We start from the raw sequence: 115343 nt of genomic DNA on the forward strand, positions 1-115343 counted from the left end.
TACCTGACGAACCGCGGGATCAAGGACGCCGGCGACCAGCAGGTCTGGGCGTTCCTCGGCGACGGCGAGATGGACGAGGTCGAGTCGCGCGGGCAGCTGCAGGTCGCGGCGAACGACGGGCTCGACAACCTGAACTTCGTCATCAACTGCAACCTCCAGCGCCTCGACGGCCCGGTCCGCGGCAACGGCAAGATCATCCAGGAGCTCGAGGCGTTCTTCCGCGGCGCGGGCTGGAACGTCATCAAGGTCGTCTGGGGCCGCGAGTGGGACGACCTGCTCGCCCGCGACACCGACGGCGCGCTCCTCAACCTGATGAACGCCACGCCGGACGGCGACTACCAGACGTACAAGGCCGAGAACGGCGCCTACGTCCGCGAGAACTTCTTCGGGCGCGATCCGAAGGCGCTCCAGCTCGTCGAGGGCTACTCGGACGACCAGATCTGGAACCTCAAGCGCGGTGGCCACGACTACCGCAAGGTCTACGCGGCGTTCAAGGCCGCGACCGAGCACAAGGGCCAGCCGACCGTCATCCTCGCGAAGACGGTCAAGGGCTACGGCCTCGGTCCGAGCTTCGAGGGCCGCAACGCGACCCACCAGATGAAGAAGCTCACGCTCGACAACCTCAAGCAGTTCCGCGACGAGATGCGCATCCCGGTCTCCGACGCCCAGCTCGACGAGAACCCCTACACGCCGCCGTACTACCACCCGGGCAACGACGACGAGGCGATCCAGTACATGCACGAGCGCCGCCGCGCGCTCGGCGGGTACGTGCCGGAACGCCGGACGAAGTACACGCAGTTCACGCTGCCGGACGAGTCCAAGTACCAGGTCGTCAAGAAGGGCTCCGGCAAGCAGGAGGTCGCCACGACGATGGCGTTCGCCCGCCTGCTGAAGGACCTGCTCCGCTCGCCGGACTTCGGCGACCGCGTGGTGCCGATCATCCCGGACGAGGCGCGCACGTTCGGCATGGACGCGTACTTCCCGACCGCGAAGATCTACAACCCGAACGGCCAGCACTACACGTCGGTCGACCGCGAGCTCCTCCTGGCGTACAAGGAGAGCCCGCAGGGCCAGATCGTCCACGTCGGCATCAACGAGGCGGGCGCCCTCGCGGCGTTCACCGCCATCGGCACCTCGTACTCGACGCAGGGCGAGCCGCTCATCCCGGTCTACGTCTTCTACTCGATGTTCGGCTTCCAGCGCACCGGCGACGCCATCTGGGCGGCGGGCGACCAGATGGCTCGTGGCTTCATGATCGGCGCCACGGCCGGCCGCACCACGCTGACCGGCGAGGGCCTGCAGCACGCCGACGGCCACTCGCCGCTCCTCGCGGCGACGAACCCGGCGGTCGTGGCGTACGACCCGGCCTACGGCTACGAGATCGGGCACATCGTCAAGTCCGGCCTCGACCGCATGTACGGCACGAACGAGGACGGCTCGCCGGCGCACAGCGACCCGAACGTCATGTACTACCTCACGGTCTACAACGAGCCGCTCGTGCAGCCGGCCGAGCCCGAGGGCGTCGACGTCGAGGGCATCGTCAAGGGCATGTACCTGCTCCAGCCGAGCGAACACGACGGCCCGAAGGCCCAGCTGCTCGCGTCCGGTGTCGCGGTGCCGTGGATCCTCGAGGCGCAGCAGCTCCTCGCCGAGGACTGGGGCGTGTCCGCCGACGTCTGGAGCGTCACGAGCTGGGGTGAGCTGTACCGCGACGGTCTCGACGCGGAGCAGCAGGCGTTCCTCGAGCCCAACGAGCAGCCGCGCACCCCGTACGTCACCGAGCGCCTGCTCGGGACCGAGGGCCCGGTCGTGGCGGTGAGCGACTTCATGCACGCCGTGCAGGAGCAGATCCGCCCGTTCGTGCCGACCGACTACGCAACGCTCGGCGCCGACGGCTTCGGCTTCTCGGACACCCGCCCGGCGGCCCGCCGCTTCTTCCACATCGACGGCCCCTCGGTCGTCGTGCGGACGCTGCAGCAGCTCGCGAAGCAGGGCAAGGTCGACCACGCCGTCGTCCAGCAGGCGATCGACAAGTACCGCCTGCACGACGTCAACGCCGGCACCACCGGCAGCGCGGGCGGCGAGAGCTGATCTGCGCGTGACCACACCCCGCACCGACCCTGCCGTGGGCCGGGAGAACGACCGCGAACGCGCGCTCTCCTGGCTCCGGCAGGTGTCGGGCGAACTCTCGACCGCCACCATCAAGCGGCTCGAGGACACCCTGCCCTGGTACAGCGAGATGCCGCCGGGGCGTCGCTCCGCCGTCGGGCTCGTCGCCCAGGCGGGCATCACCTCGTTCATCTCGTGGCTCGAGGGCAGCGCCTCCACCCCGTGGATCGCGGCCGCCGACGTCTTCGGCTCGGCACCCCGCGAGCTCCTGCGCTCGGTGAGCCTGCAGCAGACGCTGCAGCTCATCCGGGTCGTCGTGACCGTGGTGGAGGAACGCGCCAAGGACGACGAGATGCTGCAGGAGGCGATCCTCAAGTACTCGCGGGACATCGCCTTCGCCGCGGCCGACGTCTACGCCCGCGCCGCCGAGGCACGCGGGCTGTGGGACGCGCGGCTCGAGGCGCTCGTGGTCGACTCGATCCTGTCGGGCGAGTACGACGACGAGTTGCCCTCCCGCATCGCCGCGCTCGGCTGGCACGGCCACGGCGAGGTCGCGGTGCTCGTGGGGAACGCCCCGCGGCAGCTCGAGGTCGACCAGATCCGACGGACCGCACGGCACATGGACGCCGACGTGCTCGTCGGCGTGCAGGGCTCCCGCCTCGTGGTCGTCATCGGGCGCGCGACGCCGCGTGACGACGTGCCCGAGGGCGAGGAACCCGTCTCGTTCACCGCGATCGCGCAGGCCCTCGAACCGTCCTTCGGCGAGGGCCACCTGGTGCTCGGCAACGAGGTCCCCGGGGTCGTCGACGCCTCCACCAGCGCGAAGGGCGCCCTCGCCGGGTTCGCCGTGGCGCGGGCCTGGCGCGGTGCCCCCCGTCCGGCGCTGGCCGACGACCTGCTGCCGGAACGCGCACTGGCCGGTGACCCGCTCGCCCGGTCGGCCCTCGTGCAGCGCATCTACGTGCCGCTCAAGGACCAGTCGACGGAGCTCCTCCAGACGCTCTGGTGCTACCTCGACACCGGGCGGTCCCTCGAGGCGACCGCGCGGGAGCTCTTCGTGCACCCGAACACGGTCCGCTACCGCCTGCGCCGGGTCGCCGACGTGATCGGGTGGGACGCCACGCACGCACGGGACGCCCTGATCGTGCAGTCGGCGCTCATCCTCGGCGCGATGTCGGAGTCGAGCGCCGGACGCCGGCGCCTGCCCAACCGCCGCTGATCGCGCCGTCCGCGCCGCCCCCGCCGATCCGCGCCGGTGGGGATCGCACAACGACTCCGCCGCATCTGTGTGGGATGTCCACACGGGTGCGGAGCGTGTCGACGGGAAGGATTGACCGGTGATCGTCGTCGTCGCGCCCGGACAGGGCTCCCAGACCCCCGGCTTCCTCGCCCCCTGGCTCGAGGACTCCGCCGTCCGTGACCGCGTCGGAGCGTGGTCCGAGGCGATCGGCGTCGACCTCGCGCACCACGGCACCGAGTCGGACGCCGACACCATCAAGGACACGGCGCTCGCGCAGCCGCTCATCGTCGCCGCCGGCCTCGTGACCGCGGACGCCCTGCTCGCCGACGGTCGCCGCGCCCTCGTCGGCGGTGTCGCCGGCCACTCGGTCGGCGAGTTCACGGCCGCTGGCGTCGCCGGCGTCCTCGAGCCCACCGACGCCGTGTCGCTCGTCGCCGCCCGCGGCCGCGCGATGGCCGACGCCGCGGCGCTCGAGCCGACCTCGATGGCCGCCGTCCTCGGTGGGGACCCCGACGCGGTCGCCGAGGCCCTCGCGCAGCACGGCCTCGTGCCGGCGAACCACAACGGCGGCGGGCAGACCGTCGTCGCCGGCCCCGCCGACGGCATCGCCGCCCTCGCCGCCGAGCCGCCCGCGAAGGCGCGGGTGATCCCGCTCGCGGTCGCCGGCGCCTTCCACACGCGCTTCATGGCGCCCGCGGTCGACCGGGTCGCCCCCGTCGCCGCCGCCGCCACTGTGCAGGACCCCACGCTGCCGATCTGGACCAACGCCGACGGCTCCCGCGTGGAGGACGGCCGCCGCTTCGTCGACCTCATGGTCCGTCAGATCGCCAACCCCGTGCACTGGGACGCCGTGATGGAGTCGTTCGCGGCCGCCGGCGTCACCGGCATCATCGAGCTCGCGCCGGCCGGCGCCCTCGTCGGCCTCGCCAAGCGCGGCCTGCGCGGGACGCCCTCCGTCGCCATCAAGACCCCCGACGACCTGCCCGCAGCGATCGAGCTGCTGCAGCGCGACGGCGAGACCGCAGGCCAGGAAGCAGACGCACCCGCATGACCGACAGCACCACCCCGACCACCGCAGCCGACGGGGCGGCGACGAGCCGCGCCTCCCGGCCGATGCTCCAGCAGCGTCGCGGCCACGAGTTCACCCGCATCCTGGCGTTCGGCGCCGCCCGCGGCGAGAACGTCGTGCCGAACGACGACCTCGTCGGGCCGATCGACTCGTCCGACGAGTGGATCCGGCAGCGGACCGGCATCGTCACGCGCAAGCGCGCCGGCGCCGACGTCGAGGCCGTCGACCTCGCCGAGGCCGCCGCGCGCGAGGCGATCGAGAAGGCCGGCATCACGCCCGACCAGATCGGCGTCGTCCTCGTCAGCACCGTGACCCACACCGTCGCGACCCCGTCGATGGCCTCGCTCCTGGCCGAGCGGATCGGCGCGACGCCTGCCGCCGCGTACGACGTCAGCGCCGCGTGCGCCGGCTACGCCTACGGCATCGCCCAGGCCGACTCGTTCATCAAGTCCGGGCTCGCCGACCACGTGCTGGTCGTCGGCGCCGAGAAGCTGAGCGACGTCGTCGACCCGACCGACCGGTCGATCTCGTTCCTGCTCGGCGACGGTGCGGGTGCCGCGGTGGTCGGCCCGAGCGACTTCCCGGGCATCGCCCCGACGATCTGGGGCTCGGACGGCTCGAAGTGGGACGCGATCGGCATGACCGCGACCTACAACGAGTGGGCGGCCGGCGCCCCGCGCCCCACCATGCGTCAGGCCGGGCAGACGGTCTTCCGCTGGGCGGTGTGGGAGATGGTGAAGGTCGCCCGGGAGGCGCTGGAGACCGCGGGCATCCGTCCGGAGGACCTCGCCGCCTTCGTGCCGCACCAGGCGAACATCCGCATCATCGACGAGTTCGCCAAGCAGCTCGGTCTCCCCGACACGGTGACGATCGCCCGCGACATCACCACGACGGGCAACACGTCCGCCGCGAGCATCCCGCTCGCCACGCACCGGCTGCTCGAGGAGCACCCGGAGCTGTCCGGCGGCCTCGCGCTGCAGATCGGCTTCGGCGCCGGTCTCGTGTTCGGCGCGCAGGTCGTCGTCCTCCCCTAGTCCCCCGCGCCTTCCGGGCGCGGGCGGTGCCCGTGCCCTAGGCTGGTCCACGGTCAAACGACACCCCCCTCAAGGAGAACACCCATGGCCCTGTCCAACGAAGAAGTCCTCGCCGGCCTGGCCGAGCTGATCAACGACGAGACCGGCATCGCGACCGACACCGTCGCCGCCGACAAGTCGTTCACCGACGACCTCGACATCGACTCCATCTCGATGATGACCATCGTCGTGAACGCCGAGGAGAAGTTCGACGTGAAGATCCCGGACGAAGAGGTCAAGAACCTCAAGACCGTGGGCGACGCCGTCGACTACATCACCAAGGCCCAGGCCTGACGCGAGCTTCCTGAGCGCCGCGGCCGCGGACACCCCGCGGTCCGCGGCGCTCGTCTCGTTCACCCCAGCGGTCGCGCGCTGACCCGCGCTCGACCGAACGGACGGGCGTCCACCGGCGCCCGGCCAGTCCACACGAAAGAACACGTCGTTCCATGACCAACAAGACCGTCGTCGTCACCGGGATCGGTGCGATCACACCCCTCGCCGCGACCGCCCCGGAGACGTGGGAGGCGCTGCTCGCCGGGAAGTCCGGCATCACCCGCATCGAGGACGAGCGCTACGCCGACCTCGAGATCCCCGTCGAGTTCGCCGGCCAGGCGCGCCGCTTCCTCACCGACCAGCTGACGCGCCCCGAGTCGAAGCGTCTCGACCCCTCGTCGCAGCTCTCGCTCGTCGCCGCGCGTGAGGCGTGGGCCGACGCGGGCATCGACCCCGAGACCGTCGTCCCCGAGCGCCTCATCGTCGACTGGGCGACCGGCATCGGCGGCGTCAACACGCTGCTCGACGCCTGGGACACCCTCCGCGAGAAGGGCCCGCGCCGCGTCCTGCCGATGACGGTCCCGATGCTCATGGCGAACGGCCCCGCCGCCGCCATCGAGATGGAGTTCGGCGCCCGTGGCGGTGCCCGCACGTACCTCTCCGCCTGCGCCTCGTCCACCGAGTCGCTGGCCGAGGCCTACCGCCACGTCGCGAACGGCGAGGCGGACATCGTCATCGCCGGTGGCGCGGAGGCCGCGCTGCACCCGCTGCCCCTCGCCGCGTTCGCGTCCATGCAGGCGCTCTCGCGTCGCAACGACTCCCCCGAGACCGCCTCGCGTCCGTACGACGTGACGCGTGACGGCTTCGTCCTCGGCGACGGCGCCGCGGCGCTCATCCTCGAGTCGAAGGAGCACGCCGAGGCGCGCGGCGCGAAGATCTACGCCGAGGTCGCCGGGTCCGGCATCACCTCGGACGCGTTCCACATCACCGCGCCGGACCCGGAGGGCAGCGCCGCCGCCCGTGCGGTCATCACGGCCCTCGAGCACGCCGGTGCCGCCCGCGAGGACGTCATCCACGTCAACGCGCACGCCACGTCGACCCCGGTCGGTGACGTCGCGGAGTACCACGCGATGCGCCGGGTCTTCGGCGACCACCTCGACGACATCGTCGTGTCCGCCACGAAGGCGTCGACCGGGCACCTGCTCGGTGGCGCCGGCGCGATCGAGGCCGTGTTCACCGTCCTCGCCCTGCACGAGCGCGTCGCCCCGCCGACGATCAACCTCACCCAGCAGGACCCGGAGATCGTCATGGACGTCGCGACCGCGCCGCGCGAACTGCCCGCGGGCGACCTGCTCGCCGTGAGCAACTCGTTCGGCTTCGGCGGCCACAACGCCGTGGTGGCGTTCCGCACGGCCTGAGCACGTCAGCGGTCCGTCCGCGACGGCCGGGAGGCCCGTCCTGCGTCCGCAGGGCGGGCCTCGGTCGTCGCGTGGCCGGCTCGGGCGCTGGAGGGGACGCCCGAGTCTCGCCGTGTGCGACACCGCTCGTGCTGCTGCGCCCGAGGAGTGTCGCGCAGACCGAGTCTCGCGGCCGGCCCGTGGTCGGCAGACGGCGCGTCAGCCGACGCGGTGGAGCCAGACGACGGGGTTGCCCTCGGCCGCGTGGCGGAACGGCTCGAGCTCGTCGTCCCACGCCTGGCCGAGCGCGAGCCGGAGCTCACGGTGCAGCTCGAGGGCGTTGCTGCCCGCGACCTCCATCGCGTAGCGGACCCGGTCCTCGGGCACGACCATGTTGCCGGACACGTCCGTCTGCGCGAAGAACACGCCGAGGTCCGGCGTGTGCATCCAGCGACCACCGTCGGATCCCTCGGTGGGTTCCTCGGTCACCTCGTACCGGAGGTGCTCCCACCCGCGCAGGGCAGAGGCGATCGCCGCACCGGTGCCGACCTGCCCCGTCCAGGTGAACTCGGTCCGACGGGAACCGTCGAGCGCTGGCTGGTCGAGCCACGAGAAGTTCACGGCACGGCTCATCGCGCGACCGGCCGCCCATTCGACGTGCGGGCAGAGCGCGCGTGGTGAGGAGTGCACGTAGAGCACTCCTGTCGTCGTTCCGTTCACGATTCCTCCGCTTCGTCAGGTGCGACTTCCCCATCGACCTGTGGTGCGGAGTCCCGGTACGGAACTTCGGTATCTGATTGTGATGTCCTCGCGGACACGCCCATTATGCAGCGTCCGGGCTGGGAGCGCCACACCCGGGCAACGAGCGGATCCGGCTCAGTGCGGGACCGGTCAGTGCAGGACGGCGCCGGACGCGTCGACGGGGTGCCGCTCCCCCGCGGTGAGTGCCACCGGCAGGCGGTTCTCCTCGGGCGGGACGGGGCAGGCGTACTGGTACGAGAAGGCGCAGGGCGGCAGGACCAGGCGCTCCCAGTCGAGCGTCACGTCGAACGGACCGGAACCGCCGGGCCGATCGGGCTGCTCAGACCGATCGGGCTGCGCGGACCGGTCGTACTGCGCAGACCGATCGGGCTGCTCGGGGTCGTCGAGGTACAGGAAGCGTCCCATCGAGTACGAGCTCCCGGCGTCGTCCTCGGGCAGCGTGCTCGTCGTGTCCTGCACGATGAGCTGCAGCCGGCGTCGGCCGTGGAACGGCGCAGACCGGACCGCCGTCATGCGCACCGTCGTCCCGTCGATGGTGGTCTCGATCGTACCCGCGACCGGCAGCGGGTCGCCGGCGGCGTCGGTGAGGTGACCGGGTGCCTCCCGGCCGGACCAGGGTTCGTACCGCCCGCGCGTGACCCAGCCGCCCGGCCGGGCCGCGAAGCGGTCGATGCGGGCGAAGCGGGCGACTGCGTCGGAGGCGGGATCCCAGACCCGGAGGGTGGTGCCGTGCACCGTCCCGGCGAGGCCGTCGCGGAACACGACCGTCGACGGCACCACCGCGGTGTCACCGGCGACGAGGACCGTCCCGTCCACCGGGTCCCCGTCGACGACGACGCCGTCGCCGATCGCGGCCGTCACGGCGAGGCCACCGACCGCCGGGGCCCACGTCCCGGCGACCGGCCACACCGGCTGCGGTCGGTCGACCGCCTGCGCGTTGACGAGCGCGAGGGGTCCGCGAGCGCTGCGGGCCCAGGCGTCCCGGGCGGCGACGTGCTCGCCGAGGGTCTCGGTCACGCCTGCTCCTGTCGGGGGTAGATGACCTTCTGCACGATGATGATCGCCGAGGCGGCTGCCGGCACCGCGACGAGGGCGCCGAGCACGCCGCCGATCGTCCCGCCCGCGACGGCCGCGATCACCACGAGGGCTCCGGGCACCTGCACGGCGCGCGACATGATGCGCGGGGAGATGACGTACGCCTCGACCTGCATGTACACGAGGTAGTAGATCGCTGCGGCCAGGGCCGTCGCCGGCGAGGCGAACAGGCAGAGCAGCGAGATCACGGCCGCTGCGGCCACCGTGCCGACGAGCGGGATGAGCGAGCCGAGGAACGCGAAGGTCGCCAGCAGCACCGGCAACGGCGCGCCGATGACGAGCAGGAAGACCAGGCTGAGGATGCCGTTGATGAGCGCCTGGCTGATCTGCCCGACGACGTAGCGGCCCACGGCCTGGGTGATCTGCTCGCTGACGTCGACGAAGTTCTGCCGGCGCGACGCCGGGACGAAGCGGTAGGTCATCGACTTCAGGCCGCGCATCGACGCCAGGAAGTACAGCATCAGGATGATGACGATGACGGCGCCGGTCAGGCCGGACAGGATGCCGCTGCCCACCGCCAGGATGCCGCCGCCGAGGCTGAGCAGGTTGCCCGGGTCCTCGACGAAGGACTGCAGCGACTCCAGGGAGTGGTTGATGTCGAACGACCCGGCGAACTGTCGCGACAGGTCCTGCACCCAGTCCTGCCGCGAGATGTCCTGCACGATCTCGGGGAAGTTCTGGATCAGGTTCGTCGCCTGCTGGATGAGGATCGGCACCACCGCGAACACCACGCCCGCGAACGCCGCCAGGACGCCGACGACGACGATCGTGATCGCCGACCACCGCGGGATGAAGCGCTCGAGGAACGAGACGAGCGGGTCGATGCCGAGCGACAGGAAGAGTGCGACGCCGATGTAGACCAGCACCGTGCTGAGCTGGTGCACGATCGAGCCCGCGACCAGGGCGATGAGCACGCCGAGGGCGCCCATGAAGCCGATCCGGAAGGCGTTGACGCGCACGCCGGTGCCCGCGGACGTCGTCTCGAACACCACGTTCGGTGTCGGGCTGTGGTCGTCCGGGGCCGGGCCTTGCGCGGCCGGGGCGTTCCGTTTCCTGGGCAGGTGCACGTAGGGCGGGCGGGACTTGAACCCGCGATCGTTCGGTTATGAGCCGAGTGCCTTGACCAGCTTGGCTACCGCCCCTCGCCGGCGACCCTCAGGCCACCGGCTCCCCACGATACAGCGCCTCGAACGTCGCGAGCGTGCGGTTGATGTCGTGCGCCTCGATCATCGTCAGGCTGCGCGCGCGCATCGCCTCGTACTCCTCGTCCGGAGCGGTCAGCACCTGCGTCAGCTTCGCGGCGAGGTCGTGCACGTCGCCCGGACGGAACAGGTACCCGTTGCCGTCGATCAGGTGCGGCAGTGCCATCGAGTCCGCGGCGACGACGGGGAGCCCGGACGCCATCGCCTCGAGCGACGAGATGCTCTGCAGCTCGGCCGTCGACGGCATCGCGAATACGGTGCCGTTCGTCAGGGCCCGACGCTTCTCCTCGTCGGAGACGAACCCGGCGAACCGCACGCGGTCCTCCAGCCCGAGCTCGCGCACCAGGGCGGTCAGCTTCGGGATCATCTCGCCGCCGCCGACGATCGTCACCGTCGCGTGCAGCTCGGCCGGCAGCAGCGGCAGCGCCCGGATCAGGACGTCGAGGTTCTTCTCCGGGGCGACCCGGCCGACGAAGACGATGTCGTTGCCCGCCGGACGCCCGTTCCGCGCGGTGTACCGGGTGGCGTCGATGCCGCACGAGATCGCGAGGACCTGCTGCCCGGCGATCGCGTCGCGGAGGTAGTCGGCCGCGAGCACCGTCGGCGCGGTGACCGCGTCGGCGAGCCGGTAGGTCTTCGCGGCGTCCCGCCAGGCGATCTTCAGGGCGACGGGCAGCGTGCGCGGCCCGAAGGGCATGTAGTCGAGCAGGTTCTCCGGCATGAAGTGGTTCGTGCCGATGATCCGGATGCCCCGGGCGTGCGCCTCCTGCACGATGCCGCGACCGACGAGGAGGTGCGACTGGATGTGGACGACGTCAGGCTGCACCGCGTCGAGGATCGGTGCGGTCCGGGGGCGGATCGTCCACGGCCACACGAAGCGGAACCAGGCGTGCCACGGCCACTTGTGCGACTTCAGCCGGTGCACGGTGAGCGTGACGCCGCGGTGCTCCTCGTCGAAGCTGCCGTGGTTCGGGGTCGGCGACGGGGCGACGACGTGCACCTCGTGCCCGCGTTCGGCGAGACCGACGGCCAGCTGCTCGGCGAAGGTCGCGGCGCCGTTCACGTCCGGCGGGAAGGTGTCCGCCGCGATGAGGACGCGGAGCGGTCGGGTTCCGCCGGTCGCACCCGTCGCGTGGGCGGTGGCGGTGGTGGCGTCCTCTGACACGGCTGGCATCGTCCTCTCGTGGGCGGTTGCTGGTCGGTCCTCGACGGTACCGCACCGTGCCGGCAGGCCGCGTCCGCCCCGCGGCGGATCCCGCCGCCGCTCAGCTCCGGGTCTGCGGGTGGTGCTTGGCGAGCAGGAAGACGCCCGTGATGGCGATCACCGCGGCGACGAGGAACCCGAGGACGGCGATCCACGGCGCGCCCGCAGCCTCGCCGAGCACGATCACGCCGATGCCGACCGCGACGATCGGGTCGATCACCGTCAGCCCGGCGATGACCAGGTCCGCGGAGCCGCTCGAGTACGCGTTCTGCACGAAGTACCCGCCGAGGGCCGCGGCACCGATCACCCCGACGACCGCGATCGCGGTCAGCCAGTCGAAGGTCCCGCTGAGGAAACGGTTGAGCACGACCTTGGCGAGCGTGGCGACGAAGCCGTAGAGCACACCGGCGCCGACGATGTAGTACAGCGCGCTGGCACGCTTCGCCGCGAAGCGGAAGGAGACCAGGACGACGACGAGGACCACCGCCAGGACCACCAGGATCGTGACGAGCTGCTGGCGGCTGATCGCGCTCTCGCGGCCGACGACCGCGGCGATGGCGACGAAGATGCCGACACCGACGATGCAGGTCCACACCGCGCGGCGAGCCTGCTGCCCGAGGGGGACGCCCGTCGACCGCGACGAGAACCACGTGGTGATGACGAGGGCCACCGCACCGAGGGGCTGCACGACGATGAGCGGCGCGTTGGTGATGCTGATGAGCTGCAGGACGACCGCGAGACCGAGCATGAGGGTGCCGAGCACCCACCAGCCGCTCGTCAGCAGCCCGACGACGTGCCGGACCGAGAGCCCCTTCGACTGGCGACCGAGCCGCGCCTCCACCCGCTGCACCCCGCGGCTCTGGTACTGCGCACCGAGGGAGAGGAAGACGGCGCCGACGAGCGCGACCGGGATCATCAGGGCCTGGAACGGGGTCAGGTTGACCGCTTCCGGGATCGGCAGGTCCGTCGTCACGCGACGAGGCTACCGGTGCTGCCCGGATAACCTGGGTGAATGCCCGTCCTCCCCATCCGCATCACCGGTGAACCCGTCCTCCACGAGCGTGCCGCCGAGGTCACCGAGTTCGACGACGACCTGCGCGCGCTGGTCGACGACATGTTCGCGACCATGGACCTCGCGCCCGGCGTGGGGCTGGCCGGGCCGCAGGTCGGCGTGGGCAAGCGGCTCTTCGTGTACTCGTGGACCGACGACGACGAGGTCCTGCACCGCGGCGTCGCGGTGAACCCGGTCCTCTGGACGAGCCCCCTCGTGCCCGAGTCGGTCGAGGAGCTCGACGAGGACGACGAGTCCGAGGGCTGCCTCTCGATCCCCGGGGAGCGCTTCCCGCTCCGCCGCGCCGAGGGCGTCCTCCTCCGCGCGGTCGACGCCGACGGCACCCCGTTCGAGGTCGAGGCGCACGGGTGGCTCGCGCGCATCTTCCAGCACGAGTACGACCACCTCGACGGTGTCCTCTACGCCGACCGCCTCGTGCACCCGTACGCCAAGCAGGCGGTCAAGGCGGTCCGGAAGAGCAGCTGGGGCACGCCCGGCAAGTCCTGGCTCCCCGGGCGCGACCACCCCGAGGGCTGACGGCGCGCAGCCGCCGGACGGGAGGCGCGGCTCAGCCCCGGTAGGTCGCCAGCGCCCGGCGCAGGTGGTCGTGTTCCGGGTGTCCGGGGCAGTACTCGAGGAGCCCGGCCGCCAGGTGTGCCTGCTCGTCCGTGGTGACCGCCGTGTCCCACGGCGCGACACCGCGCTCCGCGCAGGTCGCCGCGAGCTCCCGCAGGTCGACGTGGTCGTCGGTGGCCCGGACGGCAGCCTGCTGCTGCGCCGACATCGAGGACCCCGTGATGGGCTTGGCGGTGCAGTCGGCCCGCTCCGCCTCCCACGCCGCGGCGTACGTCGTGAAGGTCTCCGTCACCTCACCGGCATCGGTCGAGCAGACGAACGCGAAGACGATCGGTGCGCTGCCGGAGGCCGAGACCTCGGCCTGGGTCGTGCCGTCGAGCGACTCCTCGGGCTCGGTCTGCCCCGTCGTGCACGCGCTCAGGCCCAGGGCGCCGAGGACGACGAGTCCCGCTGCGAGGGCTCGACGGGCGGTGATCACCTGTGAACGCTAACAGCTTCCGGCCGCGTCCCACCTGCGAAGGCCGGAAGCCGAGCCTCGGCTCCGCGGACGCCGCCGCAACGACCGAGGCCCCCACCGTGATCGGTGGGGGCCTCGTCTCCTGCTCCCCGAGTTGGACTCGAACCAACAACCTGCCGGTTAACAGCCGGCTGCTCTGCCAATTGAGCTATCGAGGATCACTGTCCGCTGGCGAATGTCGTGCGAACAACGGGTAACAGCATAGCAGCACCCCGAGCCCGGTCCGTGCATCCACCACGCATCCCGGGCGCGCCGTGTCCTCCGCGGCCCGCACGGGGTCCGTCAGTAGCCGGCGGCCGGGTCCACCACCCCGACGAAGCCGTCGCCCGTCCCGGACAGGAACGCCCCGGTGTTCGTCCGCACCCGCTCGGCGAGGAGCGGCGCCACCATGTCCGGCGTGTCCGCCTGGTGCGGCGTGATGATCGCCCCGGGCTCGCTCCAGAGCGGGTGCCCGTCCGGCAGCGGCTCGGGGTCGGTCACGTCGAGTCCCGCTGCGGCGATCTGCCCCTCGCGGAGCGCGGTCACGAGCGCGTCGGTGTCGACCAGGCCGCCGCGCGCGATGTTCACGAGCCGTGCGGAGGACTTCATGATGCGGAACTGCTCCGCCCCGAACAGCTTCGACGTCCCCGCGGTCATCGCCGCGGCGACCACGACGACGTCGGCGTCCGGCAGAACGTCGTCGAGCGCATCGGTCGTCACCGTGCGGTCGGCGCCCGGCACCGGGTCCGACGACCGACGCACCACCGTGACGGACACCTCGAACGGCGCCACCAGTCGGATGTACTCGAGCGCGATGCCGCCCGCGCCGACCACGACGACGTTCCGCCCGTAGAGCGAGACCCCCTCGGGCTCGGTGGCCCACGACGTCGCCCGGGCCCGCTGCTGCAGCACCCGGAGGGTCCCGAGCGTCAGCGCGAGCGCGTGCTCGGCGACGGGTTCCGCGTAGGCGCCCTTCGCCGAGGTGAACAGCACCCGGTCACCGTGCTCCGCGATGAGGTGCGCGAAGGCGTCGACGCCGGCGAAGGGCAGCTGTACCCAGCCGACCCCGGGAGCGCGGGACAGTGCTGCCGCGAGCCCGTCGGGGTCGCGCGCGTCGAGCCACACGATGCCGCGTGTGTCGTCTCCGAGCTCCCCCACCGTGCCGCCCGCCGACCGGACCGCCTCGACGTGCAGGTCGGCCGACCGCGGCAGGATCGCCACCGGCCCGGCCGTCGGCGGGTCGACCGGCAGCGGTGCCCCGGCGTCGGTGACGACCGCACGGTGGCCGCGGGTGCCGGACGGGGCGGTGGGGCTCATGCGTTCTCCTGACGGTCGGAGCGGGGACCGGTGCCCGCGGCGACCGGTCGACGCGGAGCGGACGAGCGGCGCGGTGCAGCCGGCGCGGCGGGCCGACGCTTCACCGGTCGCGCGGCGGTCGCGGCGAGGGTCTTGACGTAGGGGTCGACGGGGTTGTCGAGGACCTCGTCGAAGGTGCCGAGACCGACCAGGCGACTCTCGGCCATGATGCCGACGCGGTCGGCGAGGGCACGGGCCTCGCGGAGGTCGCTCGACACCACCACCGCCGAGAACTGTCGCCCGACCTGCAGGTTCGCGAGCGCCTCGAGCACGGACTGGCGGACGAGGACGTCGACGCCGCGCGCCGGTTCGTCGGCGACGAGGAGCTGGGGCTCGAGGACGAGCGCACGGGCCAGGGCGACCCGCTGCCGCTGTCCGCTCGAGAGCTCCCACGTATTGAGGCGCATGACGCCGAGCGGCAGGTGCACGGCGTCGACCAGGCGCGCCACCATGAGGCCGGCCTGCTTGCGGTCGAAGCGGCGGTCCCGCACGTAGATGGGCTCCGCGATGGCCTCGCCGACGGTCAGGTCGGGGCTGAGCCGGTCGGCGGCGTCCTGCGGCAGGTACCCGATGCGGCCGGTCAGGCGCTGCGCCTTGCGTGACGCCGGCCGGAGCCCGCGGACCTTCTGCCCGAGCACGGTGAGCTCACCGCCGACGACCTGGCGACGGTGCGCACCCTCGCCCTCGCCGGTGGCTCCGAGCTGCCCCGCGACGGCGGCCGCGAACGTGGACTTCCCGGACCCGGACTCGCCGAGGAGCGCCAGGATCTCGCCCTGCCGGACGGTGAGGCTGACGCCGTCCACCGCCCGGATCGGTGCCGAGCCGCGCACGCCCCGGTACTCGATCGACACGTCGTCTGCGACGACCGCCGGGCCGTTCACCGCGATCATGGGTCCCCTTCCGCGCCGCCCCTGGCGACGGTGTGCGACGGACCGGGATCAGCGGACACGTCCTGTGTGGTGCGGTGGAGGCGACGGACGGGAGGCGCGACGCGCGTCGACGACGCGGGTCGCGCCTCCCGTCCGGTCACGTCGGGTCAGGACCCGGCGTTCTCCAGTTCGACCAGCGTACGCCGTCGCTCCGCCTGTTCCGCCGGGTCCGGCACGGGCAGCGACGCCAGGAGCCGCTGCGTGTAGGGGTGCTGCGGGGCGCCGAGGACCTCGGCCGTCGTGCCGGTCTCGACCAGGTCGCCGCGGTAGAGCACCGCGATCCGGTCGGACAGGGCGCCGACGACGGCGAGGTCGTGGCTGATGAACAGCGACGCGAACCCGAGGTCCTGCTGGAGTTCCAGGAAGAGCTCGAGCACCCGCGCCTGCACCGACACGTCGAGCGCGCTCGTCGGCTCGTCCGCCACGAGCAGCTTCGGCCGGAGTGCGATCGACCGCGCGAGCGAGGCGCGCTGCCGCTGCCCGCCGGACAGCTCGTGCGGGTACCGGTCGCCGTAGGACGCCGGCAGCTGCACCATCTCGAGCAGTTCCCCGACCCGCTTGCGGGCGGCACGCGGGTTCCGCACCTCGCCGTGCACGACGAGCGGTTCGGCGACGCACTCGGCGATGGTGAGGAGCGGGTTGAACGAGGTCGCCGGGTCCTGGAACACGAAGCCGATGTCCTTACGGTGCCGCTTGAAGTCCCGCTCGCGGTACCCGAGCATCTCGGTTCCGAGGACGTCGAGCGACCCGCCGGTGATCCGGGTCAGGCCCGCGATGGCCCGGCCGATCGTGGTCTTGCCGGAACCGGACTCCCCCACCAGGCCGAGCACCTCGCCGGGACGGATGTCGAGGTCGACGCCCTTCACGGCCCGGAAGGCCGGCGCGCCCAGGCGGCCCGGGTACTCGATCTCGAGGCCCTTCGCGCTGACGAGCGGCGCGACCTCGGACGCGATCGCGGCGCGGCGGGCGGTGCCCGTCGACGCCTCGAGCCGGGGCACGGCGGCGAGCAGGCGCTTCGTGTAGTCCGCCTGCGGCGACGCGAACAGCTGCGCGACGGGCGCCTCCTCGACGACCTCGCCCTGGTACATGACCGCGACACGGTCGGCGAGGTCGGCGACGACGCCCATGTTGTGCGTGATGATCACGATCGCCGCGCCGAACTCGTCGCGGCAGCGCCGGAGCAGGTCGAGGATCTCGGCCTGCACGGTGACGTCGAGTGCCGTGGTCGGCTCGTCGGCGATGATGACGCTCGGCTCGAGGGCGAGCGCACTCGCGATGACGACGCGCTGCTTCTGCCCGCCCGAGAACTGGTGCGGGTAGTGGTCGACCCGCTTCTCCGGGTCCGGGATGCCGACGCGGCGCAGGTAGTCGATCGCCTTCGCGCGCGCCTCCTTCTTGCCGACGCCGCCGTGGGCGCGGAGCCCCTCGGCGATCTGCCACCCGACCGTGAAGACCGGGTTGAGGGCGGTCGACGGCTCCTGGAAGACCATCGCGCCGGCGGTCCCGCGGAGCTCGCGGAGCTTCGCGGCGCCGACCGACACGACGTCGGTGCCGTCGAGGTACACCGCACCGCCGAGCGTCGCGGTCTCGGGCATGAGCCGCAGCATGCTGCGGGCCGTGACCGACTTGCCGGACCCCGATTCGCCGACGAGGGCGAGGACCTCGCCCGGGCGGACGTCGAGGCTGACGCCCTTCACCGCGTCGACGGCACCGTTGTCGGTCGCGAAGGTGACGGTCAGGTCGTCGACGACGGCGACGGGACCGCCCTGCTGGTCGTGGGTCGCGTCGGTCATGCCGCCGCTCCTTCCGTGCCGGTGCTCCGCTGCTTCGTCGACACCAGCTGCTTCAGGCGACGACGAGCGCGGAGGCGCGGGTCCGAGATGTCGTTGAGGCTCTCGCCGATGAAGGTCACGCCGAGCACGAGCACGACGATCGCGACGCCCGGGAAGACACCCGTCCACCAGACGCCCGACGCCACGTCGGACAGGGCGCGGCTGAGGTCGTAGCCCCACTCCGCGCCGGCGGTCGGTCCGATGCCGAAGCCCAGGAAGCCGAGGCCCGCCAGGGTCAGGATCGCGTCGCTCGCGTTGAGCGTGAGGATGAGCGGCAGCGACCGCGTGGAGTTCCGGAGCACGTGCCGGGTCATGATGCGCCACGGGTTCGTGCCGATCACCCGCGCCGACTCGACGAACGCCTCGTTCTTCAGGCGCACCGCCTCGGCCCGGACGACCCGGAAGTACTGCGGCACGTAGACGACGGTGATCGAGATCGCCGCTGCGACGATGCCGCCGGTGTAGCTCGAGTTGCCGCCGGAGATGACGATCGAGACGACGATCGCGAGCAGCAGCGACGGGAACGCGTAGATCGCGTCCGCCACGACCACGAGGACGCGGTCGAGCCAGCCGCCGATGTAGCCGGACACCATGCCGAGGACCACGCCGACGCTGATCGAGACGACCACCGCGACGATCACGACGAGGACCGCGGTCCGCGCGCCGAACACGACACGGCTGAACACGTCGAACCCGCCGACCGTGGTGCCCCAGAGGTGCTCGGCGCTCGGGGCGCCGGTGCGGGGGAAGCTCTGGCCGTCGGCGCCCTGCAGCTGGCCGAAGCCGTACGGGGCGATGAGCGGCGCGGCGATCGCGATGACGAGGTACAGGGCGCAGATCACCACACCGGTGACGAGCATGCCGCGCTGCCAGCCGGTGCTCCTGCGGAGCTGGACCACCACGGGGAGACGCTTCCAGAGCGGCTCGTGGCGGTCGACGAGCGAGGTGTCGGCCATCGCTAGAACCTCACTCTCGGGTCGATGAGCGCCGCGACGACGTCGACGACGAAGTTCGTCACCGCGACGATCACCGCGAGCATCGCGACGATGCCCTGCACGGCGACGAAGTCGCGGGCCGACAGGTACTGGTTCAGCTCGAAGCCGAGCCCCCGCCAGCCGAAGGTCGTCTCGGTGAGGACCGAGCCGCCGAGCAGCATGGCGATCTGCAGCCCCATCACGGTGATGATCGGGACCAGCGCCGGACGGAAGGCGTGCGTGCGGACGAGCCGCGCCTCCCGGACGCCGCGCGAACGAGCCGCGTCGACGTACTCGGACCCGAGCGAGCCGATCATGTTGGCGCGCACGAGCCGGAGGAAGATCCCGGCGGTGAGCAGACCGAGGGTCAGTGCCGGCAGGACGGCGTGCGACAGCACGTCGCCGATCACCTGCGCGTTGCCGGTTCGGAGCGCGTCGATGATGTAGATGCCGGTCGCGCCCGGGATGTTGTCGAGGATCAGCGACACCCGCGTCGAGGCGCGGTCGCCCAGCGGCAGCCAGCCGAGCCACACCGAGAAGACGAGCTTGAGCAGCAGGCCACCGAAGAACACCGGGGTCGCGTAGGTGAGGATCGCGAGGGCGCGGAAGAGCACGTCCGGCCACTTGTCGCGGACGTACGCCGCGAGCATCCCGAGCGGGATGCCGAGCACGAGGGCCACGATGAGTGCCCAGAACACGAGCTCGGCGGTCGCCCCGCCGTACGTGACGATGATCTCGGTGATCGGCCGGTTGTCGGTGGACGTCGTGCCGAAGTCACCGCGGACGATGTTGCCGAGGTACTCGAGGTACTGCACGAACACCGGGCGGTCGTACCCGGCGGCGTGCAGGCGTTCCTGCAGCTGCGACGGGGTGAGCCGACCACCGACCGAGGCCGTGATCGGGTTGCCGATGACGCGCATCAGGAAGAAGACGAGTGTCACCAGGATGAACACCGTCGGGAAGATGAGGAGGAAGCGGACCAGGATGTACCGGCCGAGTCCGCCGCCCTGCCCACGGGCACGTCGCTGTGCCTGGGGCTTGGTGGGGTCGGTGGCCAGCTCCGGTGTCGCCTCGGGGGTGCTGAGGGTCACGGGGACGGATGCCTTTCGGTGCCGTTCGGGACGCGGCCACGGGGGCGTTCCTCGTGGGAACGCCCCCGTGGGCCGACGCCGGTGTTACTTGGAGAGGGTTGCGTAGCGGAACTTGTAGGACGAGTCGAGCGTCAGGCCCTTGACGTCCTTCGCGGCCACCGCGACGGACTTGCCCTGCAGGAGCGGCAGCGTCGAGATCTGCGTGGCCTCACGCTGCTGTGCCTGCTCGATGAGGTCGGCGCGCTTCGACGCGTCCGACTCCTGCTGCTCCTCGGAGATGAGCTTCTGGATCTCCGCGTCGTCGTAGTGGTTCTGGACGAAGTTGTCCTTCGAGAAGAACGGCGACAGGTAGTTGTCGGCGTCGGAGAAGTCCGGGAACCACCCGAGCTGGTACACCGGGTAGGCGTCCTTCACGCGCTCCTGGGAGTACGTCGTCCAGACGGTGGACTGCAGGTTGACGGTGAAGAGGCCGGAGTTCTCGAGCTGCGTCTTGATCGCCGCGTACTCGTCGTCCGAGGTCGAACCGTAGTGGTCCGGCGAGTACTGCAGGTCGATCTGGACCTTGCCGGTGACGCCCGCCTTCGACAGGGTCTCCTTCGCCTTGTCGACGTCCGCGCCGCCGTTGCCGTCGCCGTAGAGCTCCTCGAACGGCTTGGCCGCACCCGTCAGGCCGTCCGGCACCATCGAGTAGAGGGGCGAGTAGGTGTCGTTGTAGACCTCCTTGGCGATCGACGCACGGTCGACCACGTCGGCGACGGCCTGGCGCACCGCGAGGGCCTTGGCCTCGTCGGCGTCGGACTGCTTCGCGCCGAACGGCTGCGTGTCGAGGTTGAAGACCATGTAGCGGATCTCGCCGCCGGGGCCGTCGGTGACCGTCAGCTTGTCGTCCTTGCGGAGGTCGGCGATGTCGGTCGGCGTCAGGGAGCGGTACGCCACGTCGACGTCGCCCTTCTGCACGGCGAGCTTGAGGTCGGTCTCCTTGGTGTAGTAGCTGGCGGTGACCTGGTCGGACTTCGCCTTGCCGAGGAGCCCGTCGTAGTTCGGGTTCGCCTTGTACTGGATGGTGTCGTTCTCCTTGTACGAGGTGATCTCGTACTGCCCGGCGAACGCCTTGCCCTTGACGATGTCCGCCGCCGGCGTCAGCTCGTCAGCGGAGAAGACCTGCTCGTCCACGATCGGACCGGCGGGGCTGGAGAGCACCTGCGGCCAGGTCTGGTCGGCATGGTCGAGGTTGAACACAACGGTCGTGTCGTCCGGGGTGTCGATGCTCTTGAGGTTGGCGAGCAGGGACTGCGGGCCGTTCTCGTTGTTGATCTTGAGCTCGCGGTCGAACGAGAACTTGACGTCGCTCGACGTGAGCTCGTTGCCGTTGGCGAACTTCAGCCCGCTCTTGAGCTTCACCGTGTAGGTCGTGGGGTTCGTGAACTCGGCGCTCTGGGCGATGTCCGGCTCGACGTCGGGGCTGCCGACGGGGGTGTTCATCAGGAACGGGAACACCTGGTTCTGCACGGCGAAGGAGCCGTTGTCGTACGAGCCGGCCGGGTCGAGGGACGTGATCTTGTCCGTCGTGCCGATGCTCATGCCGTTCAGTTCGGTGTCGGAGACGCTGCTGCTCGCGCAGCCGGTCAGCACCAGCGCCGTCGCTGCTGCACCGGCGCCGAGCGCGATGCCGCGCTTGCCCCACTTGGTCACGGATGCCATGTCCGCTCTCTCTCTCGGTGATGGTTCGCAAGGGGTCCTCGGCGGGCGGTGGTTCGACTGTGAGGCCCGACGAGAACGCTCATTGCTACCACCCTGACACGGAATGCCACGATTCGAGGGACATTTGTTTACACCCTTGTAATGCGCGGAGCCGCTCCTTGACGCATGATGCGCGCGCCGTACTCCGGCGTGTCGCGCAGCATTGTTGCGTGCTGCAACGGCGGGGTTCGGTGGGGGTCGGCTCGGCGAGCGAGCCAGATCCGTCACGCTCGACGCCGTAAACCGACGACTCCTGCCCGACCGGCGCCTCGCACGCGGCATGTCCTGCCCGCTCGGTGGCGCAGTCCGCCCCGCGCGACCGGCCCGCCGAGCACCACGGCCGGGAGGCGCGCCCCACCTCCGCCCCGCACCCCCGGCCCGCCCAACCCGCCCAGCCCGCCGGACCGGCACACCCGACCGGCACACTCAGCGGGCACCATCCGTCACCCTCGGTGTCGTCGGCCGACGACTTCCGCCCGCCCAGCGTCACGCACGCGGCGAGTCCTGCCCGCTCGGCGAGCGGGACGCCGGCTCCGCCGTCGCCGTCCGCTCCGTACGCGACCCGGCGAGGACGGGTCAGCCCTGCGCTGCCGCCTCCGCGTCGGCGCGGAGCCGCATGCGCTGCGCGTCGATGTCGACGAGCTGGCGCTGGATCTCGGCGCGTCGGTCGGCCTGCTCGTGCGGGTCCGCACGCTGCAACTGCCCGAGCAGCGAGGCCTTGCGGGCGAGCAGGTCCCGCTCCACGAGTGCGACGACGATGCTCCGGGCGTAGAGCGCGAGGTCCTCGTCGGTCCGGGCGGGGATCGGTGCGAGCGCGAGCTCCTGCACGAGCCCGCGGAACGGCGACGGCACGTCCTGCAGCAGCCGGTCGAGCCAGTCCCCCGCGCCGATCGACTGGACGTTCGCCACGACGGCGTCGCGCACGACGGCGAGCATCGGTGCCGAGAAGGTCGCGCCGGCGGCGAGCCAGATGAGCGGCTCGCTGACGTAGGTCGGCTGCTGCACCATCGCCATCACGGCGTCGCGTTCCATGCGGGTGATCGGGTCGTTCGGCAGCAGGCGCAGCCCGGCCACGGGCTCCTCGGGCGGGGCGACCAGCTCGCCGCCGGGACCGGCCTGACCGACCGGCACCGGGCCTCCCGTCCGGTCCTGGCGCGCAGCGCCCGCTCGCTGCCGTGCCGCGTCGACGGCACGACGGACGTCGGGCATGTCCATGCCGAGCCACCCGGCGAGCTCCCGCACGTACCCCTGTGTGAGGGAGCGGTCGCGGATGCCGGCGAGCACCGGTGCGGCGGCGCGCAGGGCGTTCACCCGGCCCTCCACGGTCTCGAGGTCGTGCCCGTCGAGGTTCCGGCGGATCATGAACTCGAACATCGGGCGCTTGGCGGTCACGAGGCGGCGGATGGCGTCGTCGCCCCGGGCCAGCCGGAGGTCGCACGGGTCGAGTCCGCCGGGCGCGACCGCGACGTACGTCTGCGCCGCGAAGCGCTGCTCCTCCGCGAAGGCCCGCGAGGCCGCACGCTGCCCGGCCTCGTCCGGGTCGAAGGTGAACACGACCTCGCCGTTGGCGTTCGGGTCCGCCCCGCTGACGTCGCCGAGCATCGGTCGCAGCACCTTGATGTGGTCGACCCCGAACGAGGTGCCGCACGTCGCGACCGCGGTGGTCACGCCGGCGAGGTGGCACGCCATCACGTCGGTGTAGCCCTCGACGATGACGACCTGCTTCTGCTTCGAGATGTCCCGCCGTGCCAGGTCGAGCCCGTACAGCACCTGGCTCTTGTGGTAGATCGGCGTCTCAGGGGTGTTGAGGTACTTCGGCCCCTTGTCGTCCTCGAGCAGCCGACGCGCGCCGAACCCGATCGTCGCGCCGGTGACGTCGCGGATCGGCCACGTCAGTCGTCCCCGGAAGCGGTCGTACGGCGAGCGGTCGCCCTGACCGGCCAGCCCCGCGGCCAGGATCTCGTCCACCGAGAAGCCCCGGCTGCGCAGGTGCTCCCGCGTCGCGTCGTACGACTGCGGCGCGAAGCCGACGCCGAAGTGCTGCGCGGCCGCCGGGTCGAACCCGCGCTCCCCGAGGAACCGACGGGCGGGCTCGGCAGCGGCGGTGGTGAGCTGCGACTGGTAGAACTCCAGCGCCGCCTCGTTCGCCGCGATCAGCCGGGCGCGCTGGTTGTAGTCGGTGCGGGGGCCGTCGCCCTCCTCGTAGTGGAGGGTGAACCCGATCTTCGCCGCCATCCGCTCGACGGCTTCCTGGAAGGTCGTGTGGTCCATCTTGATGATGAACTCGAAGACGTCGCCGTCCTCGCCGCAGCCGAAGCAGTGGTAGCGCCCGACCTGGGGCCGGACGTGGAAGGACGGGGAGCGCTCGTCGTGGAACGGGCAGAGTCCCTTGAGGGAGCCGACGCCCGCCGACTTCAGCGTGACGTGGTCGCCGACGACGTCGGCGATGTTGACACGCGAGCGGACCTCGTCGATGTCGTTCCGCGCGATCCTGCCAGCCACCCCATGATCCTAGTTCGTGCGAGTGGCACCGACGGACGGATCGCGTCCGCCCGTGGAGAGCACGCCGGACGGGAGGCGCGGTGCCGGACCGGCACGTCGGCGCGCCTCCCCGACGGGGCGCGGGTGGGTCAGACGGGGACGTGCACCGGCTCGCGGTCCCCCACCACGAGCCGCTTGTGCCACGCCAGGGCCCCCTGGTCGGTCAAGCTCGCGACCTGGTCGACCACGGCCCGCAGCCGCCCGGCGTCGTCGGACGCCGCGCGCCAGTCGGCCGCGAACCCCGGCTCGAGGTCCGCGCTCCCGGTGGCGGCCAGGGCGTCGAGCAGCTCGGTGAGGATCCGACGCTGGTCCTCGTACACCGGCTGCCGGTTGCCCTGCGTCATCACGAACGCCGCGACGATGCCCTTGAGCACGGCGATCTCCCCGATGATCTCCGGCGGGGTGACGACCGATGCCGCGAACCGCACGAGGGACCCGGACGCGTAGGACTCGCGCGTCGCCGCCGTCGCCGTCCGCGCGAACCGCCCGATGAGCTGCGAGGTGAGGTTCTTGAGCCGCGCCATGTCCCGCCGCGACCCGTCGTACGACGTCATCCACAGCGGCAGCGACCGCAGCCGGTCGAACGCCTCGAGCAGTTCGTCGCGGCTGAGGTCGGACCCGACCCAGGCGTGCATCGCCGTCACGATGTCGTTCTCGCCGACCCGGTCGCCGAGTGCGGCCACGTCGATGAACCCCGCGACGACGGCGTCCTCGAAGTCGTGCACCGAGTACGCGATGTCGTCGGACAGGTCCATCACCTGCGCCTCGATGCACCGCTGCCGGCGGGGAGCGCCGGCCCGGAGCCACGCGAAGGCGTCGTGGTCGTCATCGTAGAACCCGAACTTGGTGCGTCCGGACGAGGCCTCGGCCACGCCCTGCGCCGCCGGCCACGGGTACTTGCAGCTCGCGTCGAGCGACGCACGCGTCAGGTTGAGCCCGTAGGGGCGGTCGTCGTCGGGGCCGTCCCCGTACACCTTCGGCTCGAGCCGGGTGAGCAGTCGGAGTGTCTGCGCGTTCCCCTCGAACCCGCCGATGCCCGCGGCCCAGGCGTTCACGGCGGTCTCGCCGTTGTGCCCGAACGGCGGGTGCCCGATGTCGTGCGCCAGGCACGCGGTGTCCACCACGTCGGGGTCGAGCCCGAGCGAGTCGGCGAGCTCCCGGCCGACCTGCGCGACCTCGAGCGAGTGCGTCAGGCGGTTCCGGGCGAAGTCGAGCCCGGTGGTCGGGCTGAGCACCTGCGTCTTCGCGGCGAGCCGGCGGAGGGCACTCGAGTGCAGCAGCCGCGCGCGGTCACGGGCGAAGTCCGACCGACGGTTGCCGTGGGTCTCGGGCAGCCAGCGCTCGGCGTCGGCGGGCCCGTACGAGGCGGTGGCGCTCATCCGCCGCTGTGGTGCAGCTCGGCGGCGGCGAGCACCTTGCGGAACTCGGCGTCGACGTCGCGCGACTCGAGCCAGCGGTCCGGCAGCGCCGTGCGCTTGGGGTGCCCGGCACGGCCGCGCGGGCCCTCGACATCGGCGCCCGGGTACGGGGCCGACCAGTCGATCTGCCCGAGCAGGTCGTCGATCTCCTGCAGGCTCGACGCCATCGAGAGGGCCGACCGGACGTCGCCGCCGATCGGGTACCCCTTGAAGTACCACGAGACGTGCTTCCGGGCGTCGCGGCAGCCGTGCTCCTCGGACCCGAAGAACTCGACGAGCAGTTCGGTGTGCCGGCGGAAGGCGGTGGCGACGTCGCCGAGGGACGGCATCGCACGGACGTCCTCGCCACAGAACGCCGCCGCCAGGTCGCCGAACAGCCAGGGCCGGCCGAGGCACCCGCGCCCGACGACGACGCCGTCGCAGCCGGTCTCGTCGACCATGCGCAGGGCGTCGGCGGCGGACCAGATGTCGCCGTTGCCGAGCACGGGGATGTCGGTGATCGCTTCCTTCAGCGTCGCGATCGCCGACCAGTCCGCGTGGCCGGAGTAGTGCTCGTTCGCCGTGCGGGCGTGCAGCGAGACCGCGGCGACACCGGCGTCACGGGCGATGCGCGCCGCGTCGAGGTAGGTCAGGTGGTCGGCGTCGATGCCCTTGCGCATCTTCACCGTCACGGGGACGTCGCCGGCGGCCTTGACGGTCTTCTCGACGAGGTCCTTGAAGAGGTCGGTCTTCCACGGCAGCGCAGCTCCGCCGCCCTTCCGCGTGACCTTGGGCACCGGGCACCCGAAGTTCAGGTCGATGTGGTCGGCGCGGTCCTCGGCCACGAGGATCGTCGCCGCCTCGGCCACGGTGTTCGGCTCGACGCCGTAGAGCTGGATCGACCGCGGGGTCTCCGACTCGTGGTGCTGGATGAGCTGCATCGACACCGGGGTGCGCTCGACCAACGCGCGCGAGGTGATCATCTCGCAGACGTAAAGGCCGGCGCCGTACTCGCGGCAGAGCCGGCGGTAGGCCATGTTCGTGATGCCCGCCATCGGGGCGAGCACGACCGGCGCCTCGACCTCGATCGGGCCGATGCGCAGTGGCTTCGGGAGTGTCTGCGTGATCGTCATACCGGTTCCATCCTCCCACGTCGACGCGCGACGGTAGCGTTCTCCACATGTCCGACACCGCGATCGCCCGCTTCGATGCCGACGCCGCCGCCCGCGGCCTGCAGGTCGAGGTGGTCGAACGCCCCGCGGCGGGCTCGCTCGACGAGGCCGCGGCGCTCCTCGGCATCGGACCCGGCGACGTCGTCAAGACCCTCGTCGTCAAGCGGCACGACGGCGGCTTCCTGCTCGCACTGGTCCCCGGGGGCCGCAGCATCGCGTGGAAGAAGCTCCGCACGGTCGTCGGGGTCAACAAGCTGTCGATGCCCGACGCCGCGACGGCCCTCGAGGCCTCCGGCTACGAGCGCGGCACGATCACCCCCATCGGTGCGACCGGCGACCTGCCCGTGTTCGCCGACGAGCGGGTGCTCGGCCGCCGGATCGCCCTCGGCGCCGGACGGCACGGCGCGAGCGCCTTCGTCGACGGCGACGCACTGGTCGCCGCGTACGGCGCGACCGTCGCCGACATCACCGACGAGGAACCCGTCCGCTAGCACCGGGTCAGTCGGGGACCTCGGTCCAGTCGCCCTCTGCGCCGGGCACGGAGCACGAGTCGCCCTCGCAGACCGGCGCCCCGCCGGGCGCGACGAGCGTGAGCAGGGCGGGGCGCGCCTCCAGACCATCGGCCGGGAGGCGCGGCTCGGCCGGGCCGCCGAGGCGGACGTCCGTCACCGGGTCACCGCCGCGTCCGCTGCCGCGTCGTCCGCGGCGCGCTGCCGCTGCTCGGCGAGATCCTCGGGCGTGCTGTCCCGCAGCGCGACCACCTGGCGGAGCACCTGCTCGAACGCCGCCGGGTCCTGCGCCCCGGAGACGCCGTACTTGCCGTCGATGACGAAGAACGGGACCCCGTTGATGCCGAACGCCTGCGCCTGCGCCTGGTCGGCACGGACCGCGGCGAGCTGCGTGTCGTCACGGAGCGTCGCGAGGACCTCGTCGCGGTCCAGCCCGATCTCCTCGGCGAGCGACGCCAGGGACTCGTCCTGCCCGACGTGCTCGCCGCGCTCGAAGTACGCGGTGAAGAGCCGCTCGACCATCTCGAGCTGCTTGCCGTGCTGCTTGGCCAGGTGGATCACCTGGTGCGCCTTCACGGTGTTGGTGTGGCGGAGGGCGTCGTAGTCGTAGTGCAGGTCCACCGACGCCGCGATGCCGGCGACCTGGTCGATCATCTGTTGGGCCTGCTCGACGGGGAGCCCCTTGTGCTGCGAGAGGAACTCGGCCTCGGTGCCCTCGAAGTCGACGGGGGTGTCCGGGCTCAGCTCGAAGGAGTGGTACTCGACCTCGACCGGCTGCGCCTCGGGCGACGCGGCGAAGGCGGCGACGCCGGCCTCGAACTTCCGCTTGCCGATGTAGCACCAGGGGCACGCGATGTCGGACCAGACATCGACCTTGACAGAGTCGTTCATGCCCGGTGCAACGCGTCGCCCTCGGCGGTATTCCGGCGCGCCGGATCGCGAGGCCTGCGATGCGCGACTCCTCCGACCCGCGACACCCGGCAACGCGCGACGCGCACTGCCCGCCGCGCCCACTGGGGCGCCCGCGTGCACCCCGCACGACCAGAAGCACCCCGAACCAGGCGTTTCCGTGGTTCGGAGTGTTTCCGGTTGTGCATCGGCAGATCGCGCCATCGCGCCTCCGCGCAGGCGCGGGCGGGCGGGCGCGGGGCCGAGGCCCTACGCGCCGAGCAGCCGCTGCGCCAGGTAGCCCTGCAGCTGGTCGAGCGAGACGCGCTCCTGCGACATCGTGTCGCGCTCCCGCACGGTCACGGCCTTGTCCTCGAGCGTGTCGAAGTCCACCGTGATGCAGAACGGCGTGCCGATCTCGTCGTGGCGACGGTAGCGACGGCCGATCGCACCGGCGTCGTCGAAGTCGACGTTCCAGTACCGGCGCAGGTCGTCGGCGAGCCCGCGGGCCACCGGCGAGAGCTGCTCGTTGCGGGACAGCGGCAGGACCGCGGCCTTGACCGGTGACAGACGGGGGTCGAGCCGGAGGACCGTGCGCTTGTCGACGCCGCCCTTCGCGTTCGGGGCCTCGTCCTCGTGGTAGGCGTCGAGCAGGAAGGCCATCAGCGCACGCGTGAGCCCGAACGACGGCTCGATGACGTACGGCACGTACTTCTCGTTCGCGGCCTGGTCGAAGAACCGGAGGTCCTTGCCGGACGCCTCGATGTGGTTGTTCAGGTCGAAGTCGGTGCGGTTCGCGACGCCCATGAGCTCGCCCCACTCCGAGCCCTGGAAGCCGAAGCGGTACTCGATGTCGGCGGTCGCGTCGGAGTAGTGCGCCCGCTCGCCGTCCGGCACGTCGAAGCGGCGGAGGTTCTCCGGGTCGATGCCGAGGTCGGTGAAGAACGCGACCGAGTCGGCGATCCACTGCTCGTAGTGCTCCCCCACCGACGCCGGCGGCACGAAGTACTCGATCTCCATCTGCTCGAACTCGCGCGTGCGGAAGATGAAGTTGCCGGGCGTGATCTCGTTGCGGAACGCCTTGCCGACCTGGCCGATGCCGAACGGCGGCTTCATGCGGCTGGTGGTGACGACCTGCGCGAAGTCGACGAAGATGCCCTGCGCCGTCTCGGGGCGGAGGAAGTTCAGCCCCTCCTCCGACTCGACCGGGCCGAGGTAGGTCTTGAGCATGCCGGAGAACTCCCGGGGCTCGGTCCACTCGCCGCGGGTGCCGCAGTTCGAGCAGGCGATCTCGGCCATGCCGCCCTCGGGCGCACGGCCCTTCTTCGCCTCGAACGCCTCGATGAGGTGGTCCTCGCGGAACCGGTGGTGGCAGTGCAGGCACTCGACGAGCGGGTCGGTGAAGGTCGCGACGTGCCCGGAGGCCTCCCACACCTTGCGGGGCAGGATGACGGCGGAGTCGAGGCCGACCATGTCGCCGCGGCCGCGGACGAACCGCTGCCACCACTGGCGCTTGATGTTCTCCTTGAGCTCCACACCGAGGGGCCCGTAGTCCCACGCCGAGCGCGATCCGCCGTAGATCTCCCCCGACTGGAAGACGAAGCCGCGGCCCTTGGCCAGGGCGATGACGCTGTCGAGACGGGAGGACGGTGCCAAGAGGGACTCCTGTGGTCGCCGGACTGGGTGCCCGGTGCGGGAACGGTACCGGGCAAGCGTACCGGCCTCACGGCGGCCGCCGGTCGGGAGGCGCGGCACCCGTGGACACGTGGCTCACTCCACAGGTCTGAAGCCGCCCACCGCCCGCAGCACGTCCGCGACGCGCGTGACGTCGTCCTCGTCGTTCCACAGGTGGAAGGCGAGCCGCAGGCGGCCGGCCCGCCCGCTCGCGGTCACGCCCGCGGCGCCGAGCGCGGCGAGCGCCGTACCGTCCGGGTCCGGGAAGGTCGTGATCGCCTGCCCGCTCCGGACCGTGCAGAGCGCGTCGGCGAGCCGGTCGGCGAGACCGGTGGCGTGCCTCCAGGCCGCGGCGCGGTCCACGGACGCGAGGTGCCGCAGGGCGGCGACCGCACCGGGCCATGCCGGCCACGCCGGGGAGACGTCGAAGCGCCGTGCGTCGGCGGCCAGCCGCATGTCCGGGCCGTAGCAGGACGACCAGACGTCCTCGCCGGCGTACCAGCCGGCCTGCACGGGGCGGAGCTCCGCGAGCGCCCGGTCCGAGAACGTCGCGAAGGCCACCCCGCGCGGAGCACAGAGCCACTTGTAGGCGTGCGTGACGGTGACGTCGAACGGTGCGGCCGACACCGGCAGCACACCCGCCGCCTGGGTGAGGTCGCACACCGTCAGGGCGCCGACCGACCCCGCCGCGGCGAGCACCGGCGCCGGGCCGGTGACCACCCCGGTCGCGGACTGCACCGCCGACCACGCCACCAGCGCGGTCCCCGTGCGGACGGCGTCGGCGAGGCGCTCGAGCGGGACGCTCCGCACCGTCACCCCGCGGTGCGCCTGTGCGAGGAAGGGGAACACGACCGAGCTGAAGTCGCCGTCGGGGACGACGACCTCGGCGCCGTCCGGCAGCGACGCGGCGACGACCGCGACCATCGCCGACGTCTGCGACCCGGTGGCGACCCGGGCCGGAGCGACGCCCACGACGTCGGCGAAGAGCGCGCGGCCCTCCTCGACCAGGGCGCCGTACGTCGTCGGCGAGGTTCCGGCACGTGCCCACGCGTCGAGGTCCGCGCGCTGTGCGGCCAGCGTGCCGTGCGTGGGGAGTCCGGCAGTGCACGCCGCGAGGTAGCCCGAGCCGTCGACGAAGGAGTCCATGCCCTCCAGGCTCGGCGACCGGTCGGCATCACACCAGGGCAGGTTCCTTCGCGGGCCCATAACATCGTGTTGTGGAGACGATCGACCCGCAGCTGCTCCGGGTCCTGCTCGCCGTGCGCGACGCGGGGTCCATCAGTCGTGCCGCCGCGACGCTCGGCTACAGCCAGCCCGCCGTCAGCCAGCTCCTCGTCCGGGCCGAGCAGCGGCTCGGGCACGACCTGGTCCTGCGGGGCGGTCGTGGCGCGACCCTCACCGAGTCCGGGCGCGTGCTCGCCGACCACGCGCTGCACGTCGAGGCCGCCCTGGCTGCCGCCCGGGAGGACCTGGACGCCGTCGGCGGGCTCGCCCGTGGTCGGGTGCGCTTCGCCGGGTTCCCGAGCGCGTCCTCGACCCTCGTCCCGCCCGTGCTCGCCGCGATGGCGGCGTCGAGTCCCGGGGTCGCGACCTCGTACGTCGAGGCCGAACCGCCCGAGGCGATCGAACTGGTCCGCCGCGGCGAGGTCGACGTCGCGCTGACGTTCTCGCACGCCCTGCAGGACGACCCCGGTGCGGACCCGACGCTCACCACCGAGGGCATCGGGCGCGACCCGCTCGCCCTCGTGACGCCCACCGTGGTCAGCGGAGCCGTCGCCGACCTGTCGGCCTTCCGCGACGCGCGGTGGATCGGCGGGTGCCCGCGCTGCCGAGGGCACCTGCTCGCGTCGTGTGCCGCCTCGGGGTTCACCCCGGACATCGTCCTCGAGACCGACAACGCCGCGGCGGTCGTCGGCCTCGTCGCGGCCGGCCTCGGCGTCGCGCTCCTCCCCCGGCTCGCGCTGACCACGACGGTCGTGCCGCCCGGCGTCCACGCGACCCCGGTCGGCGACGAGCTCGCCCGCCGGGTCGAGGTCGTCGTCGCACGTGGCGCCGGCCGGGTGCCGAGCGTCCGCGCGGCGCTCGACGCCGTCCGCGGCGCGGCGCACCTGCTGGGCTGAGCACGCAGGCGGACAGCGGCGGGCAGCGGCGGGCACGTTCGGCCGGGAGGCGCGTGGCAGCTCCGCCCCGCACCCAGCCTCAGGCGGTGGGCGCGTCCACGGCCCCGCCGTAGCGACGGTCGCGGCTCGCGTACTCCTCGATCGCTCCCCACAGGTCGGTGCGCCGGAAGTCCGGCCAGAGCCGGTCGAGGAACACCATCTCGGCGTACGCCGACTGCCACAGCATGAAGTTCGACGTCCGCTGCTCCCCGGAGCTCCGGAGGAACAGGTCGACGTCGGGCAGCTCCGGCACGTAGAGCCGCTTCGCCAGGGCCTTCTCCGTCACCTGGCTCGGCTGCATGCGTCCGGCAGCGACGTCCTCGGCCATCCCGCGCACGGCGTCGACGATCTCGTTCCGGCCGCCGTAGTTGACGCACATCGTCAGGGTGCACACGTCGTTGGCCGCTGTCATCCGCTCCGCCGTCTGCAGCTCGTCGATCACCGACCGCCACAGCCGGGGCCGGCGACCGGCCCAGCGCACGCGCACGCCCCACTCGTGCAGCTGGTCGCGACGGCGGCGGATCACGTCACGGTTGAACCCCATGAGGAAGCGGACCTCCTCGGGCGAGCGCTTCCAGTTCTCGGTCGAGAAGGCGTAGGCCGACACGTGCCGGACGCCGATCTGGATCGCCCCGGCCACGACGTCGAGGAGGGACGCCTCGCCGGCCTTGTGCCCCTCGACGCGCGTGAGCCCGCGTTGGTTCGCCCACCGGCCGTTGCCGTCCATCACGATGGCGACGTGCTGCGGGACGAACTGCGCCGGGATCGCGGGCGGCTGCTCCCCCGTCCAGTCGACGGGCAGGAACGGTTCGGCGGCGGCGGACCGGCGTGGGCTCATGCAGGGCTTCCTTCGATGTCGGACGGGACGGGCACGGCGGGCGCCGGGGTGGCGGCGACCGCTGCCGGCACCCCGCCCGGTGCGGGTGCGACCGGCGCCGGGTGCTCGCTGCGGTCGACGTGCGGCAGCGACCGGAGCGATCGTTCCAGGTGCCACTGGGCGTAGGCCGCCACCACGCCGGACGCCCGGGAGCGGGTGCGCTCGTCCGAGGCGTCGACGGTCGCCCAGTCGCCGGCGAGCAGGGCACCGAGCAGCCCGAGCGTGCCGGTGTCGAGGCGCGGGGTGCCGGGCGGTGCCGCCCGGTCGGCGACGACCCCGCCGAGCTGCACGACGAACGCCGTGTGCGGTCCGGGCTCGCCCGTCACCGCGCAGTCGCCGAACGAGGGCGCCCACCCGGCGATGCTCATCGCCCGCAGCAGGTAGGAGTCGAGGGTGGCGCTCACCACGTGCTCCCGGCGCGACAGCGACCGGAGCGCGCCGACGAGCAGCAGGTACTGCTGGAGCCCGGCGTCCGCCTCGCTCAGCCGGTCGGCGGTCTCGACCATGGCACTCGCGGCCGTGTAGGCGCCGTAGTCCGTGACGATCTGCGCGCCGTACGACCCGAGGCTCTCGGCCTGGGTGACGATGTCGAGCGACCGGCCCTCGTAGAACTGGGCGTCGACGACCATGAACGGCTCGAGGCGCGACCCGAACTTCGACGCCGTCCGCCGCACCCCCTTCGCGACGGCGCGGATCTTGCCGTGTTGCCGGGAGAGCATCGTCACGATGCGGTCCGCCTCACCGAGCTTGTGGGTGCGCAGCACGACACACTCGTCCCGGTACAGCGGCATGTCCCCAGTATCCCCCGCGCCGCCGACAGCTCGGGCCCGCGCCAGCGCCGCGTCGCTGCCCGCCCCGTCCTCTGCACCGTCCTGTGCACCGAGCGGGCAGGACACGCCGCCGGGGTGACGCCGAGCGTGCCGGACGAGGCCCGCTCGGGGCGACGGCCGGCTGGTCGGCGGGCGGGCTGGCCGAGGGGGCCGGGCGCACGGTCGGGAGGCGCGGTGCGGGTCGGACCCGGACCGCGCCTCCCGTCCGTGGTGCGGACTACGCCGTGACCAGCTCCGGCGCACCGGTCGCGGCACCGGCGCGCACCGCGCGGTTCACCGCGGACACGATCGCCTTGAGCGACGCCGTCGCGATGTCGGCGTCGATGCCGACGCCCCACAGGCGCGTGCCGTCCACGTCGAGCTCGACGTACGATGCGGCCTTCGCGTCGCCCGAGGCGCTCATCGTGTGCTCCGAGTAGTCGTACAGCGTGACGTCGACGCCCTGGTCGCGCATGACCGACAGGAACGCGTCGATCGGCCCCGTCCCGACGGCGTCGGCGTCCACCGAACCGTCGTCGACCCGCAGCGCGACCGCGAGCTTCGTCGTGCCGTCGAAGTCGCTCGACGTGGCCGTCTTCGTGATCTCGTAGCGGCCCCACTTGTCGGATTCGTCGTCCGCGGGCAGGTACTCGTCGCGGAACAGGTCCCAGATCCGCTCGGACGAGAACTCCCCGCCCTCGGTGTCCGTGCGCTGCTGGACCACCCCGGAGAACTCGATCTGGAGCTTCCGCGGCAGGTCGATGGCGTGGTCGGTCTTGAGCAGGTAGGCGACGCCGCCCTTGCCGGACTGCGAGTTGACCCGGATGACCGCCTCGTACGAGCGGCCGATGTCCTTCGGGTCGACCGGCAGGTACGGCACGGCCCACGCGATCTCGTCGATCGAGGTGCCCGCGGCCTCGGCCTTCGCCCGCATCGCGTCGAAGCCCTTGTTGATGGCGTCCTGGTGCGACCCGCTGAACGCCGTGTAGACGAGGTCGCCCGCCCACGGCTGGCGCTCGGGCACCGGCAGCTGGTTGCAGTACTCGACCGTGCGCTTGACCTGGTCGATGTCCGAGAAGTCGATCTGCGGGTCGATGCCCTGCGTGAACAGGTTCATGCCGAGGGCGACCAGGTCGACGTTGCCGGTGCGCTCACCGTTGCCGAACAGGCAGCCCTCGATGCGGTCGGCACCCGCCATGTACCCCAGCTCGGCGGCTGCGACCGCGGTGCCGCGGTCGTTGTGCGGGTGCAGGGACAGGATGACGTCCTCACGGTGGTCGAGGTTCCGCGACATCCACTCGATCGAGTCGGCGTAGACGTTCGGCGTCGCCATCTCGACCGTGGCGGGCAGGTTGATGATCACCTGGCGCTCGGGGGTGGGCTCGAAGACCTCGAGCACCGCGTTGCAGATGCGCGCCGCGACCTCGAGCTCGGTGCCCGTGTACGACTCGGGCGAGTACTCGTAGAACACCGTCGTGTCGTGCTGCAGCCGGGCCTCGGCCGCCTTGCACATGCGCGCTCCGGCGACCGCGATGTCGACGACGCCCTGCTCGTCCGTCCGGAAGACGACCTCGCGCTGGACGATGGACGTCGAGTTGTACAGGTGCACGATGGCCTGCTTCGCCCCGTCGATCGCCTCGTACGTGCGGTCGATGAGGTGCTCGCGCGCCTGGGTCAGCACCTGGATGGTGACGTCGTCCGGGATCGCGCCCTCGTCGATGAGCGAGCGGACGAAGTCGAAGTCGGTCTGCGAGGCGCTCGGGAACCCGACCTCGATCTCCTTGTAGCCCATCCGCACGAGCAGGTCGAACATGGCGCGCTTGCGCTCGGAGTCCATCGGGTCGATGAGTGCCTGGTTGCCGTCGCGCAGGTCGACCGCGCACCACCGCGGTGCACGGTCGATGCGCTTCGTCGGCCAGGTGCGGTCCGGCAGGTCCACGCGGATCTGCTCGTGGAAGGGGACGTACTTGTGGATCGGCATCCCGGAGGGGCGCTGCGTGTTCTGCATGGTCGTCGCTTTCGTCGTCTCGCCGGCATCGGCGCTGGTGGGGGCCACGACGGACTCCGCGACGAGGTGGGCCGTGTGTCAGGCCTCGTCGCGGCAGCGAAGGAGGAGGAGCGCCGAGTACATCAGGGCCACCGTAGCACTGGTACACCAGCGTCGGCGAGCACGTGACGCCGGCGCCCCTCCCGGTCCGAGCCCGCTCAGTCGACCGCGAGCGCCGCCGTCGGGGACACCCGCATCGCGCGCCGCACGGGGGCCACCGTCGCGACGACGGCGAGCACGAGCGCCCCGACCACCACGACGACGACCGTCGACGGCGGCAGCACCGGGGTCACGACCGAGCCGAGCGACCCGAGGAGCGTCTGGCCGCCGACCCAGCCGTAGACCGTCCCGAGCACGAGCCCGGTGACGACGGCCGCGACGACCATCTGCACGGCCTCGGTCACGATCATCCGGCGGACCTGGGCGCCGGTCAGCCCGAGGACCCGGAGCAGCCCGAGCTCACGCCGGCGCTGCAGCACGCCGAGCGCCAGGGCGTTCACCACGCCCACCGCGGCGATCACGGCGGAGAAGCCGACGATCACGCTCACCACGGCGTTCACCTGCACGAAGAAGTCTCGCTGCGCACTGATCAGGTCGGGCGTCACCGCGCCGTCGGTCGTTGCCAGCAGCTCGGTCTCGAGCACGTGCTGCATGATCCCGAAGGCCACCGCGAAGGTGACGAGCAGCGTCACGCCGATGACGAGCCCGATCGTCGCCCGCGAGGTCCGGGCCGGTGCCCGCAGGGCGTTCCGCCCGGCGAGCAGGACGACCGGGTCACGGGACCCGATCCGACCGATGAGCGCCAGGACGGGCGGCATCACGATCGTCGCGCCGACGGCGACACCGGTGAACGAGACGAAGCCGCCGAGTGCCGCGGGCAGCACCGCCAGCACCGACACCGGGCTGACCACCAGCCCGAGCAGCATCAGGAGGACCCCGCCGACGATGAGCAGCACGGCCCACACCCGTCGCCCGGTCCCCGCTCGGAGGTCGTCGTGGCTCGGCTCGACCGTCGCGGACAGCGCCTGGAGCGGCGTCACGGTGAGGACCCGCCGCGACCCGGACGCGAACGCACCCCAGGTCGCCAGGACCACGGCGACGAGCGGCAGGGCGAGCTCCCAGGGCACGAGCGTGTAGCGGGTGTCGGGCAGGAACCCGGATCCCCGGAGCACGGCGACGAAGAGCGCCGTGAGGCCGGTGCCCAGGACGGTCCCGAGAAGGCCGCCGAGGAGGCCGACCAGCAGCCCGGTGCGGGTGATGCGGGACCGGAGACCCGCACCGGTCGCGCCGACGAGCCGCTGGAGCGCGATCACCCGGGTCTGCCCGGCGATGAGCGTGGCGCAGGTGTTCGCCGTGACGATCGCGCCGACGTAGAGGGCGATGCCGAGGAAGAGCCAGCCGATCACGGAGAGGATCGCCCGGACCGTGGCGACGCCGTCGAGTCCGGACGTCGCGAGCGCCTCGGCCACGATGCCCGGCGCGATGACGAGCGCGGAGCCGAAGGTGGTGCCGAGCGCGGCGACGAGGATCGTCGGTGCGAAGGCGCGCAGCCCGTTCACGCCGCCGCCTCCATCCCGAGCATCGTCGCCGAGATGTCGGCGGCGTCCATCGCGGGCCGGTCGTCGACGATCCGACCGTCGGCGAGGAACAGGATGCGGTCGGCGTTCGCGGCGGCCGTCGGGTCGTGGGTCACCATGACGACGCTCTGGCCCCACTCCCGCACGGCGCCGCGCAGGATCGCGAGCACGTCGCGGCCGGTCCGGGAGTCCAGGGCACCCGTGGGCTCGTCCGCGACGACGACGGCGGGGCGCGAGGCGAGGGCGCGGGCGATCGCGACGCGTTGCTGCTGCCCGCCCGACAGCTGGTGCGGCCGGTGGGTGAGGCGGTCGCCGAGCCCGAGCTGGTCGACGAGCCGGTCGATCCACGCCGACTCCACGCGCGACGGCCGCTTCCCGCCGAGCAGGAACGGCAGCCGGATGTTCTCGCGCACGTCGAGCGTGGGCACGAGGTTGAACGACTGGAAGACGAAGCCGATCCGCCGACGACGCAGCTCGGTCAGCTCGCGGTCCCCGAGCCCGGTGATCTCCACCCCGTCGATGGCGACGCTGCCGGCACTCACGGCGTCGAGACCGGCGGCGACGTGCATGAGGGTCGACTTGCCGGAGCCGGACGGTCCCATCACGGCGGTGAACTCCCCCGCGCCGATGTCGACGCTGACATCGTCGAGCGCGGTGACGCGACGCGCTGCGTCGCCGTGGTGCTTGGACACGTGGTCGAGCCGGATGATCGGCGCCTGCTTCGTGGTCATGCACCCACGATGACGGCCGGGAGGCACGTCCCGCGTCGGTCGCGCGGCTCCTGTGGATGGTCCGCTCGGCTCGGTTCCCCGTGGAGGGCTCATCCTGTCGGATGACGTCGGCTCAGTCGGCCTTCGTCACCAGACCGTGCTCGTGCGCGAAGACGACCAGGCGCACCCGGTCGCGCAGGTCGAGCTTCGTGAGCACCCGCGAGATGTGGGTCTTCACGGTCGCCTCGCTGACGTACTCGTGCTGGGCGATCTCGCTGTTGCTGAACCCGCGCGCCGCCAGGTCGAAGATCTCGCGCTCCCGGGGCGTCAGCTCCGCGAAGGCCGCCGGCACCGGGACGGCCCGCCCCGCGGTGTCGTCGTACCGGCGGAGGAGCTCCCGCGTGGCCGACGCGGCGAAGACGGCGGTCCCGGCGTGCACCGTGCGGACGGCGGCGAGGAGGAACTCGGGGTCGGCGTCCTTCAGCACGAACCCGCTCGCACCCGCGCGGATCGCCTTCGCCGCGGCCTCGTCGAAGTCGAACGTGGTCAGCACGAGGACCTTGGCGGCGGCGTCACCGCCCTGTTCCACGATGCGCTCGGTCGCCGTGATGCCGTCCATCACCGGCATCCGGACGTCCATGAGCACGACGTCCACCCCGACGCGCCGGACGAGGTCGACGCCCTCGGCACCGTTGCCGGCTTCACCGACGAAGCGCAGGTCCGGCTGGGAGTCGATGAGCATCCTGATGCCGGTGCGGAACAGGGCCTGGTCGTCGACGAGCGCGACCCGGATCGGGGCGGAGGTGGTCGGCGTGGTGGTCATCGGGCGGTGCGCTCCTGCTCGGTGTGGGTGGTGCGGCCGCGGGGCATCTGCCCGCTCGCCGGCACGGCGGGCATGCGGACCGCCACGCTGAAGTCGTCGCCGCGCGGTCCCGCGGTCATGGTGCCGCCGGTCATCGCCACGCGTTCGCGCATGCCGATGAGCCCGTGCCCCGTGCCGGGCCCCGGCGAGCCGTCGTCCGCGCAGCGGTTCACGACGGCGATCTCGACCGTGTCCGGCCGGTACACGAGCGAGGCGTGCACCGGGGTGCCGGGCTCGCCGTGCTTCCACGCGTTCGTCAGGCTCTCCTGCACGATGCGGTAGACCGCGAGCTGCGTCGTGGTCGGCAGCCCGCCCGGATCGCCCTCGCGCTCGACGCGCACGTCCAGCCCGACGTCGCGCATGTCGTCGACGAGCGTCTCGATGTCGTCGACCTCGGGCGTGGGGGTCGTGCCCTGCTCGTGCCGGAGCGCACCGAGCAGCTCCCGGACGTCGCCCAGTGCTGCGCGTGCGGTCGAGGAGATCGTGCCGAGCGCCTGGTCCGCGATCGCCGGGTCGGCCTTCAGGGCGTACCGCGCGCCGTCCGCCTGCGCGATGACGACCGCGAGCGAGTGGGCGACGATGTCGTGCATGTCCCGGGCGATCCGGACCCGCTCCTGCTCCACGGCCACCGCGCGGTCGGCCCGCGCCGCGTCGCGTTCGGCGACGAGCTGGGCCTCGCGGCTCAGGCTCGCGGAGCGGCGGGTCCGGACGACCAGACCGGCGAGCCAGGGCAGCAGCAGGACCAGGAGCACGATCGCGAAGAACGACGCCGTCAGTTGGGCGGACTCCTGCAGCGGCGTGCTGGCGGTGGCGATGCCGACGCGTTGCCGGTAGTCCGACACCCCCATGTAGAGCGCGGCGACGACCGATCCGCCGATCGCAGAGACCAGGCCGGCCGCGCGGACCCGACCGGACCCGTAGGCGCTGGTCGTGTACATGATCGGCGCGATGAAGGCGTCCGCCACGGTCGGCACCTGACCGGTGGCCATCTGGAAGACGGCCACGACCCAGGCGATGCCGAGTGCGAGGCCCGGCGACAGCCGTCGGAACGCCAGGGCCGTCGCGAAGCCGAGGACGGCGAGCCACCAGAGGGGCCCGTCGAGTCCGCGCGCGGCGACCACGACCACCAGCAGGCCCAGCGCCGCCGCCGTGACGACGTCGGTGACGACCTGCGATCGCAGCATGGGGCGGAACACCACTCCACGGTACGACCCCGGAACCCGTCGCGCGTCCGTCCCGGGGATGACGCGCGTCAGAAGCCGAGCCGCCCGAGCTGCTTCGGGTCGCGCTGCCACTCCTTGGCGACCTTGACCCGGATGTTCAGGTAGACATGACGGCCGCCGAGCAGCGACTCGATCTCGGCACGGGCCCGCGATCCGACGTCCCGGAGCCGCTCGCCACCCCGCCCGATGACGATCGCCTTCTGGCTGTCCCGCTCGACGAACAGGTTGGCGAAGATGCGCAGCGGCCCGTCGGGGTCGTCCTCCTCGTCGGGCTCCACGACGTCCTCGACCACCACGGCGAGGGAGTGCGGCAGTTCGTCGCGGACGCCCTCGAGCGCTGCCTCGCGGATGAGCTCGGCGATGCGGTCCTCGTCGGTCTCCTCGGTGACGGTGGAAGCGTCGTACAGCTGCGGCGACTCGGGCAGCAGCTTCGTGATCTCGGCGAGCAGCACCTCGAGCTGCAGGCCCTTCGTCCCCGACGTCGGGATGATCGTGTCCCACTCCCGCAGCTGCGACACCGCGAGGAGCTGCTCGCCGACCCGGTCCTTGGGGGTGCGGTCGATCTTCGTGACGATCGCGACCTTCCTGGCGCGCGGGTACTGGTCGAGCGAGTCGTTGATGAACCGGTCGCCGGGACCGATCGGCTCGTCGGCCGGCACGCAGAAGCCGATGACGTCGACGTCGCCGAGGGTCGACTGCACGAGGTCGTTCAGCCGCTCGCCGAGCAGGGTCCGCGGACGGTGCACGCCCGGGGTGTCCACGATGATGACCTGCCCGTCGGGCCGGTGCACGACACCGCGGATCGCCCGACGCGTCGTCTGCGGCTTCGACGAGGTGATCGCGACCTTCTCGCCGACCAGGGCGTTGGTCAGCGTCGACTTCCCGACGTTCGGGCGTCCGACGAACGAGACGAAGCCCGCGCGGTAGGGGTGCTCCGGGGCGGTCGGCTCGGTGTCGTGCTCGGTCATGCGCTGGCGCTCCCGGTCGTGGTGGGTGTCGTCTCGCCGAGGGCGTCCTCGGCGTCCTGCAGGGCGGCGGTCCGCTCGGCGAGGACGGTGATCAGGTGGCGGCGCTTGCCCTCGACCCGGTCCGCGGTCAGGGCGACCCCGGAGACCGTGACCCGCTCGCCGTGGACCGGCAGCCGGCCGAGCTCCTTCGTGAGCAGCCCGCCGGCGGTGTCGACGTCGTCGTCCTCGAGCTCGATGCCGAACAGGTCGCCCAGCTCGTCGACGGGCAGCCGCGCCGAGATCCGCCAGACGCCCGGGGACACCTCGGTCCGATCGACGACGGTGCGGTCGTACTCGTCGGAGATGTCGCCGACGAGCTCCTCGATGAGGTCCTCCATCGTCACGAGCCCGGCGACCCCGCCGTACTCGTCGACCACGAGCACCAGGTGGTTCTTCGCGACCTGCATGTGCCGCAGGGTGTCGTCGGCGGGCTTGGACTCGGGCACGAACTCGGCCGGACGCAGCAGCGTCGTCACGGGCTCCTGCTCGCTGCCGGGCCGCTCGTAGAGCGCACGGGAGACGTCACGCAGGTACAGCACCCCGAGCACGTCGTCGCTGTCCTTGCCGGTCACGGGCATGCGGGACACCCCGGCGACCAGGAAACGCTCCATGCCGGCCGCGAGCGTGGCGTCGCCGTCGACGGCGAGCATGTCGGTGCGGGGCACCATGACCTCGCGCACGAGGGTGTCGCTGAACTCGAACACCGAGTGGATGAGCTCGCGGTCGTCCTGCTCGAGGACGTTGCTCTCGGTCGCCTCGTCGACGAGCGAGAGCAGCTGCTCCTCGCTCGAGACGGTCGACGCGCTGCGGCCACGACCCGGGGTCACGCGGTCACCGATGGCGACGAGCAGTCCGGCGAGCGGTCCGAGGACGATGCGCACCGCGCGGACGAGGCCGCCGGTGGCGCCGATCAGCCGTTCGGCGTGCGCCCGTCCGACGCTCCGCGGGCTCGAGCCGACGAGCACGAACGACACCGCCGTCATGATCGCCGCGGAGACGATCAACGCAACCCACCACGTGTCGAACACGGTGACGAGGGCGATGGTGACGAGCACGGCCGCAGCCGTCTCGGCGAGCACCCGGACGAAGTTGAGGGCGTTCACGTGCGCACCGACGTCGTCGGCCACGGCCTCGATCGCCCGACGGCGTCCGCTGGTGCGCGCGATCTCGTCGAGGTCGGCGCGGGAGAGCACGGTCAGCGCGGCGTCCGACGCCGCGAGCAGCCCGCCGACGACGACGAGCACGAACGCCGCCAGGAGCAGGACGACGACGAGCACCATCAGCTCACCGCCCGCGACGCTGGGCGGCGAAGGCGGAGAGGATCTCGCCCTGCAGCCCGAACATCTCGGCCTTCTCCTCCGGCTCGGCGTGGTCGAACCCGAGCAGGTGCAGGATGCCGTGGCACGTGAGCAGCAGCATCTCGTCGGTGCTCGTGTGGCCGGCGGTCCTGGCCTGCTCGGCGGCGACCTGGGGGCACACGACGATGTCGCCGAGGAGCCCGGCGGGGGTCGGCTCGTCCTCGGTGCCCGGACGGAGCTCGTCCATCGGGAAGCTCAGGACGTCGGTCGGGCCCGGCTCGTCCATCCACCGCACGTGGAGCTGCTCCATCGCGCCCTCGTCGACCAGGACGATCGCGAGCTCCGCGTCCGCGTGGACGTGCAGCGCGTCGAGCGCGAAGGCGGCGAGGCGCTGGATGGCCTGCTCGTCGACCTCGACACCGGACTCGTTGTTGAGCTCGATGCTCACCGGGTGCCTCCTCGGGCGTCGTCCTGCGGGTACGGGGACTGCTGGCGGTCCTGCGGCGGCCGACCGCGGCGCTCGGCGCGGTTCGCACCGGCCGGGTCACCGATCGGTGCCGTGCCGCGACCGCCGGGGCGGTGCCCGGCCTGCTCCGCGAGACGCTCCTCGTCGTAGACGGTGTAGGCGTCGACGATCCGGCCGACCAGGGTGTGCCGCACGACGTCCTCGCTGCCGAGCCGGGCGAAGTGGATGTCCTCGACGTCGCCGAGGATCCGCGTGACGAGCCGCAGACCGGACAGGTTGCCCGGCAGGTCCACCTGGGTGATGTCACCGGTGACGACCATCTTCGAGCCGAAGCCCAGGCGCGTCAGGAACATCTTCATCTGCTCGGGCGTGGTGTTCTGCGCCTCGTCGAGGATGACGAACGAGTCGTTGAGCGTCCGCCCACGCATGTACGCCAGCGGCGCGACCTCGACCGTGCCGGCCGCGAGCAGCTTCGGCACGAGCTCGGGGTCCATCATCTCGTTCAGCGCGTCGTAGAGCGGCCGCAGGTACGGGTCGATCTTGTCGGTGAGCGTGCCGGGCAGGAAGCCGAGCCGCTCGCCCGCCTCGACCGCCGGTCGCGTGAGGATGATGCGGGTGACCTCGCGCCGCTGCAGGGCCTGCACGGCCTTCGCCATCGCCAGGTAGGTCTTGCCGGTGCCCGCGGGGCCGATGCCGAACGTGATCGTGTGGTGGTCGATGGCGTCGACGTAGGCGCGCTGCCCGTCGGTCTTCGGCCGCACCGACTTGCCGCGGCTCGCCACGATCGGGGTGCCGAACGTGTCCGAGGGCTTGCGGTCCTCGTCGAGGATCCGCGCCGAGGTCGGGATGTCGGCCGGACCGATGTCCTGCCCGCGCTTCACCATGCCGACGAGCTCGTCGACGAGCGCGTGGGCACGGGCGACGTCGCGCTCGGGCCCGGTGAGCGAGACCTCGTTGCCGCGGACGAGCACCCGGACGCCCGGGTACTGCCGCTCGACCGTCCTGAGCAGACGGTCCTGCGGGCCGAGGAGCTGGACCATCGCGATGCCGTCGACGCGGATGTCGACGACGACGTCGGACGGGTCGGACACGGGTCGGGTCGTGGGTCGGTCCGGTGCGGGTGCGTCGGACGCGGGGTGGACGGAGTCGTCAACCGGCAAGGAGATTCCCTTCGTGCAGATCACCTGCGAGGACGTGCGCGTGCACGTGGAACACGGTCTGACCGGCGGCTTCGCCGGTGTTGAAGACGAGTCGGAACTGGCCGTCCGCCCGCTCGTCGGCGATGCGACGGGCGGTGGCGACCACGTGGGCGAGCAGGTCCGGGTCACCGGCGGCGAGCTCCGTCACGTCGCGGTACTGCTCGGTCTTGGGGATCACGAGCACGTGCACCGGGGCCTTCGGCGCGATGTCCTCGATCGCGATCACCCGGTCGTCCTCCGCGACGATCGTCGCGGGGATCGCACGGGCGATGATCTTCGAGAAGACGCTCGGCTCGCTGCTGCTCATGACTCCATCGTAGAACCCACGACCGACGTGGACCCTTCCCGGTCCGGCTACCAGCGGCCCAGCCGCGTCTGCAGGACGGCCAGCGCCGCCGGTCCGGCGGTCGAGGTGCGCAGCACGGTGTCACCGAGACGGACCCGCACGGCGCCCGCGGCCTCGAGCCGGTCGAACTCCGAGCCGTCGATCCCGCCCTCCGGGCCGACCACCAGGACGATCTCCTCGACGTCGGCCGGCGGTTCCCACGCGGAGAGCCGCACCGCACCCACCGGGTCCAGCACGACCAGCGCACGCCGCGCCTCCCGGCCGACCGCCGCGAGCTGCGCCGTCGTCACCGGCGCCGACACGGTGGGCACGCGCGACCGGACCGCCTGCTTGGCAGCCTCCTGCGCGATGGCCGCCCAGCGGGCGCGCCCCTTCTCGACCTTCGCGCCGTCCCACCGCGACACGCTGCGGGCGGCGGACCACGGGACGATCCGGTCGACGCCGATCTCGGTCCCCGCCTGCACCGCCATCTCGTCGCGGCCGCCCTTCGCGAGTGCCTGGACGAGCACGAGCGCCGGACGCGGCTGCGGCTCGACCGTCACGTCGTCGACGGTGAGCGTCAGCTCGTCGCGACCCGTCGCCGTGACCGCGCCGGAGACGACCGTGCCCTGCCCGTCGGCGATCCGCAGGACCTCGCCGACCCGGACGCGCGCGACCGAGACCGCGTGCCGCCCCTCGGCACCGTCGAGCCGGACCGGGTCGCCGACCCCGACGCCGTCGAGCGCGCCGGGACCGACCAGGTGGAGCGAGGCCATCAGAAGTTGAAGAACCGGTCGCGGAGCTTGCCGAACATGCCCTGCTGGAACCGGGCGAGCTGCGGCTTCGCGGCCTTGTGCGACTTCGCGAGCTGTTCGACGAGCTGGCGCTCCTTGTGCGAGAGCTTCGTCGGCGTCACGACCTGCACGCCGACCCGCAGGTCTCCGCGCCCGGCACCGCGCAGCTTCGTCACGCCGCGGTCCTTGATCACGAGGACGTCGGCGCTCTGCACGCCGGGCCGGACCTCGAGCTCGACCGGGCCGTCGAGGCCGTCGATCGTGGTGTTGGTGCCGAGGATCGCGTCGGTCATCTGGACCTCGAGCGTCGCGAGCAGGTCGTCGCCCTCGCGGCTGTAGACGTCGTGGTGCCGCACCTTCACCTCGAGGTACAGGTCACCCGACGGGCCGCCGGCGGGACCGACCTCGCCCTGGCCGGGCATCTGCAGGCGCAGACCGGTCTCGACGCCCGCGGGGACGTCGACCGGGACGGTCCGGCGCGCACGGACGCGGCCCTGCCCCTGGCACGTCGGGCACGGGCTGGGGATGACGGTGCCGTAGCCGCGGCAGGTGCCGCAGGGCGCGCTCGTCACGACGTTGCCGAGCAGCGAGCGGACCTGGCGCTGGATGTGGCCGGAGCCGCCGCAGATGTCGCACGTGCGCGGGCTCGTGCCGGGCGCACAGCACGAGCCGTGGCAGGTCTCGCACAGCACGGCCGTGTCGACCTCGACGTCCTTGTGGGTGCCGAAGACGACCTCGTCGAGGTCGACCTCGATCCGGAGCAGGGCGTCCTGTCCGCGCTCGGCGCGGCTCCGCGGACCGTTCCCCCGGCCGCCGCCACCGCCGCCGCCGAAGAAGGCGTCGAAGATGTCGCTGAAGCCGCCGGCCGCGCCGCCCCCGAAGGGGCTGTCGGCCTGCGGGCCGGCGTCGTAGCGCCGCCGCTGCTCGGGGTCGCTCAGCACGTCGTACGCGTGCGTCACGTCCTTGAAGCGCTCGGCGGCGTCCGGGCTCGGGTTGACGTCCGGGTGCAGCTCGCGCGCCAGCCGTCGGTAGGCCTTCTTGATGTCGGCATCGGAGGCGTCCGGCTGGACGCCGAGGACGTCGTAGTGGTCTGCCACGGTTCCCTCAGTCGGTTTCGGTTCGGTCGGTGGGTCGCGGCTCGCGCCGCGGTTCGGTCTGGAGGCGCGGAGCGGGTCCGCAGGGCACCGTGCGTCGGGCTCGGTGACCGGTCAATGTTCGCCCAGCAGCTTGGACAGGTACCGTGCGACCGCGCGGACCGCGGCCATGTTCGTGCCGTAGTCCATGCGGGTCGGGCCGAGGACGCCCAGACGGGCGACCGCTCCCCCGCCGGCGAGGTACCCGCCGGCGACGATGCTGGTGGCGTCGAGGCCGTACTCGGCGTTCTCGGCGCCGATGCTGGCGGCCACCGCGACGTCGTCGACCTGCATCTCGCCGAACAACCGGAGCAGGGTCACCTGTTCCTCGATCGCCTCGAGCACGGGGAACAGGCCGCCGGTGAAGTCCCGCTCGCTCTTGGCGAGGTTCGCGGCGCCCGCCATCACCAGGCGGTCCTGCCGGTTCGCGGCGACCTGCTCGATGAGCGTCGCGACGACCACCCCACCGAGGGTCTGCGCGTCGGCACGGAGCTGCCGCGGGACCTCGCGGAGGGCCCGGGGGACGTCCTGCAGGAGCAGGCCGACCGAGGCGCCGTTCACGACGGTGCGGAGCTCGGTGAGGGCGGTCTCGTCGAGCGCGACGTCGGTCTCCACGACCCGCTGCTCGACCCGGGCGGTGTCCGTGATGAGGACGACCATGAGCCGGGTGTCGCCCAGGCGCACGAGCTCGACGTGCTGCACGCGGGCCCGCACCATCGACGGGTACTGCACGAGGGCGACCTGGTTCGTGAGCTGGCTGAGGAGCCGGACCGTGCGGCCGAGGACCTCGTCGAGGTCGTTGGGGGTGCCGAGGAACGTCTCGATCGCGTGCCGCTGCGCGCTCGAGAGCGGGCGGGCGGCGGCCAGGTGGTCGACGAAGACCCGGTAGCCCTTGTCGGTCGGGACCCGCCCGGACGAGGTGTGCGGGGCGACGATGAGCTGCTCGTCCTCGAGCTGGGCCATGTCGTTGCGGATCGTGGCGGCGCTGACGCCGAAGGCGTGGCGGTCGACGATCGTCTTCGAACCGACCGGTTCGCGCGACGCGACGTAGTCCCGCACGATGGCCTTGAGGACCTCGAGGGAGCGTTCGCTGACCATCCGGACCCCTTCCGTTCGATGCTGGCACTCGGACGTGTCGACTGCTGATCCTACGCCCGACCGCCGACGCACCGGGACCGGGGCGGCCCCTCCCGGTACGCTCGCCGCATGAGCTACGGACAGCAGCCCGGTGGGCCCTACGGACAGCAGCAGCCGGGCGGACCCGGCAACCCGCAGGGGCCGCAGTACCCGGCGGGGTACACGCAGCCCCAGCCGATGTCGCCCGAGGACCAGCGCCTCTGGGCGACCCTGACGCACGTCGGCGGCATCTTCTCCAGCCTCGTCGTGCCGGTCATCGCCTACCTGGTGCTGCGCGACCGCGGCCAGTTCATCCGCGAGCACACCCGCCAGGCGCTGAACTTCCACATCACGATGGCGATCGCCGGAGTCGTCTGCAGCGTGCTGACGATCGTGCTCATCGGCTTCGTGCTGCTGCCGGTCCTCGGCGTGCTCGTGATCGTCTTCGCCGTCATCGCGGCGATCGCGGCCAACCGCGGGGACTTCTACCACTACCCGCTCACGATCGAGTTCATCAAGCAGTAGCAGCGGTCGCCAGCGCTCAGTCGAGCAGCTCGCGGACCACGGCGTCCGCGAGCAGGCGACCCTGCAGGGTCAGCTCGATGCGTCCCCGCACCGCGGCCGACCCGTCCACGAGACCGCGGGCGATGAGTCCAGCGACCCGGCCACGCGCCTCCCGGCCGAGTTCCGACGTCGCGAGCTCGCCCCGCACGCGCGCCGCGAGGAGCACCCGCTCGACGTACCGCGTCTCGTCGTCGAGGGTCTCGCGCCCCGCGGCGGGCGACGTCCCGCCGAGCACCCGGTTCGCGTACGCGGCCGGGTGCTTGACGTTCCACCAGCGCGTGCCGGCCACCGCCGAGTGCGCGCCGGGACCGACACCCCACCAGTCGTGGCCCTTCCAGTAGGACAGGTTGTGGCGGCTCTCGTGCTGCGCGGTGCCGCCCTGTGCGTCGAGACGCGCCCAGTTCGAGACCTCGTACCAGCCGTAGCCCGCGTCGGACAGGGTCCGGTCGGCGAGCTCGTACATGTCGGCGGCGAGGTCGTCGTCCGGTGCCGGCAGCTCGCCGCGGGCGACCATGCGGCCCATCGCCGTGCCCTCCTCGACGATCAGCGAGTAGGCCGACACGTGGTCCGGCGCGCACGCCAGGGCCGCGTCGAGCGAGCGACGCCAGTCGTCGAGCGACTCCCCCGGTGTCGAGTAGATGAGGTCGAGGCTGACGTCGAGGCCCTCCCGCTCCGCCAGGTCGACCACGAGCGGGACGCGCTCGGGGTCGTGCGTGCGGTCGAGGGTCGCGAGCACGTGCGGGACCGCCGACTGCATGCCGTAGCTCACCCGGGTGAACCCACCGCGGCGCAGGGTGGCGACGGACTCGGCGTCCACGGAGTCGGGGTTCGCCTCGGTCGTGACCTCGGCGCCGGGCAGGATGCCCCACGTGTCGTCGATCGCGCGGAGGATCATCACGAGGTCGTCCGCGGGCAGCATGGTGGGCGTCCCACCGCCGAAGAAGACCGTGGAGACCGGTCGCCGCGGGACCCCGGAGCGGTCGAGGACCTCGGCCGCCCAGCGGATCTCCTGCACGGCGTGGCCGGCGTAGTCGTCACGACGCACGCCGCGCAGCTCGGACGCCGTGTAGGTGTTGAAGTCGCAGTAGCCGCAGCGCACCCGGCAGAACGGGACGTGCACGTAGACGCCGAAGGGGACGTCGCCGGCGCCGGGACCGGGGGTGACCAGGCCGTCCGCGGGAGCGGGATCGGCGATCGGGAGAGCACTCGGCATGGACTCCATTGTCGGCCATGATGGAGCCATGGAGCACCACACCGTCCCCACCACGGTGCTGTGGGACATCGACGGCACCCTCGTGCTGAACGCCGCCTCGCCGGGGAACCTGTACCACCTGGCACTCGAACGCGCCGTCGGTCGCGACCTGGTGCTGCGCGTCGGACACCAGCACGGCCGCACCGACGCCGGGCTCATCGCCGAGCACGTGCGCGCGCACGACCTCGACGACGCCCTCATCCCCACCGTCAGCCGGCACCTGCGCGACCTGACCGACGAGCGGTTCCACCGGGGCGAACGACGCGCGCCCGCTCCGGGAGCCGTCGCGCTGGTCCGCCGCTTCGCCCGGCTCGGGTGGCGGAACGGCCTGCTCACCGGCAACTCGGCGCACCGGGCCCGGGTGAAGCTCGCCGGTGCCGGGTTCGACGTCGGCGCCTTCGACTGGGACCACTCGTACTTCGGGGACGAGGAGGTCGAGCGGACCGGGGTGACCACCCTCGCCGCAGCGGCCCTCGCCGGCACACGGGCCGTGATCGTCGGCGACACCCCGCGGGACGGGGAGGCGGCCGATGCCGTGGGGATCCCGTTCGTGGCGGTGGCGACCGGGGTCTACGACGTCGAGGCGCTCCGGGCGACGAGCGCGGTGGCCGTCGCACGGGACTGCGTGCAGGACGCGCAGCTGCTCGAGGACGCGATCGCCGCGGTGCCGCCGCTGGGCTGAGGGCTGATCGGCGGCTGCGGGGATGGTCGGCGCTGCGGGCCGTGCGGCGCTGCGGGGCTAGTCGCCGCGCAGGGCCGCCAGGTACTTCGCCGCCATCGTGCGCTGCTGCCGACGGAGGAACGGCGCGACGAGGGCCCACTTCCGGCTGGCCGGCTGCGAGAACTGCCGCACCTGCAACCACACCGAGCCGTCGCTCGTGCGCTCGACGACGAAGGACTCCTCGCCGGAGAGCGGGTGCCCCTCGAGCGTGCCGTAGGCGAACCCCTTGCGGTCCGTCTCGTCGATGATCGACACCACGCGCACGGGCGCGTGCACGGTCTGCCCGAAGGCGTGCATCTCGAGGGTCGCGGTCGTGCCGGCGGTGACGAGCGGGGTGCCGTCCGCGGCGAACCGCTCGACCCGGGGCCTGCCGATCGAGGCGGGTGCGACCGGCACGCCGTGCTCGTCGAAGGTCACCGGGTTGTACCGGACCTCGTCGTCGTCGGGCTGGTCGCCGACGACGACGCGGATGCCGCTGCGCTCCTGGATCTGCCAGGTCAGCGCCTGGGTCACCGCGGTCTCGAAGCGCTGGTCACCGTGGCCGATGCGCGCACGGGACTCCGCCGGGGTGAAGCCCTCCGGCGGGTAGGTCATGAGGTCCGCCGCCTGGGTGGCACCGACGGCACCGTAGGTCAGGGCGGTCCGGTACGTGCCGCGGGAACTCATGGAGCCATCGTACCGGCGCAGCCGTGGAGGCCGTCGCGCCGGTGCGGGACACGCACGAGGTCAGCGGGGCGTGACCGCGATGTTCCGCCACTGCGCCTCGAGCCCCTGCTCGCGGATGCCGACCGCACCGGTGGTCAGCGAGCAGCTGCCGAAGTCCGCCTTCCCCTGCACCGGTGTCCCGCCGGCCGAGGGCGAGGCGGTCGCCGTGATCGTGCAGCCCACGGCCTCGACGGTGAGGTGCCACCACTCCTCGGCCTGCACCGTGCGGCCGAACGACACGAAGGTCCCGGTGAACCCCGGGTTCTTGTGCTCACCGATGACCATGCCCGATGCGCTGAGGCCCACGTAGTAGGCGCGGAGGGAGTCCGGGCCGGTGGACGGGTCGTTCACTCGGACGTTGAAGCCCGCGTCGGTCCCACCGGTCGGCTTCCGCATCAGCCGGACGTCGCCGGTCAGCGTCATGTCGCCCCAGACCCGGTTGAGGACCTGCTTGTCGCCGTCCTGGCCGGAGTACGTGACGCTGCGGATCCGCTCCTCGGGTTGGTCGATCGCCCAGGTGCCGCCGTAGACCCGCGCGGGTGCGCCGTCCTCGAAGCGGCCGGTCGTCAGGGTCGAGTTGTACGGGGCCGACGCCACGGAGGCCGACAGTGCGCCGGCGGTCACGGTGACGAACCGGAAGCCGGCCGCGCTCGCGTTGCCGCGCAGGCCGACCGCGCCCTTCGTCAGGCAGTCGGTCGACGACTCCGACGCGTTGACCTTCGTCCAGTCGTTCGCGCCGACGGTCGATGACCACGCGGTGATGCCGCACCCGGCCGCCTGGACGACGACGTGGTAGTACTGCCCGGCGCGGAGGGTGCCCGCGATGGTCGACCGCGCCAGCGGAGTGGTCGTGCCGTTGTTCGTCCGGCTGATCGCCAGCGTGTTGTCCGTCAGCGAGAGACCGACCGAGTAGCCGGTGAAGGCGTTCGTGCCCGTCGCGGGCTGCGTGACGCGGACCAGGAGCCCGGCGTCCGTTCCGGAGTTCACCTGCACGTCGGCCTGCATGGTGTAGTCGGTCCACCCGGGGTCGCCGGTCACGGCCTTCGGCCCGTCGGACGAGCCGGACGTCTCGGTGAAGGTGCCGTACCCGTTCACGGTCTGCGTCGTCCACGTGCCGTTGTACGTCCGCCACGCCCCCTGACCGCCGGCGAAGGAGTCGCGGAACGGCAGGTTCGTCCGGGAGTAGTCCGACGCCGTGCTCGCGGCGCTCCGGTTCGACAGCGCCGCGGTGTACGCGGCCTGCGTCGAGCCGGACGTCGTGGTGACGCCGGTCACCAGGGCCAGCACGGCGACGGCGAGCACGCCGAGCAGGGTCGCGGGCCGGAGGGTCACGGGCGGGAGGCTCACGAGGCCACCGCCGGCTCGACGTCCTCGTCCCGGGTCCCCGCCGGTCGCCCGCCACGGTACCGCGGCCGCGCGAGGAGGACGCCGACGACGAGCGGCACGCCGCAGAGCACCACGAGGGCCACCCACCCGGCGGGGGTCAGGTCGAGCCGCGCCGCGATCGCCACCGCCCCGTCGGTCCCGGGCGGCAGGGGCACCTGCCCGACCGCCCCGCTGACGAGCCGCTCGGACGCGCCGGCCGGTCCGACGGCGCGGACCGGCAGCAGCCCCGTGGACACGACGTCCGCGACCGGTCGGGCCCCCGCCTCGACCCCGGTGACCACGAGCGCGACGAAGGGGCGGAAGACCGCGACCACGACGGCCAGGACGACGCTCACGCCGACGAGCCGGGCGGCGGTGCGACCGGCGCGACCGGGGAGGAACCCGGTGAGGAGCCAGACGACGCCGACGCCGCCGACCGCCCAGGGCAGCATCCGGAGCACCCAGCCCGCTCCCGGCAGCACCGCGACGACCCGGCCGACGACGTCGCCGCGGGTGATGGTCCAGGCGTCCGCCGCGCCGTTCGCGTCGCCCTTGGTCGTGATCGCGCCGTCCGCGACCGCGGTGATGCGGTGCGTGTAGGGCAACCGCGCCGCCGTGCCCCCGCCCGCCGCGACCGGCGGCACGAAGGTGACGACGTCGCCGACGGCCAGACGGTGCTGTCCCGGCGGCACCGTCACGACGAGCGACCCCACGGGCGCCGTGCGGCCCATCGACGGCGTCCGGACGTCGAAGGTGCGGACGCCGGCGGCCATCGCGGCGCCGACGACGAGCAGCACGAGCAGGACCGCGGCGATCGTGACGACGACCCGGACCGGCACCGCCCGACCCGGGGCACGCCGGCGACGGGGCACCGCCGTGCCGCCGACACCGGCCACGAGTCCGCCGGTCATGCGGTGAACGTCCACACGAGGGACTGGTTCATGGTCTGCGCCTGCGAGTCGTTCGGCGCCGCGGGGTCGAGGGAGACCGTCACGGTCGCCGTCCCGCCCTGGCCGGCAGCCGGAGCGGGGCTGATGGCGAAGCTCTTGCCGCCGATCGCGCCCGCGTTCTGCTTGGAGATGACGGTCGTCGTCCCCGACGGCGTCGTCCACGTCACGGTGACGAGCAGCCAGTAGCAGATGCTGTTCGAGGTCGAGACGGTGCCGTTGCAGACCCCGGGAGCGAGGGAGAACGCCGACGCTGCGACCCCGCCGGTGTTCTTGATCACCGTCGAGGTGCCGCGCGTGGTGTCCCCCGGCCGGAGGTTCGTGCCGGCGTACAGGTCGGTCGAGCACGTCGTGGTGCCCGTGGCGGTGCTCCGGCACGCCACGGTCGACGCGTCCGGACCCTGCGTCATCTCGATCGAGACGGTGTTCGCCGTGTTCGTGGTGTTCGAGATCGATGCCGTGTACGCCGACATCGTGCCGGTCGTCGTCAGCGCGAGGGCGACCGAGGCGACGAGTCCCGCCGCCGCGATGAACCAGCCCGTGCGCACCGGGGTGCGGCGGACGACCGTCGAGTGCCTGCCCACGACGGCACCGTCAGGCGGAGAAGGTGGAGGTGAGGGCCTGGGAGAGGGTCACGCCGGACGTCGGCGCGGTGGCGTTCTGCGGCAGCGTGACCTGGACGGTGAGCGGGATGCGCTCGTTCGCCGCGGGCGGGTTCGGCAGCGTGATCGCGTTGGCCGCCAGGTACGCGGGCGTCGTGGAGGCGGGCAGCACGTCCGCACCACGCCACGTCATCTTCACGACGAGCTGGTTGCAGAGGTCCGAGCCGCTCGCGGGCGAGGTGGCGCAGGGGCCGCCCGTGAGTCGGAACCCGGTGGGCGTCGCCGTCCCGGTGTTCGCGAAGTAGATCGTCTGGGTGGTCGAGGAGTCCCCGGGACGCAGCGACTCCCCGCCGTAGAGGTTCGGGTCGGTGCAGCTCGCCGTGCCGTCGGAACCGGTCGTGCAGGCTCCGGGCGACCCGTCGGCGGTGGTCTCCGCGATCCGGATCGTGGAGGTGGACACCGTGTTGGTGCCGTGCAGGAAGGCCTGCGTGAAGACGGACAGCGTGCCGCTGAAGGTCAATGCGAGCACCACCGCGGCGGCGAGGCCGGCGGCGATGACGGCGAGGTTGAGACGCTGCCGCTGTGCGCGGCTGACAGGTGTTGCATGACGTGACATCGGGTTCGCACCTCCGTGTGCACCCGGGTCGGGAACGATCGCCGCGCAGGGTCGCGCGCGATCGCAGCGGCCGGGTCCGCTGAACTGAGTGGTGTTCACCACCACACGGTCACATGCGACTGTATAGACCTGCAGCCGTTCTGGGTCCCCCAAAGTACGGGCAGACAGAACGGTCCGCCCTGTTCGGGAGCGTGTCAGCGCGTCGGACGGCGCCTCGACCGGTGCGCCGTCCTGCGGGAAGCGGATGGCCGGGGCGGACCTGGGGAGGGTCCCGCCCCTACTTCTTCTTCTCTTCGACGTCCCCGGAGAGCGCCGCGATGAAGGCTTCCTGCGGCACCTCGACGCGACCCACCATCTTCATGCGCTTCTTGCCCTCCTTCTGCTTCTCGAGGAGCTTGCGCTTGCGGGTGATGTCACCGCCGTAGCACTTCGCGAGGACGTCCTTGCGCATCGCCCGGATGCTCTCGCGGGCGATGATCCGGGCGCCGATCGCAGCCTGGATCGGAACCTCGAACTGCTGCCGCGGGATGAGCTTGCGGAGCCGCTCGGTCATGAGCGTGCCGTACGCGTAGGCCTTGTCGCGGTGCACGATCGCGCTGAAGGCGTCGACCTGTTCGCCCTGCAGCAGGATGTCGACCTTGACGAGGTCGGCTGCCTGATCGCCGGTCGGCTCGTAGTCGAGCGAGGCGTAGCCCTGCGTCTTGCTCTTCAGCTGGTCGAAGAAGTCGAAGACGATCTCGCCGAGGGGCATCTCGTACCGGATCTCGACGCGGTCCTCGCCGAGGTACTCCATGCCGAGCAGGGAGCCGCGGCGCGACTGGCACAGTTCCATGATCGCGCCGACGTAGTCCTTCGGCGCGAGGATCGCGGCGCGGACCATGGGCTCGCGGACCTCGACGATGCGACCGCCCGGGAACTCGGACGGGTTCGTGACCTCGGTCACGGTCGTGTCCTCGTTCGTGACCTCGTAGATCACGCTCGGGGCCGTCGTGATGAGGTCGAGGCCGAACTCACGCGAGAGGCGCTCGGTGATGATCTCGAGGTGCAGGAGGCCGAGGAAACCGCAGCGGAAGCCGAAGCCGAGCGCCACGGAGGTCTCCGGCTCGTACACGAGCGCCGCGTCCGAGAGCTTGAGCTTGTCGAGGGCCTCGCGCAGGTCGGGGTAGTCGGAGCCGTCGATCGGGTACAGCCCCGAGAACACCATCGGCTTCGGGTCCGTGTAGCCCGGCAGGGCCTCGGTCGCGGGCTTCTGCGCCGTCGTGACCGTGTCGCCGACCTTCGACTGCCGGACGTCCTTCACGCCGGTGATGAGGTAGCCGACCTCGCCGACCGAGAGCCCCTTCGTGGGCTTCGGCTCGGGCGACGACACACCGATCTCGAGGATCTCGTGCGTCGACCTGGTCGACATCATCTGGACCTTCTCGCGCGGGTGGATCGTGCCGTCGATCATCCGGACGTAGGTCACCACACCGCGGTAGCTGTCGTAGACCGAGTCGAAGATCATCGCGCGGGGTGCCGCCTCGACGTCACCGACGGGGGCCGGCACGGTGCGGACCACGCGGTCGAGGAGCTCGGCGACACCGACACCGGTCTTGCCCGAGACGCGGAGGACGTCCTCCGGCTTGCCGCCGATGAGCTGCGCGAGCTCGGCGGCGTACTTGTCCGGGTCGGCGGCGGGCAGGTCGATCTTGTTGAGCACCGGGATGATCTCGAGGTCGTTCTCGAGCGCCAGGTAGAGGTTGGCCAGCGTCTGTGCCTCGATGCCCTGCGCGGCGTCGACGAGCAGGATCGCACCCTCGCACGCGGCGAGCGAGCGGGAGACCTCGTACGAGAAGTCGACGTGCCCCGGCGTGTCGATCATGTTCAGCGCGAAGGTCTCGCCGTCGAGCTCCCACGGCATGCGCACGGCCTGCGACTTGATCGTGATGCCGCGTTCGCGCTCGATGTCCATCCGGTCGAGGTACTGCGCACGCATCGCGCGGTCCTCGACGATGCCGGTGATCTGCAGCATGCGGTCGGCCAGCGTGGACTTGCCGTGGTCGATGTGCGCGATGATGCAGAAGTTGCGGATCGCCTCGGCCGGGGTCGCGGCGGGCTCGAGCGGCGCGGATGCTTGTGGGCTCACGGTTCCTCAGGGGTCGGTGCGGTCGGACGATTGTCCCACGGTTGTGCGCGCGCAGCGCGCATCAGGTGCTGCCCTGTGGGAACCGGGCGCGACGCCACGACTGTGCAGGACGGACGGGAGGCGCGCGGCGGGGCCGGCGCGGGCCTCCCGTCCGTCAGGCGGTCACCGTGGCGGGCGTCGGCAGTGCGCCCAGGCCGCGGCGCAGGTCCTCCGGGGTGGCCGCGAGGCACACGCGGACCCAGCCCTCGCCGGACCGGCCGAAGGCGCTGCCGGGCGCGACCGCGACGTGCTCGCGGTGCAGGAGCGCCAGCGCCCACTCGGCGACGTCGCCTCCGGAGGCGTGCGAGACGTCGATCCACAGGTAGAAGGCCCCGCGGGGGTCGAGGTAGCGGATGCCGCCGGCGTCGAGGACCTCCTTCGCCACCGCCAGGTTGGCGCGGTAGTGCTCGCGGGCGTCCTGCACGGCCTGGTGGTCGCCGACGATCGCCGCGAGCGCGGCCCACTGGTCGGGCTCGGCGACGCAGCTGATCATCGCCTCCTGCGTCGTGCGCATGGTCGGCCCGAGTCCCTTCGGCGTCACGAGGTACCCGACGCGGACGCCGGTCATGGCGTAGGTCTTGCTCAGCGAGAACGCCGTGAAGACCCGGTCGTCCTCGTCGAGCGCGGCGATGCTCACGTGGCGCGTGCCGTGGGTGAAGTACTCGTAGACCTCGTCGCTGATCACCCACAGGTCGTGCCGCTTCGCCAGGGCGAGCAGCGCGCGGAGGGTCTCCTCGCCGAACACCGAGCCGAGGGGGTTCGACGGGGAGTTCACCACGATCGCCCGGGTGTGCTCGGTGATGCTCGCCTCGAGCGCCTCGAGGTCGGGCTCGAAGTCGTGCTGCGGTTCGAGCCGGTACGGCACCGGGGTCGCGCCGATGATGTGCGCGTTCATCGTGAAGGTCGTGTAGCCCGGGTCCGGCACGAGGACCTCGTCACCCGGGCTCAGCACGAGCGTCATCGCCTGGAACAGCGCCTGCGTCGCGCCGATCGTCAACCAGACCTGCTCCGGGTCGACGTCGATGCGGTTCTCGCGGCGGAGCTTGTCGCGGATCGCCGCCCGGAGGGGTGCGATGCCGCCGTTCGGCGTGTAGTCGGTGCGGTCCTCGGACCACGCGCGACGGGCGGCCTCGCCGATGTGCGGTGCGACGGCGACGTCCGGCTCGCCGATGACGAGCATCGCGACGTCGGTGCCGTCGGCCTGCAGCAGGGCGGCCTGCTCGTAGACGCGGCGGATGCCGGATGCGGGCACGGTCTCGATCCTGGGGGCGAGGGAGGGCACGTCGACACGGTAGCCGCTCGCGTGTTGCGGCCGCGTTTCGTCAGCGACGCGCGCGCGTCCGGTCCTTTGGCGCCAGCCCGTCCTGCTGGTAGTGTTGGTGGCTGGCTTCCGCGTTCCCCGCCCACGGGTGGAACGCGATGCGACCAAGGGCCCCTCTACCCAGCGGTCGCGACCACCCGTAGAGACGATCAAGGAGCAACACGCATGGCGAACATCAAGTCGCAGATGAAGCGCATCAAGACCAACCTGAAGGCCCAGGAGCGCAACAAGGCCTACCGCTCGGAGCTCAAGACGGTCATCCGTCACACGAACGAGGCCGTCGCCTCGGGCGACAAGGACAAGGCCGCTGCGGCGCTGGTCCTCGCCTCGAAGAAGCTCGACAAGGCCGTGAGCAAGGGCGTCATCCACAAGAACCAGGCGGCGAACCGCAAGTCGGCCATCGCCAAGAAGGTCTCGGCGCTCTGAGTCGCTGATCCTCGGGACGGTCCCTGACCGTCCTGCCGAGAGCCCCGCACCGGTGGTGCGGGGCTCTCGTCGTTCGCGGGTGGTGCGGGAGTGGCGGCGCGGCGACGTCTCTCATGGTGTCGAACCACGGTTGCGACGTCGAACCAGCGCGCACGGCTGGTTCGACGTCGCTTCCGTGGTTCGGAGCGGCGGCCGGCACAACCGGGAGCGCGACGTGCGCAGCCGGCCGGGAGGCCCGGGTCGCCTCAGCGGTCCTCGCCGCGTCGGGCGATGGTGCGCACCATCACCTCGAGTGCGTAGTGCGCGTCACGCGACCCACCCTTCACCGCGGTGTCCGCCGCAGCGATGCTCGTGATCGCGTTCGCCAGCCCGGCCTCGCTCCACCCCGCCACGTCACGCTGTGCGCGCTGGACCTGCCACGGCGCCATGCCGAGCGCGGACGCCGCCTGGCCGCTCGGGCCGCGGAAGGCGCTGACCTTCGCCATCGTGCGGATCTTGCTCGCGAACGCCGCGACGATCGGCACCGGGGCCTCCCCCGTCGCCAGCGCGTGCCGGAGCTCGACGATCGCCGGAGCCGACCGGCCCGCGAGCGCGATGTCGGCGACCTTGAACGCGTTCGTCTCGACGCGGCCGCCGTAGTACTTGTCGACGACGCGGTCGGTGATCTCCTCGGCCTCGTCGGCGAGCAGCTGCCGGCACGCGGCGGCGAGCTCGGCCAGGTCGTCGGCGAAGGCCGCGACGAGCGTCCGCACCGCCGAGGGCGCGATCCGGCGTCGGGCCGCCCGGAACTCCGCGTTCACGAAGTCCGCCTTGTCGGTGTCGCGCTTGAGCTCGTCGCACTGCACCTCGACGCCGCCGCCGACACCGCTGCGGATGGTGTCGAGGAGCTTCTTCCCGCGCACACCGCCGCCGTGCCGCAGCACCAGGGTGACGTCGTCGGCCGGTGCCTGCAGGTAGCTGATCGTCTCGGTGATGAAGGCGTCGGTGCACTTCTCGACGTTGGTGACGCGCACGAGCCGGGGTTCGCCGAAGAGCGACGGGCTCGCCAGCGTCGCGAGGAGGCCGGGGGCGTACTGGTCCGCTTCGAGGTCGTGCACCTCGAGCGCCGGGTCCTCGCCCAGGAGCAGGTCACGGAGGACGCTGCTCGCACGCTCCGCCAGGAACTGCTCGGGTCCGGTGACGAGCACGACCGGTGCCGGGCGGACGCCCGACCACGGTACCTGGTCGATCTTCGCCGCGGCGCGCGCGGGCTTCTTGGCGGGCATGCGTTCCTTCCGTCGGCGCCGGGTCGAGCGGGTCCGGGCCTGCGTCGATCCTACGGGCCACCGGGGACGCTCCGCCGCCGGCCCCACGGCGGGCGGCGCTGCCGTGGGGTCCGCCGGTGGGCCGTCGTCCGCGGCACGCTCCGTCCAGACACGGAGCGCGCCTCCGCCGTCCCGTGACACGACGATCGTGCCCTGGCGGTCGGTCCGGAACGCGGTGGTCCCGGCCGCCCGGAGCGCGTCGAGTGCCGTCCGGGTCGGGTGTCCGTACGTGTTGTCCGCCCCGACGCCGATGAGCCCGACGGGTGCCGCGAGCTGCCGGTAGAGCGCGGGGTCCTGGTCGGACGACCCGTGGTGCGCGACCTTCACGACGTCCGGCCGGGTCTCGACGAGGGGCCGGAGCCGGCGCTGGGCGCGCTCCCCGAGGTCCCCGAGGAACACGTCGGAGACGCAGTGGTCGCACCCCGGTCCGGCGGCGGTCTCGAGGACCAGGCTCGCGTCGTTGCCCGACGCCGCCGCCCCCGCCGGTGGCCCCACCAGCCGCCAGCGGAGCCGTCCGAGGGTGCCCGCCGTGCCGTCGTCGCCGGTGCGCAGGTCGACCCCGGCGTCCTCGAGCACGCGGAGCACCTGGTCGTCCTCGGCCCTGCCCACCGGACCGACCAGCGCACGGTCGGTCCGGTCCGCGACGGCCCCGACCGCGCCGACGTGGTCGCGGTCGAAGTGCGTGAGCACGAGCAGGTCGATCCGCTCGACCCCGAGCAGGTCGAGGCACCGGCGGAGCGCGGGCTCGTCGTCGCCGGTGTCGACGAGCGCCACCGGCCCCTTCCCGTCGCGCACCAGCACGGCGTCGCCCTGCCCGACGTCGCAGGCGACGACCGACCAGTCCCCCGGCACGGTCCCCTGGACGACGAGCCGCGGCACGGCGACGACCCCGACACCGAGGACGACGACCGCTGCGGCGGCGACGAGCAGCCGTGCCCGCGTCCGCCCCCGTGCGAGCACGGCCGCGGCGACCGCCAGGCTGACCAGGCCGGCGGTGGCGATCCCCGTGACGCCGACGGGCCAGTCGAGCTCGGCCGCCGGCAGCCCGGCGGTCGTCGTGGCGACGACCCCGATGCAGGCCGCGGGCACCCACGCGACGTGTGCCGTCACCGCCGCTCCCCACGGCCAGACCGGCGCGAGCAGGCACGCGAGGAGCCCCGTCACCGTGACCACCGGCGCGAGCGGTTCGGTCAGCAGGTTCGCCGGCACCGCGAAGGTCGGCAGCGTCGGGGACAGGACGACGGTGACCGGCCAGCACGCGACCTGCGCGGCGACGGGCACCGACAGGGCCGCCGCGAACGGGGTCCAGAGCCGTCGGGACAGCAGCGCGGTGAGCGGCGGGGCGAGGACGACGATCCCCGCGGTCGCCAGGACGGAGAGGGCGAAGGCGACCGAGCGGGCGTACCAGGGGTCCACGACGAGCATGCCGAGCACCGCGAGGGCGAGGAGCGGGACACCGCGCACCGGTCGCCCGGACAGTCGGACACCGAGGACCACCACCGCCATCACCGCGGCCCGGACGATCGAGGGGTCGGGGCGGACGAGCACCACGAACGCGACGAGGAACCCGCCCGCGAGGGCGGCGCGGCACGGCCGCGGGAGTCCGACGCCACGCCCCACGGCGACGACGAGCGCGACGACGACCGCGCAGTTCGACCCGGAGACGGCGGTGAGGTGGGTGAGCGCCGCGGTCTCCATGGCGGACTCGGTGCCGGGGTCGAGCCCGCTCCGGTCGCCGATCGCCAGACCGCGGAGCAGCGCGCCGCCCGGTTCCGGCAGGCCGTCGGTGACCCGCACGAACGCCTGCCGCACCCGGTCGGTCGCGGCGAGCACACCCGTCGGCGGGTCGACCGCCGGCGCCCCGCGGAGGAACACCACCGCCGCCTCGGGCCCGCCGCCGTCGTCCGACTCCACCGAGGCGCGCCCCGTGAGCACCGCTCCGGCGGGCGCTCGGGTCGGCACGGCCGGCACGATCCGGACCGGCACGTCCAGGCCCCCGGTCCCGCCGAGGCGCCGGAGCGTGCCGGTCGTCGACCGATCGGCGTCGCCGAGGTCGCGCGTGAGCACGACCTCGACCTCCGTCGTCCGTCCTGCGGCCTCGGCGAGCACCGCGGGCGACCGTTCCGGGTACCCGACCCCGACCGCGACGCCCACGAGCGTGCAGCACGCCGCCGTGGTCGCGAGGAGGGCGAGCACCGGCGGCAGCACGCGGACGCCGCTCCCGGTCCGCAGCACGAGCAGCGTGAGGACGACCACGCCGACCGTCCCCGTCGTGCCCACCGTCCACCACGCCGCTCCGGGCCGGCCGACGAGCAGTGCCGCGGTCACCCACGCCAAGGCGACCGGGCCGCCGAGTCGCAGGTCGGCGGGGTGCGGTGCCGGGTCCACGTGCCCGACCCCTCAGACCCGGACCCGGTCGCGCAGGTCGTCGAGGCGCGCCTGACCGATGCCGCTGACGTCGAGCAGGTCGTCGACCGACGAGAACCCGCCGTGCTCCTCGCGCCACGCGATGATCCGCCCGGCGAGTGCCGGTCCGATGCCCGGGAGGGTCTCGAGCGTCGCCTGGTCCGCCGTGTTCAGGTCGACGACCGCGTCCGGCCCGCCGGCGGTGCCGCCCGCCCCGCTGCCAACCCCGCCGCCGGCCCCACCGACCGATGCGCCGCCGGCGGTCCCGCTGCCGCCCGTGACGTCCGGCCCGAGCGCCTCGGGGACCGACGTCTCGCCCACCCGCGGCACGTAGAGCCGTTCGCCGTCCACGACGGCCCGGGCGAGGTTCAGCCGCGCGAGGTCCGCGTCCTCCGCCGCTCCCCCGGCACGTTCCAGCTCGGCGTCCACGCGGGTCCCGACGGGGACCTCGACGACCCCCGCGTGCCGGACGGCACCGAGCACGTACACCGCGGCGACGGCCGCGGACGCGGACGGCGCGACGCTCCCGACCGCGGCGGGACCGCTCGGAACCGGACCCCCGCCGGACGGCGACGGGACCGTCGGAGCCGGCTGCGAGCCTCCCGTCACGGTCACCTCGCCCGACGACCGCCCGCGCAGGGTCCCGACCGCCACGACCACGAGGGCGACGACGACCACCACCGCGGCGAGCACCAGTGCCGCCCGCGGGCTCAGCGTGCACCGCTCCCACCACCGCGCTCCGGTCGACGCGGAGCCGGACGAGGGCGACGTGACGGGCGGGTCGTGGGACATGACCGGCACGCTAGGGCGCACCCGCACACGAGGACGGCCCGGCGACTCCGCACTGTGGAGGAGGCCGCCGGGCCGGTCGACTGGGGAGGAGTGGTGTCAGCCCTTGATGGCGATGTTCACGAGCTTCGGCGCCCGGACGATCACCTTCACGATCTCCCGGTCGCCGATGTACCGCTGGACGTTCGCCGACGACCGTGCGAGCTGCTCGAGCTCGTCGGCCTCGATCGACTTCGACACCTCGAACGAGTCGCGCACCTTGCCGTTGACCTGCACGACCGCGGTCAGCGTGTCCTGCACGAGCAGCGTCGGGTCGGCCTTCCGCCAGCCGTGGGTGGCGACGGTGGCCTCGTGTCCCAGCTTCTCCCACATCTCCTCGCCGGTGTACGGCGCGAAGACGCTCAGGGCGAGCGCGACGGTCTCGACGGCCTCGCGGACGGCGGGGTCGCCCGCGCCGGGGCCGCTGTCGATCGCCTTGCGGGTGACGTTGACCAGGTCCATGAGCCGCGCGATGACGACGTTGAACTTGAACGCCTCCATGAGCCCGGGGGCGTCGGCGAGGAACCGGTGCGTGACCTGCCGGAGCGCCCGGTCGCCGTCCGCCCAGACCGCGTCACGGGACGATGTGACGTCGAGCGCCAGGCGGTACGCGCGGGCCAGGAAGCGCGCGGACGCCGACGGCGACACGTCCTCCCAGTTGATGTCGTCCTCCGGCGGTCCGGCGAAGCCCATCACGAGACGGATCGCGTCGACGCCGTTCGCGTCGAGCTCGTCGCCGAGCGAGACGCCACCCTTCGACTTCGACATCTTCGAGCCGCCCGACAGCACCATGCCCTGGTTGAGCAGCGCCGAGAACGGCTCGGTGAAGTCGAGGTACCCGAGGTCGAACAGGACCTTCGTCACGAAGCGCGCGTACAGCAGGTGCAGGATCGCGTGCTCGATGCCGCCGATGTACTGGTCGACCGGCGCCCACTTCCGCGCGGCCGACGGGTCGAACGCCTGCGTGTCGTCCTGCGCGGACAGGAAGCGCAGGAAGTACCACGACGAGTCGACGAAGGTGTCCATCGTGTCGGTGTCCCGCAGCGCAGGCGTCCCGTCGACCGGGTTCGGCACGTTCACCCAGTCGGTCGCCCCGCCGAGCGGCGAGGTGCCCTTCGGCTTGAGGTCGAGGCCCTCGGTCGACGGCAGGCGCACCGGCAGCTGGTCCATCGGGACCGGGTGCTCGGTGCCGTCGGCGCCGTGGATGATCGGGATCGGGGTCCCCCAGAAGCGCTGGCGCGAGATGAGCCAGTCACGCAGGCGGTACGTCTTGGCGGCACGGCCGGTACCGCGCTCCTCGAGCAGCGAGATCGCGGCGGTGATCGCGTGCTGCTTCGACATCCCGTCGAGCGGGCCGGAGTTGATCATCCGCCCCTGGCCGGTCAGGGCCTCGCCGGTCGACGCCGGGTCGAGCGCGGGCAGGTCCTCGAGCGCCGCGCCCTCGGGGATGACCGGGATCGCACCGGTGACGGGCTGGTTCGTGTCGACGACGACCTTGACGGGCAGGTCGAAGGCCCGTGCGAAGTCGAGGTCGCGCTGGTCGTGCGCGGGCACGGCCATGACCGCGCCGTGGCCGTAGTCGGCGAGCACGTAGTCGGCTGCCCAGATCGGCAGGCGCTCACCCGTGAGCGGGTGGATCGCCGAGCGGCCGAGCGGCACACCGGTCTTCGGGCGGTCGGCGTTCTGCCGGTCGATCTCGGAGGTCTTCTGGGTCGCCGTCAGGTACGCGTCGAAGCCGGCCCGCACGTCGTCAGGAGCAGAGGAGACCAGCTCCGCCGCCAGGTCGGAGTCCGGCGCCACCACGAGGAACGTCACCCCGTGGATGGTGTCCGGCCGCGTGGTGAACACCGTGACGGGCTCGTCGCGCCCCTCGATGACGAAGTCGACGTCCGCACCGACCGAGCGACCGATCCAGTTGCGCTGCTGCGCGATGACCTTCGCCGGCCACCGCCCCTCGAGCTGGTTGAGGTCGTCGAGCAGCCGGTCGGCGTACTTCGTGATCGCGAAGTACCACTGCGTCAGCTTCTTCTTGACGACGACGGCACCCGAGCGGTCGGACGTGCCGTCCGGCAGGACCTGCTCGTTCGCGAGCACGGTCTGGTCCACCGGGTCCCAGTTGACCCAGCTGTCCTTCCGGTACGCCAGGCCCTTCTCGTACATCTTCAGGAACAGCCACTGGTTCCACTTGTAGTACTCGGGGTCCGAGGTGTGGATCTCGGTCGTCCAGTCGAACGAGGGCGCGTACCGCTTGAACGAGGCCTTCTGCTGCTCGATGTTCGCGTAGGTCCACTCCTTCGGGTCGACCCCCCGCTTGATCGCCGCGTTCTCGGCCGGCAGACCGAAGGAGTCCCAGCCGATGGGGTGCAGCACGTTGAACCCCTGCTGCCGCCAGTACCGCGCCACGAAGTCACCGAGCGCCCAGTTCTCGGCGTGCCCCATGTGCAGGTCGCCGGACGGGTACGGGAACATCTCGAGGATGTACTTCCGGGGGCGGGTGTCGTCGAGGTCCGTCGTGAAGAGCCCGAGTTCCTCCCAGCGGGGCTGCCACTTCTCCTGGATGCGGCGGAAGTCGTACGCGTCGGGGTCGACGGCTGCGTGCTCGGTGGAGTGTGCAGTGGGGTGCTCGGTGGTCACGATCACCTAGGGTACAAGGCCTGGAGGCCCGGCCGTCGCCCGCCCCGGACGGCCCGTCCCACGGGCGGTCACCCCGCGACGAGCCGCCCGTCCCGCATCCGTAGGGTGCGGTCCACCAGGTCCGTCGGCACGGGCACGTGCGACACCACGACGACCGTGCGACCGGCCTGGCGCGCGGCACCGACCAGGTCGCGGAGCACGGCGTCGCCGAGGTCGGGATCGACGTCCGCGGTCGGCTCGTCGAGCACGAGCACGGGGAACGCGTGCAGCAGCGCCCGGGCGAGCGCGAGCCGGTGCGCCTGCCCGCCCGACACGAGCACCCCGCGCTCCCCCACGCGGGCGTCCAGACCGCCGCGTCGCGCCACCCAGTCGCCGAGTCCGACCCGGTCGAGCACGCCGGTCAGGTCGGCGTCGGTGGCGGTGTCCCGCGCGAACAGCAGGTTCTGCCGCACGGTCTGGTCGAACACGAACGGGTCCTGTTCGACGAGCCCGACGCGCGCCCGGACGGCGTCCGGGTGCATGGTCCGCGCCTCGACGCCGTCGAGCGTGTAGGACCCCTCGTGGTCGACGAACCGCACCAGGGCGTCGACCAGGGTGGACTTGCCCGCGCCGCTCGGGCCCTCGAGCACGATGACCTCGCCCGGCAGCAGGTCGAGCGACACCCGGTCGACGGCCGGGTCTGCGGCTCCGGGCCACCGCACGGTCAGATCGCGGAGCACCACCGTCACCGGACCGTCGACGACGAGGTCCCGCGGGTCGGCGGGGTCGACCGGCTCGGGCACGATGCCGGCCGGCACGACGGCCGGGACGACCCGCTCCACCCGCTCCGCCGCGGCCCGGACCCGGCGCAGGGTGAGCACGGCCAGCGGCACACCGCCGACGACCTCGAAGAGCGCGAGCGGCACGAAGACGGCGAGCGCCCAGAGCGGCCCGTCGAGCGCACCCGACACCACCGCCGGCGCCCCGACCGCGAGGGTCCCGACCACGGCCCCGCCACCGACCAGCGCGACGAGCGCACCGACGAGGGACTCGACCCGCGCGCGGCGGCGCACGGCCCGGGTCACCCGGGCGTCGAGCGCGGCGATCCGGGCGAGGCGGTCGGGCAGGGTGCCGTAGGCCGCGAAGACGTCGAGCGTCCGGACCGTGTCGAGCACGAGGTCGGCGACGCGGCCCCGGTCGGCCGCGGTCTCCCGGTCCGAGCGCCGTGCGACGGACAGCGTCGTGACGGTGCCGAGCAGCGCGGCGACGGCGAGGGCGGCGACCAGCACGAGGGCGGCCGGCCACCACACCAGGGCGACCGCGACGACGGACAGCACGGCCACGACGCCCGCCGAGACCAGCGGTCCGACGACGCGGATCGGCAGGTCCTGCAGCCGGTCGGTGTCGGTGACGAGCCGGGTGAGCAGGTCGCCGCGACCCGTGGAGCCCAGCCCGGCCGGCGCCACCGACGCCAGTCGCCGGTACATCTCGGTCCGGACGACCGCGAGCTGCCGGAAGGACGCGTCGTGCCCGGCGAGGCGGTCGACGTACCGCAGCGCCGCGCGGCCGAGCGCGAACGCGCGGACCCCGACCATCACGAGCGTCAGGTAGAGGATCGGCGGCTGCTCGGCGGCGCGCGTGATGAGGTAGCCGCTCGCCGCGAGCAGCGCCACGGCGCACACCGCACTCAGCGTGCCGGCGGCGACCGCCTTCGCCCAGCCGGCCCCGTGCGGCAGGGCGAGCCGGAGGACGCTCGTGCCGCGCGCCTCCCGGCTCATGCCCGGACCCCCTGCCGGGTGGTGACCGTCACCGCGCCGCCCGGGAGCACGTCCACGCGGACGTCGGCCGCGGCGAGCACCGCGGGCCGGTGGCTCGCCACCACGACGACGGACCCGTCGTCGGCGAGGGCCCGCACGGCGCGGACGACGGTCCGCTCGGCCTCGGCGTCGAGCGCCGACGTCGGCTCGTCGAGCAGGACGAGCGGCGTCCGGACGCGGCGCGCTCGGTACAGCGCACGGGCGACGGCGACCCGCTGGGCCTGACCACCCGACAGACCGGCTCCGTCCGACCCGACCGGGAGGCCCGGCTCGACCCCCAGCCCCGCCTCGCGCAGCGCGCGGCGCACGTCCGCGTCGTCGGGTCCCGCGTGCATCGCGACGTTCTCGGCGACCGTGCCGCGGACGAGCCGCGGTCGCTGGTCGGCCCACGTGGTGCGCTCGGCGCGGGACGCGTCCGCCGGACCGGGCACCACGACGGTGCCGTCGTGCTCGAGGACACCGCGGATCGCGGCGATGAGGCTCGACTTGCCCGACCCGCTCGGGCCGGCGAGCGCGACGACGGTGCCCGGGGCCGCCCGGAGGTCGAGCGGCCCGATGACGAGGTCGGGGCGACGGACGGTCAGTCCGTCGAGCACCAGCTCCGCGGCGGCGGGGGCCGGTACCGCGTCGGGGCGGGCCGCCGCGACGGCGGTGCGGTCGTCGAGGACGTCGAGGACCGCGCCCGAGGCCTCGACCCCGTCCTGCGCGGCGTGGAAGTCGGCGCCGACCTGCCGGATCGGTGCGAAGGCCTCCGGAGCGAGGACGAGGACGAACATCGCCGCGCCGAGTCCCATGGAGCCGTCGACGAGCCGCACACCGATCGAGACGGCGACGAGGGCGACGGACAGGCTCGCCGCGAGCTCGAGGGCGAAGCCGCTGACGAACGACAGCCGGAGGACCCCGATCGTCCCCCGGCGGTACTCGTCGGTGACGCTGCCGATGCGGCCGACCTGCCGACGCGCGCGACCGAAGACCTTCAGCGTCGCCAGGCCCTCGACCGCCTCGGTGAAGGCGCCGCCGAGCCGGGCGAGCGCGTCCGCCTGCTTCCGCTGGAGTGCCTGCGTGGCGAGTCCGATCAGCACCATGAACACCGGGATGACGGGCATGGCGAGCACGATGACCAGCGCGCTCGTCAGGTCGGCGGAACCGATCGCGACGAGGAGGACCGGCGTCGCCACGGCCGTGAGGGCCAGCTGCGGGACGTAGCGGCCGAAGTAGGCGTCGAGCGCGTCCAGCCCGGGACCGAGCGTCGTGGCGAAGCCGGCGCTGGACCGGGCGGCGAGCCAGGACGGGCCGCGTTCCGCCGCGCGCGCCAGCACCGTCGCCCGGAGCTCGCTCTTCACCGTCGCCCCGGCGCGGGCCGCCAGGTCGTCCGTCGCCCAGGCGGCGACCGCGCGGACGACGAACGCGGCGGCGAGGAGCGCGAGCGTCGGGGACATCGCCGCGGGGAGGCGGCCGTCGCGCACCGCGTCGACCCCGAGGGTGACGGCGGTGGCGATCCCCCACGCGATGCCGATCGTCGCGAGCGTCCGCACCAGGCCGGTCGCCGCCGAGGCGACGACCGACCCGCGGGCGGTGCGCGAGAGCCGGAGCAGGCGCGGATCGAGGGGCTTCACGACCGGGCCCTAGTGCGCGGCCCGGGCGATGTACGCCCGCGACACACGCTTGCGGAACACCCAGTAGGTCCACGCCTGGTAGGCGAACACGAGCGGGAGGAACACCAGGGCCACCCAGCTCATCACCGTCAGCGTGTAGTCGCTGCTCGAGGCGTTGGCGACGGTCAGGCTGTTCGCCGGGTCGTTCGACGCGGGCATGACGTCCGGGAAGATCGCCGTGAACATCGCCACGACCACCGCGGCGATCGTGACGGCCATCAGGGTGAAGGCGCGGCCCTCCCGGCCCCAGGCGTTGCAGAGCACGGCGAGGACGAGCGCGAGCGCGGCGACGACCGAGAGCACGAGGCTGGACGGGGTCGCGCGGACGGACGCCATCGACACGAGGAAGGCGGCAGCGACGACGATCGTCAGCACGCCCGCCCGGGTCGCGAGCCGCTTGGCGCGCTCGCGGATCTCGCCCTCGGTCTTGAGCGCCACGAAGACCACGCCGTGCGTGAAGAACACGAGCAGGGTCGTCAGCCCGGTCAGCAGGGCGAAGGGGTTGAGCAGGTCGAACACCGTCCCGGTGAAGTCGTGCCCGGCGTCCATCGGGATGCCCCGGACGACGTTGCCGAACGCGACGCCCCAGAGGAAGGACGGCACCGCGCTGCCGACGACGATCATCAGGTCGAAGCGGCGCTTCCACTCCGGGTGCTTCCGCTGGTGGCGGTACTCGAACGACACCCCGCGGGCGATGAGCGCCGCGAGGATGAGCAGCAGGGCCAGGTAGAAGCCGGAGAACATCGTGGCGTACCACTCCGGGAACGCCGCGAAGAGGAGCGCGCCGGCGACGATGACCCAGGTCTCGTTGAGGTCCCAGACCGGGCCGATGGTGTTGATGAGGACCCGGCGGTCGGTGTCGTCCCTGCCGAGGAACGGCAGGGACATGCCGACGCCGAAGTCGAACCCGTCGAGGACGAAGTACCCGACGAAGAAGAGTCCGACGATCGCGAACCAGACAACGGGGAGATCCACTAGTACACCGTCACTTCGTGCTCGACCTCGCCGGTGACCTCGTCGACCTCCGCAGGAGCGGCGGGGCCCTCCTGCGCGACCTTCTTGATGAGCCCGAACTCCACGACCGCCAGCGCGCCGTAGATGAGCGTGAACACGACCAGCGAGATGAGGACCTCGACCCCGGTGACGTTCGGCGAGACGCCGTCCGCGGTGCGGAGCAGGCCGAAGACCAGCCACGGCTGGCGACCCATCTCGGTGAAGACCCAGCCCATGATCATCGCGGCCATCGGCAGCGGGACGGACCAGGTGGCCACACGCCACACCCAGCGCTGCGTCGGGAAGCGGCCCTTCCGGGTGAGCCAGAGCCCGGCCAGCGAGACGAGGACCGCACCGACGCCCAGCGCGATCATCCAGCGGAACGACCAGTAGGTCACCCAGATGATCGGCTTGTAGTCACCCGGGCCGTACACCTGCGTGTACTGCGCCTGCAGGTCGTTGATGCCCTCGACCGTGCCGGTGAAGGTGTGGGTCGAGAGGAACGAGAGCAGGTACGGGATGCGGATGGAGAACAGCTCGTGCACACCGTCCGGGGTCCCGAGCGTGAAGACCGAGAACGAGGCGTCCTTGCCCGTCGACGTGTTGTAGAGCGCCTCGGCCGCGGCCATCTTCATCGGCTGGGTGTCGACCATCGTCAGGCCGAGCTGGTCGCCGGAGAGCACGGTCAGTGCCCCGGAGGCGAGCATCGTCCACATGCCGAACTTCAGCGCCGGCATCATCGTCTCGAGGTTCTGGTTGCGGGCCAGGTGCCACGCGGCGACCGCGACGATGACCGAGGCAGCCACCATGAACGCGCCGAACAGGGTGTGCGGGAACGCGGCGAGGGCGACCTTGTTCGTCAGGACGGCCCAGATGTCGGTGAGCTCGGCACGGCCCTTGGCCTCGTTGATCGCGAAGCCGACGGGGTGCTGCATGAAGGCGTTGGCCGCCAGGATGAAGTACGCCGACATCATGGTGCCGACGCTCACGCACCAGATGCTCGCGAGGTGCAGGGCCCGCGGCAGCCGGTCCCACCCGAAGATCCAGATGCCGATGAACGCGGCCTCGAAGAAGAACGCGAGGATGCCCTCGAGCGCGAGCGGAGCACCGAAGACGTCACCGACGAAGCGCGCGTAGTTCGACCAGTTCATGCCGAACTGGAACTCCTGCACGATCCCGGTGACGACGCCCATCGCGAAGTTGATGAGGAAGATCCGGCCGAAGAAGCGCGTCAGCTGCAGGTAGTGCGCCCGACCGGTCCGCACCCACGCCGACTGGAAGACCGCCACGACGAGGGCCATGCCGATCGTCAGCGGGACGAAGAGGAAGTGGTAGATCGTCGTGAGCCCGAACTGCCACCGCGACAGGACGAGCGGATCGAGGAGGTCGTTCATGCGGCGTGTCCGAGCCGGGTCGCCGCGCGCTGTTCGTGCACGTTGGTTGCTTCCTACGGGAGGTGGGACTTCAGGTTCGTCACGCCGTCGGGACACCTCCACGCTACCGGCCGGACACCTGGCTCGACAAGTTGTAGAGGCCGTCTCTGCACGAACGTGCAGCGGCTGTGATCGGCACAACCGTGCGGAACATCGGTGCTGCGGACCCACCCCGCAGAACGACGACAGGTGCCGGGCCGAAGCCCGACACCTGTCGTCTGTTGTCTGTCGTCTGGCGTTCAGCGCGCGGGGCGCCGGGTCAGAGCAGACCCTCCTCGGTGAGGAAGTCCTTCGCGATCTCCGACGCCTTCTCCTTGTCGGTGACGCTCTTCTGGTTGAGCTCGATGAGCTTCTCCGTGGTCAGCTTCTCGTTCACCCCGTCGATGGCGTCCGCGGCCTTCTCGTCGACCTTGTCGGACACGACCGGGATGACGTTCTGCGGGAGGATGAGGTTCTCCGGGTCCTTCAGCGAGACGAAGTCGTTCGCCTTGATGCTCGGGTCCGCGCTGTAGATGTCGGCGAGCTGGACGGTGCCGTCCTTGAGCGCCTTGACGGTCAGCGCGCCGCCGGAGTCCTCGACCGCCTTGAAGTCGACGTCGACGCCGTAGACCGACTTCAGACCGTCCGGGCCGTACGGGCGGGTCTGGAACTCGGAGTTCGCACCGACGGTGAGCTTCTCCTTGACGTTCTTCAGGTCGGCCAGGCTCGTGACGTCGTTCTCCTCGGAGAACTGCTTCGTCACGGTGTAGCTGTCCTGGTCCGTGGCGTCGGCCTCGTCGAGGACGCGCAGGCCCTTCGGCAGCGCCTTCTCGAGGCCCTCGTCGATCTGGTCGGCGGTCTTGGCCGTCGACGACTTGTCGAAGTACTGCAGCAGGTTGCCGCTGTACTCCGGCATGACGTCGATCGCGCCCTTCTCGAGCTGCGGGATGTAGACCTCGCGCTGCCCGATGTTGAAGTTGCGCTGGACGGTGAAGCCGTCCTTCTCGAGGACCTGCGCGTAGAGCTCGGCGATGATCTCGTTCGAGTAGTACTGCTGCGAGCCGATGACGATGGTCTTCGAGTCCGAGGAGGCGCTCGAGCCGCTGCTGAGCGGGTCGCTCGAGGCGCAGCCGGTGAGGGCTGCTGCGACGCCGAGTGCCGTTGCGGCGGCGAGGGCGACGCGGATCCGTGCTGTGATCACGATGGGTTTCCTTCCGGGATGGGATTGCGGGCTCGCTCGCGCGATCCCTGGCGCTGCCGCGCGGACGGGTCGGCGGTGCCCTTCGGCACCGCCGCCCGCTGCAGCGCGGCGAACACGATCTCGAACGCGATCGCGAGTGCGATCACGAGGATGGAGGCGCCGAGCATCTCGGCGTAGTCCTGGGTCTTGAGGCCGAGGAAGAAGTAGCCGCCGAGGCCACCGGCGCCGACGTACGCGGCGAGCGTGGCGGTCGCGACGACCTGCAGGACGGCGGCGCGCACGCCACCGATGAGCAGCGGGAGCCCGAGCGGGATCTCCACCTTCCAGAGCACCTGCCAGCCGGTCATCCCCTGCGCCTTCGCGGCGTCGACCGTGACGGGGTCGACCGACTCGATGCCCGCGTAGGCACCGGCGAGCACGGACGGGACGGCGAGGATCACGAGGGCGAGCAACGGCGCCTGGAGGCCGATGCCGAGCATGAGCCCGAAGAGCGACAGCACGCCGAGGGTCGGCAGGGCGCGGATGCCGCCGGACAGCGCGATCGCGAGGCCGCGGGCCCGACCGGTGTGCCCGATCGCGTACCCGATCGGGATCGCGATGACCGAGGCGATGACCACCGCGAGGAGCGTGATCCACACGTGCTCCCAGAGCCGGGCCGGGATCGCGTTGAAGCCGGTGTAGTTCGCCGGGTCGAACACCCAGCCGAAGGCCTGACCGATGATCACGAGACCACCTCCGCACGCTGGAGCACGCGACGTGCGGCCCGTCGGCTCCGTGGCGCGCGTCGCGTCCACGGCATGACGACCCGACCGAGCAGGACGAGCAGACCGTCGAGGGCGAAGGCGAGCACGAGCACCATGACGATGCCGGAGATGATCTCCTCGAAGATGCCGCGGGCGAGACCGTCCGTGAACAGCGACCCGAGGCTCTGGATCCCGAGCACCGCGCCGACGGTCGTCAGCGAGATGGTGGAGACCGCGACCACGCGGAGCCCCGCGAGGAGGACCGGGCCGGCCAGCGGGAGCTCGACGCGGAAGAACCGCTGCACGCCCGAGTAGCCCATCGCCGTCGACGCGGCCTTGGTGCCGGCGTCCACCGAGGTCAGCCCGTCCACCGTCGACCGGACCATGAGCGCCAGGCCGTAGATCGTCAGGCTGATGATGACGTTGACCGGGCTCTGCAGGCTCGTGCCGATGATGCTCGGCAGCGCGACGAACAGGGCGAGCGACGGGATCGCGTAGAGCAGTCCCGCGAACGTCACGATGCCGCTGCCGAGGCCGGCCGCGAAGCGGGAGCCGCCGGGCCGCTGCAGCCGGACGACGAGCCACCCGATCGGGATCGACAGCAGGAAGGCGATGATGATCGGCGGGATCGCGATCGCGAGGTGCGAGGTCGTGTCCTCCCCGATCGTGTCGAGGTTGGACAGCACCCACTTCACCGCGGACTCCCACCCTGCGCCGCAGCACCCGGGGCGCCGGTGGGCGCCTCGGCCTCGGAGCGGACAGCGGCAGCGGCGTCGACGACACCGACGGGGCCGGTGAGCACACCGGCGGCTCGGCCGTCCCCGTCGACGACGATCGGCCCGGTCGGGGTCTGCTCGACCCGCAGGGCACGACGGCCGCGACCGGCGCCGATGAAGTTCGCCACGAAGTCGTCCGCCGGCGCGGCCAGGATCTCGGCGGGCGTGCCGAGCTGGGCGATCTCGCCGCCCTTCTTGAGGATGACGACCTGGTCGCCGAGCTTGAACGCCTCGTCGATGTCGTGCGTGACGAACACCACGGTCTTGCCGAGTTCGCGCTGCAGCCGGATGAGCTCGTCCTGCAGGTCGGTGCGCACGAGCGGGTCGACCGCACCGAAGGGCTCGTCCATGAGGAGCACGTTCGGGTCGACCGCGAGGCCGCGGGCGACGCCGACACGCTGCTGCTGGCCGCCGGAGAGCTGCGACGGGTACCGGTCCGCGAAGGCCCGGTCCAGCCCGACGGTGTCCATGAGCTCGAGGGCCCGGGCGCGGGCCTCGCCCTTCGACACCCCCGTGAGCAGCGGCACCGTGGCGATGTTGTCCACGACCCTGCGGTGCGGGAGCAGACCGGCGTTCTGCATCACGTAGCCGATCCGGCGACGGAGCTGGACGGGGTCGACACCGGCGACGTCCTCTCCGTCGATCGACACCGTCCCGGCCGACGGGTCGACCATCCGGTTGATCATGCGGAGGAGGGTCGTCTTGCCGCAGCCGCTCGACCCGACGAAGACCGTGGTGGTCCGCGAGGGGATGACGAGGCTGAAGTCGTCGACCGCGTTGGTGCCGTCCGGGTACGTCTTGCGCACCGAGCGGAACTCGATCATGTGGGTGCCCTTCTGTTCGGAGGTAGCCCGACTCCGGATGAGCGTACCCGTGTGGTCCGCCGACGGTTCCGTTGCGACCCACCATGACGGAACGCGGACAACGGACAAGCCGAGAACGCGCCCAGCGAGCGCTCCGAGGGACGCCGCACAGCGCACGACGCCCGCGCTCCGGGAGCGGAGCGCGGGCGTCGTGGTGTCCCGGCGACGGTTCGGTCCGTCCCCGCGGGCGTCAGGAGGCGGCGACCACCGCTTCGAGGTGTGCGCGGCTCATCGTGCGGTACTCCTCGATGAGCGCGGTGTCGGGTGCGGACCGGTCGCGCATCGCACGGGCGATGACGGCGTGCGCGGACTCGGCGAGCACGACCCAGGTGCGCGCCACCCGCTCCCCGCCCGGGAACCCGAACCGGTCGTGCAGGACCTGTGACACGGCCGCCCCCAACGCGGCCATGCGGTCCTCGGCGTCACGGGAACCGGTGTCGGCAGCGTCCCCGAAGCGGATGGCCCGGAAGCCGGGCTCGGTCCGGTACATCTCGACGGTCGCGTCGATGAGCGCGTCGCAGGCCTCCTGCCAGGAGCCCGCCTCGCTCTCGTCGAGTGCCGACAGGAAGCGCTCGGCGAGCCGCTGGGTGCTCCTGATGGCGAGCGCCTCGACGACGGCGATGCGGTCCGGGAAGTACCGGTAGACCGTGCCGATCGACGCCCCCGCGCGCTCGGCCACCATGGCCGTGGTCAGTCGCTCGAACCCGATCTCGTCGATCACCGCGGCGGCGGCGTCCAGGAGTCCCGCGAGGCGCGCCGAACTGCGGGCTTGGACCGGCTCGTTCCTGAGCAGTGATGATCCCCCCGGCAGTGCGTTCGATACCTCGGTGACGAGCACGTGTTCTCCTCTTGCACTCCGTCCGGAGCGCGGTCATGTGGGAAGTGACGGAGGCAACTCTCGCAGAGACCGGCTGGGTCGTGGCTGCGACTCACAGGCCGAGCGCACCGGGATCCGCCCTCCCGAGCCGCCTCGTGGAAGGATGGGGCCATGCCCGCCCCGACGCCCCACGAGCCGTCGCTGGCCGCACCGATCCTCCACCGAGCCGCCCGCATCGAGGACGCCGTGCAGGAGTTCCGGGAGCACCGCGCACGTCGGCACGGGCTCGTCCCGACGGTCGTGCCGTACACCGGGTACGGCGCTCCGGGCTGGATCCGCGTGCTCTGCCGCGTCCTGCTCACCCGCCGAGGCCTGGCGTCGGACGTCTCCTTCGCCGGCGTCCGCGGCTGGCGGAGCTTCACGAGCGTCGCGGTCGACGACGCCGAGGTGACCGTGACCGCCGGCGGCACGACCCACGTGGTGCAGTCCGACCGCGGCGGTGTGGTCGACGTGAAGATCCCGATCGACCTCGAACCGGGGTGGCAGACCGTGCGCCTTTCGGCCGGTGGGATGCGGGACGTGGAGGCCGACGTGTTCATCGTGGACCCGTCGACACGCTTCGGACTGCTGTCCGACATCGACGACACCGTCATGGTGACCTCGCTCCCCCGTCCGATGCTGGCCGCCTGGAACTCCTTCGTCCTCACCGAGCACGCACGGCGTCCGGTGCCGGGGATGTCGGTGCTCTACGAGCGCGTCCTCGCGCAGCACCCCGGTGCGCCGACCGTGTACCTGTCGACCGGCGCCTGGAACGTGGCGCCGACCCTGCAGCGGTTCCTGACCCGCAACATGTACCCGTCCGGCACCCTGCTGCTCACCGACTGGGGTCCCACCCACGACCGCTTCTTCCGGAGCGGGCAGCTCCACAAGCAGGAGAACCTGCGGCGCCTCGCCGAGGACTTCCCGGACGTCCAGTGGCTGCTCGTCGGCGACGACGGACAGCACGACGAGGCCCTCTACGGTGCGTTCGCGCAGGAGCACCCCGAGAACGTCGCCGGCGTCGCGATCCGCCAGCTGTCCACGAGCGAGGCGGTCCTCGCCGGTGGTCGCTCGCGCGCACAGGAACGGACCCGCGACACGTCGGCCCCCTGGGTCTACGCCCCGGACGGTGCAGGCCTGTGGTCGGAGCTCGCCCGGGTCGGTCTCGCCGACGCCGACCCCGCGACCCCGCTCTGATCGGGGCCGACTCCTCCTCCGCCGTGCCGGGCGACCGCTCGGGGGCGACCCCCGACGACCGCTGAGCAGACCTTCAGCGCCGACCGTCGCCCGGCGACCCGGTGGTTGGATCGGCGCATGAGCACCGGAACCCCGCCGAACCGCATCGAGGACCACGCCCTCATCGGCGACACCGACACCGCCGCCCTGGTCGGACGGGACGGCACGATCGACTGGGCGTGCCTGCCCCGGTTCGACAGCCCGTCCACGTTCGCCTCGCTGCTCGGCACCGAGGACCACGGACACTGGTCGCTCCGTCCCACCGACCCGGCCGCCACGAGCACCCGACGCCACCACCCGGACACCCTCGTGCTCGCCACCGTGTGGACGACGCCGACCGGCACCGTCGAGGTCACCGACCTCATGCCCGTCGGTGCACACCGTGCCGCGATCATCCGGCGCGTCCGGGGTCTGCAGGGCACGGTCGAGATCGAGCAGACGCTGCGCATCCGCTTCGACTACGCCCGCGCGCTCCCCTGGGTCCGCCAGATCGGCGGCGACGACGACCCGGCCCTGCTGGCGACCGCAGGACCGGGCTCCGTGATCGTGCGCGGGGTCCGCTTCCACGCCGACGACCACCGCCACACGAGCACCGTGACCGTGCACGACGGCGACGTCGTCGACACGGTGCTCACCTGGTACCCGTCGCACCGGGAGCCGCCGGAGCCGCTCGACGTCGACGCGGCGCTCGAGCACACCGAGCGGTGGTGGCGCGACTGGATGGCGACCGCGCACACCGAGGGCCCGTACGCGGAGGCGAGCCGACGCTCCCTGCTGATCCTGCGTGCGATGACCCACGGCGAGACCGGCGGCGTCGTGGCGGCCGCGACCACGAGCCTCCCGGAGGACCCCGGCGGGGAGCGCAACTGGGACTACCGCTACGTCTGGCTCCGCGACGCCTCCCTCGCCCTGGCCTCCCTGATCGCGCACGGCTACCGCGACGAGGCGACCCACTGGCGCGGCTGGCTGCTCCGCGCGATCGCCGGCGATCCCGCCGACGTGCAGATCATGTACGGCATCGCCGGCGAACGGGAGCTCCCGGAACGCTCGATCGACGAGCTGCCCGGGTACCTCGGGTCGCGGCCCGTGCGCGTCGGCAACGGTGCGTCGACCCAGTACCAGGGGGACGTGTTCGGCGAGGTCCTGGCCGCGCTGCACGACGCCCGCGAGCTCGGCGTCGAGGAGAACGCGGACTCGTGGGCGCTGCAGCGTGCGCTGCTCGGCTACGTCGAGGAGCACTGGCAGCAGCCCGACAACGGGATCTGGGAGATGCGCGGCCCGCGACGGCACTTCACGCACTCACGGGCTATGATCTGGGCGGCGCTGGACCGCGGCGTCGCAGCCGTCGAGGAGTTCGGCCTCGAGGGGCCGGTGGACCGCTGGCGGACCCTCCGCGACCAGGTGCGTGCCGAGATCGAGGAGCACGGCTGGAACGCCGAACGGGGCAGCTACCGCCAGCACTACGACACCGACGAGGTGGACGCGAGCCTGCTCGTGCTGCCGCAGATCGGCTTCGTGCGCGCCGACGACCCGCGCATGACCGGCACCGTCGCCGCCATCGAGCAGGACCTGCGCGTCGGGGAGCACGGCCTCGTGCTGCGCTACCGGACGACGTCGGGCTTCGACGGGCTGTCCGGCAGCGAGCACCCGTTCCTGGCGTGCTCGTTCTGGTTGGTCGAGCAGTACGCGGCGTCGGGACGCGTCGACGACGCCGAGCGGCTGATGGACGTGCTCGTCGGCTACGCCAACGACGTCGGCATGCTGTCCGAGGAGATCGACGTCGCCACCGGGCACCACATCGGCAACACGCCGCAGGTGCTGTCGCACCTGACCCTCGTGTCCGCGGCGGACGCCATCGCCCGGGCTCGCGGTACGGCGTCCGGGCACCGGACGCGACTGGCCGTGCACGACGGCGGGACCCGGTCCTCGACCGGCAGGGGGACGCGCGCCGGCTCCGCGTCCTGACGGGGCCCGCAGACGGACGGGAGGCGCGGGGCCAGCCGGCACCGCGCCTCCCCGTCCGTCAGGTGGGGACGTCCGTCAGGACGACGACTCCCAGTCCGCCGGGCCGCGCGAGCCCGCGCGGTACTCCTCGAGCGGGACCTCGCCCGACTTCCAGGCGTTCACGACCGGCTCGACGATCTCCCAGCAGCGCTCAGCGACGTCGCCGCGGATCGACAGCAGCGGGTCGTCGTGGAAGATGCCGTTCAGGACCTCGCCGTACGGGGTGAGCTCACCGTCGTCGAACGTCGACGACAGGGTGACCTGGCCCATCTCGAAGGGGTTGCCGCCGCCGTTCGCGGAGACCGACAGCTCGATCTCGTCCGGGTTGAGGACGATCCGGAGGGTGTCCGCCTTCGGGCGACCGGACAGGCCGGAGGGCAAGCGCGTCACGGGCTTGAAGGTGATGAGCACCTCCTTGCGGCTGGCGCCGAGCGCCTTGCCGGAGCGGAGCGTGAAGGGGACGCCCTTCCAGCGCGCGGTGTCGACCTCGACGGAGATCTCGGCGAGCGTCTCGGTCTCGCGCGACTTGTCGACGCCGTCCTCGTCCTGGTACGACGGCAGTTCCTTGCCGTCGATGGTGCCCGCCGTGTAGACCGCACGGCGCGAGGCGATCTTCGGGTCGCCGCCCTTGAGCTCGGTGGACCGGAGCACCCGGGCGAGCGAGGAGCGGAACTCGACCGCGTCGATGTCCGCCGGGGCGTCCATCGTGACGATGCCGAGGATCTGCAGCAGGTGCGACTGGATCATGTCGACCATCGCGCCGGCCTCGTCGTAGTACTGCGCGCGGTTCTCGAGACCGAGGGTCTCGTCGTAGAAGATGTCGACCTTCTCGATGTTGTCGGCGTTCCAGATCGGCTCGAACAGGCGGTTCGCGAAGCGCAGGCCGATGATGTTGAGGACCGTGGTGCGACCGAGGAAGTGGTCGGTGCGGTGGACGCGCTCCTCGGGGACGAGCTCGAGGACGGTCTTGTTGAGGGCCTGGGCGCTCGCGACGTCGGTGCCGAACGGCTTCTCGAACGCCAGGGTCGTGCCCTCGGGCAGCTCGACGTCCTGCAGTGCCTCGCAGATGTCGGAGGCGATCTGCGGCGGGAGCGCGAAGTAGAGGATCGGCTCGGCCTCGGCGGCGTCGAGCAGGGCCTTCAGGTGCGCGGGGTCGGTCGGGTCGCCCTGGATGAACTGCGTCGACTCGATGGTCGCGTCGACCTCCGGGCCCTTGACGTCCTGCGACGCGAAGGACTTCGTCACGACGTCCTTCCACTGCTCCTCGCTGCGGGCGCTGCGGCCCGTACCGATCAGCTGGACGGGGACCGCTCGACCGCTCTGCAGGAACGTGCCGAGGCCCGGGAGCAGGAGGCGGGAGGCGAGGTCGCCCGTCGCGCCGAAGATGATGAGGGTGCGCTTGTCGGTCACCGGAGGTGAGTCCTTTCGCTGTCGTTACGAGGTCCGCACGGGTCAAGCCGCGGGCGGGCCGGTTGATTCCCTGCGAGGTCCGGCGTACCCGCTCGGCGCCGAGAGCTCGGTCCGTGGTGGGGTACGGGTCCCGGACACACGTCGGGCGGCACCGGATGTGGTGCCGCCCGAGGTGTCAGGTGGGGATCGGGATCAGTGCCCGAAGTTGCCGCGGTAGTACTCGTAGACCCAGCCCACGAGCGTCACGGTCACGAGCGCCAGCCCGATCGGGACGATCCAGAGACCGGCCGCGAGACCGAGGAAGCACACGGCCGTCGAGCCCGCGAGCAGGATCGGCCACCACGACCACGGGCTGAAGTGCCCGAGCTCGGCGTCGCCGTCCTCGATGTTCGCGTCCGGACGGTCCTCGGGCAGCACGCCGCCCTGCGAGGACATGACCTTGCCGAGGTAGAAGGCGATGAACGCCGACATGATCCCGGTGAGGCCGATCGCCACGGTGCCGACCCACTCGGGCCGCCCGTAGTAGATGAGCGCCCAGATGGTGTACGCAGCGTCCGCGAGGACGAAGAAGACGAACAGGATCCAGAACAGGTTGGTGTTGGCGCGCATGGCGTTACTTCACCTCGCCCTTCGCGGCGTCGTAGGTCGGGGCGTCCGGGGCGTCCTTCGCCGGACCCACACCGATCGGCACACCGGCCTCGGGGTGGTTCAGGTCGAACGCCGGGGACTCGGAACGGATCCGCGGGATCGACGTGAAGTTGTGGCGCGGCGGCGGGCAGCTGGTCGCCCACTCGAGCGAGCGGCCGTAGCCCCACGGGTCGTTCACGGCGACCTTCGGCGCGTTCCGTGCGGTCACGTAGACGTTGAAGATGAACGGCAGGAACGAGATCGCGAGGATCATCGAGCCGATCGTCGACAGCTGGTTCATCCACGTGAAGCCGTCGTTCGGCAGGTACGTCGCGTAGCGACGCGGCATGCCGATGACGCCCAGCCAGTGCTGGATGAGGAACGTCGTGTGGAAGCCGATGAACAGGAGCCAGAAGTGGATCTTGCCGAGGCGCTCGTTGAGCATGCGGCCCGTCCACTTCGGCCACCAGAAGTAGAAGCCGGAGAACATCGCGAACACGACGGTGCCGAAGACCACGTAGTGGAAGTGCGCGACCACGAAGTACGAGTCGGACACGTGGAAGTCGAGCGGCGGCGACGCCAGGATCACGCCGGTGAGACCACCGAAGGTGAACGTGATGAGGAAGCCGACGGCCCAGAGCAGCGGGGTCTCGAACGTGACCGAGCCACGCCACATCGTGCCGACCCAGTTGAAGATCTTCACGCCGGTCGGGACCGCGATGAGCATCGTCATGAGCGAGAACCACGGGAGCAGGACGCCACCGGTGACGTACATGTGGTGTGCCCACACCGTGACCGACAGGGCCGCGATGGAGATGGTCGCGTAGACGAGCGTCTTGTAGCCGAAGATCGGCTTGCGGCTGAACACCGGGAAGACCTCGGACACGATGCCGAAGAACGGCAGCGCGATGATGTACACCTCGGGGTGGCCGAAGAACCAGAACAGGTGCTGCCAGAGCAGGGCACCGCCGTTGGCCGGGTTGTAGATCTGGGCGTCGAACACGCGGTCGAGGCCGAGGCCGAACAGCGCGGCGGCGAGGACCGGGAAGGCCATCAGGACGAGCAGCGACGTCACGAGGGTGTTCCACGTGAAGATCGACATGCGGAACATGGTCATGCCCGGGGCACGCATCGTGATGATCGTCGTGATGAAGTTCACGGCGCCGAGGATCGTCGAGAAGCCGGTCATGCCGAGGCCGAACACCCAGAGCGTCCCACCGAGACCCGGCGTGAACGTCGTGTCACTCAGTGGCGCGTAGGCGAACCAACCGAACGACGCCGCACCCTGCGGGGTGAGGAAGCCGCCGACGGCGATGAGCGACCCGAACAGGTAGAGCCAGAAGGCGAACCCGTTCAGACGCGGGAAGGCGACGTCCGGCGCACCGATCTGGAGCGGCATGATCGCGTTCGCGAAGCCCGAGAAGAGCGGCGTCGCGAACATCAGCAGCATGATCGTGCCGTGCATCGTGAAGAGCTGGTTGTACTGCTCCTTCGTCGCGACCACCTGCAGGCCGGGCTCGAAGAGCTGGGCACGGATGACCAGCGCCATGATGCCGGCGAGCAGGAAGAAGACGAACGAGGCGATCAGGTACATGTACCCGATGGTCTTGTGGTCGGTGGAGGTGATCCACCGGACGATGATGTTGCCCTTCCGCCCGACCTTCGACGCCTGGAAGTCCGGCGTCGAGGGCCTGGTCGGCTGGCCGACGAGTGACGTTGTCATCTGACGAGCCCCTACTTGTTCTCGCTCGACGCCTCGACCGGCGCCTGGTTGTTCGGTTCGTTCGTGTTGGTGTCGTACTCGTTGCCGAGCAGACCGACCTTGCCCTGCTCGCGCAGGGTGTCGAGGTACTGCTGGTACTCGGAGTCGGACACGACCTTGACCTGGAAGAGCATCAGGGAGTGGTACTCACCGCAGAGCTCGGCACACTTGCCCTGGTACGTGCCCTCCTTCTGCGGGATGAAGTACTCGTAGTTGGTCTTGCCCGGGAGCATGTCCTTCTTGTAGAGGAAGTCGATGACCCAGAAGGAGTGGTCGACGTCGCGCGAGGAGAGCTCGATCTCGACCTTCTTGCCGACCGGCAGGTAGAGCGTCGGCAGCTGCGACTCGTCGATCGCGCCGGACCCGTTCTCCTCTTCCTGGGCCTGGATGCCCTGGTAGTAGACGCTGTCCTGCGGGTTGTCCTTGTCGATGTAGTTGAAGTCCCACGCCCAGCGCTTGCCGTACACGTGGATCGTCGCGTCGGGGTCGTCGAACGGCTTCTCGATCGCCGACTGGTCCTTCGCGGTGAAGGCGAAGAAGCCGAGCACCAGGATGAGCGGCACGATCGTGTAGAAGATCTCGAGCGGCATGTTGTAGCGCATCTGCACCGGCAGGCCGGTCTGGCCCTTGCGACGGCGGTAGACGATCGCAGCCCAGATGATCAGGCCCCACACGATGAGGCCGACGGCGAGGAGCACGATCCAGCTCGTCGTCCACAGGCCGACGACGCGGCTCGTGTGGTTCGTGACGTCCTTGGTCTCCTCGGTGCCCGGGAGCCACCCGTTCATCTGCTGCTGCGTGCAGCCGGCCAGTGCGATGACCAGACCGACGGCCACCGGGACGGCCGCCCAACGTATACGGCGATTCGAACGCACTGTTACCTCTCGGAGTACATGGCACGGGAGCCGGTGGTGGAGGTGCTGTCAGCACGGAGGCCACGCATTGCTCGCTCCCAGCTTGGTTGGAACACTCCTAGCTTACTCGCAGCCGGCGACAGCTCGCGCACGCCCGACACGCTCCGAGCCCCGGAACGACAGCTCCCCGGGCGGTTTTCCCCCGGTCCTGGCGCACGTGCACGCCTCCGCGGACGACGAGCGGGGAGCGACCAGATCGGTCGCTCCCCGCTCGCGTGTCGGTTCGGTCGGCGGACAGTGGTCCGCCGGAGCCTCAGTGGAAGCTGTCGCCGCAGGCGCAGCTGCCCTGCGCGTTGGGGTTGTCGATGGTGAAGCCCTGCTTCTGGATCGTGTCCTCGAAGTCGACCGTCGCACCGTCGAGGTACGGGACGCTCATCTTGTCGACCACGACCTCGACCCCGCTGCCGAACTCGACCGTGGCGTCACCGTCGAGCAGGCGCTCGTCGAAGTAGAGCTGGTAGATCAGGCCCGAGCAGCCACCGGGCTGGACGGCCAGGCGCAGACGGAGGTCGTCGCGGCCCTCCTGCTCGAGCAGGCTCGCCACCTTCGCCGCCGCCGCGTCGCTGAGCCCGACGCCGTGTGCGCGTGCGTCCGTCGCCGGTGCGTTGTCGATGATGGTGTCGCTCATCCGCGCGTCTCCCTCCGGGCGGTGTCGGTCACCGCGCCTGGGGTCGATTGTAAGCACGGGAGCCGACAGGGCGGCGCATCCGTCCACAGGTCGTCCCGGGAGACGGACTGGAGGCCCGTGGCGGCGTCGCCACGGGCCTCCAGTCCGTCTCGTCTCCCCCGGATGGGACCCGGAGGTCGCGCCTCAGGCGCGCGTCGCGAGCCGCGCCAGCAGGATCGTCTCGGACGTGATGGCCCGGTGCAGCACGCCGAGGTGCTGCGACTCGTTCGGGCTGTGCGCGCGGGTGTCGGGGTCCTCGACGCCGGTCACCAGGATCTGCGCCTCCGGGAACTCCGCCGCCAGGTCGGACACGAACGGGATCGACCCGCCGATGCCCTGCTCGACCGCGGCGTTGCCCCAGCCCTCGTGCATGGCGGTGCGGGCCTCCTGCACGGCCCAGCCCGCGGTGTCGACGAGGAAGCCGTCACCGGTGTCGACCTCGGTGATCTCGAGCCGCGCGCCGAAGGGGACGTGGGCGCGCAGGTGCCGCTCGACCGCGGCGTACGCGTCCGTCGCCGCCTGGCCGGGCGCGATCCGGACGGACACGCGGGCGGAGACCGTCGGCAGCAGCGTGTTCGAGGCGTTCGCCACGCTCGGGACGTCCATGCCGGTGACGGTGATCGACGGCTGGAACCACATGCGCGACAGGACCGGGCCGGTCCCGACGGGGCGGACCCCCTCGACGAGGGCGGCGTCGGCGACGAGCTCGGCGTCGCTGCGCTCCGGGACGTCCGCCTCGTACGACGTGAGCCCCTCGACCGCGACCGAGCCGTCGTCGTCGTGGAGCGAGGCGAGCAGGCGCGCCATCGGGATCATCGCGTCGGGGGCCGCGCCGCCGAACATGCCGCTGTGGCTCGCGTGCTCGAGCGTGGTGAGGGTCAGCCGGAAGGTGACGTTGCCACGGAGCGACACCGTGATCGAGGGCACGTCGACCGACCAGTTGTCGCTGTCCGCCACGACGATGACGTCGGCGGACAGGTGCTCCTTCTGCTCGCGGAGGAAGGTGCGGAACGAGCGCGACCCGAACTCCTCCTCGCCCTCCACGAAGAGCACGACACCGAGGTCGAGGTCGTCGCCGAACTGCGCGTGCAGCGCGCGGAGCGACGCGACGTGCGTCATGACGCCGGCCTTGTCGTCCGAGGCACCCCGGCCGTACAGGCGGTCGCCGCGCAGGGTCGGTTCGAACGGCGGCGTCTCCCAGAGGGCGTCGTCGCCCTGCGGCTGCACGTCGTGGTGCGCGTAGAGCATCACCGTGGGCCGACCGTTGCGGGCCGGCCGGACCGCGAGCACGGCGGGCTGGCCGAGCTCGACCCCGGCGTGCTCGTCGGCCGTCCCGTCGGCTCCGGTCGGCGTCTCCCCCTCGACCGCGGAGCGGACGATCCGGACCGCGTCGTCGGCGAAGACCCCGGTGGAGCGGGCGAGGTCCGCGACGGCCTCGGCGCTCGCCCGGACGTTGGCCGGGTCGAACGCCGACCACGACACCGACGGCAGCCGGACCAGCGCGGAGAGGTCCGCGACGGTGGTCGGCAGGGCCCCGTGCACGTGTTCGCGCAGGGCGTCGAGGAGTGCGGGGTCGGTCGCGGAGCTGTGCTGGTCGGTGTCGGTCATGTCCCGTAATCTAGAGGAGATCCAGCACGCAACCGCAGTCAGGAACGCACCGTGGCGAAGGCAGCCCCCAAGACCAACACGACCGTCAACCCGCCGGAGGAAGAACTCCTCGGGTCCGGCAAGGGTCGCCCGACGCCGTCCCGTCGCGAGCGCGAGGCCGCCAACCGTCGTCCCCTCGTCGGCAACAGCCCGGAGGACAAGAAGGCGGCGCGGGCGCGACTCAACTCCGAGCGCGAGAAGGCCCGCGTCGGCATGGCGAACGGCGAGGAGCGCTACCTCCCCGCGAAGGACCGCGGCGAGCAGCGGAGGTTCGTGCGCGACTGGATCGACGCCCGCTGGAACGTCGGCGAGGTCATGATGCCCGTCCTCGTGCTGTTCCTCGTCGTCGGGTTCGCCGCCGCGCGGACCGCGCTGGCGTCGTACTCGCTCCTGCTCGTGTGGGCGTTCGTGGCGCTGTTCGTGCTCGACTGCATCGTCCTCTGGCTGTCGCTCCGCAAGAAGCTCACCGCACGCTTCGGAGAGATGCAGCGCGGGACGTTCCTCTACATCCTGACGCGGGCGTGGCAGCTGCGCTTCCTGCGCCTGCCGAAGCCGCAGGTGCGTCGCGGGCAGTACCCGACCCTCTAGCGCGGTCCCGTCGAGCGCCGTCCGGCTGAGCCGGGCGGCGCTCCGTCGTTCCCGTGCGAGGTCGCGGTGCGCGCCGTCGTTCTCGGAGCGTGGACCCGGCGCAATGCGGTCTTGTCCGCTCGACCCGCCGTCCGCACGGCAACGAGGTTCCACGACTCGCCGCTCGCCGCACGCCGGGGTCCCGAGGATCTCCCTGTCTGCCTTCGAGAGCACGGCATTCTGGAACCTCGCCGGCCCGAGGTCGGGAGCGCCGCAGCGCCGCAGTGCCGCAGTGCCGCAGCACGTCAGCGCCCTGCGCGCTCCTCGCGCCGCAGACGCCGGCGCCGCAGCCGGTTGATGCGCGTCGCCCACGTCGGACCCTCGTAGAGGAACGCCGTGTAGCCCTGCACGAGGGTCGCCCCCGCGTCGATGCGGTCCTGCACGTCCTGCTCGCTCGTCACACCACCGACCGCGATCACGCAGAAGTCGGACGGCACCGCGGCGCGCACCCGGCGCAGGACCTCGAGCGACCGGGCGGCGACCGGTGCCCCGGAGAGGCCACCCGCCCCCATCGCCTCGACCTCGGCGGCCGGCGTGACGAGGCCCGTCCGGGCGATCGTCGTGTTGTTCGCGATGACGCCCGCGAGACCGAGGTCGACCGCGAGTCCGGCGATGGCGTCGATCTGCTCGTCGGTCAGGTCCGGCGCGATCTTGACGAGCACCGGCGTGTTCCCGGCGGCGTCGCGGACGGCGGAGAGCAGCGGTCGGAGCTGGTCGAGCTCCTGCAGACCGCGCAGCCCCGGGGTGTTCGGCGAGCTGACGTTGACGGCGAGGTAGTCGGCGAACGGGGCGAGCAGCCGCGTCGACTCGAGGTAGTCGTCGACGGCGTCCTCGACCGCCACCACGCGGCTCTTGCCGATGTTGACCCCGATGACCGGACGTCCGGGGTTGCGGCGCGCCCGCTCGAGCCGTCGAGCCGCGCGCGCGGCACCGTGGTTGTTGAAGCCCATCCGGTTCACGAGTGCCCGGTCGGCGATGAGCCGGAAGAGCCGCGGCTTCTCGTTGCCCGGCTGCGGCTTCGCGGTGATCGTGCCGACCTCGACGTGCCCGAACCCGAGCAGCCCGAGCCCGGCGATCCCCCGCGCGTCCTTGTCGAACCCGGCCGCCAGCCCGAAGCGCGAGGGGAAGTGGATCCCCATCGTCGTGACGCCGTCGGCGGCGGAGGGCCGCGAGTACCGCTCGACGACCCCGCTCAGGAACGGCACCGCCGGCAGCGCCCGGATCACTGCGAACGCGATGTGGTGCGCCCGCTCCGGGTCCATGTTCGCGAACACCGACCGGAAGACCACGGCGTAGCCGTTGCGCACGGCCTGCTCGGCGAGACCGCTCATGCGCTGTTGCCCGCTCCGCTGCCGGTCTGCGTCGCCGCGTGGTGGTCGAGCCGGAGCTGCCCGATCGCCTCCTCGAAGTCCTCGAGCGTGTCGAACGCCTGGTACACGCTCGCGAAGCGGAGGAACGCGACCTCGTCGAGTTCGCGGAGCGGTGCGAGGATCGCGAGACCGATGTCGTTCGCGTCGATCTGGCTCGACCCCGACGCCCGGACGGTCTCCTCGACGCGCTGCGCGAGGACGGCCAGGTCCCCGTCGGTCACCGGGCGGCCCTGGCACGCCTTGCGGACTCCGGAGACGATCTTGTCGCGGCTGAACGGCTCGGTCACGCCGTTCCGCTTCACGACGTTGAGCGAGGCGGTCTCGGTGGTCGAGAACCGGCGTCCGCAGTTCGGGCACTGGCGGCGTCGACGGATCGAGGTGCCGTCGTCGCTCGTGCGGGAGTCGACGACGCGGGAGTCCGGGTGGCGGCAGAAGGGGCAGAACATGTCGCTGCCCAGGCTATCGGCTCGGCGGCCGCACCAGGGGCGCGACGACGGACCGGTGGACGATCAGGCCCTGCCGGTCCGCTCCGTGACGGCCGCACCGTGGCCGGGCAGCTGCTCCTCGGACGACAGCGCGACGATGTGCGGAGCGACCTCGGCCAGCGCCGCTGCCGTGTAGCGGATGACCTGCTGCGGCCGCAGGAACGTCGACGCGGACAGGCCCGCGCCGAACCGCGCCTGGCCGCCGGTCGGCAGCACGTGGTTCGACCCGGCGAGGTAGTCCCCCAGGCTCACGGGCGTGCTCGGCCCGACGAACACGGCACCCGCCGCGTCGATGTCGGCCAGCACGGCGTCGTCGTCGGCGGTCTGGATCTCCAGGTGCTCCGGTCCGTAGGCGTTGCTCACCGTCGCAGCATCGGCGAGCGAGTCCACCAGCACCACGGCCGACTGCGGACCGTCGAGTGCGGTCTGGAGGCGCGCTGCCGTCCCGAGCGCCGCCACCCGTTCCGGGATCGCCGCCTCCACCGCGTCGGCGAACGTCGCCGACGTCGTCACCAGCACGCTGCCGGCCTGCTCGTCGTGCTCCGCCTGGCTGACGAGGTCGGCGGCGACGTAGCCGGGGTCCGCGGAGTCGTCGGCGATCACGAGGATCTCCGTCGCCCCGGCCTCGGAGTCGATGCCGACCACGCCGCGCACCAGGCGCTTCGCGGCCGCGACGAAGTTGTTGCCCGGCCCGGTCACGAGGTCGACGGGTTCGAGGCCGATCTCGGCGACGCCGTACGCCAGGGCACCGACCGCGCCGGCACCGCCCATCGCGTACACCTCGTCGATGCCGAGGAGCCCCGCCGCGGCGAGGATCGTCGGGTGCACCCGCCCGCCGTGCGCACGCTGCGGCGGCGACACGAGGGCGATCGAGCCGACCCCGGCGACCTGCGCGGGCACGACGTTCATGACGACGCTCGACGGGTAGACGGCCTTGCCGCCGGGCACGTACAGGCCGACGCGGCGCATGGGCTGCCAGCGCTGGTGCACCTCGGCGCCGTCCGCGAGCGTGGTGACGGAGCCGGCGGGCACCTGTGCAGCACTCGCCGCACGGACGCGGCGGATGGCCTCGTCGAGGGCCTCGCGGAGTGCCGGGGCGAGCCCGGCCACGGCGGCGGCGATCTCGGCGGCGGGCACGCGGACGTGCTCGGGCGCTCCCCCGTCGAACCGCTCGGCCTGCTCGCGCAGCGCCGACGCCCCGTGGTGTCGGACCGCGTCCACGAGCTCGCGCGCTGCGTCGACGGCGTGGGAGACGTCGCCGACGGCGCGCGGCATGAGGCGGAGGAGGTCGGCACGGGCGGGCAGTCCGCCGCGGAGGTCGATTCGCTGCATCATCAGACCGCCAAGCCTACCGACGCGGGACGGGAGACCACGGTGCCCGACCCTCGGGGTGCCGCGGCCGGCCCGCAGACGGACGAGACGCCGACAGGAGGACCGGACCCGTGCCTCCCGGCCGTCAGGTGAGTGCGTCGACGACGGGTCGGTGTCGCCGGATCGCAGCGTCGTCCCACGCGCCGAGCAGGTGGAGCGTCGCGATGCGGAACGCGAGGGCGCGCACGAGCAGTTGCCGCCATTCGGCGGTCCCGACACCGAGTGTGTCGACCCCGTCGACCGGCAGGCCGTGCCAGCAGACGGCGTCCGTCACCGCGATGGCGGCGGCGTAGCCGGGGGCTCGCCAGTAGGGCGCCCAGTCGATGACGACGGGGGCAGCGCCCGGACCGCTGAACAGGACGTTGCCGAGCAGGTCGCCGTGCACCAGCTGCTCCGGTGCGCTCACCGGGCGGAACGCGGCGGCGAGTCGGGCGAGCGTGCGCCCCGGTGGCAACGCCGCCTCGCCCCAGGCCGCTCGGTCGGCGCGGCTCCACGCGTCGTCCTTGCGGTCGAGGAAACCGGGCCGATCGAGGTGGGCAACCGCCCGGTGGAACGCCGCTCCCGCGCGGAGGACGTCCTCGACACGGCGCTCGTCCGCGTGGCCGGGTACCCACTCCCAGGCCTCCCAGTCGCCGGACCGCCACCCTCCGTCCGCGGTCGCGACCGGACGCGGGGTGCGGAAGTCGTCGTGGTGGTGCAGCGCTGCGAGGACGTCGCCGCGCCAGTCCGTCTCGGCGGCGCCGTCGTGCGGACGGAGCACCACGTGGCCCGCCCGGTACGTGCGGCCGCGACCACCGGCGAGCCGTCCCACCGGTTCCACGGCTCCGAACGCCCGCACGACCGCGGGGTCCGGAGCACGCGTGTCCGGCGTCACACCAGGCAGCGCGGGCCGAGCAGGCTCTTCAGCTCGCCGAACAGGTCCGGCGTCAGGTTCACCGGGAACGGCAGCTCGAAGGTGCGCGCGACGGAGTCCTTCAGCAGCCGGAGCCGCACCTCGGTCTCCCCCGTGTGCCGGCCGAGCACCGCCGCGAGCTCGGTGACGATCTCGGTCGTCGCCTGCCGCTCGGGCACGGACAGCGTGAGCGGGCCGGAGCCCATCGCGTCGCCGACGTTCGGCTGGAACATGCTCACGGCGTGCAGGGCCTTGCCGTCGTCGCGCACGTTGACGCGACCGCGGAGCACCACGATCGAGTCGGCGACGAGCGACGGACCGAACTCCTGGTACGTCTTGCCGAGGAACATGACGCCGATCTCGCCGCCGAAGTCCTCGATCTGGACGATCCCGTACGGGTTGCCGCTCGACTTCGCGACACGGTGCTGCACGCTCGTCAGCAGCCCGGCGACCGTGACCGTCTCGCCCTCGATGCCGTCGTCGGCCGCGATGACGTCCGCGATGGTGATCGACTGGTGCTTCGCGAGCTCGATCTCGAGCCCCGCCAACGGGTGGTCGGACACGTAGAGGCCGAGCATGTCGCGCTCGAACGCGAGCTTGTCGCGCTTGGCCCACTCGGGACGCTCCGGCACCTGCGACACCGGGGCCGCCGCGGGCTGCTCCTCGGCGACCTCGGCGAACAGCGAGTCGAAGTCGAAGCCGACGTTGCCGTGGGCCTCGTCACGCTTCACCTTGACCGCGCTCTCGACCGCCCCCTCGTGGATCTCCACGAGTGCGCGACGCGAATCGCCGAACTCGTCGAAGGCGCCCGCCTTGATGAGCGACTCGACGGTACGCTTGTTCGCGGACGAGATCGGGATCTTCCGGAGGAAGTCGTGGAACGACTCGAACGCGCCCTTCTCGGTCCGCGCCTGCACGATGTCGTCGACGACGTTGAAGCCGACGTTGCGGATCGCACCCATGCCGAAGCGGATGTCGTCGCCGACGGCGGCGAAGAAGCCGATCGACTCGTTGACGTCCGGCGGCATGACCCGGATCCCCATGCGGCGGCACTCGTTGAGGTACAGCGCGAGCTTGTCGCGCGCGTCGCCGACGCTCGTGAGCAGTGCCGCCATGTACTCGGCCGGGTAGTGCGCCTTGAGGTACGCCGTCCAGAACGACACCACGCCGTACGCCGCCGAGTGCGCCTTGTTGAACGCGTAGTCGGAGAACGGCAGCAGGATGTCCCACAGCGTCTTGATGGCAGCGGCCGAGTAGCCGTTGTCCTGCATGCCCTTCTCGAAGCCGGCGTACTGCTTGTCCAGCTCGGACTTCTTCTTCTTGCCCATCGCGCGACGGAGGATGTCCGCCTGGCCGAGGGAGAACCCGGCGACCTTCTGCGCGATGGCCATGACCTGCTCCTGGTAGATGATCAGGCCGTAGGTCGTGCCGATGATGTCCTGGAGCGGTTCCTCGAGCTCCGGGTGGATCGGGGTGATCGGCTGCTCGCCGTTCTTGCGGAGCGCGTAGTTCGTGTGCGAGTTCGCACCCATCGGGCCCGGACGGTACAGGGCGATGAGCGCGGAGATGTCCTCGAAGTTGTCCGGCTTCATGAGCCGGAGCAGCCCGCGCATCGGACCGCCGTCGAGCTGGAACACCCCGAGGGTGTCACCGCGCTGCAGCAGCTGGTAGGCCGCCTCGTCCTCGAGCCCCATGGTCTCGAGGTCGAGGTCGATCCCCCGGTTCGTCTTGATGTTGTCGAGGGCGTCACTGATGATCGTGAGGTTCCGGAGCCCCAGGAAGTCCATCTTGATCAGGCCGAGCGACTCCGCAGCCGGGTAGTCGAACTGCGTGACGATCTGGCCGTCCTGCTCACGCTTCATCACCGGGATGATGTCGATGAGCGGCTCGCTCGACATGATGACGCCGGCGGCGTGCACGCCCCACTGACGCTTCAGGCCCTCGAGTCCGAGGGCGGTGTCGAAGACGGTCTTCGCCTCGGGGTCGGTCTCGACGACCGTCCGGACGTCGACCGCCTCCTTGTACCGGGGGTGGTCCTTGTCGAAGATCCCGGTCAGCGGGATGTCCTTGCCCATCACGGGCGGCGGCATCGCCTTCGTGAGCTTCTCGCCCATGCCGAACGGGAAGCCGAGCACGCGGGACGAGTCCTTCAGCGCCTGCTTGGCCTTGATGGTCCCGTACGTGACGATCTGCGCGACGCGCTCCGACCCGTACTTCTCGGTGACGTACTTGATCGCCTCACCGCGGCGCCGGTCGTCGAAGTCGACGTCGAAGTCGGGCATCGAGACGCGGTCCGGGTTGAGGAACCGCTCGAAGATGAGGCCGTGCCGGATCGGGTCGAGGTCGGTGATGCGCATCGCGTACGCCACCATCGAGCCGGCGCCGGAACCACGGCCCGGACCGACCCGGATGCCGTTGTTCTTCGACCAGTTGATGAAGTCCGCGACCACCAGGAAGTAGCCCGGGAAGCCCATCTGGTTGATGATCCCGACCTCGTAGTCGGCGCGGTCCTGGACCTCCTTCGAGATGCCGCCCGGGTACCGGTACTCGAGCCCCTTCGCCACCTCCTTCTCGAACCAGGAGTGCTCGGTCTCGCCCGCGGGGACGGGGAACTTCGGCATGTAGTTGGCGGCGGTGTCGAACTCGACGTCGCACCGCTCCGCGATGAGCAACGTGTTGTCGCACGCCTCGGGGTGGTCGCGGAAGACGTGCCGCATCTGCTGCGGGGTCTTGAGGTAGAACTCGTCGGCGTCGAACTTGAACCGGTTCGGGTCGTTCAGCGTCGAGCCGGACTGCACGCAGAGCAGTGCCGCGTGCGACTTCGCGTCGTGCGAGTGCGTGTAGTGCAGGTCGTTCGTGCCCACGAGCGGGATGCCGAGGTCCTTCGAGATGCGCACGACGTCCTCGATGACGCGTCGTTCGATCTCGAGGCCGTGGTCCATGATCTCGGCGAAGTAGTTGTCCTTGCCGAAGATGTCGCGGTAGTCGGCGGCGGCCTTGAGCGCCTCGTCGTACTGCCCGAGGCGCAGGCGCGTCTGGATCTCGCCGGACGGGCAGCCCGTCGTCGCGATGATGCCCTCGTGGTACTGGTCGAGGAGCTCGATGTCCATGCGGGGCTTGAAGTAGTACCCCTCGATCGACGCGCGGCTCGACAGCCGGAACAGGTTGTGCATGCCCGTCGTGTTCTCGGCGAACATCGTCATGTGCGTGTACGCGCCGGACCCCGAGACGTCGTCGCCGCCGCCGTCGCCCCAGCGCACGCGCGTCTTGTCCGAGCGGTGCGTGCGGGGCGTGATGTACGCCTCGGTGCCGATGATCGGCTTCACGCCGCCGGCCTTCGCGGCCTTCCAGAACTCGAACGCCCCGAACATGTTGCCGTGGTCGGTGACCGCGACGGCGGGCATGCCCTGCGCGGCGGTCTCGGCGACGAGGTCGCTCAACCGCGCCGCACCGTCGAGCATCGAGTACTCGCTGTGCACGTGCAGGTGGACGAAGGAGTCGGATTCCGACACGGGACCTCCGGTTTCGACGGGGACTGCTGCGGGGCGGGACAACTCTAACCGCCGGCACCGACCTCCCCGGCGTGTCCGCCGGGTCGGCCGGCCGGCCGCGCCCGCGAGCGGGCAGGACACGCCGCAGGCGTCCCGTCCAAGCGGGCAGGACACGTCGGCTGGTGCCGCCGAGCGCGACAGATGCTGCCCGCTCGGCGGACGGCGACGGACGCGACCCGGTGACGGACGGGAGGCGCGTGGCGGCGCCGCGACGCGCCTCCCGTCCGTCCCCGGTGCACCCGCGGTAGGCCACCTGGGCAGGACACGCGACGCTCCGGCCGCGGCGGTCCCACGACTCGCCGCGTGCGAGCTGTCCAGGTTCGGCAGGTTGCTCGGATGCGCGCCGACATGCCGGAATTGCGGAACCTCGGCGACCGGCACGCGGCGCGACGCGACGCGACGAGCCGCGACGCCTACGCCGACGCGGCGCGGATGCGCTCGAGCGCCTGCTGCAGGTCGTCCGGGTAGTCCGCCTGGAACTCCACCCACTCGCCCGATCGCGGGTGCTCGAACCCGAGCCGGACCGCGTCGAGCCACTGCCGCGTGAGCCCGAGCTCGGCGGCGAGCACCGGGTCCGCCCCGTAGGTGGTGTCACCGACGAGGGGGTGCCGCGTCGCCGCCATGTGCACGCGGATCTGGTGCGTGCGCCCCGTCTCCAGGTGCACCTCGAGCAGGGTGGCCGCCCGGAAGGCCTCGAGCGTGGCGTAGTGCGTCACGCTCGGCTTGCCGTCGGCCGTCACCGCGAACTTCCAGTCGCTCGACGGGTGCCGGCCGATCGGCGCGTCGATCGTGCCCGAGGTCGGGTCCGGGTGCCCCTGCGCGAGCGCGTGGTACACCTTCTCGACGGTGCGCTCCTTGAACGCCCGCTTCAGGTGCGTGTAGGCGAGCTCGGTCTTGGCGACGACCATCAGACCGGAGGTCCCGACGTCGAGCCGGTGCACGATGCCCGCGCGTTCGGCGGCGCCGGAGGTGGCGATGGTGAAGCCCGCGGCGGCCAGGCCGCCCGGCACCGTCGGCCCGTCCCACCCGGGCGACGGGTGCGCGGCGACGCCGACGGGCTTGTCGACCACGACGATGTCGTCGTCGTCGTGCACGATCGTCATGCCCGGCACCGCAGCCGGCACGATGCGGGGCGGTTCCTTCGGAGCCCACTCGACCTCGAGCCACGAGTCGGCGTGCAGGCGGTCGGACTTGCCGACCTCGATGCCGTCGACCCGGACCCCGCCGGCCGCGACGACGTCGGCTGCGAAGGACCGCGAGAACCCGAGGAGCTTGGCGATGGCGGCGTCGACGCGCTCGCCCGCGAGCCCGTCCGGCACCGGGAGGGAACGGTGCTCGCTCACGTCGCGTCGTGCCCGAGGACGTCGTGGCCGTCGCGCGGCGCACGCGGGTCCGGTTCCGGACGGGCGGCACGGCTCGCGCCGGCGACATCGGCGCGCGTCGACGGGGTGGTCGTGTCCTCGTCGGCGCGTGCCGCCGCGGCGTCGGCCGCGCGCTGCTGCTTCGCCGAGAGCGCCCGGGTGCCGTCGAGGTTGACCCCGAGGACCACGAGGAGCACGAAGACCACCATGCTGACGCAGATGAACGAGTCCGCGATGTTGTAGATCGCCGGCATCATCCACGGTGTCGAGATGAAGTCGACCACGTGGCCCCGGCCGAACCCGGGCTCGCGGAAGAGCCGGTCGAGCAGGTTGCCGAGCGCGCCGCCGAGCAGCATGCCGAGCACGATCGCCCACCACATCGAGCGGATGCGCCGGGCGTAGACGACGATGGCGACGACGACCGCCGTCGAGACGATCGAGAAGACCCAGGTCATGTTCACCGCGAACGAGAACGCGGCCCCCGGGTTGCGGACGTACAGGAGCTGGAGTGCGTCACCGAGGACGGGCACCACCTGGCCGTAGGGCAGGTTCGCGACCACGAGCGCCTTGACGCCCTGGTCGAGTGCCACCACGACGACAGCGGCGAAGGCCAGTGCCGCGATCGCGCGGACACTGACCTTCGCTCGTGGTGCTGGTCGGGACAACGTCAGTTGCCGAAGCCCTGCGCCGACGCCGGCGCGGGGGTGAGACCGGACTGCTCGGAGCCCGAACCGCCCAGCTCGTCGAGCTGCCCCTGGATGTAGCTCTTGAGCTGCGCACGGTAGTCGCGCTCGAACGTACGGAGCTCGTCGATCTTGCCCTCGAGCTGGCGCTGCTCCTGCTCGAGCACCGCGACACGCTGACGGTTCGTGTTCTCGGTGTCGGCGATGATCTGGCGCTGCTTGGCCTCGGCCTCGTTCACGAGGCGGGCGGCCTGCGCGGTGCCCTCGGCGATGAGCGCGTCGCGCTTCTCGATGCCCTCGCGGACGTGCTCCTCGTGGAGACGACGGGCGAGCGTGAGGAGGTTCGTGGTGCCCTCGGTGTCCTCGTCGGCGGGGACCGTCGACGGGGCGGGAGCGGCGGCGGCGACCGGCGCGGGCTCCGGAGCGGCGGCGACGGGGGCCGGCTCGGGCTCGGGCGTCGGAGCGGGCTGCTCGTCGTGCTCCGCGGTGGTCTGCGCGTCGGCGGGCTGCTCGACCGCGGCCGGCTTCGGCGCCGACTCGGCGGCCTGCAGGCGCTGCCGGAGCTCGTCGTTCTCGGCCGTCAGGCGACGGAGCTCGACGACGACCTCGTCCAGGAAGTCATCGACCTCGTCCTGGTCGTAGCCTTCCCGGAACTTCGTCGGCTGGAACCGCTTGTTGACTACGTCTTCCGGCGTCAAAGCCATTGCCGTCACCTCGATAGAACTGCTGAACGTGTGGAACCACTTGCGTCGCGACCGAACCTACCAGTCACGTCGAGCGGTGCGGACGTCCGCCGAGGCGGACATCGATCCCGACCACCGTACACCGGAGCCGGATCGGAACCGTGACCTTCGCCTGGGCGTGGCGCGTGTCGCGGCGGAACGCGGTCAGAAACCGCGCGCGAGGCCCCCGACGATCACCCGGAGGATGATCACCACGAGCATGACGATGGTCCACCCGAAGTCGAGCGCCACCGGCCCGAGCCGCAGCGGCGGGAGGAGCCGCCGGACGAACCGGATCGGCGGGTCGGTCAGGGTGTAGACCACGTCGGCGACGACCAGCAGGGCGCCACGGGGACGCCACGACCGGCTGTAGGCCTGCACGATGTCGAACGCGAACCGACCCCACATCACGAAGAAGTAGAGGAGGAGGGCGAAGGAGAGGATCCCGAAGACCAGTGACACGATGGGGCTCGCTCGGCTCGGGTGCGTCCGTCGTCAGGACGGCCGCACGGGGCGGGCTGAACCGCGGGGACGGCTCAGGACTGGGCGAAGAAGGACGCCTCGATGTCGGACTCTACCTCAGCCGGCTCACCGCTCACCGCGACGTGGGCGGGCGAGAGCAGGAAGACCTTGTTCGTGACGCGCTCGATCTTGCCGAACAGCCCGAGCGACAGGCCCGATGCGAAGTCGATCATGCGACGCGCGTCCGACTCGGTCATCTGCGAGAGGTTGATGATGACGGGGATGCCGTCGCGGAAGCTCTCGGCGATGGACTGGGCGTCCTTGTACTCGCGCGGGTGGACGGTGAGGATCTCGTTCATTTCCTGGACCGGGGTCGCCTTCTGTGCGGTCGTGTGCGAGCGGCGGAGCGGGGTGACCTGGGCGCCGCGCTGGTGGGTGTGCGTCTTGGGCTCGGCGGGTGCCGCGGCGGGTGCGGCGGCGGCCGGTGCCTCCGGTGCCGGGGTCGCGGCCGCCGTGGCGACGGGAGCCGGGGCGGCGGCGGGCTGGCGCGTCTGCGCCGGAGCCGCCTGCTGCTGCGGCTCGTCCTCGTACAGTTCCTCGTCGGCGAGGCCGAGGTAGACCATCGTCTTCTTGAGCGGGTTGGCCATGGTTCCTCCGGAGTTCGTGCTCGTGGATGCCCTGGGACGAGGCTAGGGCGCGACGGGCCGGTTTCCCGTGATTGCCGTGCCGATGCGGAGGTGTGTCGCGCCCTCGGCGATCGCCTCCGCGAAGTCGCCGCTCATGCCGGCCGAGACGTCGGTGGCGCCGGGCGCGAGGGACACGACACGCTCGGAAATCGCGCGGAGCCGAGCGAAGGCACGTCGGGGCTCCTCGTCGAGCGGTGCGACGGCCATCACCCCGCGCAGGCGGACCGTACCGGTCGCCAGGACCCGTTCGGCCATCGCCTCGACGTCCTCCGGCTGGACACCGCCGCGGCCGGGGTCGTCGGTGAGGTTGACCTGGACGAAGCCGTCGATCACGCGCGGGTCCGGCTCGGCGTCCGTCGGCGCGAAGGCGTCGACGACCGAGTCGCGGTCGAGCGACTGGACGACGTCGGCGTACCGCCGCGCCTGGCGTGCCTTCTTCGACTGCAGCTGTCCGACGAAGTGCCAGGTGAGGTCGAGGTCGGCCAGCTCCGCGGCCTTCGCCTGGGCCTCCTGGTGCCGGTTCTCCCCCACGTCGGTGACGCCGAGCGCGGCGAGCTCGCGGACGAGGGAGGCCGGGTGGTACTTGGTGACGACGACGAGCGTCAGCTCGTCGGCCGAGCGCCCCGCTGCGCGGGCCGCGTCGGTGATCGCGGACCGGACGGACGCGAGACGCGCCTCCAGTCCGTCACGGTCGACGGTCTGGAGGCGCGTCTCGGCAGCCACAGGAGGCTTACTTCAGGAAGTCGGGGACGTCGAGCTCGTCGTCGTCGTCGAACGCCGGGTCGGCGGCACGACGCACGGGAGCCTCGTGCTCCTGCGACGACCAGGACGGTGCGCTCGTCGCGGTGTCCTCGATCGCGCCGGTGCCGGCCGCGCCGGACGACGCACCCGCGCCGCCCTCGGGGTCGACCCAGCTCGACCGGTGCTGCTTCTGCTGCTGCGAGCTCGGCTCGCCGCCGTCGAAGCCCGCGGCGATGACGGTCACGCGGACCTCGTCGCCGAGGGTGTCGTCGATCACGGCACCGAAGATGATGTTGGCCTCGGGGTGGACGGCCTCCTGCACCAGGCGCGCGGCGTCGTTGATCTCGAAGATGCCGAGGTTCGAGCCGCCCTGGATCGACAGGAGCACGCCGTGGGCACCGTCGATCGAGGCCTCGAGCAGCGGGGACGCCACGGCGAGCTCGGCGGCCTTGATGGCACGGTCGGCGCCCCGCGAGGAGCCGATGCCCATGAGCGCCGAACCGGCGCCCTGCATGACCGACTTGACGTCGGCGAAGTCGAGGTTGATGAGACCGGGCGTGGTGATGAGGTCGGTGATGCCCTGGACACCGGCGAGCAGGACCTGGTCGGCGGTCGCGAAGGCCTCGACCATGGAGATGCCGCGGTCGCTGATCTCGAGCAGGCGGTCGTTCGGCACGACGATGAGCGTGTCGACCTCGTCCTTGAGCGACGCGACGCCGTTCTCGGCCTGCGACTGACGACGCTTGCCCTCGAAGCTGAAGGGCTTCGTGACGACACCGATCGTGAGCGCGCCGATCGACTTCGCGATGCGCGCGACCACGGGCGCACCACCCGTCCCGGTGCCGCCGCCCTCGCCGGCCGTGACGAAGACCATGTCGGCACCCGCGAGGGCCTCCTCGATCTCCTCGGCGTGGTCCTCGGCGGCACGACGGCCGACCTCGGGGTCCGCGCCGGCGCCGAGACCGCGGGTGATCTCGCGGCCGACGTCGAGCTTGACGTCGGCGTCGCTGAGCAGCAGTGCCTGTGCGTCGGTGTTGATCGCGATGAACTCGACGCCGCGGAGGCCGAGCTCGATCATGCGGTTCACGGCGTTCACGCCGCCGCCGCCGACACCGACGACCTTGATGACGGCGAGGTAGTTGTGGTTCGTGGTCACGTCAGTCGGGCCTCCGGTTGAACCCTCAACCTCTACTTGAAGTTCAGGGGCAATGCTGGTAGATATGGTGCTCCCCCGACGCTACGGGTGTGCTCCGCAGGCTGTCGCCCCGCCACGCCGCGTGTCGCCGATCGCGGTCGTCGATTCCTGCTCACGCGGCGTCCGCCCCGCAGCGGCGGTGCGTCAGTCCTTCGCGCGGACGATGCCGTTGTCCGGCGCCGACACGTCGAACTCGACCTTCGTGTCGGGGTTCCGCGCGGCGTGGTCCTTGACGAGTGCCGCGAGCAGCGCCGCCTTCGCGTCCGACGAGTCGGGGCTCCCCCAAACCACGGTCGACCCGTCGCCGAGGGTCAGCGTGACGTCGTCCGCCGTGCTCGCGCGGACGTCCGTCACCTGGTTGCGGACGGTCGACGGCAGCGACAGGACGACCTCGGTCATCGTGCGGAAGACCGGGGACCCGAGCTCGGCGCGGGCGACGTCGGCGACCGGCACGCCCTCCGGGCGCTTCGGCGACGACTGCACGACGATGCCGGCCGGGTCGACGAGGTCGAAGGACTTCCCCGACGGCACGGCGACGACCGGCGTGCGCTCGGTGACGGTCACCACCAGGGTGTGCGGCGGGACCTCCTCGGTCACGTAGCTCTCGATGAGGGGGAAGCCGGCGATGTCCCGCTTGACCTCGTCGAAGTCGAGCCGGGCGAGCGGCGTGCCGACCTGGTCGGAGAGCGCCTGCCGGAGGGCGGTCGCGTCGACACGGTCGGTACCGCGGACCTCGATCGTCCGCAGGGCCATGAGCGGCGAGGTGACGGCGACGAGGATCGAGGCGCCGAACACCACGACGACCGCCGCGACCGTGATCCACGCGGCACGACGGTGCCGGGCCCTGCGGGTGAACCGCCGGACCTCGGCGCGCTCGAGCAGCCGACGGCGGCGCTTCGCCACGCGGGCCTCGCGGGCGGTCTCGGCGGCGCGGACGCCCGCACCGATCGGGGTCGCGTGCGCGCCCGTGGCCGCAGCACCGGAGTCGTCGGCAGCGTGGTCGGCGACCGACGGCACGGCCGCGTCGATGACGTCGGTGACGGTGGCGAGGCGTCCGGGCCCGCCGTCGTCGGTGCCGTCGTGGGTGCCGTGCTCGGCAGCCGGGTGCGCCCCCGGGCGGGCGGTGTCGTGGTCGTCGTCGGCCTGGTACTCCCGCAGCCGTTCGGCGACCGAGGAGAAGCCGGCGCCGAGCCGACGGCCGGCAGCGCTGGCGATCGCGCCGGCGCGGTCCCGGTGACCGGGCGCGCCGGACGCAGCCGTGGCGGTGGGGTCGACCCGCTCGTCGACCCGCTCGTCGACGGGAGCCGACGTACCGGGGTCCCGGTGGGCCTCCCGGCCGTCGGTCGCGGGCGGACGTGACGGGCGCCGTGGGACCAGCGGGCCACGACGCTGCCGTGGCGTCGACGCGCGCTCGGCTGGGCCGGCCGGTTCCTCCGGACGTCCGTCGAAGCCCTCGGGACGCTTCACTGCGTGCGCGTCCCGTCGTGCAGGGCACCGAGGACCTGCGGGATGATGCGGTACACGTCGCCGCAGCTGAGCGTCATGACGATGTCGCCCTCGCGCGCGATGTCGGCCGCGCGTGCGGACGCCTCGTCCCAGTCGGGCAGGAAGTCCACCCGGGACTGGTCCACGAACCGCTCCTGCACGAGGGCACCGGTCACGCCGGGCTCCGGGTCCTCCCGGGCGCCGTAGACGTCGAGGACCACGGTGTGGTCGGCGAGCTCCTCGTAGACCTTCGCGAAGTCCCCCGCCATCAGGCGGGTCCGCGAGTACAGGTGCGGCTGGTGGATCGCGATGATGCGGCCGTCGCCGACGACGTTCCGGGCGGCGCGGAGTGCGGCCGCGACCTCGGTCGGGTGGTGCGCGTAGTCGTCGTACACGGAGACACCGCGCTCGACGCCGTGCAGCTCGAAGCGCCGCTCGGTGCCGCCGAACGCCTCGATGCCGCGGATCGCGTCGGCCGCGGTGACCCCGAGTCCGGTGAGAACCGCGAAGGCGCCGACGGCGTTCACGGCGTTGTGCCGTCCGGGCACGCGCAGGGTCATGTGGTGCGACTCGCCCCCGGCGCGCAGGTCGACCTCGACGCTCGCCGCCTCGACGATGCGCTCGATGCGGACGTCCGCGTCGGCGGCCTCGCCGAACGTGACGATCTCGGGTGCGCCCTCGCGTGCCCGGACGCCCGCCGTCACGCGCTTCGCGCCGGCGTCGTCGCTCGAGACGACGATGCGCTCGCGTGCCCGGCCGGCGAACTCGACGAACGCGTCGATGAAGGCGTCCTCGCTGCCGTAGTGGTCGAGGTGGTCTGCGTCGACGTTCGTGACGAGGGCCACGGCGACGTCGTAGAGAAGGAAGGAGCCGTCGGACTCGTCGGCCTCGACGACGAACAGGTCGCTCGTGCCCGGGGCCGAGCTCGTGCCGAGCGACTGGATGACGCCGCCGTTGACGAAGCTCGGGTCGAGTCCGAGCTCGACCATGGCGGTGACGATCATGCCGGTGGACGTGGTCTTGCCGTGCGCGCCGGCGACCGCGACGAGGCGGTGGTCGGCGATGAGGGCGGCGAGGGCCTGGGACCGGTGCAGGACCGGCAGGCCGCGGCGCTGCGCCTCGAGGAGCTCGGGGTTGTCCGGCCAGAGGGCGCTGGTGACGACGACGGTGTCCGCGTCGCCGAGGTTCGCCGCGTCGTGCCCGACGTGCACCTCGGCGCCGAGGTCGCGCATCGTGCCGGTCGTCGCGGTCTCGCGGGAGTCGCTGCCGGTGACGCGGTGCCCGGCGGCGAGGAACATCCGGGCGATGCCGCTCATGCCGGAGCCGCCGATGCCGATGAAGTGGACCGTGCCGAGGTCGTCGGGGATCGGCTGGGTCAGGTCCGGCTTGATGGTCATCGTTCCTCCGTGGTGCTGGTGCCGGCGCTCGGGCTGGGGCTCGGGCTCGTGCTCGGGCTCGGGCTCGGGCTCGGGCTCGTCGCGTCCGTGGCGGTGCGCGTCTCCCCGCTGCCGCGTCGGGCCCGTGGGGTGGCCCCGACCGCCGCGTCCTGGACGAGCGCCGTCATCCGGTCGGCCCCGTCGCGGTGGCCCACGCTCCCCGCACGCACCGCCATGTCCGCGATGCGGGCCCGGTCGCGCAGGATGCCGAGCAGCTGGAACGAGACCCAGTCCTCGGTGAACGCGGCGTCGTCCACCAGCACCGCTCCCCCGGCGCCGACGACGTCCGCCGCGTTGTGCCGCTGCTCGCCGTTGCCGACCGGGTAGGGCACGAGCACGCTCGGCAGACCGACGGCGGTCAGCTCGCAGACCATGCCGGCACCGGAGCGCGAGACCACGAAGTCCGACGCGGCGTAGGCCAGGTCCATCCGGTCGCAGTACGGCAGCACGTGGTACCCGTCGAGGTCGCTGGGGCCGATGTCCGACTTGCCGCCGACGACGTGCAGCACCTGCCACCCGGCGTCGACGATCGCCGTCGCGGACCGGTTCACGGTCGCGTTGATGCTCCGCGCACCGGAGGAGCCGCCGGTGACGAGCAGGACGGGTCGGTCCGGGTCGAGGCCGAACTCGGCCAGCCCCTCGGCGCGCGCGGCACGGCGGTCGAGCGTCTCGATCTCCCGGCGCAGTGGCATGCCGACCACGCGGCCGTGGCGCAGGCGAGTGTTCGAGAACGTCAGCCCGACGTGCCGGGTGAGGAACGCGGCGAGCCGGTTCGCCAGCCCGGGCTTGGCGTTCTGCTCGTGCACGACGATCGGCGTGCCCGTGCGCTTCGCCGCGATGTAGGCCGGCGCGGCCGCGTAGCCGCCGACCCCGAGGACCACCTCGACGTCGTGCTCGCGGATGAACCGCTCGGTGCGCCGGACCGCCGCCGCGAACCGTCCGGGGAAGCGCAGCGCGTGGGCGTCGAGCCGACGCGGGAACGGCAGGCGCGGGATCGTCAGCAGCTCGTAGCCGCGCATGGGCACGAGCCGCGACTCGAGCCCCTCGGCCGTGCCGAGCACGAGCACCCGGGCTTCCGGGTCGCGCTCGGTCAGCCGGTCGGCGACGGCGAGCAGCGGGTTGACGTGTCCGGCGGTGCCGCCGCCGGCGAAGAGGTACGTGCTCAACGGAACCTTCCGTTCTGGGGTGCGAGGTCGTGCCGCGGCCCGCCGACCGCGTTCCGTCCGGGCAGGTCGCGGGCGAAGGACAGCACGACACCGATGGCCACGAGGGTCATGATGAGCGCCGAACCTCCGGCGGAGATGAGCGGGAGCGGGACGCCGAGGACGGGCAGGAGCCCGAGCACCACCGCGATGTTGACGAGCGCCTGCCCGATGATCCAGGCGAGGATCGCGCCGGTCACGGTGCGGACGAAGGGGTCGTTCGACTGGCGGATCACCTTGATCATGCTGACCGCCAGGACCACGAAGAGCGCGAGGACGACGACGGCCCCGATGAGCCCGAGCTCCTCGCCGATGATGGCGAAGATGTAGTCGTTGTCGGCCTCGGGCAGCCACGACCACTTGGCCTTGGAGTTGCCGAGCCCGACGCCGAAGACCCCGCCGGACGCCAGCGCCCACATGCCGTGGACCGGCTGCCAGCAGAGGTCCTGGTACTGGTTGGAGTCGGTGCACCCGGACAGCCACGCGCTGATGCGGACCTGCCGGGAGGACGAGGCCATCGTCACGAAGGGCAGGACCACCCCGACCGCGACGACGATCGCGAGCAGGTGGCGTGCGCGGGCGCCGCCGATGTAGAGCGCGCCGAGCACCAGGATGAGCATGATCATCGCGGTGCCCTGGTCGCCACCGAGGAGCACCATGCCGAGCGGCAGCACCGTGGCGATGCCGACCGGGACGAAGATCTCCTTCCAGTCCCGGAGCTTGTCGCGCTTGGCGTACATGATCGCGCCGATGCCGAGCGCGAGCGCGAGCTTGATCGCCTCGGACGGCTGCGCGGTGAACGACCCGAAGCCGACCCAGTTCCGGTTGCCCTGCACCTCGATGCCGAGCGGTGTGTAGACGAGCAGCTGCAGGAAGAGCGCGGCGCCGAGGATCCGCATCGCCCACTTCCGCCACACCCGCGCGGGCACGCGACTGGCGACGAGCATGAGCGGGACGCCGAGCACGGCGTACAGCCCCTGTCGCGACGCCGCCCCGAAGAAGTCGTGCGTCGCCGCGTACTGCTCGACGCTCGACGAGGACAGCACCATCACGACGCCGAAGACGACGAGGAACAGCGTCACGCCGAGGATCGTGTAGAACGTGCTCGACTCGGCGACGAAGACGTTCTTGACCGCGACGACGGCGCCGTGCGTCCGGCGTGGTCCGTCGGCACGGGGGGAACCGGCCGCCGTGCGGGTGCCGCTACGGCCGCTCGGGAGATCCGTGGTCGCCATCGGCTGTGCCTCCCAGGTGCTCGTGGACCGCCGCCGCGAATCGACGCCCCCGGTCGGCGTAGGAACCGAACTGGTCGAACGACGCAGCAGCCGGGGCGAGGAGGACCGTGTCGCCAGGTCGCGCGACCGAAGCGGCATGCCGGACCGCCTCGGGCATGACGTGTTCAGTGTCCGTCGCCTCGACCTGCAGGACCGGCACCCCGGGCGCGTGTCGCGCGAATGCCTCGAGCACGGGCGCGCGGTCGGTCCCGATCACGATCGCCGCCCGGGCGTCCGGACCGAAGCGCTCGACGAGCCCGTCGATGTCGACGCCCTTGAACTGGCCACCGACGATCCAGACGACGGTCTCGAACGACGCCAGCGACGCCGTCGCCGCGTGCGGGTTCGTGGCCTTCGAGTCGTCGACCCAGGTGATGCCGTCCGCCGTCGCGACGTGCTCGGTGCGGTGGTGGTCGGCGCGGAACCTCTGCACGGCGCTGCGGATGTGCGCCGGTGCGACGGACGCGGCACGCGCGAGGGCGGCGGCGGCCAGGACGTTCATGGTCATGTGCGGGCTCGCGAGGCCGGCCTGCTCGAGGTCGGCCAGGGTGGCGAGCTCGAGCGCGCTGTTGCGGCGGTCCTCGGTGAAGGCGCGGTCGCAGAGCACGTCGTCGACGATGCCCACGTCACCCGGCGCGGGGACCCCGGGGGTGAAGCCGACGGCCCGGCAGCCCTCAACGACGTCGGCCTGCTCGACCATGCGGCGGGTGGCGTCGTCGGCGGTGTTGTAGACGCACGCCATGACGGAGCGCTCGTAGACCTTCGCCTTCGCGGCCCGGTAGGCCTCGGCGGAACCGTGCCACTCGAGGTGGTCGTCGGCGATGTTCAGGCAGGCGCTCGCGAGCGGCACGACGGCGCCGTCGCCCGTGGTGGGCATGTAGTGCAGCTGGTGGCTGGAGAGCTCGACGACCAGGACGTCGAAGCCCTCCGGGTCGCGGACGACGTCGAGCACCGGCACGCCGATGTTCCCGCACGCGACCGCACGGAGTCCGGACGCGGCGAACATCGCGGTGGTCAGCTGCGTGGTCGTGGTCTTGCCGTTCGTCCCGGTGATCGTCACCCAGGGCGCCGCGATCGGGCCGCGCACGACCTTGTCGCGGACGCGCCACGCGAGCTCGATGTCGCCCCAGACCACGCTGTTCGCCGTGGCCCACTGCACGCTCGCGTTGTTCGGCGGCAAGCCGGGCGAGACGACCACGAGGTCCGGCGCCTGCGCGACGAGCGACTCGGGCACGGTGTCGAGCGACGTGCGCTCGAACCGGGCACCGATGACGTCGAGCAGCTCGACGGTGTCGTCGGGTCCGTCCGGGGCGTGGACGGTGACCTCGCTGCCGAGCTCGACCAGGGTGTCCGCCACCGAGAAGCCGGTGGCGCCCAGCCCGAGCACAGCGACCCGGAGCCCCTTCCACCCCTCGGCGTACCAGCTGTCGAGGCCGTCGAGGCGGGGGTCAGCCGACACGGGCGATCCATTCCAGGTAGAAGAGTCCGACACCGGCGGCGACGCAGAGTCCCGCGATGATCCAGAACCGGACGACGACGGTCACCTCGGCCCACCCCTTCAGCTCGAAGTGGTGGTGCAGCGGGCTCATCCGGAAGATGCGCTTGCCGTGGGTGATCTTGAAGTAGGCCCGCTGCAGGATGACCGAGCCGGTGACGATGAAGAACAGTCCACCGATGAGGATCAGCAGCAGCTCGGTGCGGCTCAGGATCGCGAGACCGGCCAGGGCGCCGCCGAGGCCGAGCGACCCCGTGTCGCCGAGGAAGATCTGCGCGGGCGAGGTGTTGTACCAGAGGAAGCCGATGAGGCCACCGCAGACCGCGGCCGCGACGACGGCCAGGTCGAGCGGGTCGGTCGTGCTGTAGCAGGCGTGCGCGGTGCTCTCGTCGAGCCGCACGCCGCCGCAGATCTGGTTGGACTGCCAGAACCCGATGATCACGTACGAGCCGATCGCGAGGATGCTCGACCCGGTCGCGAGACCGTCGAGGCCGTCCGCCACGTTCACGCCGTTCGACGTCGACACCGTGAGCAGCACGATCCACGCCAGGTACAGGACCGTGCCGATGACGGTCCCGAGCACCATGAAGTCGAGCCACGGGACGTCGCGGATCGCGGAGATCATCGTGGACGCCGGGGGCTTGCCGTTCCCGGTCGGCACGACGAGCGCGATCGTGGCGAAGATGACGCCGACGATGACCTGGCCGAGGACCTTGGCCCACCCGCCGAGCCCGAGGCTCCGCTGGCGTCGCACCTTCAGGAAGTCGTCGATGAAGCCGACGAACCCGAGTCCGACCATGAGGAACAGCACGAGCAGCCCGGACAGGGTGACGGAGTCACGCCCGACCAGGTGTCCGACGAAGTAGCCCAGCACCGCGCCGATGATGAGGACGATGCCGCCCATCGTGGCCGTGCCGCGCTTCGTGTGGTGCGACTGCGGGCCGTCGTCACGGATGAACTGTCCCCACCCGAGACGGTGGAACAGCTTGATGAACAGCGGCGTGAGCAGCAGTGTGAACACCAGCGACACGGCGCCGGCGACGAGGAGCGCGATCATTCGGTGACACCTCCGAGGCGATCGCCGAGGAATCGCAGTTCGGCTGACTTCGAGGACTTGACCAGGACGACGTCGCCGGGGCGGACCATCTCCTGCAGGGCACGGACGGCGTCGTCGACGTCCTCGACGTACACGGACTCCCCGTCCCACGACCCCTCGAGCGTGGCGGCCTGGTGGATGGCGGCGGCGCCGGGTCCGACGACCACGAGCTGTCCGATGCCGAGCCGGACGACGAGCCGACCGATGGTGTCGTGCTCCTCGGTCGCGTACTCGCCGAGCTCGGCCATCTCGCCGAGCACGGCGACGGAGCGCTCGCCCGGGCGCACGACCTGCGCCAGGGTGCGGAGCGCGGCCGCCATCGAGTCCGGCGAGGCGTTGTAGGCGTCGTTGATGACGGTGACGCCCTCGGGTCCGCCCTGGAGGAGCTCCATGCGCCAGCGCTCGGCCCGCGTCATCGACGCGAGCGCCTCGGCGCCGGCGGCGAGCGGGACCCCCCACAGGTGCGCGACGGTGAGCGCGGCGGACGCGTTCATCGCGTGGTGCTCACCGAGGATGGCGAGCCGGACGTCGACGGTCTCGGGGAAACGCGTGGTGCCTCCCGGCTGGTCCGTCGCGTCGGCGAGACCGTCGCCTCCGGGGCGGACGGGAGGCGCGGTGAGCGTGAAGCGGGTGCCGCTGCGGTCCGTCTCGATGCCGCCGATGCGGTAGTCGGCACCCGCGGACGTGCCGAACCCGACGACGGTCGCGTCGGTCAGCGCCCGCATGGACGCGACACGGTCGTCGTCGACGTTGAGCAGCGCGGTCGCGGTCGCCGGCAGGTCGGTGACCATCTCCGACTTCGCGCGCTGCGTGGCCTCGATGCCGCCGAACTCCCCCGCGTGCGCGAGTCCGACCTTGAGGACGACGCCGACGTCCGGCTCGGCGATCGAGACGAGCTTCGCGATGTGACCGATGCCGCTGGCACCCATCTCGACCACGAGGAACCGCGTGTCGTGGGTGATGCGGAGCATCGAGACCGGGGCGCCGACGTGGTTGTTGAAGGACCCCTGCGGCGCGACGGTGTCGCCGTGCTGCTCGAGGATGGTCCGGAGCATGTTCTTCGTGCTCGTCTTGCCGTTCGAGCCGGTGATGCCCACCACGCGCAGGGGGGCGGGGCGGCCCTGCTCGTCGACGCGGTCGGCGCTCGAGGCGCGGACGCGCGCGACGACCTCGTGCGCGAGCGCGGCGAGGGCGGCGTACCCGTCGGGCACGACGACCTGCGCGGTGTCGCTGCCCTCGGGCAGCTCGACCGCGCGTTCGGTGACGACGAGCGCGGCACCGGCCTCGGCCGCGGCCGGCACGAAGCGGTGGCCGTCGGTCTCCTCACCGAGCAGGGCGAAGAACACGCTGCCGGCGCCGACCAGGCGCGAGTCGGTCTCGACGCTGCCGTCGACGACCCGTCCGCGGGCACCGCTGACGAGCTCGCCGCCGATCGCGGTGGCGATCTCGGCGAGGGTCAGCGCGATCATCGGATCTCCTCCGCCGGACCGGAGTTCGGCTCCCAGCCGGCCTCGCGGAGGGCCTGGCGGGCCTCGTCGCGGGCCGAGTACGGCGTGCGGACGCCCGCGATGTCGCGGTAGTCCTGGTGCCCGGGACCGGCCCAGAGGATCGAGTCCCCCTCCCCGAGCAGGCTGACCGCCTTGCGGATCGCGGCCTCGGGCGGGCTCACCTCGTACGTCTCGTGGTCCGGGTAGGCCTCGCGCGCGGCGTCGACCAGGGTCTTCCGGATCGACGCGGCGTCCTCGAAGCGGGGGTGGTGGTCGGTGACGACGAGCACGTCGCTGCCGGCCGCCGCCACGCGGGCCATGTCGCCGCGCTTGGTCGTGTCGCGGTCGCCGTCGGCGCCGAAGAGCATGAGGACCCGGCCGGTCGTGAACTGCCGGACGGCGGCCAGGGTGTTCTCGAAGGCGTCGGCGCTGTGGCCGAAGTCCACGTAGACGCTCGGGCCGCGGTCGCCGGAGACGCGCTCGGTGCGACCGGGCAGGTAGCACTCGATCGCGCTGACGGGGTGCTCGTCGGTCTCGTCCGCGTAGCGGCGGTGGTTCGACCCGAGCGCGTGCGCGATGGCGCCGAGCTCGAAGCCGCCCTCGACGAGCATGACGATCGCCAGCGCCGCGTTCGCCGCCATGTGCCAGCCGATCAGGGGCACCCGGGTGGTGAGCTCGCGGCCCTCGGGGCCGGTCAGACGGAACTCGGTGTAGGCCGCGTGCGCCTCGACGATCTCGACGTGCCACTCGGCCTCGACGTCAGGGTGCACCGTGATGGTCGTGACCGGGATGCGGGAGTCCTGCACCACGCGGTGGCCCCAGTCGGTGTCCAGCGAGACGACGCCGCGACGGCTGTGCTCGGGCTGGAACAGCGGGAGCTTCGCCTGGTAGTACTCCTCCATGTCGGCGTAGTCGTCGAGGTGGTCGTGCGACAGGTTCGTGAACCCGGCGACGTCGAACACGATCCCGTCGACGCGGTGCCGGCTGAGGGCCTGGGCACTCACCTCGACGGCGACCGCGCGCACCTCGGACTCGCGCATCCTGGCGAGGAGCGCGTGCATCTCGCTCGCCTCGGGCGTGGTCAGGCGGCTGGTGACGCTGAGCGTGCCGATGTGGCGCTCCGCGGTCGAGCTCAGGCCGGTGACGAGACCGAGCTGCTTGAGGATCCCCTCGAGGATGTACGAGGTGCTGGTCTTGCCGTTCGTGCCGGTGGTGGCGAACAGCTGCGGCAGGTCGGTCGCCTCGTCCGGGTGGGTGCGGTAGACCCAGGCGGACACGTCGCCGAGCGCGGCCCGCGGGTCCTCGACCACCAGGACCGGCAGTCCGGACGGCTCGGCGAGGGCCACGCCGTCCGCGTCGGTGAGCACGGCGACCGCGCCGCGCTCGGCGGCCTCGGCGGCGAACTGCGCTCCGTGGCGGTTCGCGCCGTGCACGCCGACGAACAGGTCACCGGGCTGCACCTCGGCAGCGCTCAGTGTGACGCCCGTCGTCTCGACGGTGTCGACCGCGCCGACGACGCGCATGCCGAACGCGTTCGCGAGTTCGGCCACGCTCCTCGGGGTCGGGTGTTCGGGTCGGAGGACCGGGGGGATCCGTGCGGACAAGTGTTCCTTCTTCCTCACCACGTGGACGGGTACAGCTGCGCCTCGGCCGTGGAGGGGGCTACTCGGTACTTCTCGAGCACCTGGGACATCAGCGTGCGGAACGCCGGAGCCGCTCCGCTGGACCACTTGTTGGTCTGCGGCTTCGTGAACGTCACCGTGACAACATACTGGGGGTCCTCGGCGGGTGCCATTCCGGCCACCGAGGTGATGCGCTGTCCGCCGTAGCCCTTCGACCCCTCGGCCACCTCGGCGGTACCGGTCTTCGCGGCGATGTTGTAGCCGGAGATCGGCTTCATGCCGACGAGCGTGCCGCCCGTGACGACGCTCTGCAGCATCTTGACGGTCTGGTCGGCCGCCGCGGTGGAGACGACGCGCGTCCCCTGCACGTCGGGCGCGTCGATGGTCTTGCCGTCGGCGGTCTGGCAGCCCTTCACCATGTGCAGCGGGATCCGGACGCCGTCGTTCGCCAGCGTCTGGAACACGCTCGCCACCTGGACCGCGGTGGTCGAGATGCCCTGACCGAACATCGAGTTGATGTTCGTCTGGCTGCTCCAGTCGGGCGAGGCGCCGTACTGCATGGCCGGCTGACCCGGGTAGTCGATCGCCGTCTCCGGCTCGAACAGGCCGAACTTCTTCATGTAGTCGAAGCGCTGCTGCTGCGTGAGCCGTTCGCCGAGCTCGGTGATGCCGACGTTCGACGAGTTCTGCAGGATGCCGGTCAGGGTCAGGTTCTCGGTCGGGTGGAACTCGGAGTCCTGGATCTTGCCGCCCCACGGGAACGAGCGCGAGTACGGCACGACCGCACGGTCGGTCGGGCCCGACTTCCCCTGGTCGATCAGTGCCGCTGCGATCGCCGCCTTGATCGTCGATCCGGGCTCGTACGTCGCGGTCAGGGCGCGGGAGCCGAAGGCGCCCTTGTCGGTCGTCGCGTCGACGTCGTTCGGGTCGACCGTCGGGTAGTCGGCGACGGCGAGGAGCTCACCCGTCTTGACGTCCACCACGGTCGCGGTCGCGGACTCGGCCTGCAGGGACTTCGCCGCCGACGCGATCGTCTGCTGCGCCATGTACTGCAGGTCGCTGTCGATGGTGGTCTCGAGCGTGCCGCCGTCCTTCGCCTGCTTGGTCGTCCGGGTGCTGCCGGGCAGCTGCACGCCGTCCTCGCCGCGCTCGTACGTCTCCGAGCCGTTCGTGCCCGCGAGGCACGCGTCGTACGAGTACTCCAGGCCGGCCTGCGCGCCGTCGGTGCCCATGAAGCCCGTCAGCGCCCCGGCTGTCGCGCCGCTCGGGTAGACGCGCGCCGCCTGCTGCTCGGGGTACGTCCACGGGATGGACAGGGCGCGGACGGCCTCGTAGTGCTTCACGTCGAGGCCCTTGACCAGGTACGCGAAGTCCGACCGGGGGTCCGCGGCGATGTTCCGCTGCATGGTCGCCACGTCCGCGCCGGACGCCTCCGCGACGGCACGGAGGGCCTCGTCGACCGAGACCCGCTTCACGCGGTCGCCGCCGAGCTTGCCGTCGAAGGGCTTCACGAGGCGCGGCGAGGTGGTGATGTTGTACCGGTTGACGCTGTCGGCCAGCTCGACGCCGTTGCGGTCGACGATGGCGCCGCGGGTCCCGTAGATCGTCACCGGGATGCTCCGCTTGGCCTTCGACGCATCGTTCAGCGCGGCGGCCTGCACCACCTGGATGTCGACCAGGCGGATCACGAACACGGCCACGAGGGCGATCACGGCGATGATCACCACGCTGTAGCGCAGTCGTGGGTTGCGGATCGTCTTGGTCACGCGGTGCGGTCCTTCCCGGGTGGTGCGGCAGGGTGTCCCGGCCCGCAGGTCACCGGGTGGTGGGGGCCTGGAGCGGGTTCGCGTCGGACTCTACGTCGGCCTTCGGCGCGGCCCCGTCCGACGCGCTGGCCCCGGCGCTGTTCCCAGCGTCGGTGCTCGCGGCGGCCGGCGCGGACGCGGCTGCGGACGGCGCGGTCGGTGCGGCGGGAGCGCTCGGCGCCGCCTCGGCCGGCTGCTTCGTCGCGAGCGGGACCGGGTCGAGCAGGGCGTTGGGCACCTGGTTGTCGCTGCTCGCGGTCGCCTCGTCGGGAGCCGCCGGCGTCGGCGTGCCGTACACCCGCCCGGTCTCCGGGTCGAGGTAGACCGGCGTCGAGTTCGCGATCATCCCGAGCGACTGCGCGTTGCGGGCGAGGTTCTGCGGCGAGTCGAGCACGCGGAGCTCCTCGGACAGCGACTGCTGCGTCCGCGAGAGCTTCGTCTGCTCGGCGCCGAGGGAGTCGAGCGTGTAGGCGCCCTGGCTCAGCACCATGCTGATGCCGAGCTGCGCGAGCAGCAGGATGCCGAGCGCGACGACCGCGACGATGGCGTACGCCACCCTCGGACGGGCACGGCGCTGCGCACGCGTCGGTGCGACCTCGACCAGCTCGGGGCGGTCGTGGCGCGGGCGCGGGGCACGCGACGGGGCGACGACGGGGTCGACGAGTGCGAGGTTCGTGCTCATGTCAGTTCCGGATCCGCTCGGCCGCGCGCAGGCGCACGGGGATTGCTCGGGGGTTGGCGGCGCGTTCGGCGTCGTCGGCCAGTTCCGCGCCCTTGACGACCAGGGACCAGGTCGGGGCGTGCTCGGGGAGCTCGACCGGCAGGTCCGCCGGGGCGCTCGAGGTCGTGCGCTCGACGAGCGCCCGCTTGACCAGACGGTCCTCGAGGGACTGGTACGACTCGACCACGATGCGGCCGCCGACGCCGATGACGTCGAGCGCGGCGGGGACCGCCCGCTCGAGGACGGCCAGCTCGGCGTTCACCTCGATGCGGAGCGCCTGGAACACGCGCTTCGCCGGGTGTCCCTGCCGCTGGATCGCGACGGGGGTCGCGTCGTGGAGGACCTGCACCAGGTCGCCCGACATCGTGAACGGACGCTCCGCGCGCCGCTCGACGATCGCGCGGGCGTACCGGCCGGCCAGCTTCTCCTCGCCGTACCGCTGGAAGATGCGCCGGAGTTCGCCCTCGTCGTAGGTGGCGAGCACGTCCGCCGCGGTCCGGCCCTCGGTCCGGTCCATCCGCATGTCGAGCGGGGCGTCCTGGCTGTAGGCGAAGCCGCGCTCGGCGCGGTCCAGCTGGAGCGAGCTGACGCCGAGGTCGAACAGGACGCCGTCGACCTTCCGGAACCCCTCGCCCTCGACCGCCTCGACGATGTCGTCGTACACGGTGTGCACGAGCCGGACGCGGTCGCCGAAGCGGGCCAGGCGCTCCCCCGCGATGCCGAGCGCGTCGGTGTCGCGGTCGAGTCCGATCAGGGTGAGCTCCGGGAAGCGCTCGAGCAGCGCCGCGGAGTGACCGCCCATCCCGAGGGTGGCGTCGACGACGACCTTGCCCGGCCCCTCGAGCGCGGGGACGAACAGGTCGACGATGCGCTGGAGCATCACCGGGGTGTGCGGGAACGTCGGCTGGTCTTCGGCCATGTGCAGCCCCTCGACCTCCTGGGCCACGCATCCGGATCCCCATCCATGCGACCTGACACCGGGGAAGGTGTGTCAGGGCACCACGGCTGGGAGTCCCGATCCGCGGATCAGAAGATCCCCGGGATCACCTCCTCGTCGTTGTCGGCGAAGCCCTCTTCGACCTCGGCGTAGTAGGCCTCCCACGCGGTGGTCGACCAGATCTCGGCACGGTCACCGCTGCCGATGACCGTGAGGTCCCGCTCGAGCCCCGCGTACTCGCGGAGGTTCTGCGGGATCGTCACGCGGTTCTGCTTGTCGGGCGTCTCCGCGCTCGCTCCGGAGAGGAACAGGCGCATGTAGTCCCGAGTGCGCTTCGACGTCATCGGTGCGGTGCGGATGCGCTCGTGCAGCTGCTCGAACGTGTCCGCGCTGAAGACGACGACGCAGCGCTCCTGCCCACGGGTCATGACGAGCCCGCCGGACAGTTCGTCCCGGAACTTGGCGGGGAGGATCACGCGACCCTTCTCGTCCAGCTTCGGGGCATGGGTACCGAGCAGCACGTCGGGGCCTCCCCTCCGCTCCACCGGTCCGTCGTGGTCCCCACTTTACTCCACTTCCCTCCCCACAGGGCGGTTCCCGCTCCCCGATCTGCCCGCGACCCCCGGATTGGGGCAGCTCCCCGAGGTCCAGCGGGCACGGAAGAGCCCGCCGATCCGCGGATCGACGGGCTGGTGGAGGCGAGTGGAGGAGGTGGAGCAGAGTGGAGGACTCTCACAGCCCCGGATCGGGTGGAGGGCGGGTCGGACGGGAGGCGCGTGGGGACGCCGCCCCGCGCCTCCCCTCCGACACCCGCCCGGCCTGCTCGACGCACCGGGACGATCAGCGACAGCAGCCCCCGCACACGACGAACGGGGCCGGTCCGACTGGACCGGCCCCGTTCGTGGAGGCGTGTGGAGGGCTGCTACTGCTGCCCGGGGTCGTTGCGCTTGTCCCAGCGCTCGTTCATG

100 protein-coding genes, 2 tRNA genes and 1 pseudogene (2 of these 103 only partly in view) are annotated in these 115343 nt (G+C 71.9%); 15 read left to right on the forward strand and 88 right to left on the reverse strand.

Annotation, left to right across the window (positions count from 1 at the left end):
* From aceE to QUG92_RS07720, 6 genes are all read left to right on the forward strand, one after another.
* Positions 1-2091 carry the 3' portion of a pyruvate dehydrogenase (acetyl-transferring), homodimeric type gene (gene aceE / locus QUG92_RS07695; RefSeq protein WP_182047252.1) on the forward strand. Its footprint begins 654 nt before the window's first position, so the window shows 2091 of its 2745 coding nt (coding positions 655-2745); the start codon falls outside the window, past its left edge; the stop codon is at positions 2089-2091.
* A gap of 7 nt (positions 2092-2098) precedes the next feature.
* The gene (locus QUG92_RS07700; RefSeq protein ID WP_259346208.1) at positions 2099-3328 is read left to right on the forward strand and encodes a PucR family transcriptional regulator; all 1230 of its coding nucleotides are present in this window, start codon (positions 2099-2101) and stop codon (positions 3326-3328) included.
* Between the two features lie 118 nt (positions 3329-3446).
* Complete coding sequence (locus QUG92_RS07705; protein ID WP_289458575.1) at positions 3447-4400, forward strand: ACP S-malonyltransferase; 954 nt, start codon at positions 3447-3449, stop codon at positions 4398-4400.
* Positions 4397-5452, forward strand: a complete 1056-nt coding sequence (locus QUG92_RS07710; RefSeq protein ID WP_411469371.1) for a beta-ketoacyl-ACP synthase III — start codon at positions 4397-4399, stop codon at positions 5450-5452. The genes QUG92_RS07705 and QUG92_RS07710 overlap by 4 nt, the downstream gene beginning before the upstream one ends.
* Positions 5453-5536: 84 nt before the next feature.
* Positions 5537-5785 (forward strand): acyl carrier protein, encoded by a 249-nt coding sequence (locus QUG92_RS07715; protein WP_058729431.1) that lies wholly within the window; start codon positions 5537-5539, stop codon positions 5783-5785.
* 152 nt (positions 5786-5937) lie between these two features.
* Positions 5938-7182 carry a beta-ketoacyl-[acyl-carrier-protein] synthase family protein gene (locus QUG92_RS07720; protein ID WP_069711090.1) on the forward strand — a complete coding sequence of 415 codons (1245 nt, stop codon included), beginning with the start codon at positions 5938-5940 and terminating at the stop codon, positions 7180-7182.
* 198 nt (positions 7183-7380) lie between these two features.
* Here the strand turns inward: QUG92_RS07720 and QUG92_RS07725 are convergent, their stop codons facing one another.
* The 6 genes from QUG92_RS07725 to QUG92_RS07750 all read right to left on the reverse strand — a co-directional run bounded on the left by QUG92_RS07725 (position 7381) and on the right by QUG92_RS07750 (position 12397).
* Positions 7381-7860, reverse strand: coding sequence for a DUF3145 domain-containing protein (locus tag QUG92_RS07725; protein WP_182047710.1), 480 nt, complete (start codon positions 7858-7860; stop codon positions 7381-7383).
* A 192-nt stretch (positions 7861-8052) separates the two neighbouring features.
* Complete coding sequence (locus QUG92_RS07730; RefSeq protein WP_289458580.1) at positions 8053-8940, reverse strand: DUF1684 domain-containing protein; 888 nt, start codon at positions 8938-8940, stop codon at positions 8053-8055.
* Complete coding sequence (locus tag QUG92_RS07735; protein ID WP_223246497.1) at positions 8937-10007, reverse strand: AI-2E family transporter; 1071 nt, start codon at positions 10005-10007, stop codon at positions 8937-8939. The genes QUG92_RS07730 and QUG92_RS07735 overlap by 4 nt, the downstream gene beginning before the upstream one ends.
* Before the next feature lie 79 nt (positions 10008-10086).
* Positions 10087-10160, reverse strand: a tRNA-Ile gene (locus QUG92_RS07740).
* 13 nt (positions 10161-10173) lie between these two features.
* Positions 10174-11394: a glycosyltransferase gene (locus QUG92_RS07745; protein ID WP_182047704.1), complete on the reverse strand. Its 1221-nt coding sequence runs from the start codon at positions 11392-11394 to the stop codon at positions 10174-10176.
* A gap of 91 nt (positions 11395-11485) precedes the next feature.
* Positions 11486-12397, reverse strand: coding sequence for a DMT family protein (locus QUG92_RS07750; RefSeq protein WP_182047703.1), 912 nt, complete (start codon positions 12395-12397; stop codon positions 11486-11488).
* Between the two features lie 39 nt (positions 12398-12436).
* Here QUG92_RS07750 and def point away from each other — a divergent pair, with 39 nt between their 5' ends.
* Positions 12437-13012: a peptide deformylase gene (def, locus tag QUG92_RS07755; protein ID WP_289458584.1), complete on the forward strand. Its 576-nt coding sequence runs from the start codon at positions 12437-12439 to the stop codon at positions 13010-13012.
* A gap of 31 nt (positions 13013-13043) precedes the next feature.
* Here the strand turns inward: def and QUG92_RS07760 are convergent, their stop codons facing one another.
* The 11 genes from QUG92_RS07760 to dusB all read right to left on the reverse strand — a co-directional run bounded on the left by QUG92_RS07760 (position 13044) and on the right by dusB (position 26540).
* Entirely contained in the window at positions 13044-13529 is a 486-nt protein-coding gene (locus tag QUG92_RS07760; RefSeq protein ID WP_182047699.1) for a hypothetical protein, read from the reverse strand.
* Between the two features lie 124 nt (positions 13530-13653).
* Positions 13654-13726, reverse strand: a tRNA-Asn gene (locus QUG92_RS07765).
* 124 nt (positions 13727-13850) lie between these two features.
* A complete protein-coding gene (locus tag QUG92_RS07770; RefSeq protein ID WP_289458586.1) occupies positions 13851-14864 on the reverse strand; it encodes a D-isomer specific 2-hydroxyacid dehydrogenase family protein in 1014 nt (337 codons plus the stop codon).
* Complete coding sequence (locus tag QUG92_RS07775; RefSeq protein WP_069711098.1) at positions 14861-15793, reverse strand: ATP-binding cassette domain-containing protein; 933 nt, start codon at positions 15791-15793, stop codon at positions 14861-14863. Before QUG92_RS07775 ends, QUG92_RS07770 begins: the two co-directional genes overlap by 4 nt.
* Before the next feature lie 146 nt (positions 15794-15939).
* The gene (locus tag QUG92_RS07780; protein WP_182047695.1) at positions 15940-17625 is read right to left on the reverse strand and encodes an ABC transporter ATP-binding protein; all 1686 of its coding nucleotides are present in this window, start codon (positions 17623-17625) and stop codon (positions 15940-15942) included.
* Complete coding sequence (locus QUG92_RS07785) at positions 17622-18620, reverse strand: ABC transporter permease (RefSeq protein WP_289458591.1); 999 nt, start codon at positions 18618-18620, stop codon at positions 17622-17624. Before QUG92_RS07785 ends, QUG92_RS07780 begins: the two co-directional genes overlap by 4 nt.
* Positions 18621-18622: 2 nt before the next feature.
* Positions 18623-19729 (reverse strand): ABC transporter permease, encoded by a 1107-nt coding sequence (locus QUG92_RS07790; RefSeq protein WP_182047691.1) that lies wholly within the window; start codon positions 19727-19729, stop codon positions 18623-18625.
* 84 nt (positions 19730-19813) lie between these two features.
* Complete coding sequence (locus QUG92_RS07795; RefSeq protein ID WP_289458593.1) at positions 19814-21430, reverse strand: ABC transporter substrate-binding protein; 1617 nt, start codon at positions 21428-21430, stop codon at positions 19814-19816.
* Positions 21431-22045: 615 nt separating this feature from the next.
* Positions 22046-23971, reverse strand: coding sequence for a DNA primase (dnaG, locus tag QUG92_RS07800; protein WP_289458595.1), 1926 nt, complete (start codon positions 23969-23971; stop codon positions 22046-22048).
* Positions 23972-24099: 128 nt separating this feature from the next.
* Positions 24100-25389 (reverse strand): deoxyguanosinetriphosphate triphosphohydrolase, encoded by a 1290-nt coding sequence (locus QUG92_RS07805; RefSeq protein WP_182047978.1) that lies wholly within the window; start codon positions 25387-25389, stop codon positions 24100-24102.
* Positions 25386-26540, reverse strand: coding sequence for a tRNA dihydrouridine synthase DusB (gene dusB, locus QUG92_RS07810; RefSeq protein WP_289458598.1), 1155 nt, complete (start codon positions 26538-26540; stop codon positions 25386-25388). Before dusB ends, QUG92_RS07805 begins: the two co-directional genes overlap by 4 nt.
* A gap of 47 nt (positions 26541-26587) precedes the next feature.
* On the opposite strand from dusB, the gene QUG92_RS07815 reads away from it, so the two are divergent.
* Positions 26588-27070, forward strand: coding sequence for an aminoacyl-tRNA deacylase (locus tag QUG92_RS07815; protein ID WP_069711106.1), 483 nt, complete (start codon positions 26588-26590; stop codon positions 27068-27070).
* Positions 27071-27077: 7 nt separating this feature from the next.
* On the opposite strand, the gene QUG92_RS07820 is transcribed toward QUG92_RS07815, so the two are convergent.
* From QUG92_RS07820 to QUG92_RS07835, 4 genes are all read right to left on the reverse strand, one after another.
* Positions 27078-27248 carry a hypothetical protein gene (locus QUG92_RS07820; protein ID WP_289458600.1) on the reverse strand — a complete coding sequence of 57 codons (171 nt, stop codon included), beginning with the start codon at positions 27246-27248 and terminating at the stop codon, positions 27078-27080.
* The gene (locus QUG92_RS07825) at positions 27245-27979 is read right to left on the reverse strand and encodes a DsbA family oxidoreductase (protein ID WP_289458602.1); all 735 of its coding nucleotides are present in this window, start codon (positions 27977-27979) and stop codon (positions 27245-27247) included. The genes QUG92_RS07820 and QUG92_RS07825 overlap by 4 nt, the downstream gene beginning before the upstream one ends.
* A 267-nt stretch (positions 27980-28246) precedes the next feature.
* A complete protein-coding gene (locus QUG92_RS07830; RefSeq protein ID WP_069711108.1) occupies positions 28247-29632 on the reverse strand; it encodes a glycine--tRNA ligase in 1386 nt (461 codons plus the stop codon).
* A 114-nt stretch (positions 29633-29746) separates the two neighbouring features.
* Positions 29747-30796 (reverse strand): aminotransferase class V-fold PLP-dependent enzyme, encoded by a 1050-nt coding sequence (locus QUG92_RS07835; protein ID WP_289458604.1) that lies wholly within the window; start codon positions 30794-30796, stop codon positions 29747-29749.
* 71 nt (positions 30797-30867) lie between these two features.
* Here QUG92_RS07835 and QUG92_RS07840 point away from each other — a divergent pair, with 71 nt between their 5' ends.
* A complete protein-coding gene (locus QUG92_RS07840; protein WP_289458606.1) occupies positions 30868-31770 on the forward strand; it encodes a LysR family transcriptional regulator in 903 nt (300 codons plus the stop codon).
* A gap of 79 nt (positions 31771-31849) precedes the next feature.
* Here the strand turns inward: QUG92_RS07840 and QUG92_RS07845 are convergent, their stop codons facing one another.
* The 15 genes from QUG92_RS07845 to hrcA all read right to left on the reverse strand — a co-directional run bounded on the left by QUG92_RS07845 (position 31850) and on the right by hrcA (position 47234).
* Positions 31850-32647: an isoprenyl transferase gene (locus tag QUG92_RS07845; protein ID WP_289458608.1), complete on the reverse strand. Its 798-nt coding sequence runs from the start codon at positions 32645-32647 to the stop codon at positions 31850-31852.
* Positions 32644-33477 carry a DNA repair protein RecO gene (recO, locus tag QUG92_RS07850; RefSeq protein ID WP_289458611.1) on the reverse strand — a complete coding sequence of 278 codons (834 nt, stop codon included), beginning with the start codon at positions 33475-33477 and terminating at the stop codon, positions 32644-32646. The genes QUG92_RS07845 and recO overlap by 4 nt, the downstream gene beginning before the upstream one ends.
* 256 nt (positions 33478-33733) lie before the next feature.
* A complete protein-coding gene (gene leuA / locus QUG92_RS07855) occupies positions 33734-35503 on the reverse strand; it encodes a 2-isopropylmalate synthase (RefSeq protein WP_182046554.1) in 1770 nt (589 codons plus the stop codon).
* Positions 35504-35700: 197 nt separating this feature from the next.
* Positions 35701-37101, reverse strand: a complete 1401-nt coding sequence (locus tag QUG92_RS07860) for an ABC transporter permease (protein ID WP_289458612.1) — start codon at positions 37099-37101, stop codon at positions 35701-35703.
* Entirely contained in the window at positions 37098-37850 is a 753-nt protein-coding gene (locus tag QUG92_RS07865) for an ABC transporter ATP-binding protein (RefSeq protein ID WP_289458614.1), read from the reverse strand. Before QUG92_RS07865 ends, QUG92_RS07860 begins: the two co-directional genes overlap by 4 nt.
* Before the next feature lie 112 nt (positions 37851-37962).
* The gene (locus QUG92_RS07870) at positions 37963-38652 is read right to left on the reverse strand and encodes a response regulator (RefSeq protein WP_289458615.1); all 690 of its coding nucleotides are present in this window, start codon (positions 38650-38652) and stop codon (positions 37963-37965) included.
* A complete protein-coding gene (locus tag QUG92_RS07875; protein ID WP_289458617.1) occupies positions 38649-39887 on the reverse strand; it encodes a sensor histidine kinase in 1239 nt (412 codons plus the stop codon). The genes QUG92_RS07870 and QUG92_RS07875 overlap by 4 nt, the downstream gene beginning before the upstream one ends.
* A 56-nt stretch (positions 39888-39943) precedes the next feature.
* Positions 39944-40882, reverse strand: a complete 939-nt coding sequence (era, locus tag QUG92_RS07880) for a GTPase Era (RefSeq protein ID WP_289458618.1) — start codon at positions 40880-40882, stop codon at positions 39944-39946.
* Positions 40879-42201: a hemolysin family protein gene (locus QUG92_RS07885; protein ID WP_289458619.1), complete on the reverse strand. Its 1323-nt coding sequence runs from the start codon at positions 42199-42201 to the stop codon at positions 40879-40881. The genes era and QUG92_RS07885 overlap by 4 nt, the downstream gene beginning before the upstream one ends.
* Before the next feature lie 4 nt (positions 42202-42205).
* Entirely contained in the window at positions 42206-42667 is a 462-nt protein-coding gene (gene ybeY, locus QUG92_RS07890) for an rRNA maturation RNase YbeY (RefSeq protein ID WP_069711120.1), read from the reverse strand.
* Positions 42664-43725 (reverse strand): PhoH family protein, encoded by a 1062-nt coding sequence (locus QUG92_RS07895; RefSeq protein ID WP_289458769.1) that lies wholly within the window; start codon positions 43723-43725, stop codon positions 42664-42666. The genes ybeY and QUG92_RS07895 overlap by 4 nt, the downstream gene beginning before the upstream one ends.
* A 109-nt stretch (positions 43726-43834) precedes the next feature.
* Positions 43835-44191 (reverse strand): histidine triad nucleotide-binding protein, encoded by a 357-nt coding sequence (locus QUG92_RS07900; RefSeq protein WP_069711121.1) that lies wholly within the window; start codon positions 44189-44191, stop codon positions 43835-43837.
* A 47-nt stretch (positions 44192-44238) separates the two neighbouring features.
* Positions 44239-44985, reverse strand: coding sequence for a 16S rRNA (uracil(1498)-N(3))-methyltransferase (locus QUG92_RS07905; protein ID WP_182046545.1), 747 nt, complete (start codon positions 44983-44985; stop codon positions 44239-44241).
* The gene (gene dnaJ, locus QUG92_RS07910) at positions 44985-46100 is read right to left on the reverse strand and encodes a molecular chaperone DnaJ (protein ID WP_069711123.1); all 1116 of its coding nucleotides are present in this window, start codon (positions 46098-46100) and stop codon (positions 44985-44987) included. The genes QUG92_RS07905 and dnaJ overlap by 1 nt, the downstream gene beginning before the upstream one ends.
* A gap of 111 nt (positions 46101-46211) precedes the next feature.
* Positions 46212-47234: a heat-inducible transcriptional repressor HrcA gene (hrcA, locus tag QUG92_RS07915; protein WP_182046544.1), complete on the reverse strand. Its 1023-nt coding sequence runs from the start codon at positions 47232-47234 to the stop codon at positions 46212-46214.
* A 108-nt stretch (positions 47235-47342) separates the two neighbouring features.
* Between hrcA and QUG92_RS07920 the strand changes: the two genes are divergently transcribed.
* Positions 47343-47777 carry a DUF4870 domain-containing protein gene (locus QUG92_RS07920; protein WP_289458624.1) on the forward strand — a complete coding sequence of 145 codons (435 nt, stop codon included), beginning with the start codon at positions 47343-47345 and terminating at the stop codon, positions 47775-47777.
* A 16-nt stretch (positions 47778-47793) separates the two neighbouring features.
* Here the strand turns inward: QUG92_RS07920 and hemW are convergent, their stop codons facing one another.
* Positions 47794-49029, reverse strand: coding sequence for a radical SAM family heme chaperone HemW (gene hemW / locus QUG92_RS07925; protein WP_289458626.1), 1236 nt, complete (start codon positions 49027-49029; stop codon positions 47794-47796).
* A gap of 28 nt (positions 49030-49057) precedes the next feature.
* Here hemW and QUG92_RS07930 point away from each other — a divergent pair, with 28 nt between their 5' ends.
* Positions 49058-49750: an HAD family hydrolase gene (locus tag QUG92_RS07930; RefSeq protein WP_289458627.1), complete on the forward strand. Its 693-nt coding sequence runs from the start codon at positions 49058-49060 to the stop codon at positions 49748-49750.
* Positions 49751-49807: 57 nt separating this feature from the next.
* On the opposite strand, the gene QUG92_RS07935 is transcribed toward QUG92_RS07930, so the two are convergent.
* The 7 genes from QUG92_RS07935 to QUG92_RS07965 all read right to left on the reverse strand — a co-directional run bounded on the left by QUG92_RS07935 (position 49808) and on the right by QUG92_RS07965 (position 57470).
* The gene (locus QUG92_RS07935) at positions 49808-50455 is read right to left on the reverse strand and encodes a DUF1990 domain-containing protein (protein WP_289458630.1); all 648 of its coding nucleotides are present in this window, start codon (positions 50453-50455) and stop codon (positions 49808-49810) included.
* 60 nt (positions 50456-50515) lie between these two features.
* Complete coding sequence (locus tag QUG92_RS07940) at positions 50516-51826, reverse strand: 3-keto-alpha-glucoside-1,2-lyase-like domain-containing protein (RefSeq protein ID WP_182046540.1); 1311 nt, start codon at positions 51824-51826, stop codon at positions 50516-50518.
* Positions 51827-51837: 11 nt separating this feature from the next.
* Positions 51838-52770, reverse strand: coding sequence for a S26 family signal peptidase (locus QUG92_RS07945; RefSeq protein ID WP_289458633.1), 933 nt, complete (start codon positions 52768-52770; stop codon positions 51838-51840).
* Positions 52767-53390 (reverse strand): hypothetical protein, encoded by a 624-nt coding sequence (locus QUG92_RS07950; protein ID WP_289458635.1) that lies wholly within the window; start codon positions 53388-53390, stop codon positions 52767-52769. Before QUG92_RS07950 ends, QUG92_RS07945 begins: the two co-directional genes overlap by 4 nt.
* A gap of 10 nt (positions 53391-53400) precedes the next feature.
* Positions 53401-54024 carry a hypothetical protein gene (locus QUG92_RS07955; RefSeq protein ID WP_289458636.1) on the reverse strand — a complete coding sequence of 208 codons (624 nt, stop codon included), beginning with the start codon at positions 54022-54024 and terminating at the stop codon, positions 53401-53403.
* Between the two features lie 277 nt (positions 54025-54301).
* A complete protein-coding gene (gene lepA / locus QUG92_RS07960; protein WP_069711131.1) occupies positions 54302-56149 on the reverse strand; it encodes a translation elongation factor 4 in 1848 nt (615 codons plus the stop codon).
* A gap of 154 nt (positions 56150-56303) precedes the next feature.
* A complete protein-coding gene (locus QUG92_RS07965) occupies positions 56304-57470 on the reverse strand; it encodes a pyridoxal phosphate-dependent aminotransferase (RefSeq protein WP_289458637.1) in 1167 nt (388 codons plus the stop codon).
* Between the two features lie 204 nt (positions 57471-57674).
* Here QUG92_RS07965 and rpsT point away from each other — a divergent pair, with 204 nt between their 5' ends.
* Complete coding sequence (gene rpsT / locus QUG92_RS07970; protein ID WP_069711133.1) at positions 57675-57935, forward strand: 30S ribosomal protein S20; 261 nt, start codon at positions 57675-57677, stop codon at positions 57933-57935.
* A 245-nt stretch (positions 57936-58180) separates the two neighbouring features.
* Here the strand turns inward: rpsT and holA are convergent, their stop codons facing one another.
* From holA to QUG92_RS08035, 13 genes and pseudogenes are all read right to left on the reverse strand, one after another.
* A complete protein-coding gene (gene holA / locus QUG92_RS07975; RefSeq protein WP_289458770.1) occupies positions 58181-59200 on the reverse strand; it encodes a DNA polymerase III subunit delta in 1020 nt (339 codons plus the stop codon).
* Positions 59201-59854: 654 nt separating this feature from the next.
* Positions 59855-61627: pseudogene (locus QUG92_RS07980) on the reverse strand (ComEC/Rec2 family competence protein); the annotation flags it as partial.
* Between the two features lie 12 nt (positions 61628-61639).
* Positions 61640-62437: a ComEA family DNA-binding protein gene (locus QUG92_RS07985; RefSeq protein ID WP_289458638.1), complete on the reverse strand. Its 798-nt coding sequence runs from the start codon at positions 62435-62437 to the stop codon at positions 61640-61642.
* A 96-nt stretch (positions 62438-62533) separates the two neighbouring features.
* Positions 62534-65107 (reverse strand): leucine--tRNA ligase, encoded by a 2574-nt coding sequence (gene leuS / locus QUG92_RS07990; RefSeq protein WP_289458639.1) that lies wholly within the window; start codon positions 65105-65107, stop codon positions 62534-62536.
* Positions 65108-65175: 68 nt separating this feature from the next.
* On the reverse strand, positions 65176-66864 hold the full coding sequence (gene cydC, locus QUG92_RS07995) for a thiol reductant ABC exporter subunit CydC (protein ID WP_289458641.1): 1689 nt from the start codon (positions 66862-66864) through the stop codon (positions 65176-65178).
* Positions 66861-68519 (reverse strand): thiol reductant ABC exporter subunit CydD, encoded by a 1659-nt coding sequence (gene cydD / locus QUG92_RS08000; RefSeq protein WP_289458643.1) that lies wholly within the window; start codon positions 68517-68519, stop codon positions 66861-66863. The genes cydC and cydD overlap by 4 nt, the downstream gene beginning before the upstream one ends.
* A 9-nt stretch (positions 68520-68528) precedes the next feature.
* A complete protein-coding gene (gene cydB, locus QUG92_RS08005) occupies positions 68529-69533 on the reverse strand; it encodes a cytochrome d ubiquinol oxidase subunit II (protein ID WP_289458644.1) in 1005 nt (334 codons plus the stop codon).
* Entirely contained in the window at positions 69533-70945 is a 1413-nt protein-coding gene (locus QUG92_RS08010) for a cytochrome ubiquinol oxidase subunit I (protein WP_289458645.1), read from the reverse strand. Before QUG92_RS08010 ends, cydB begins: the two co-directional genes overlap by 1 nt.
* Before the next feature lie 298 nt (positions 70946-71243).
* Positions 71244-72164: an ABC transporter substrate-binding protein gene (locus QUG92_RS08015; protein ID WP_083263648.1), complete on the reverse strand. Its 921-nt coding sequence runs from the start codon at positions 72162-72164 to the stop codon at positions 71244-71246.
* Positions 72161-72889: an ABC transporter permease gene (locus QUG92_RS08020; protein ID WP_069711139.1), complete on the reverse strand. Its 729-nt coding sequence runs from the start codon at positions 72887-72889 to the stop codon at positions 72161-72163. Before QUG92_RS08020 ends, QUG92_RS08015 begins: the two co-directional genes overlap by 4 nt.
* Positions 72886-73602 carry an ABC transporter permease gene (locus tag QUG92_RS08025; protein WP_289458648.1) on the reverse strand — a complete coding sequence of 239 codons (717 nt, stop codon included), beginning with the start codon at positions 73600-73602 and terminating at the stop codon, positions 72886-72888. Before QUG92_RS08025 ends, QUG92_RS08020 begins: the two co-directional genes overlap by 4 nt.
* Positions 73599-74507 carry an ABC transporter ATP-binding protein gene (locus QUG92_RS08030; RefSeq protein ID WP_069711141.1) on the reverse strand — a complete coding sequence of 303 codons (909 nt, stop codon included), beginning with the start codon at positions 74505-74507 and terminating at the stop codon, positions 73599-73601. Before QUG92_RS08030 ends, QUG92_RS08025 begins: the two co-directional genes overlap by 4 nt.
* A gap of 229 nt (positions 74508-74736) precedes the next feature.
* The gene (locus QUG92_RS08035) at positions 74737-75384 is read right to left on the reverse strand and encodes a TetR/AcrR family transcriptional regulator (protein WP_182046527.1); all 648 of its coding nucleotides are present in this window, start codon (positions 75382-75384) and stop codon (positions 74737-74739) included.
* A gap of 150 nt (positions 75385-75534) precedes the next feature.
* On the opposite strand from QUG92_RS08035, the gene QUG92_RS08040 reads away from it, so the two are divergent.
* Both QUG92_RS08040 and QUG92_RS08045 read left to right on the forward strand, forming a co-directional pair.
* Positions 75535-76599 (forward strand): App1 family protein phosphatidate phosphatase, encoded by a 1065-nt coding sequence (locus tag QUG92_RS08040; RefSeq protein WP_289458650.1) that lies wholly within the window; start codon positions 75535-75537, stop codon positions 76597-76599.
* Between the two features lie 117 nt (positions 76600-76716).
* A complete protein-coding gene (locus QUG92_RS08045; protein WP_182046525.1) occupies positions 76717-78603 on the forward strand; it encodes a glycoside hydrolase family 15 protein in 1887 nt (628 codons plus the stop codon).
* A 75-nt stretch (positions 78604-78678) separates the two neighbouring features.
* Here QUG92_RS08045 and QUG92_RS08050 read toward each other — a convergent pair whose 3' ends face one another.
* The 6 genes from QUG92_RS08050 to QUG92_RS08075 form a co-directional block, all read right to left on the reverse strand.
* On the reverse strand, positions 78679-80052 hold the full coding sequence (locus QUG92_RS08050; protein WP_289458652.1) for a glucose-6-phosphate dehydrogenase: 1374 nt from the start codon (positions 80050-80052) through the stop codon (positions 78679-78681).
* A gap of 192 nt (positions 80053-80244) precedes the next feature.
* Positions 80245-80661 carry a cytochrome c oxidase subunit 4 gene (locus tag QUG92_RS08055; protein ID WP_182046523.1) on the reverse strand — a complete coding sequence of 139 codons (417 nt, stop codon included), beginning with the start codon at positions 80659-80661 and terminating at the stop codon, positions 80245-80247.
* Positions 80662-80665: 4 nt separating this feature from the next.
* On the reverse strand, positions 80666-82402 hold the full coding sequence (gene ctaD / locus QUG92_RS08060; protein ID WP_069711147.1) for an aa3-type cytochrome oxidase subunit I: 1737 nt from the start codon (positions 82400-82402) through the stop codon (positions 80666-80668).
* An 11-nt stretch (positions 82403-82413) separates the two neighbouring features.
* Positions 82414-83316, reverse strand: coding sequence for an aa3-type cytochrome oxidase subunit II (gene ctaC, locus QUG92_RS08065; protein ID WP_182046522.1), 903 nt, complete (start codon positions 83314-83316; stop codon positions 82414-82416).
* A gap of 292 nt (positions 83317-83608) precedes the next feature.
* Complete coding sequence (locus QUG92_RS08070; protein ID WP_069711149.1) at positions 83609-83983, reverse strand: HesB/IscA family protein; 375 nt, start codon at positions 83981-83983, stop codon at positions 83609-83611.
* 183 nt (positions 83984-84166) lie between these two features.
* The gene (locus QUG92_RS08075) at positions 84167-85630 is read right to left on the reverse strand and encodes a dipeptidase (protein ID WP_289458653.1); all 1464 of its coding nucleotides are present in this window, start codon (positions 85628-85630) and stop codon (positions 84167-84169) included.
* A gap of 51 nt (positions 85631-85681) precedes the next feature.
* Here QUG92_RS08075 and QUG92_RS08080 point away from each other — a divergent pair, with 51 nt between their 5' ends.
* A complete protein-coding gene (locus tag QUG92_RS08080; protein WP_069711151.1) occupies positions 85682-86257 on the forward strand; it encodes a DUF3043 domain-containing protein in 576 nt (191 codons plus the stop codon).
* A gap of 284 nt (positions 86258-86541) precedes the next feature.
* Here the strand turns inward: QUG92_RS08080 and QUG92_RS08085 are convergent, their stop codons facing one another.
* The 25 genes from QUG92_RS08085 to QUG92_RS08205 form a co-directional block, all read right to left on the reverse strand.
* Positions 86542-87627: a quinone-dependent dihydroorotate dehydrogenase gene (locus tag QUG92_RS08085; protein WP_069711152.1), complete on the reverse strand. Its 1086-nt coding sequence runs from the start codon at positions 87625-87627 to the stop codon at positions 86542-86544.
* A complete protein-coding gene (nrdR, locus tag QUG92_RS08090; RefSeq protein WP_182046519.1) occupies positions 87624-88112 on the reverse strand; it encodes a transcriptional regulator NrdR in 489 nt (162 codons plus the stop codon). The genes QUG92_RS08085 and nrdR overlap by 4 nt, the downstream gene beginning before the upstream one ends.
* A 63-nt stretch (positions 88113-88175) precedes the next feature.
* Positions 88176-89486 (reverse strand): histidinol dehydrogenase, encoded by a 1311-nt coding sequence (gene hisD, locus QUG92_RS08095; RefSeq protein ID WP_289458656.1) that lies wholly within the window; start codon positions 89484-89486, stop codon positions 88176-88178.
* 121 nt (positions 89487-89607) lie between these two features.
* Positions 89608-90360, reverse strand: coding sequence for an aminoglycoside phosphotransferase/kinase family protein (locus QUG92_RS08100; RefSeq protein WP_289458657.1), 753 nt, complete (start codon positions 90358-90360; stop codon positions 89608-89610).
* A 32-nt stretch (positions 90361-90392) separates the two neighbouring features.
* Positions 90393-93926: a DNA polymerase III subunit alpha gene (gene dnaE, locus QUG92_RS08105; RefSeq protein ID WP_182046516.1), complete on the reverse strand. Its 3534-nt coding sequence runs from the start codon at positions 93924-93926 to the stop codon at positions 90393-90395.
* 452 nt (positions 93927-94378) lie between these two features.
* Positions 94379-95308, reverse strand: a complete 930-nt coding sequence (locus QUG92_RS08110; protein WP_289458659.1) for an RluA family pseudouridine synthase — start codon at positions 95306-95308, stop codon at positions 94379-94381.
* The gene (lspA, locus tag QUG92_RS08115) at positions 95305-95991 is read right to left on the reverse strand and encodes a signal peptidase II (protein WP_259346134.1); all 687 of its coding nucleotides are present in this window, start codon (positions 95989-95991) and stop codon (positions 95305-95307) included. Before lspA ends, QUG92_RS08110 begins: the two co-directional genes overlap by 4 nt.
* A gap of 2 nt (positions 95992-95993) precedes the next feature.
* Complete coding sequence (locus QUG92_RS08120) at positions 95994-96713, reverse strand: DivIVA domain-containing protein (RefSeq protein WP_069711157.1); 720 nt, start codon at positions 96711-96713, stop codon at positions 95994-95996.
* 183 nt (positions 96714-96896) lie between these two features.
* Positions 96897-97193: a YggT family protein gene (locus QUG92_RS08125; RefSeq protein WP_220456212.1), complete on the reverse strand. Its 297-nt coding sequence runs from the start codon at positions 97191-97193 to the stop codon at positions 96897-96899.
* Positions 97194-97267: 74 nt separating this feature from the next.
* Positions 97268-97840: a cell division protein SepF gene (locus QUG92_RS08130; RefSeq protein WP_289458662.1), complete on the reverse strand. Its 573-nt coding sequence runs from the start codon at positions 97838-97840 to the stop codon at positions 97268-97270.
* A gap of 42 nt (positions 97841-97882) precedes the next feature.
* Entirely contained in the window at positions 97883-98602 is a 720-nt protein-coding gene (locus QUG92_RS08135; protein ID WP_289458664.1) for a YggS family pyridoxal phosphate-dependent enzyme, read from the reverse strand.
* A gap of 7 nt (positions 98603-98609) precedes the next feature.
* Positions 98610-99776 carry a cell division protein FtsZ gene (gene ftsZ / locus QUG92_RS08140; protein WP_069711161.1) on the reverse strand — a complete coding sequence of 389 codons (1167 nt, stop codon included), beginning with the start codon at positions 99774-99776 and terminating at the stop codon, positions 98610-98612.
* Positions 99777-99959: 183 nt separating this feature from the next.
* On the reverse strand, positions 99960-101282 hold the full coding sequence (locus tag QUG92_RS08145) for a cell division protein FtsQ/DivIB (RefSeq protein ID WP_289458665.1): 1323 nt from the start codon (positions 101280-101282) through the stop codon (positions 99960-99962).
* Positions 101279-102697: a UDP-N-acetylmuramate--L-alanine ligase gene (gene murC, locus QUG92_RS08150; RefSeq protein ID WP_289458666.1), complete on the reverse strand. Its 1419-nt coding sequence runs from the start codon at positions 102695-102697 to the stop codon at positions 101279-101281. The genes QUG92_RS08145 and murC overlap by 4 nt, the downstream gene beginning before the upstream one ends.
* Positions 102694-103902, reverse strand: a complete 1209-nt coding sequence (locus QUG92_RS08155) for a UDP-N-acetylglucosamine--N-acetylmuramyl-(pentapeptide) pyrophosphoryl-undecaprenol N-acetylglucosamine transferase (RefSeq protein ID WP_289458667.1) — start codon at positions 103900-103902, stop codon at positions 102694-102696. The genes murC and QUG92_RS08155 overlap by 4 nt, the downstream gene beginning before the upstream one ends.
* On the reverse strand, positions 103899-105173 hold the full coding sequence (ftsW, locus tag QUG92_RS08160; protein ID WP_182046509.1) for a putative lipid II flippase FtsW: 1275 nt from the start codon (positions 105171-105173) through the stop codon (positions 103899-103901). Before ftsW ends, QUG92_RS08155 begins: the two co-directional genes overlap by 4 nt.
* Positions 105142-106671, reverse strand: coding sequence for a UDP-N-acetylmuramoyl-L-alanine--D-glutamate ligase (gene murD / locus QUG92_RS08165; protein WP_289458668.1), 1530 nt, complete (start codon positions 106669-106671; stop codon positions 105142-105144). The genes ftsW and murD overlap by 32 nt, the downstream gene beginning before the upstream one ends.
* Positions 106661-107764, reverse strand: a complete 1104-nt coding sequence (mraY, locus tag QUG92_RS08170; RefSeq protein WP_182046507.1) for a phospho-N-acetylmuramoyl-pentapeptide-transferase — start codon at positions 107762-107764, stop codon at positions 106661-106663. Before mraY ends, murD begins: the two co-directional genes overlap by 11 nt.
* The gene (locus tag QUG92_RS08175) at positions 107761-109272 is read right to left on the reverse strand and encodes a UDP-N-acetylmuramoyl-tripeptide--D-alanyl-D-alanine ligase (RefSeq protein ID WP_182046506.1); all 1512 of its coding nucleotides are present in this window, start codon (positions 109270-109272) and stop codon (positions 107761-107763) included. Before QUG92_RS08175 ends, mraY begins: the two co-directional genes overlap by 4 nt.
* Positions 109269-110894, reverse strand: a complete 1626-nt coding sequence (locus QUG92_RS08180; RefSeq protein ID WP_289458669.1) for a Mur ligase family protein — start codon at positions 110892-110894, stop codon at positions 109269-109271. The genes QUG92_RS08175 and QUG92_RS08180 overlap by 4 nt, the downstream gene beginning before the upstream one ends.
* Positions 110895-110908: 14 nt before the next feature.
* Complete coding sequence (locus QUG92_RS08185) at positions 110909-112678, reverse strand: peptidoglycan D,D-transpeptidase FtsI family protein (RefSeq protein ID WP_182047854.1); 1770 nt, start codon at positions 112676-112678, stop codon at positions 110909-110911.
* 49 nt (positions 112679-112727) lie between these two features.
* Complete coding sequence (gene ftsL, locus QUG92_RS08190) at positions 112728-113399, reverse strand: cell division protein FtsL (protein ID WP_289458670.1); 672 nt, start codon at positions 113397-113399, stop codon at positions 112728-112730.
* Position 113400: 1 nt separating this feature from the next.
* Positions 113401-114357, reverse strand: a complete 957-nt coding sequence (gene rsmH / locus QUG92_RS08195) for a 16S rRNA (cytosine(1402)-N(4))-methyltransferase RsmH (RefSeq protein WP_289458671.1) — start codon at positions 114355-114357, stop codon at positions 113401-113403.
* Between the two features lie 107 nt (positions 114358-114464).
* Positions 114465-114896 (reverse strand): division/cell wall cluster transcriptional repressor MraZ, encoded by a 432-nt coding sequence (mraZ, locus tag QUG92_RS08200; RefSeq protein WP_069711170.1) that lies wholly within the window; start codon positions 114894-114896, stop codon positions 114465-114467.
* A gap of 401 nt (positions 114897-115297) precedes the next feature.
* Positions 115298-115343 carry the 3' portion of an SCO2097 family morphological protein gene (locus QUG92_RS08205; protein ID WP_289458672.1) on the reverse strand. 356 nt of this gene lie beyond the right edge of the window, so 46 of the gene's 402 nt are visible here — the last part of the coding sequence; its start codon lies off the right edge, out of view; the stop codon is at positions 115298-115300.

This window comes from Curtobacterium citri, from assembly GCF_030362955.1.
Classification (GTDB): Bacteria; Actinomycetota; Actinomycetes; order Actinomycetales; family Microbacteriaceae; genus Curtobacterium; species Curtobacterium citri.

Coding starts and splice junctions, on each gene's coding strand:
- QUG92_RS07710 (WP_411469371.1), top strand. CDS start 4,397: ATGACCGACAGCACCACCCCGACCACCGCAGCCGACGGGGCGGCGACG.
- QUG92_RS07715 (WP_058729431.1), top strand. CDS start 5,537: ATGGCCCTGTCCAACGAAGAAGTCCTCGCCGGCCTGGCCGAGCTGATC.
- QUG92_RS07720 (WP_069711090.1), top strand. CDS start 5,938: ATGACCAACAAGACCGTCGTCGTCACCGGGATCGGTGCGATCACACCC.
- QUG92_RS07745 (WP_182047704.1), bottom strand. CDS start 11,394: ATGCCAGCCGTGTCAGAGGACGCCACCACCGCCACCGCCCACGCGACG.
- def (WP_289458584.1), top strand. CDS start 12,437: ATGCCCGTCCTCCCCATCCGCATCACCGGTGAACCCGTCCTCCACGAG.
- QUG92_RS07770 (WP_289458586.1), bottom strand. CDS start 14,864: ATGAGCCCCACCGCCCCGTCCGGCACCCGCGGCCACCGTGCGGTCGTC.
- QUG92_RS07775 (WP_069711098.1), bottom strand. CDS start 15,793: ATGATCGCGGTGAACGGCCCGGCGGTCGTCGCAGACGACGTGTCGATC.
- QUG92_RS07780 (WP_182047695.1), bottom strand. CDS start 17,625: ATGACCGACGCGACCCACGACCAGCAGGGCGGTCCCGTCGCCGTCGTC.
- QUG92_RS07785 (WP_289458591.1), bottom strand. CDS start 18,620: ATGGCCGACACCTCGCTCGTCGACCGCCACGAGCCGCTCTGGAAGCGT.
- QUG92_RS07795 (WP_289458593.1), bottom strand. CDS start 21,430: ATGGCATCCGTGACCAAGTGGGGCAAGCGCGGCATCGCGCTCGGCGCC.
- QUG92_RS07805 (WP_182047978.1), bottom strand. CDS start 25,389: ATGAGCGCCACCGCCTCGTACGGGCCCGCCGACGCCGAGCGCTGGCTG.
- dusB (WP_289458598.1), bottom strand. CDS start 26,540: ATGACGATCACGCAGACACTCCCGAAGCCACTGCGCATCGGCCCGATC.
- QUG92_RS07815 (WP_069711106.1), top strand. CDS start 26,588: ATGTCCGACACCGCGATCGCCCGCTTCGATGCCGACGCCGCCGCCCGC.
- QUG92_RS07825 (WP_289458602.1), bottom strand. CDS start 27,979: ATGAACGACTCTGTCAAGGTCGATGTCTGGTCCGACATCGCGTGCCCC.
- QUG92_RS07835 (WP_289458604.1), bottom strand. CDS start 30,796: ATGGACTCCTTCGTCGACGGCTCGGGCTACCTCGCGGCGTGCACTGCC.
- QUG92_RS07845 (WP_289458608.1), bottom strand. CDS start 32,647: ATGAGCCCACGCCGGTCCGCCGCCGCCGAACCGTTCCTGCCCGTCGAC.
- recO (WP_289458611.1), bottom strand. CDS start 33,477: ATGCCGCTGTACCGGGACGAGTGTGTCGTGCTGCGCACCCACAAGCTC.
- leuA (WP_182046554.1), bottom strand. CDS start 35,503: ATGCAGAACACGCAGCGCCCCTCCGGGATGCCGATCCACAAGTACGTC.
- QUG92_RS07865 (WP_289458614.1), bottom strand. CDS start 37,850: ATGACCACGAAGCAGGCGCCGATCATCCGGCTCGACCACGTGTCCAAG.
- QUG92_RS07870 (WP_289458615.1), bottom strand. CDS start 38,652: ATGACCACCACGCCGACCACCTCCGCCCCGATCCGGGTCGCGCTCGTC.
- era (WP_289458618.1), bottom strand. CDS start 40,882: ATGACCGAGCACGACACCGAGCCGACCGCCCCGGAGCACCCCTACCGC.
- QUG92_RS07885 (WP_289458619.1), bottom strand. CDS start 42,201: ATGGTGCTCGTCGTCGTCCTGCTCCTGGCGGCGTTCGTGCTCGTCGTC.
- QUG92_RS07895 (WP_289458769.1), bottom strand. CDS start 43,725: ATGGTCCAGCTCCTCGGCCCGCAGGACCGTCTGCTCAGGACGGTCGAG.
- QUG92_RS07900 (WP_069711121.1), bottom strand. CDS start 44,191: ATGAGCAGCAGCGAGCCGAGCGTCTTCTCGAAGATCATCGCCCGTGCG.
- QUG92_RS07905 (WP_182046545.1), bottom strand. CDS start 44,985: ATGGCCTCGCTCCACCTGGTCGGTCCCGGCGCGCTCGACGGCGTCGGG.
- hrcA (WP_182046544.1), bottom strand. CDS start 47,234: ATGGTCAGCGAACGCTCCCTCGAGGTCCTCAAGGCCATCGTGCGGGAC.
- QUG92_RS07920 (WP_289458624.1), top strand. CDS start 47,343: ATGAGCTACGGACAGCAGCCCGGTGGGCCCTACGGACAGCAGCAGCCG.
- hemW (WP_289458626.1), bottom strand. CDS start 49,029: ATGCCGAGTGCTCTCCCGATCGCCGATCCCGCTCCCGCGGACGGCCTG.
- QUG92_RS07930 (WP_289458627.1), top strand. CDS start 49,058: ATGGAGCACCACACCGTCCCCACCACGGTGCTGTGGGACATCGACGGC.
- QUG92_RS07935 (WP_289458630.1), bottom strand. CDS start 50,455: ATGAGTTCCCGCGGCACGTACCGGACCGCCCTGACCTACGGTGCCGTC.
- QUG92_RS07945 (WP_289458633.1), bottom strand. CDS start 52,770: ATGACCGGCGGACTCGTGGCCGGTGTCGGCGGCACGGCGGTGCCCCGT.
- QUG92_RS07955 (WP_289458636.1), bottom strand. CDS start 54,024: ATGTCACGTCATGCAACACCTGTCAGCCGCGCACAGCGGCAGCGTCTC.
- rpsT (WP_069711133.1), top strand. CDS start 57,675: ATGGCGAACATCAAGTCGCAGATGAAGCGCATCAAGACCAACCTGAAG.
- holA (WP_289458770.1), bottom strand. CDS start 59,200: ATGCCCGCCAAGAAGCCCGCGCGCGCCGCGGCGAAGATCGACCAGGTA.
- QUG92_RS07985 (WP_289458638.1), bottom strand. CDS start 62,437: ATGTCCCACGACCCGCCCGTCACGTCGCCCTCGTCCGGCTCCGCGTCG.
- cydC (WP_289458641.1), bottom strand. CDS start 66,864: ATGAGCCGGGAGGCGCGCGGCACGAGCGTCCTCCGGCTCGCCCTGCCG.
- QUG92_RS08010 (WP_289458645.1), bottom strand. CDS start 70,945: ATGAACGACCTCCTCGATCCGCTCGTCCTGTCGCGGTGGCAGTTCGGG.
- QUG92_RS08030 (WP_069711141.1), bottom strand. CDS start 74,507: ATGATCGAGTTCCGCTCGGTGCGCAAGACGTACCCGGACGGCACCAAC.
- QUG92_RS08040 (WP_289458650.1), top strand. CDS start 75,535: ATGCCCGCCCCGACGCCCCACGAGCCGTCGCTGGCCGCACCGATCCTC.
- QUG92_RS08045 (WP_182046525.1), top strand. CDS start 76,717: ATGAGCACCGGAACCCCGCCGAACCGCATCGAGGACCACGCCCTCATC.
- QUG92_RS08055 (WP_182046523.1), bottom strand. CDS start 80,661: ATGCGCGCCAACACCAACCTGTTCTGGATCCTGTTCGTCTTCTTCGTC.
- ctaD (WP_069711147.1), bottom strand. CDS start 82,402: ATGACAACGTCACTCGTCGGCCAGCCGACCAGGCCCTCGACGCCGGAC.
- QUG92_RS08070 (WP_069711149.1), bottom strand. CDS start 83,983: ATGAGCGACACCATCATCGACAACGCACCGGCGACGGACGCACGCGCA.
- QUG92_RS08075 (WP_289458653.1), bottom strand. CDS start 85,630: ATGACCGACACCGACCAGCACAGCTCCGCGACCGACCCCGCACTCCTC.
- QUG92_RS08085 (WP_069711152.1), bottom strand. CDS start 87,627: ATGAGCGGTCTCGCCGAGCAGGCCGTGCGCAACGGCTACGCCGTGGTC.
- nrdR (WP_182046519.1), bottom strand. CDS start 88,112: ATGTTCTGCCCCTTCTGCCGCCACCCGGACTCCCGCGTCGTCGACTCC.
- hisD (WP_289458656.1), bottom strand. CDS start 89,486: ATGATGCAGCGAATCGACCTCCGCGGCGGACTGCCCGCCCGTGCCGAC.
- QUG92_RS08120 (WP_069711157.1), bottom strand. CDS start 96,713: ATGGCTTTGACGCCGGAAGACGTAGTCAACAAGCGGTTCCAGCCGACG.
- QUG92_RS08130 (WP_289458662.1), bottom strand. CDS start 97,840: ATGGCCAACCCGCTCAAGAAGACGATGGTCTACCTCGGCCTCGCCGAC.
- murC (WP_289458666.1), bottom strand. CDS start 102,697: ATGACCATCAAGCCGGACCTGACCCAGCCGATCCCCGACGACCTCGGC.
- ftsW (WP_182046509.1), bottom strand. CDS start 105,173: ATGGCGACCACGGATCTCCCGAGCGGCCGTAGCGGCACCCGCACGGCG.
- mraY (WP_182046507.1), bottom strand. CDS start 107,764: ATGATCGCGCTCCTCGTCGCCGGCGCCGTGTCGCTGGTGTTCACACTG.
- QUG92_RS08175 (WP_182046506.1), bottom strand. CDS start 109,272: ATGATCGCGCTGACCCTCGCCGAGATCGCCACCGCGATCGGCGGCGAG.
- ftsL (WP_289458670.1), bottom strand. CDS start 113,399: ATGAGCACGAACCTCGCACTCGTCGACCCCGTCGTCGCCCCGTCGCGT.
- rsmH (WP_289458671.1), bottom strand. CDS start 114,357: ATGGCCGAAGACCAGCCGACGTTCCCGCACACCCCGGTGATGCTCCAG.